Below are 112,516 nucleotides of genomic sequence, written 5' to 3' on the forward strand. Positions count from 1 at the left end.
CCATCGAGGCCATTGCCGAAGCGCACCGGAGCGGCGCGTATTTCGGCCAGCCGTTGCCGCGCAACATGACCTGGGACGGGCGGCGCGTGGGTTTCATCGACTTCGAGGAAGACCCCCTGGAGGTCATGGACCTGGACCAGGCGCAGGCGCGCGACTGGCTGATGTTCGGCTACGGCGTGGCCCGCTATTACGAGAAGCGCCCGCAGGTGCTCAGGGCGATGCTGGCCGATGCGATGGAAGCGGCGGACCGGCCGGTGGTCGAACACGCGCATGAGGTCACCGGTCGCCTGCAGAGGCTGGCGGGCCTGCTGCAGCGCGCCGGCAAGTCGGGGCGCGCGCTCGCCCGTGCCATCCTGGTCGTGCACGCGGCCACCGCCTTCGGCTTCCTCGCCCTGGCGGTGTTGTCGCTGGACTGGCTTGCCGATGGCGAACTGGACCTGCTGGCGCTGCTTGCCTGAGCCGGTTGGCAACGGCCTGCATACGCGCCAGTACAGACGGGCGGGGGCATTCACGCTTATGATGCGCCGCTTCGATTCATGCAGCAGATGACCGCGTGACTGACTCCCGACTCGCTTTCGTATTTCCCGGCCAGGGTTCCCAGTCGCTGGGCATGCTGGCCGAACTGGCCGAACTGCACCCGCAGGTCCGCGATACCTTCGCCGAAGCCTCGGAAGGAGCGGGCGTGGACCTGTGGGCGCTGTCGCAGGGCGGCCCGGAAGAGCAGCTCAACCGTACCGAATACACCCAGCCGGCCCTTCTGGCCGCGGGCATCGCGGTGTGGCGGCTGTGGAATGCGCAGGGTGGCGCCAGGCCGGCCCTTGTGGCCGGGCACAGCCTGGGTGAGTACACCGCGCTGGTCGCGGCCGGCGCGCTGTCGCTGCGCGACGGCGCACACCTGGTGCGCTTGCGCGGCCAGCTGATGCAGGAAGCCGCGCCGGCCGGCGTCGGCGCCATGGCCGCGGTGCTCGGCGCCGAGGACGCGCTGGTGCAGGAGGTCTGCGTGCAGGCCAGCGGCAGCCAGGTGGTGGTGCCGGCCAACTTCAATTCCCCGGGCCAGATCGTGATCGGCGGCGACGCCGGGGCGGTGGACCGTGCGCTGGCGCTGCTGGCCGAAAAAGGCGTGCGCAAGGCGGTCAAGCTGGCCGTGAGCGTGCCCTCGCATACCCCGCTGATGCGCGAGGCCGCCAACCGTCTGGCCGAGGCCATGGCCGGGCTGGACTGGCGCATGCCGGCGCTGCCGGTGGTGCAGAACGTCGATGCGCAGGCGCATGCGAGCATCGATGCCATCCGCGATGCGCTGGTGCGGCAGCTGTACCTGCCGGTGCAGTGGACCGGCTGCGTGCAGGCGCTGGCCGCGCGCGGTGCGAGCCGCGTGGCCGAATGCGGCCCGGGCAAGGTGCTGACCGGCCTGGTCAAGCGCATCGACAAGAGCATCGATGGCCGCTCGCTCGCCACCCCGGCCGATTTTGCCGGCGCGCTGGAAGAGTGGGCCGCCTGACCCCTACGATACGGCCGCCGGCGTCCGCGCCCGGCCCCGACCTGCAGCCGCAGCCTGCGGCGCATCAAGAGGAAACCGCATGAGCAAGCCATTGCAGGGTGAAATCGCGCTCGTCACCGGCGCCAGCCGTGGTATCGGCGCGGCCATCGCCGACGAACTGGCCGCGCAGGGCGCGACCGTCATCGGCACCGCCACCACCGAGTCCGGCGCGGCCGCCATCGGCACGCGCCTGGCCGCGCAGGGCGGCCACGGCCGTGCGTTGAACGTGACCGAGCCGGGTGCGGTGGACGCGCTGATCGACGCGGTGAGCAAGGAATTCGGCGCCATCAGCATCCTGGTGAACAACGCCGGCATCACCCGCGACAACCTGCTGATGCGCATGAAGGACGAGGACTGGCAGGCCATCCTCGACACCAACCTGACCAGCGTCTACCGCACCTCCAAGGCGGTGATGCGCGGCATGATGAAGGCGCGCAAGGGCCGCATCGTCAACATCGCCTCGGTGATCGGCGTGACCGGCAACGCCGGGCAGGCCAACTACGCCGCCGCCAAGGCCGGCATCATCGCCTTCTCCAAGTCGCTGGCCAAGGAAATCGGCAGCCGCGGGGTGACCGTCAATGTGGTCGCGCCGGGCTTCATCGATACCGACATGACCAAGGACCTGCCCGAGGACGCAAAGACCGCGATGCTCGGCCAGATCGCGCTGGGCCGCCTCGGCGAGCCGGCGGACATCGCCCGCGCGGTGGCGTTCCTGGCCGGCCCGTCGGCCAGCTACATCACCGGCGAAACCCTCCACGTGAACGGCGGCATGTACATGCCGTAAGCGTGCGGCGCAGGGACTGCGCCCAAGTGGTTGATCGCCGTGGCTTTTTGCCAGAATGCAAGGCTCCGGCGCTTTCCACTACACTATCCCACGGCCATCGCTTCCGATGGCGCCTTTTGAACCACTACTCCATCTGGAGCGATATCCAATGAGCACCATCGAAGAACGCGTCAAGAAAATCGTCGTCGAACAGCTTGGCGTCAAGGAAGAAGAAGTCACCAACAGCGCATCGTTCGTCGATGACCTGGGCGCTGACTCGCTGGACACCGTTGAACTGGTGATGGCGCTGGAAGAAGAGTTCGAGTGCGAGATCCCGGACGAAGAAGCCGAGAAGATCAGCACCGTGCAGGCCGCGATCGATTACATCAAGGCCCACGTCAAGGCCTGATGACCGGCGGCTGATGCGTGGCGGCGGCATGGCCGCACGCCGCGCACGGCAAGCCCATGGGGCCGCGACAGCGGCCCCATCCCATTTGGATGCCGGCCGCGACAATGGCCCCATCCCATTCGGGTGTTCCATCCATCAGGGGGCGGCCGCGCAGCGGCCCGGCCCCTGAAATCTGAAATCGGGCCGCAGGCGGCCACGTGCATCCAAGCGTCCCCCGCGCCATACCCGCATCGAGCACCGGGTCAGGAGAAACCGCAATGAAGCGTCGCGTCGTCGTTACCGGCCTGGGCATGGTCTCGCCCCTGGGCAATGATCTGGCCAGCAGCTGGCAGGGCATCACCGAAGGCCGTTCCGGCATCGGTCCGCTGACCCATATCGCCGACGCCTACCTGGAGCGCTTCACCACCAAGATCGCAGGTGAGGTCAGGGAGTTCGACATCACCGCCGACAACGAACAGTTCGGCAAATACCGGGTCAGCGGCAAGGATGCCAAGAAGATGGACCCGTTCATCCATTACGGGTTGGGCGCGGCGTTCATGGCCCTGCACGACTCGGGCCTGGAGATCACCGAGGCCAACGCCGAGCGCGTCGGCGCCATTGTCGGCGCCGGCATCGGCGGCCTGCTGGGCATCGAGGAACAGACCATCGAGTTCCACGAGGGCAGGAAGATCTCGCCCTTCTACGTGCCCAAGACCATCATCAACATGCTGCCGGGGCAGCTGAGCATCATCGCCGGCCTGAAGGGGCCGTCGTTCTCGGCGGTCTCGGCCTGCGCCACGTCCAACCACTCCATCGGCACCGCCATGCGCATGATCCAGTACGGCGATGCGGACGTGATGGTGGTCGGCGGCGCCGAGCGCGGTTCCTCGCCGACCGCCGTGGGCGGCTTCTGCGCGATGAAGGCCATGTCCACCCGCAACGACGACCCGACCCGCGCCTCGCGGCCGTGGGACAAGGAACGCGACGGCTTCGTGCTGGGCGACGGCGCCGGCATCCTGATCCTCGAGGAATACGAGCACGCCAAGGCGCGCGGCGCGAAGATCTACTGCGAGCTGGCCGGTTTCGGTGCCAGTTCCGACGCCTACCACATGACCGCGCCGAGCGAGAACGGCGAAGGCGCCGCGCGCTGCATGGTCGCGGCGATGAAGGACGCCGGCGTCACCCCGGAACAGGTCGGTTACCTCAACGCGCACGGCACCTCGACGCCGCTGGGCGACCTGGGCGAGACCATGGCGATGAAGACCGCCTTCGGCGACCACGCCTACCGGATGATGGTCAGCTCCACCAAGTCGATGACCGGCCACCTGCTCGGCGCCGCCGGCGGCGTGGAAGCCATCTTCTCGGTGCTGGCGCTGCGCGACAACGTGATCCCGCCGACCATCAACCTCGACGAGCCGGGCGAAGGCTGCGACCTGGACTACGTGCCCAATGTCGCGCGCCAGGCCAAGGTCGACGTGGTGATGTCCAACGGCTTCGGCTTCGGCGGCACCAACGGCACGCTGGTGTTCAAGCGCGTCTGATGTTTTTCCTCGAACCCTTCTCCCTTCGGGAGGAGAGGGGCGGCCTGCGAACGCGCCTGCGCTGCCTGCAGGGGCCGCGACGCGAAGCAGGGGCCGGGGTGTAGGGGCGGGCCGGGTCATGGCCGTCCAGGTCGCACCGGCTCCGTCCGCCGCTCATGCGCCCCTGCGCGGGAGCTTTTCCCGGGAGGGGAAGGGCGGCATTTCCTGACGACTCCTGGCTGATGATGCTCACCGAATCCCTGCACGCCGATACCGACCTGCTGGCGTTGCATCGACTCGCGCCGCAGCGCTACCCGATGCTGCTCGAGTCCACCGCGGCCGGCCGGCAGGGGCGTTGGGACCTGCTGCTGGTCGCCGATGGCGGCCAACTGCGGCTGGAGGCCGATGGCCAGGTGCGGCGCGAGGACGGTACGCCGGTCGAAGGCGGCTTCCTCGATGCCCTGGATAGCGACTGGCAGGCGCTGCGCCGGGCGCACGACCCAGCCGATGCAGGTGTGCCGTTCCGCGGGGGCTGGGCGCTGCTGTTCGATTACGAACTGGCCGGGCAGATCGAGCCGGTGCTGCGCCTGCCGCAACGCGCCGATGGCCTGCCCTCGGCGCTGGCCCTGCGTTGCCCGGCGGCATTGCTGCGCGACCGCGAGAGCGGGCGATGCTGGGCGGTGGCCGAAGACGGGCATGACGCGCTGCTCGGGCGACTGCGGCAGGATCTACTGGAGTCGCGGCATCTGCCGGCGCTGCCGGCATGGCAGCCGCCTGTGGCGATGGAAGAGGATCTCGACGGGCAGTTCATCGACGGTGTCCGCCGGGTGATCGACTACCTGCATGCTGGCGACGTGTTCCAGGTCAACCTGTCGCGCTGCTGGCAGGCCCGCTTCGAGCGGCCGCTGGCGCCGGCGGCGCTGTACGCGCGGCTGCGCCAGGCCAATCCGGCACCGTTCGCCGGTCTGTTCGACGCGGCAGGGCGCGCGGTGGTCAGTTCCTCGCCGGAACGGCTGGTATCGGTGGAAGGCAATGTGGTGCAGACCCGGCCGATCGCCGGCACGCGCCCGCGCTTCGAGGGCGACGACGATGCCGCACGCATCCGCGAGCTCGTGGGCCACCCCAAGGAGCGCGCCGAACACGTGATGCTGATCGACCTGGAGCGCAACGACCTGGGCCGCATCGCAATGCCGGGCAGCGTCGAGGTGGACGAGCTGATGACGGTCGAGAGCTACGCCCACGTGCACCACATCGTCAGCAACGTGCGTGCATTGCTGCGGCCGGAGGTGACGCCGGGACAGGTGATCGCGGCCACGTTCCCCGGCGGCACCATCACCGGCTGCCCCAAGGTGCGCTGCATGGAGATCATCGCCGAGCTCGAGAGGACCGCGCGCGGTGCCTACACCGGCGCCTTCGGCTGGCTCAACCGCGACGGCGACATGGACCTGAACATCCTGATCCGCACCGCCGAAGTGCGGGGCGACATGATGCGCTTCCGCACCGGCGCCGGCATCGTTGTCGATTCCGATGCGTCCAGTGAACTGGACGAAACCCGCGCCAAGGCGCGTGGCCTGCTGCGCGCGCTGTAGCCGATGCGGGCATTGGTTTGTTGCCGCCGCCCCGGGCGGCAACCCTTCGGGCCATCGACGGGCGATGCCAGGAAGCGCTCCGGGCGATTCCTTTGTTGCCGCCGTCCGGGGCGGCAACCCTTTGGGCCATCGGCGGGCGATGTCAGGAATCGCTCCGGGCGATTCCTTTGTTGCCGCCGTCCGGGGCGGCAACCCTTCGGGCCATCGATGGGCGATGTCAGGAATCGCTCCGGGCGATTCCTTTGGCGGGCGTGAGGCGGCGCGCGGTATCCTGCGCGGCAGGATAGGACTTCGAGGTAATCCATGGCGCTGGGCAAACGCGGCTGTCTTCTGGCGGTATTGATGCTGCTGATGACACTGGCCGGAATCGTGGCCGGCGTGGGCGGCTGGTTCTACTACCGGCAGGTGCAGTTCGCCGATGTCCGGCTCACGCCGAGCGAGCAGAGCGTGGTGGTCGCCAGCGGCGATGGTTTCAACGCGGTGCTGGGCAAGCTGCGCCACGCAGGCATCGCCGAAGGCAGGGACTACCAGTGGCAGCTGCTGGCGCGCCAGCTCGATGCCGCCGGCAAGCTCAAGGCCGGCGAATACGCGCTGGACGCCGGCCTCACCCCGCGCGAACTGCTGCTGCGCATGCGCCAGGGCAAGGTGCTGCAGCACCGCGTGACCTTCGTCGAAGGCTGGAACATCCGCCAGCTGCGCGCCGCATTGCAGCGCGCCGAACCGCTGCGGCACGAAACCGATGGGCTGGACGACGCCGAGCTGATGCGCCGCCTCGGTTTCCCCGACCAGCATCCGGAAGGTCGTTTCCTGCCGGAGACCTATGTCTACCAGCGCGGCGACAGCGACCTGGACGTGCTCAGGCGCGCCCATGCGGCGATGGAAAAGGAACTGGCTGCGGCCTGGGCCGCGCGCAGCGACGACCTGCCCCTGGCCTCGCCCTACGAGCTGCTGGTGCTGGCCTCGATCATCGAGAAGGAAACCGGACTGGCCGCCGAGCGTCCGCGGATCGCCGGCGTGTTCGCGCGCCGGTTGAAGCTGGGCATGCGCCTGCAGACCGACCCGACCGTGATCTACGGCATCGGCAGCGCCTACGACGGCAACATCCGCAAGATCCACCTGACCACCGACACGCCGTACAACACCTACACGCGCGCGGGCCTGCCGCCCACGCCCATCGCCATGCCCGGCAAGGAGGCGCTGCAGGCCGCCGCGCAGCCGGCGCCGGGCGATGCGCTGTACTTCGTCGCGGTGGGCGACGGCAGCGGCGCCCATGTTTTCTCGGCGACCTATGCCGAGCACAACGCCGCCGTCGCGCGCTACCTGCGCCAGCTGCGCGAAAACCGCACGGCGGAGGAGCGGCAGTGAGCGGGGGTTTCGCGCCCTGGCAGCAGCGCGCCTATGAACAGACGGTGGCGGCGCTGGATGCCGGCCGCCTCGGCCACGGCCTGCTGCTGTGCGGGCCGGCCGGCATGGGCAAGCGCGAAGTGGCGATGGCGCTGGCCAGCCACGTGCTGGGAGCCGGCGTGGACGCGGCCGGCCGCGCGCGCAACGCGCAGCTGATCGCCGCCGGCACCCATCCCGACCTGCAGGTGGTCTCCTTCATTCCCAACAAGACCGGCGACAAGCTGCGCACCGAGATCGTGATCGAACAGGTACGCGAGATCTCGCAGAAGCTCGCGCTGACGCCGCAGTACGGCGTGGCCCAGGTGGTGATCGTCGATCCGGCCGACGCCATCAACCGCGCCGCCTGCAATGCGCTGCTCAAGACGCTGGAAGAGCCGGCGCCGGGGCGCTACCTGTGGCTGGTCAGCGCCGATCCGGCGCGCCTGCCGCAGACCATCCGCAGCCGTTGCCAGCGGCTGGAGTTCCGCCTGCCGCCGCGCGAGGAGGCGCTGGCCTGGCTGCAGCGCCAGGGGCATGGCGAAAGCGCGGCGCACGAGGCGCTCGATGCCGCGCGCGGCCATCCCGGCCTCGCCGACCGCTGGCTGCAGGGCGAGGGCATGGCGCTGCGCCGGCAGGTGGCCGATGAACTGGACAAGCTGGCCGCCGGACGCATCGGCGCGGTGGAACTGGCGCAGCGCTGGAGCGGCGACGAACACGCCGACCTGCGCCTGCGCCATGCCGCCGACCTGGCCCTGCGCAGGGCCACGGACGGCTTGACCGATCCGGAGCGATTGAACAAGCTGGCCGCCTGGTTCGATGCCGCCAACCGCACGCGCGACCTGCTGCGCACCACGGTGCGCGCCGATCTGGCCGTGGTTGAGCTGCTGCTGGGCTGGACTGCGGCCAACCAGGTGTCATCCAGAGGGAATATCCGATGAGTGCGACGAACGCCCGCCAGGGCATCCTTTCCCTGGCGGTCAAGGACAAGGCCGCGCTGTACAGCGCCTACATGCCGTTCGTGAAAAACGGCGGCGTGTTCGTGCCCACGCCCAAGCGCTATTTCCCGGGCGACGAGGTGTTCCTGTTGTTGACCCTGCCCGATTCCAGCGAGCGCCTGCCGGTGGCCGGCAAGGTCGTCTGGGTCACGCCGCTGGGCGCGCAGGGCAATCGACAGGCCGGTATCGGCGTGCAGTTGGCCGACGGCGCCGACGGCGAGGCGATCCGCAGCCGGATCGAGACGCTACTGGCCGGCACCACCGGTTCGGACAAGCCGACCCACACCATGTAAGCCCGGCGGGCGCGCCGGAAGGTCCGGAAAGCGCGCATGGAGGCTGCCATCGGCACGGCCGTGGCGGCCTGTGGAAGGGGGCGCAGAAAATTGCATCAATCCGTTGACGTCGCCGCGATTCCTCCTATAATGAGCGGCCCGCAACACGGGCGGTTAGCTCAGCGGTAGAGCATTGCCTTCACACGGCAAGGGTCGCAGGTTCGAACCCTGCACCGCCCACCAGATGCAGCAACGCAGAAAGACCGGCCCAGGCCGGTCTTTCGCGTTTCCGGGCCGCGTGTTTCCCGGGACCGCAACCGCAGCAGGTGGTGCGTCCTGCGCCGGCGGTTCTGCCCGTGATCCGTCCGATGCCGCGGCGGGCGCCGGGCAGGTGCCCGGCCTTCATGAAGGAGCCTGTCGTCCCGGTATGCCGCGTCGTGCAGGGGCGCCTGACGCCGGGCCATCCCTGGCGATCGCCCACCGCCGGCGCCGCCCGCATCAGTTCGATGTGTATGGGCCGAATACCGCCTTGACCTGCATCCGCTCGTCGCCATCCTCGAGTACGAACACGCGGTAGCTGTCGCCGCCGGCCGCCGCGCGGATCACCACGTGGCCCTGCGTGCTGCGGGCTTCCTTGTCGATGCCGTAGGTGGTCCGGGCCGTGGCCTCGGAAACATTGGTGACGAAGATGTCGCGTTCATCCGGCCACAGTTCCTTCGACGTGAGCCGGTTCCAGGTGTTCACGGCGGGGTGGCCCTCGGCGCGCGAAGTCACCACGATCACGCGCGGCTGCAGGGTCGCGAGGAATGGAGCGCTGTTGGCGTCCCAGCTGCCATGATGGTTGGCCTTCATCGCATCGATCCTGCCGGCGGCCTCGGCTACCGGCTTTTCCACCTGCTTCCAGCTGCTGGCGGCGCCGGGAATGGCCACGCGTTCGTCGCTCAGGTCGCCGCCGCTGAAGTAGTCGAATTTTCCATAGCGGACGACGAAGGCGTTGCTGAGGATGTTCTCGATCGGCTGCTCGCGCTCCGGGAGTGTTTCCAGGGCAGGGAACAGGTCGCGCGTGCCGTTGCCCTTGCCGCTCCAGACCCGGCCGTTGCTGTAGAGATTCCGGATCTCGAAGGTCGGGTATCTGCCTGCTTCGTGCAGCAGTGCGATCTGGTCGTTGCGGCCCGGGGCGAAGCGCTCGACCTTCAGGCCGCGGTGCGCGATCTGCCAGTCGAGGAACCTGCGGTAGTTGTCGACGGTGGCGCCGCGGATCGGCGCGGGGAAGTCGTAGGTCGGCCAGCCGCGGTCCAGGATCGTGGCGATCGGTACGAATTCCGGGATCAGGGTGATGCCGCTGAGCTGGTAGGCGCCGCCGGATGCGAGGGGCGAATCCTTGACGATCGCGCCCATGTGATCGCCATGGAAATGCGATATCAGCGCGTAGTCGATCTTCCCGCGGCCTTTGGGCAGTACGCGCTGGACATAGCGCGCGACCCACTCCCCCGGTGGCCGCGATGCGTCGGGCCGGGTCGGCAGCGAGAACGGCGCTGCTTCCACCGTCTTGCCGCTCGCGTCTTCCAGCAGGGTCGTGCCGTCGGGGAAGATGAAGAACAGGGCGTCGCCGCGCCCGGTGTTCACGTGGTGGATGTCCAGTTCGCCTTCGCGCCAGGCGGGCAATGGCTGGCCGATTTCCGGTGGATGCGCGCTGGTACCGCCGGCAAGCGCGAGCAGTGCGATGGAGAGGGTCTGGGTAATCATCTGCTGTCGATGTCGTGTAGGTGGCAGGTTGTCGATGGCGCCGGGATCCACCCGTGGGAAATCACCATGGGAGAGGCCGCCCGGTGCGGCGCCGGAAGGAAGCCTGGGTTCGTTCCAGGAGGGCGGGCGCCGTCATGCCCGGTGCAGCTTCGGCGCGTGCGGCTCGACGATGAAGCTGGCGCGGGTGGAAAGCCGGCCGCCCTTGCGCTGCACCTGGTCCATCACCTTGATGTCCGTGCGCCATTCCGTGGCCGTGATGTCGTAGGTGTGGTAACCGCGCAGGTTGTCGATCAGCTTCAGGAAGGGATTGTCGGCCTGGCTGAAACGCCGGACGCTGGGAGAGTCCACGGCGCCATCGCCGTTGGATGAGATCGAGGTGGCCAGGAACTCGGTGGCCACTGCCGGGCCATCGCGTTCGTCGTCGCGCAGCGGCACTTCGGCAACGGCGTTCATGTGCGCATCGCCCGTGGCGATCACCACGTTGGTGAGTTTCCTGTCGCTGATGCCCTGGACCAGGCGGCGGCGCGAATCTGGGAATCCATCCCATTTGTCTTCGTAGGGGCCGTGCAGGCCTCCCTCCGGCTCGCGTCCCTGCAGCGGCATCACCCATACCTGCTGCGCGATCAGGTTCCAGTGTTTGCCGGCGTCCAGCCCGGAGTGCAGCCAGGCTTCCTGTGCCGGGCCGAGAATGCTGGAGTCCTTGCCCTGCTCGAACCTGCATTTGGCCAGCGCCTTCGGGTTGGGGCAGATCTGGTTGCTGCGGTAGCTGCGCGTATCCAGCACATGCATGCGCAGCAGGTTGCCGTAGTCCAGGCGCCGGAAGTACGCGGTGCCGCCGTCGGCGCGCGGAAACTGCGTGCGGCGCACCGGCGAGTTCTCGTACCAGGCCTGCATGGCATGGAACCTGCGCAATGCGAACAGTTCCGGTGGCGTGCGGTCCTGGTCCCATATGCCGTTCCAGTCGTTGTCCACCTCATGGTCGTCGAAGGAGGCGATGAAGGCGACGGACGCGTGCGCGGCTTGCAGGTCCGCGTCGCTCTTGTACTGCGCATAGCGGCGCCGGTAGTCGTCGAGCGTATAGAGCTCGTCGCCATGGTGCAGGCGCTCGACCACGTTGCCGGATGCATCGCGTATCTGGTAGCCGGATTTCCGCGCCGCCGCCTCGCTGCCCTCGTAGATGTAGTCGCCGTAGTGGAACAGGACGTCGAGTCCGGGTTCCTCGCTTATGTGCCGGTATGCATCGAACCAGCCATGGAAGTAGGCCTGGCAGCCGGCCACGGCGATGCGCAGGCGCCCGGGCGTGTCGCCGGCGCGCGGCGCGGTGCGTACCGTGCCGATGGCGCTGGCTTCGCCGCCCTCGACGAAGAAGCGGTACCAGTAAGGACGCGACGGCTTCAGCCCGGAGACTTCCACGTGCACGCTGTGGCCGAGTTCGGGCCGTGCCAGATGCTCGCCGCTCTGCACGATCTTGCCGAACCGCTCGTCCTCGGCGACCTGCCATTTCACCGGTACCGCGAGCATCGGCATGCCGCCATGCTCGTGCAGCGGCTTGGGCGCCAGCCGGGTCCAGATCACGAAGCCATCCGGCCACGGATCGCCGGAGGCCACGCCGAGGGTGAACGGATAGCCGTCGAGCTTCGGCGCGGCCCGGGCGTTGCGTACCGGCGCCAGGCCGGCGAACAGGGCCAGCGAGCTGGCGCCGAGCAGGAACCTGCGGCGGCTCAGTTCGGGAAACGTGCGCATGGTTTTCCTCGATATGCAGGGAGTGGAGATGGCGCGCGCCGTCGCCGACGCGCGCCGTGACGACGCATCGCGGTCCGGCTCAGAAGCGGGCGCGGATGCCGATCGATGCCTTCTGGCCGCTGTAGATGTCGATCTGGCTGTGGTGGCCGCTGCTGCCCGGCCATATCTCGTCGTTGGAGTACCAGGTGCCGCGGTGCCGGTTGAGGAGATTGTTCACCGAGAAATAGGCCTCCAGGCCCATGACATTTCCCTTCGTCTTCCTGATGAAGGTGTAGCTGCCGGACATGTTGACCTCGACGTAGGGGATGAAGGGCTGGGACTGGGTGATGGTCCCTCCCGGCGTGGCGATGTTGCCGGTCTGGCCGCGGTCCTTCTCGTTGGAATAGACGCTGTTGAGGTTCAGCCGCATGCGCCCGTACTTCCAGCCGAGGCCGAGCTGGGCGACCTGCGAAGCCACGCGCGCCAGCGGTTCGGACGGATTGGCGCGCATGTAGGCGCCGCGCACCGTCAGCCCGCGCAGGACGCCCGGCAGGTAGTCCATGGCATGGTTGAACTCGAGCTGCCAGGCATCGACGCTGATCGCCTCGTCGGACTTGTTGGCGGACGTGCTGAAGATGGCGTGGGCGTATTCGTCGCCGGTATAGCCGAACTCGGCGGCGGAAAGGTTGCGGGCGACGATGCCGTTCCTGATCCGGTTGTGGTAGTAGTTCAACGCGATCAGGCCGACCGGCTCCCAGTACTTCACCGCGCGCAGCGCGAAATTGTCCGAGTACTCCGGTTTCAGGTTGACGTTCGGCGCCGTCACCACCGTCCCGGCCTCGGTTTCTGCCACCGACCACACGCCGGCGATCATGCCTACGTCCGGCCGCTGGATGGCCCGGTTGTAGCCGGCGATCAGGTCGATCCCGCCGTCGAAGGAATACTTCAACGATGCGCTGGGGAAGAAGTCGTCGTACCGGCTCCTGCGCTTGATCCTGTCGTTGGTCAGGTACTGGTACTTCAGGCCGTCGATGGAGGTGGCGCGGCCGGTGGAGGCGTCGACGGCGTAGCCGGCCGCCACGACCTCGCCGGGACGCAGCGGATCGAACTCGTAGCCGGTGTTGCGGGTCTGCTCCCAGCGCACGCCGAACTGGCCCTTCATGCGTTCGGTGAAGTCGGCCGTTCCCATGAAATAGGCGGACCCGACCTGCTCATCGAGCCTGCGCGAATTCGCGACGTAGGCGTCGTACCAGTTCGCCGCGGTCAGGGCGTTGGTCCACTGCTCCGGGTTGGCCTTCATCATGTCGTACAGCTTGGTCAGGCTGGGCATGTACAGCCTGCCGCCATTCAACGTGGTGACGGTCATGCCGCCGCGGCCGAAGGTGAATTCGTTGTCGCTGCGGATGTGCTCGAGCAGTTCGGCATTGCTGAGCGGGCCGGTATACGTCCACTTCTCCGCGGCGGAGGTGTTCTCGTACGCGTAGCGGGTGGTGGACAGCTTCGCGCCGGCTTTCCACGTCACCGGCACGTTGCCGATGTCCTGGTAGAAACTGAAATCAAGGCTGCCGCCGGTGTTGCGCGCTTCGGCGGTCTTGCCGCTCCTGGTGGTGACCGTCGCCGGGCCGCTGAAGGTGTAGCTGGAGGGCAGGCTCCAGTCCGGTCCGCTGGTCTGGACGATGGTCCAGTCCTGGTCGTACTGGCTGCTGCGCGATGCGCTGAAGTTGCCGGTCGAGGTGACTGGGTTGAACGTCTGCACCTGGCCCTTCCGGGTCGAGTCGTACTGGCTGTCCGAGTTCGAGTAGAACAGGTTGCCGGCGAGCCGGAACCGTTCGGTGCTCCATTCGAAGCTCGGTATCAGGTTCCTGCTGTGGCCGAACTTGTAGTTGTAGGTGCTTGCCGTGCTCAGGGTGGTGGAGGTGGCCGCCGATCGGGTGACGAAATCCAGCGACGGGTCGCCCTGCACGCCGCGCGAACGCGCGTTGGTGGTGAAGGTGGGGGCCGGCTGGGCCGCTTCGATGTCGCCGCGGCTGGCCGAAGCCATCAACGAGAGGATCAGCTGGTCGGTGGCCTTGAAGTCCAGTCCCAGCGAGGCGGCCCTGCGGTTGTACTCGCGTTCGTAGTTGGTGCCGACTATCGAGGTGACGGCATAGGGCTCGGGACTGGCCGCGGTGGGAATGTAGTTGCGGTTGGCGGTCGTCTGCACGTGTTCGATCAGGCTGGTGCTGTCGCTGACTCCCATCGCCACGCCGAGCCGTCCATCGAGGAACACGTCGGCATAGTTGGCTTTGAAGCCGGGAAGGAACTTCCTGCCATAGCCGCCTTCCATGGGGCCGCTGGGGTATTTGTCCCACAGCGCCGAATGGGTGGCGCCGGCGATATCGACGGTGATGCGGCGGCCCTTGGCGTCGAAGGCTTTGCGGGTACGGATGTCGATGGTGCCGGCCGGCGCATTGGCGTCCATGTCGGCGCCGCTGGTGGTGTACACCGTGATCGAATCGACGCCGGTCAGGGCCGACTGTTCGAAGCTGAAGGTGCGCGAGGCGGAGGCGCCGTCGTTGGCATCGACGCCGGCCAGCTTCACGCCGTTGATGGTCACGCCGGTGTACTGCTGCGGCAGGCCGTGGAGCGAAATGTTCCGGGGCACGTCGTCCGCGGTGACGTCGAAGTCCACGCCGGGCATGTTCTTGAGGAATTCGCCCGGATTGCCGTCGATGATCTCGCCGTAGCTGTCGGCCGAGAGCGTGTTGGTGATGTTCATCGACGCGCGCTGCTCCATGATCGCGCGGGCGTCGCCTTCGCGCGCGCCGACCACCTGCAGGGTGTCCAGGGTCGTGTCGGCATCGCCGGCGCTGCGGTCGGCGAGGGTGCTGTAGAGCTCGATGTCCACCCGCTCGCGGCCATCCGTGGCCAGCTGCACGGTTCTTTCCACTTCGCCGAAGCCGGCGTAGCTGACCATGATCCTGACTTCGCCGGCCGGTACGTCGGCCAGCGCGAACTCGCCGCGTTCGCCGGAGTACACGGTGCGGGCGCCGGCGGCGGTGGTGATGCGCACGGCCGCGTTGCGCAGGAATCCGCCCGTTGCCGGGTCGAACACGCTGCCGTTGATGTAGCCCGTTCCCGGAGCCGGCGCAGTGGCCGCTGCCTCCTTCCTGCGCAGGGTGATGACGCTGCCGTCATCGGAACGGATCTCGAGCCCGGTGCCCTGGAGCAACCTGCGCAGGGCGTCGCGGGTATCCATCTGGCCGCTGACGGCCGCGGTGTTGAAGTCCTGCAGCGAACCGGCCGGCGCGATGATCTGCACGCCGGCCTGGCTGGCGAATTCCGGGATCGCATGTACCGCCGGCTGCGCCGGCACGTTGAAGCTGCGCTGTTGTGCCATCGCCGGCGATGCGGAAACCAGTGCCAATACCACGGCGCTGGCCAGGAGGAGCTTCTTCGGTTGGATCATGTCGCTGCTCTTTGTGTGGGGGTGCCCGGTGGGGTCCCTCCATAGAGCTGCGGCGCCGGGCGCTTCCTCCATCTGTCACGAAAAATTCATGCGGCGACCGGAGCCGATGCGATGGCGGCGGCGCGGATCAGAGTTCGCGGCTGACGATCACCACGCCTTCCTGTTGCCGTACCCGGGCACCGAACACCGCGGCCACGGCGCGCGCGAAGCCGACGGGATTGTTGGCGGCGAACAGTCCGGTGATGGGTTCGCCGGCCAGTTCGGGATCGGCGATGACGAGCCGGGTGTCGCTGTAGCGCGAAAAGCTGCGCACCGCATCTCCCAGCGGTTCGCCGCGGAATGCGATCTTGCCGTCGCGCCATGCCAGTTCCTGCTGCAGGTCGGTGGCGGACAACGGCGTGGATCCGGCCTTTCCGTGTCCGGTCGGCATGGACAGGCGCATGTTGGCGCCGACGGCGGCGAACGATCCGTCGGCGCCGACGGCATCCAGCCGGCCGTTCTGCACCACCAGCTGCGCGGGCTGGCCCTCGAGCCTGCGCACGGCGAACGTCGCCGCGTTCGCATCGAAGCGGTGGCCGTCGATTTCCACCCGCATCGGCATGGCGTTGGCGGCCGCCTCGAAGAACACCTCGCCACGCACGACCTTCACCCGCAGCTGGCCATGCTCTTCATGGATCCTGACAAGGCTCTGGGTATTGAGCGTGAGGGTCGAGCCGTCGGACAGCGGCACGCGCCGCATCTCGCCCTTGGCCGTAGCGTAGGCGGTGGGCACCGGGATGCTGACGAACACCAGCACGGCCAGCAGCAGCGAGGCCGCGGCGGCGCTGGACCAGCGCAGCAGCGCCCGGCGACGGTTGCCGCCCTGCCTGGGTCGCGGCAGGGCCGGCGGGGCGGCATTGCCTGGTCCGGCCGCGGGCCCGTGCAGCCGCGAAGTGTCGCCCAGGGCTCCGGCCTGCAGCCAGAGCGCCTTGGCGCGAAGCAGCGCGCCGCGACGGCGGGCGTCGCCCGCCAGCCAGCGCCGGAGCCGTTCCTGGTCGCCGGCGGACAGCGGCGACCGGTCCATCCGCGCGACCCATGAGGCGGCGGCCTGCTCGATTTCACGACTGCTTTCGCGTCCGTCCATTGGTCGACCTCGTTTCCTTGTGCAGCGTGCCGGTGATGGGGGTGGGAGGACTGGTGTTGCCGGTGATCCATTCGCCCAGCCAGCGGATGCCGCGGGAAATGTGCTTCTCCACCGTGCTTTCGGAGAGCCGCATCCGCCTTGCGATCTCGCGCTGCGGCAGGTCGTGCACGCGGCGCAGGACGAAGGCCTCGCGGGTCTGTTCGGGCATGGCGGCTATCGCACCGGCCAGCTGCCGCAGTTCGTCGCGGTCGATGGCGCTCTCCTCGGGCGTGGCGGCGGCATCGGCGAACTCGACATGGCCGAAATCCTCGATCGCCTGGATCGACACTATCCGGGCGCGGCGCAGGTTGCGTATCACCAGCGATTGAGCGACCTGGAACAGATAGGCGCGCGGATTGAGGATGTCGTCCAGGCGCGCACGCTCGGCCAGGAGCGCGTAGCTCTCCTGGACGATGTCGTCCACATCGAAACCGGCGCTGTGCCTTCGCCCCAGCCATGCGCGCAGCGCAGGCTCGTGCGGCAGGATGTGGCGCAGGAACCAGCGCGTCCTTTCCGTGTCGTCGAGAAGGGCGTCCAATGCCCCCGTCTCTTCAATTGAACACGACAAGCGATCTTCCCCGGAGCGGCCGGCCCGGCACGCAGGAGCGGGATCATGCCGTCGCATGGGTTGCAGCCCGGTTACAGCCCGTCCCGGGATCCGCTGTGGTCCGGTCCGGACTCAAGGCGGCGCGGCATCGGCGGCATGCGGCGGAAGTCTGCGGCCATGCCCGGCGTGGGTGCCGTCGATGGTGGTGCGGATGGGTGCGCGGGGTGTTCGGGCGTGCCTGGCGGCCAGTCGCGCCGCGCCGGAACGGTGGCCGTTTGTTTCACTCGGCTTTCCGCGCCCTGCACGCTATCGTTGCGCCGCCGGAAGGTGGAGCAGGAGGGAGCGGGCGCGATGGTGGCAGGCGACAGTACGGAAGAGCAGGGAGAGGGCGCGGTGGTTGCTTGTGCCCGCCGACCGGGCGGATGCGGAGGCAGGCTTGGCAATAAATGAGGAAGGGCGGCTGCGGCGCATCCTGCGCGGGATGGGCGGCCTTGCGCTGATGCTGGTCTGCCTGGCCGTGGGTGCATGGGGTTGCCTGGCGCTGTGGTTCCAGTTCCCGGGCAGTGCCGTCGCCCGGCTGGTGGCGATCCTGGTCTGGTGCATCCCCTGGGTCTGGGCGCTGCGTGCCAGCTTCGCACGGAGGCGGCGCTGGCATTCGCTCGCGGTGTTCGCCGCGGGCTTCGTGCTGCTGCTCGGCTGGTGGGCGACGATCCAGCCGCGGCAGGACCGGCAGTGGGCCGACGACGTCGCGCAGCCGCTGCATGCCCGCATCGAGGGCGACCGCCTGCTGCTGGACAACGTGCGCGATTTCCACTGGCGCACGCAGGACGACTACGACATCCGCTGGGAGCGGCGCGAGTACGACCTGTCGCAGGTGCGTTCGGTCGACCTGATCCTTTCCTACTGGATGGGGCCGGCGATCGCGCACACGCTGGTTTCCTTCGGTTTCGCCGATGGCCGGCAGCTGGTGTTCTCGCTGGAAATCCGCAAGGAGCGCGGCGAATCGTTCTCCGCGCTGGGCGGCTTCTTCCGCAGGTTCGAGGCGGTGCTGGTGGCCGCCGACGAGCGCGACATCGTGCAGGTGCGTACCAGCGTGCGCGGCGAGGATGTCTATCTGTACAGGCTGCATGGCCTGGACCAGGACGAGATGCGCGAGCTGCTGCGTTACTACGTCGGGCAGGCGCAGGCGCTGGAACGCGCGCCGGCGTTCTACAACACGCTGACCAGCAACTGCACCACCATCGTCTACGAGCTGATGCACCGGATCGTGCCGACGTTGCCGCTGGACTACCGGCTGCTGCTTTCCGGCTACCTGGCCGAGTACGCCGCCGACGTGGGCGGGCTGACGCCCGGCGTCGCATACGCGCGGCTGCAAGAGCGCGGGCGCATCACCCTGCGCGCGCGCGAGGCGGGCGATACGCCCGATTTTTCCCGGAGGATCCGCGAGGGCGTCCCCGGCATTCCAGAGGGGGAGGTTCCATGACGCAGGGACTGCAGGCGCGCGCGCGCCGCTGGCTGGTTCCGCTGCTCGCCGCGGCGCTGCTGCTGTCCAGCGGCTGCGCGATGGTGAAGATCAAGCAGGTCACGCCTGCCGACTACGCGATGCTCAAGCGCGACGACATCCTCAACAGCGGCCGCCTGAGCGCGCTGTCGCAGGAGTCGCTGAGCGTCATCGGCCTGACCTCCGCGCAGTGCGCCAAGGACCTGCCCGCCTGCCGGCAGACGGTGGCCACCATCGAGGGACTGCAGGCCGAACAGCGGCTGTCCACCCTGGCGGAGCTGTGGATGCAGCAGGCGCTGGCGCTGACACCCAAAGCCAAGGTGGGTGAAGCCACGCTGCTGCCGGACGCCGCGCTGGATGCCTGGCTGGAAACCGCGCGCTATTCCTATGCCTACCTGTTCTTCAGTGGCCGCACGCCGGCCGAGCGCGCGCTGGAAGACCGGCTCACCCAGGTGCGCGACTACTACAACTACGCCGCCGAGCAGACCGCGTCGGTCGTGTTCCAGCACACCCGCGCCCGCGCGCTGGAGGGCGCCGACTACCTCAGTCCGGTACAGGTGGGCCGCTGGACCATCCGCTCCGATTTCGAGCGGCTGCCGTTGAACGGCATCCCGCGGCAGATGGTGTCGGCCACGGCGGTGAGCTTCGCCGGCCTGCGCAGTACCTATCGCCGCGACGGTTTCGGCGCCGAACTGGTGGTGGTGATGGAGGCGCCTTCGCTGGCGCTTCCGGTGGAGGGCGAGGGCCGGGACGCGTCGCCGGTGTTCAGCGAGATGCCGGCGATCAACGCCACCGCGCTGCTGCGCTTCGGCGGAAGCACCCTGGAGGAGGTGCTGGCCACGCGCGACATCCGCCTGGAGGCCTGGTCGCCCGACGCCACCACCAGCATCCAGCTGGAAGGCCAGCAGGTGCCGTTGGCGGCCAATTTCACCGCGGCCTACGGCCTGTGGATGGCGCAGTCCGGTTTCGCCACCGAATCGCTGCGCACCCTGTTCGGTCGCGGCGAGGGCATCCGCGAGCCGCATATCTACCTGATGCAGCCGTACGATCCGGACCGCCGCATCATTTTCATGCTGCATGGCCTGGCCAGCAGCCCGGAAGCCTGGGTGAACCTTGCCAACGAGATCATGGGCGACCCGGAAATGCGCCGGCATTACCAGATCTGGTCGGTCTACTACCCGACCAACGCGCCCATCGCGCTGAACCGCTACACCATCAGCAACGCCTTCAACCAGACGCTGGACCACTTCGACCCGAAGCGCCGCGCCGCGGCGACGCACGACATGGTGTTCATCGGCCACAGCATGGGCGGGGTGATCGCGCGGCTGATGCTCAGCGAGTCGGGCGACACGCTGTGGAACGGCGCGGTGGAGCGCTTCAACCTGCGGGGCGAGCGGTTGCGCCGGGTCGAGGCGCGGCTGGGGCCGCTGGCGCGCTTTTCGCCGCAGCCCGATGTCGGGCGCGCGGTCTTCATCGCCTCGCCGCACCGCGGCACCGACATCGCCGGCGACAGGCTCGGGCGCCTGATCGGCAAGCTGGTGCGCCTGCCGCTGACCATCCTGGGCAAGTTCGAGGAAGTGTTCCTGGCCATGCAGGATGCCGGCGAGCCGGGCGGCAAACCCAAGGCGCCACGCATCGGCACCAGCATCGACAACCTCAAGGCGACCGATCCGTTCATCCGCGCGTCGTCGGCGCTGCCGATGGCGCCGCAGGTGAAGTACCACTCGATCATCGCCAAGCGGAAAGCGGACATGCCGCTGGCCGACTCCGACGATGGGCTGGTGCCGTACTGGAGCGCGCACCTGGACGGCGTGCTGTCGGAGAAGGTGATCGTCTCCGGGCACAGCGTGCAGGAAACGCCGGAGGCCGTGCTCGAAGTGCGCCGCATCCTGCGCCAGGACCTGCGCGAACACGGGGACGATGCGGGCCGCTGAGCCAGAGCGGCCGCCGGTGGGCGGCGGCCATCAGGGGGAACCGGGGGGCAGCCGTTGCGCGTGATGCGATGCGCTATCGCGGCGGCTGGCAGGGTCGGCGTCAGCCGGCGCCCGCAAGCTCGCGGCCACGCTGCGCGGCCGCGGCCACGGCGTTGCCTACCAGTTCGTGGAAGCCGCCGTCGGCCAGGGTTTCGAGTGCGGCCTGGGTCGTGCCGTTGGGCGAGGTGACGGCCTGGCGCAGGGCGCCCGCGCTCTGCCCACCCTCGGCGAGCATGCGCGCCGCGCCCAGGATCGTCTGCACCACCATCTGCCGCGCGGCCTCGTCCGGCAGGCCCTGCGCGCGGGCGGCGTCCTCCATCGCCTCGGCGAGCGCGAAGACATAGGCCGGGCCGCTGCCGGAAACCGCGGTGACCGCGTCCATCAGGGCCTCTTCGTCGATCCAGCGGGTCTGCCCGGCGCCGGCGAGGATGGCCTGTGCGGCCTGCCGGTCGGCGCTGCCGACCTCGGCGTCGGCGTAAAGGCCGGTCATGCCCGCACCGAGCAGGGCGGGGGTGTTGGGCATGGCACGGACCAGGACGGCACCGGTCCCCACCCAGTCGCGCAGGGCGGCGAGGGTGATGCCGGCGGCGATGGACACGATCAGGGTGCCGGCGGCGAGCCGCGGCGCCAGTTCGGCGCAGACGGCCGCCATCACCTGCGGCTTGACCGCCAGCACCACGACCTGCCCGTCCAGTGCCGCCGAAGCGATGGCGCTGGCCGTGCGCACGCCGTGCTCCTGCTGCAGGGTCTGGCGCAGGGCGACCTGGGGTTCCACGACCTCGATCGAGCTCGTGGGCACGCCTGCCCGGGTCAAGCCGGCGATCAGGCTGCGGGCCATGTTGCCCCCGCCGACGAAGGTGATGCCGGAGGGAAGGGAGGACGTCTCTTGATTGCCGCTCATGCAAGCCTCGGTAGCGATGGGATGGCCGGTTTACCGGGTGTCCGGCGGAGAACTGCCGCCCGGCCCGCGGACAGTGTAGCCAACCCGGCTGGAGAGGGTGGCCGGCAGGCCGGGCGGCCGGGGCGAGGGGGCGCCTGGGCCGGCGGCGACTGGTCCGCCCCCGGCGGCCCGTACCGGCCGCGGAAGCGGCTGTGACGCGCTGCCTGCAATCGGCGGAGGCGGATCGACCTCTTACGCCGGAGGGCTATACTGCGTGCCAGGGGAAACACCTTCCAGCCATCCGCAACCTCGGGGAAACACAGCGTATGGACATCGCTGAACTTCTGGCGTTCTCGGTCAAGAACAAGGCCTCGGACCTGCACCTGTCCGCCGGCCTGCCGCCGATGATCCGCGTCGACGGCGACGTACGCCGCATCAACATCCCGGCACTGGACCACAAGCAGGTCCATGCACTGGTGTACGACATCATGTCGGACAAGCAGCGCCGCGATTACGAGGAATTCCTCGAGGTCGACTTCTCCTTCGAGATTCCCTCGCTGGCGCGCTTCCGCGTCAACGCGTTCAACCAGAACCGCGGCGCCGGTGCGGTGTTCCGTACCATTCCCTCGGAAGTGCTGACCCTGGAAGACCTCGGTTGCCCGCCGGTGTTCCGCCAGCTGATCGAGCAGCCGCAGGGCCTGATCCTGGTCACCGGCCCGACCGGCTCGGGCAAGTCGACCACGCTGGCGGCGATGGTGGACCACGTCAACAAGAACGAATACGCCCACATCCTCACCGTCGAGGACCCGATCGAATTCGTGCACACCCCGCAGAAGTGCCTGATCAACCAGCGCGAGGTGCACCGCGACACGCACGGTTTCAACGAGGCCCTGCGCTCGGCGCTGCGCGAGGATCCGGACTACATCCTGGTCGGCGAACTCCGCGATCTGGAAACCATCCGCCTGGCACTGACCGCCGCGGAAACCGGCCACCTGGTGTTCGGCACCCTGCACACCAGTTCCGCGGCCAAGACCATCGACCGCATCATCGACGTGTTCCCGGCCGGCGAGAAGCCGATGGTGCGCTCGATGCTGTCCGAGTCGCTGCGCGCGGTGATCTCGCAGGCGCTGCTGAAGAAGGTCGGCGGTGGCCGCATCGCCTCGCACGAGATCATGGTGGCCACCCCGGCGATCCGCAACCTGATCCGCGAGGACAAGGTCGCGCAGATGTATTCGGCCATCCAGACCGGCCAGCAGGTGGGCATGCAGACGCTCGACCAGAACCTGCAGGACCTGGTCAAGCGCAGCCTGATCACCCGCAACCAGGCCCGCGAATACGCCAAGGACCGGCGCCTGTTCGAATAAGGCGGGGTGGCGGCGCGGGAGGCCGCGTCGCCGTCGCGCCGGGGAAGGCGTACAGTCGTTACCGGCAGCGCCGTCATCCAGGGGGGGGCGGCGCCGGCATGCAGATCACGGTTCCACAGGAGCCCATCATGAGCACCATCGATTTCACCTCGTTCCTCAAGCTGATGGCGCACCAGAAGGCGTCGGACCTGTTCATCACCGCCGGCATGCCGCCGTCGATGAAGGTGCACGGCAGGATCAGCCCGATCACGCAGACGCCGCTGACCCCGCAGCAGAGCCGCGACATGGTGCTCAACGTGATGACGCCGGCGCAGCGCGAGGAGTTCGAGAAGACCCACGAGTGCAACTTCGCCATCGGCCTGTCCGGCGTGGGCCGCTTCCGCGTCAGCTGCTTCTACCAGCGCAACCAGGTCGGCATGGTGCTGCGCCGGATCGAGACGCGCATCCCGACGGTGGACGAATTGAACCTGCCGCCGGTGATCAAGACGCTGGCCATGACCAAGCGCGGCATCATCCTGTTCGTCGGCGCCACCGGCACCGGCAAGTCGACCTCGCTGGCGGCGATGATCGGCTACCGCAACCAGAACTCGACCGGGCACATCATCACCATCGAGGACCCGATCGAATTCGTGCACAAGCACGAGGGCTGCATCATCACCCAGCGCGAGGTCGGCATCGACACCGACAGCTGGGAAGCGGCGTTGAAGAACACCCTGCGCCAGGCGCCGGACGTGATCATGATCGGCGAGATCCGCACCCGCGAAGGCATGGACCACGCCATCGCCTTCGCCGAGACCGGCCACCTGGTGCTGGCCACGCTGCACGCCAACAACGCCAACCAGGCGATGGACCGCATCATCAACTTCTTCCCGGAGGACCGCCGCAGCCAGCTGCTGATGGACCTCTCGCTCAACCTCAAGGGCGTGGTCGCGCAGCAGCTGGTGCCGACGCCGGACGGCAAGGGCCGCCGCGTGGCGATGGAAATCCTGCTGGGCACGCCGCTGGTGCAGGACTACATCCGCGACGGCGAGATCCACAAGCTCAAGGAAGTGATGAAGGACTCGGTGCAGCTGGGCATGAAGACCTTCGACCAGAGCCTGTTCGAGCTGTACCAGGCCGGCGAGATCAGCTACGACGACGCGCTGCGCTACGCCGATTCGCAGAACGAGGTACGTCTGCGCATCAAGCTCTCGCAGGGCGGCGACGCCAAGACCCTTTCGCAGGGGCTGGACGGCGTGGAGATCGCCGGTACGCGCTGAGCCGGGGCCTGCTCGCATCGTGAAGCCCGGCCTCATGGCCGGGCTTCGTTTTTGTGCCGGGCGCTACCTTCAGCCGCGCAGCCAGGGAGGCGAGGTCGCGCGGATGTCGGCCATCACCGGACAATCGTCGCGGTGCGCGCCGGGCAGATAGCCCAGGCTCATCAGGAATTCGCCGGTGATCTCGCCGCCGGTGAAGCGGAAAGTCTTTTTGAACAGCTTCACCCAATCGGCCTTGGGTCGCGGGTGGTGCGCATCCAGCCATTGCGCGAAACCGCCGTGCGAATCGCGCAGGCCGCGGATCACGCCGGCGTTGTGGATGGCGGCCAGCACCTTGAGCCGGTTGCGGATGATGCCGGCGTCGTCCAGCAGGCGGGCGATGTCGGCCTCGCCATAGGCCGCCACGGTGTCCACGTCGAAACCATGGTAGGCGCGGCGGAAACCCTCGCGCTTGCGCAGGATGGTTTCCCAGCTCAGGCCGGCCTGGTTGATCTCCAGCAGCAGGCGCTCGAACAGCTCCTGTTCCGCGCGCTGCGGGAAGCCGTATTCGTGGGCGTGGTAGTGGGCATGGACCGGATGGCCGGGCGCGATGTCGCAGTAGGCGCTCATGGGCGGCGATGGACCGTGGGCGGGCCAGTATAGGGCGCGGGCCAGCGCCGCACTTGCCCGCGGGCAGCGCCTCGCGCATCGTGCCGTTGCCCCCCAGCAGAACCGGATTCCAGATGCCGCGGCCCTTCGTCGTTCGTTTGCTCCAAGTTCCGCCTGCGGCCATGCGATGGCTGCGCGATGTCCCCATCGACGATCCGGTGGACCGCCGCAATGCGCCGGTGATCCAGGTGATCGCCCTGCTGCTGGCGGCACTGCCGCCGCTGATGTGGCTGCTGCGCGCGGTGGTGCCGGGCGTGCCCTGGCGGCCCGGCGAGGTCGTTTCGATGCTGGTGGGGCTGTCGGTCAGCGCCCTGGCGGCGCTGAGTTTCCGGCTGGTGCGCGGCGGGCGTTTCGTCGCCGCGTCGCGCCTGTTGCTGCTCGGTTTCGCCGTGTCGGCGCTGCTGGCCCATGCCGCCACCGGCTTCGCCGCGCAGCGCTTCGAGCAGCCGTTGCTGGGGGTGTGGATGGCGATCGCCGCGCTCACGCTGGGGCGGGGCGCGCTGTGGTTGATGTATGCGGGCGTGCTTGTGGCGTTCGGCGTCGGGATCGCGGTGGATATCGGCGTGCATGGCGAGATGGCCGCGCGCCTGACCGACCTGGCGGTCAGCGCGGCGATCTTCCTGATGCTGTCGATCGTGCTGGACCGCAGCTCCACCGCGCTGCGCGACAGCCTGCGCGAAGCCATGGCGCGCGGCCAGGCGCTGCAAGCCGCCAATGCGCGGCTGCAGGCGGAGATGGCCGAGCGCGAACGCGTCCATGCGCAGCTGGTCCAGGCGCAGAAGACCGAGGCCATGGGACGCCTGGCCAGCGGCGTGGCGCACGATTTCGGCAACCTGGTGGGCATCATCCGCGGCCACGCGCACCGCGGTCTGGGCGCGGACGACGAGACACGCATGCGCGACGCGCTGGCCGGGGTGGAATCGGCCGCGACCCGCGCGGCCGTGCTTACCCGCCGCCTGCTGGCGTTCTCGCGCGCGGACGAGGAGACGCGCGAGTGGTTCGGTCCGGCGAATGCGATCGCCGGCCTGGAACCGCTGCTGCGCCAGCTGCTGTCGCCGGCGGTAACGATCCGCATTTCCCTGGCCGCGCCCTTGCCGGACATCCATTTCGACCGCATCCGTTTCGAACTGATGGTGCTCAACATCGCCGCCAATGCCGACCACGCGATGCCCGCGGGCGGTACGTTCAGCGTGAGCGCGCGCCAGGACGCGCAGGGCTGCCTGCTGCTGGCCTTCGGCGACGAGGGCGCCGGCATGGAGGCGGCGGTGCTGGCGCGCATCTTCGAGCCGTTCTTCACCACCCGGCCACGCGGGCAGGGCACGGGGCTGGGACTGTCGGTGGTCAAGGAACTGGTGGAAGCCGGAGGCGGCAGCGTCCATGCCGAGAGCGAGCCGGGCCGGGGCAGCGTGTTCTTCCTGCGCATTCCCGGACGGGTGCCGGCGGGGCGGCATGTCGTCGCGGCGTGAGCGCGGCAGGGCGGGGCTGCGTGGGTGACGGTAGAATGCCGCCATGCCCACGCACTTCGACAACCTGGCCAATCACCTGCTGGTCGCCTTGCCCTCGCTGACCGATTCGGCATTCGCGCGCAGCGTCGCGCTGGTCTGCCAGCACGACGACAACGGCGCGATGGGCGTGGTGGTCAACCAGCCATCGGAATACACGCTGGGCGAAGTGCTCTCGCAGATGGAGATCGACACCGGCGACGAGCGCCTGCGCACGGTGCCGGTGCTCAACGGCGGTCCGGTGCATACCGGCCGCGGCTTCGTCATCCACGACGATGCCCGCGACTGGGATTCCAGCCTGGTGGTGGGCGAGGGCCTGTACCTGACCACCTCGCGCGACATCCTCGAGGCGATGGCCCGTGGCGACGGCCCGCGCAATGCGCTGGTCACGCTCGGTTGCGCCGGTTGGGGCGCCGGGCAGCTGGAACAGGAACTGGCCGAGGACAGCTGGCTGACCGTGCCGGCCGACCCGGAGGTGCTGTTCGATGCGCCGCTGGACGAGCGCTGGCAGCTGGCCGCCTCGCGCATCGGCGTGGATCTGTTCCGCATGGCCGGATACAGCGGCCATGCCTGATCCGGCAGCGCTTTCGCCCGACAGCACCGTGCTCGGTTTCGACGTCGGTTCGCGCCGGATCGGCGTGGCCATCGGCAGCGCCTTCAGTGTCGGCGCCCGCGCCCTGGCGGTGATCGACGTGCGTGCCGACGGTCCCGACTGGGCCGCACTGGATCGCCTGCACAAGGAATGGCGGCCGCAGGGCCTGATCGTGGGCGATCCGCTCACCCTCGAAGGCGACGACCAGCCCAACCGCAAGCGTGCCCACGCCTTCGCCCGCCAGTTGCAGCAGCGCTACCGCTTGCCGGTGCTGCTGGTGGACGAGCGTTCCAGTTCGGTGGAAGCGGCGCGCCGTTTCGCCACCGAGCGCGCCGAAGGCCGCAAGCGCCGCCGCGATGCCGCCAATCTCGACGCGGTGGCCGCCGCGGTCATCATCGAACGCTGGCTGTCCTCCCCGGGCGACGCCACTCCTGTTTCCTGACCCCCAAGACCTGCCATGACCGCTTCCCAACTCGATGCCGACGGACGCCTGCGCCACCTGCTGACCCTGGAGGGCCTGCCGCGCGAACACCTGCTGCAGCTGCTGGACCGCGCCGGGCAGATCCGCGATGCGGCGGTGGGAAGGGTCGGCAACAAGCGCGGCGTGCTGGCCGGCACCGCGGTGTGCACGCTGTTCTTCGAACCTTCCACGCGCACCCGCAGTTCGTTCCAGCTCGCCGCGCAGCGGCTGGGCGCGGACGTGCTGAACTTCGACGCCTCCACCTCGTCCACGCGCAAGGGCGAGACCGCCTGCGACACGCTGCGCAACCTGGAAGCGATGGGCGTGCGCGGCTTCGTGGTGCGCCATCCCGATGATGGCGCCGTGGCCGGGCTGGCCGCTGCAGCGGGCGAGGGCACCGCGCTGGTCAATGCAGGCGATGGCCGCAGTTCGCATCCCACGCAGGGCCTGCTGGACATGCTGACCCTGCGCCAGGCCAAGGGCCCGGATTTCTCGAAGCTGAAAGTGCTGATCGTCGGCGACGTGAAGCACTCGCGCGTGGCGCGCACCGACCTGCACGCGCTGCGCACGCTGGGCGTGAGCGAGATCCGCGTCTGCGGACCGCAGTCGCTGCTGCCGGACGACGACACGCTTCGCGGCTGCGTGGTCGGGCAGGACTTCGACGCCATGCTCGAAGGCGCCGACGCGCTGATGATGCTGCGCCTGCAGCGCGAGCGCATGGAAGAAGGGCTGGTGCCGTCGCTGGAGCAGTACCACGACGAATACGGGCTGACCGCCACGCGCCTGCGCCGTGCCGCCGCCGACGCGGCGGTCCTGCATCCGGGGCCGATCAACCGCGGCGTCGAAGTCACCGACGAAGTGGCCGACGGCCCGCAGTCGTGGGTCCTGCGCCAGGTCGCCAATGGCGTGGCGGTGCGCATGGCGGTGCTGGAGACGCTGCTGGGCTGACCTGCTCCCGGTAGGGCCGGCCAGCGGCCGGCACCACCGCCCCGGCGTCGGTATCAGCGCTGCTGCGCGAACAGCCAGCACCACATCGCCGGGTCGGCGTAAGTGGCGTCCCAGGCGTTGTGGTTGCCGTGCGGGTACTCGGTATAGCGCGCGTCGCGGGCGCCCACCGCCTGGAAGGCAGCATGCAGCCTGCGGTCGTCGTCCGGCCGCACCACGTCGTCGCGCGCGCCATGGAAGATCCAGAGCGGCACGTTCTCCAGGCGTCGGGCGATCGCCATGTAGGGATCGGCCTCCTGCGCGACGGCCTCGACGAGCAGGCCCGGGCGCTCGTTGCGCGGGGCGCGCACCGCGCCGCAGACCGGCACGACCGCGGCGAAGCGCGCGGGTTCGGCCAGGGCGATGTTCCAGCTGCCGTAACCGCCCATCGACATGCCGGTCAGGTACTGGCGCTTCGGATCGGCCCCGAATTCGCGGATCGCCGCATCGAGCGCCGCGATCGCCAGGCGATTGTTGCGCCCGCTCCATTCTTCGCCGTCGGCGACCTGTGGCAGCACGGCCAGGGCGGGGAAATCCGCCGCGTGGGCGCGCAGGTAGGGCCCCAGGCCGGCCTCGGTCTGGCGGAAGCCGTCGTTACCGCGTTCGCCGGAACCATGCAGGAACAGCACCACCGGCAAGGCGCCGGGCCCGCGCGCGGCCGCGGCCGGGACGAATACCTGATAGGGCATGCGCATGCCGTCGAGCTCGACGGTGCGGGCGACGAAACGGCCATGGCCGGTGTCGGGGATCGAGACGCAGCCAGCGATGACGGCCATCAGAAAGAGCAGGGCAAGGCGATGCAGACGGGGAAAGGCCATGGAACGCTCCGCGCCAGGGGTCCGGTCATCGTACTCCGCGGCCCGGCGCCCATACCCGTGCGGTCCCGCATCAGGGGCTGGGCGCGCTGGCGAGGATCGCCAACTGCTCGACGGCCTCGGCATTGCCGGCCGCGGCGGCGGCGCGGACCTGCGCCAGATCGGGATGGAGCACCACCAGCAGCGGGAACTCGCACTGCGGGCAGGCGTATTCGCTCTGCTCGTCGTGCAGTTCCATTTCCATCTGCCGGGAGTTGCCCTGCCATCCGCAGGCGGGGCAGGTGTGGTGGTGTTCGCGCCATCCTGGCTGGTAGTAATCGGTGAGGGTGGTGGTCATGGCGAAGTGTCCGGCGTGTCGGTCGCATGATATCCGGCGGGCGTGGCCGTCCGTCGGGACCGGCGCAGCCGCATGCATGGGTTCGGCTAGAATCGCCGCGCCCGCACGGGCATCCATCCACACAGGAAGTGAACGCATGAAGAAGGGAATCAGGGCCGCCTGCGCTGGCGCCGCCGTACTGGCGGCGATGGCCTGGATGCAGGATGCGCAGGCGCAGCGCGCGCCGTGGTGGGAGCGGCAGAAGGCGGCACAGGCCGCCGCGCAGGCTGCAGAGGGCGATGAAGTCACCGCGCAGGCCGACGCCATGCCACCGCCCGTACGGCAGCCGCTGTCGCATGCGCCGGCGATCAGGCGCGAGAAGATCGAGGGGCCGGGCTACACGTGGATCGAGGCCGGCGTGGCCCGGCTGGACGTGGACCTGTACGACGTCGGCGAGCACGGCAATGGCGGTTATGCGCGCGGCTCGGTGGCGGTGACCGGCAATCTCTACGTCTTCGGCGGATACGACCGGGTGTCCAAGCAGTGGAACATGCAGGGCGAGCGCCTGGAAATCGCCATCGACCAGGCCGAAATCGGTCTTGGCGCGAGCCTTTCCCTGTCCCCGCGCACCGATTTCATCAGCGAGCTGTCGCTGCTGCGGTTGGGAGCGAAGCTGGACTACCGTGACCGGGAATACCCGGAAGATGATTTCAGCGGCCGCGACCACCTGTACGCCGGCAAGCTGATGCTGGGCATCCGCGCCCGGCCGGTGCCGAACCTGGAGCTGTGGGCCAAGGCCGGTTACCTGCGGGTGGACGACAACCTGCTGGTCGATCATTCGATGGTCGGCAACGTCGGCCTGCAGTACCGCTTCACCCCGGAATGGGGCCTGGTGGGCGAAGCGGAGTTCTACGAGGACGTGCGCTTCTATCGCCTGGGCGTGCGCGCCAGCTTCTGACCGGGAAACCGGGCAAGCCGCGCCGGAACCGCAGACGCGGGTTCCGGCGCGTTGCGCTCAGCGCAGCAGCACCACGGTGGCCAGCCCCAGGAAGGTGAAGAAGCCCATCGAGTCGGTGATCGCGGTCAGGAAGATGCCGCTGGCCAGCGCCGGGTCGAAGCCGAGCCGCTTGAGCGTCATCGGGATCAGCACGCCGGCCGATGCGGCCAGCAGCAGGTTGCAGGTCAGGGCGATGAAGATCACCAGCGACAGCCCGGGGTTGTGGAACCAGGCCAGCACGATCAGGCCCAGCACCGCGCCCATCAGCAGGCCGTTGAGCAGGGCCACGCGCAGTTCCTTCCACAGCAGCGCCTTCACGTTGGAGGCGCCGACCTGGCCCAGCGCCAGGCCGCGCACCATCAGCGCCAGTACCTGGGTGCCGGCGTTGCCGCCGAGGCCGGCGACCATCGGCATCAGCACCGCCAGCGCCACCAGCTTGTCGATGGTGCCTTCGAACTGGCCGACCACGTTGGCGGCGACGAAGGCGGTGCACAGGTTGACGAACAGCCACACCAGGCGCCGGCGCATCGCGCGCCATACCGGGCTGAACAGATCCTCGTCCTCGTCCAGGCCGGCGGCGCCCAGCGCCTGGTGCTCGGCCTGGCCGCGGATGATGTCCACCACGTCGTCGATGGTGATGCGGCCGATCAGGATGTTGTTGTCGTCCACCACCGGCGCCGAGACCCAGTCGTGGTCGGAGAACTGCCGCGCGACCTCGTCGGCGCTCTCGCCCACGTCGATGGCCGGCTGCTCGTCGTCGACCAGGCGGTTGATCGGGGTGCTGTCCTCGTGGGTGACCAGCGAGGCCAGCGAGACGCGGCCCAGATACTGGTGGCGGCGGCTGACCACGTACAGGTAGTCGGTGTGGTCGGGCAGCTCGCCGCGCAGGCGCAGGTAGCGCAGCACCACGTCGATGTTGACGTCGGCGCGCACGGTGACCACGTCCGGGTTCATCAGGCGCCCGGCGGTGTCCTCCGGATAGGACAGCACCTGCTCCAGGCGCTCGCGGTTCTCGCGGTCCATCGACTTGAGGACTTCGTCGATGACCGTGTCGGGCAGGTCCTCGACCAGGTCGGCCAGGTCGTCGATGTCCAGGTCTTCGACCGCGGCGATGATCTCGTCCGGGTCCATGTCGGCCAGCAGGCTTTCGCGCACTTCCTCGCCGACGTGGACCAGCACCTCGCCGTCGTCCTCCTGGTCGACCAGCCCCCACACCACCTCGCGCTTGCCCGGCGGCAGCGATTCGAGCAGGTTGCCGATCTCCGCCGGCGCCAGCGTGTTGACCAGCCGCCGGACTGGTCCCAGCCGGCCGCTGTCCAGCGCGTCGGAGAGCATGCGCAGCTGGCGTGCGGTCTTGTCGTGGCGTACGGCTTCGGCCATCGGGGCTCCGTAAAAGGGAGGGCCGCGATGCAGGATGCGGCAAGGAGAGTGTCGGGCGCGTCATTATCACGCGTGGATGTTTCAGTGCACACCCTTGCGGTCCGGATAAGGCCCGCCGTTCGGCGGCATCTGCGACAAATGCCGGATGCGCGGGGTAGCCGGCCAGCGGCCGGCACGTTCTCAGGCGCTGGCGGCCTGCACGATCCAGCGCTCGATGCCGCGCCGGTCGCGTGCCTGCAGCAGTTTGCCGGCGCGCGCGCGCAGTTCGCCGTGGTTGCAGTCGCGGATCGCCCGGCGCACTTCCAGCAGCGTGGCCGGATGCAGGCTGAACTCCGTCAGGCCCAGGGCCAGCAGCAGCGGCGTCATGCGCGGGTCGCCGGCGATCTCGCCGCAGACCGACAGCGGCGTGCCATGCGCCCGCGCGGTCCCGATCACCTGCGCCAGCAGCTGCAGCACCGCCGGGTGTAGCGGCGAGTACAGTTCGCCCACCGCTTCGTTGTTGCGGTCGGCCGCCAGCAGGTATTGCACCAGGTCGTTGGTGCCGATAGACAGGAAGTCGACCTGGTCGATGAAGGTCGGCAGGGCGATGGCCGCGGCCGGGACCTCGATCATCGCGCCGACCGGCACGTGCTCGGCCAGGGCATGGCCTTCCTCGCGCAGCGTGGCCACCAGCCGCGTCATGCGCCGCTTGAGCGCGAGGATTTCCTCGCGGGTGCTGACCATCGGCAGCAGGATGCGCACCGGGCCATAGCCGGAGGCGCGCAGCAGCGCACGCAGCTGGGTGTCGGCGACCCTGGGATGCGCCAGCAGCAGGCGGATGCCGCGCAGGCCCAGCGCCGGGTTTTCTTCGCGGCCCAGCACCAGCCCGCTGCGGTCGGCCTTGTCCGCGCCCAGGTCGAGGATGCGGATGGTGACCGGGCGCCCGCTCATGCCGAGCACGGCGTCGCGGTAATGGTGGAACTGTTCGTCCTCGTCCGGCAGGCCGTTGCGCTGCAGGAACAGGAACTCGGTGCGGTACAGGCCCAGCCCGTGCGCGCCGAGGGCATGCGCGCGCGCCACGTCCTCGCGCGATTCGGCATTGGCCAGCAGGGTGATGTCCACGCCGTCCACGGTGCGGCTCGGCTTGGAGCGCAGGTGGCCGAGCTCGCGCTGTTCGCGCGCCAGTTCGCGCAGGCGCTGGCGGTACTGGCGTAGGTCGTCGGCGGCCGGCTCCAGCACCACCTCGCCGCTGCCGCCGTCCACGATCAGTACGTCGCCGTCGTTGATCCGGTGCAGCACGCCGCTGGCGCCGACCACCAGCGGCAGGTGCAGGCTGCGGGCGAGGATGGCGCTGTGCGACAGCGGGCTGCCGGCGCTGGTGACGATGCCGACCACGCCCTGCGACTGCAGCTGCGCCAGCTCCGAGGGCGCGACGTTCTCGCACACCAGGATTTCGCCGGCCAGGCCCTTCATGCCGGCCGGGCGCTTGTGCAGGAAGGCGTTGATGCGGCCGATCACATGGTCCAGGTCGTCCAGGCGGCTGCGCAGGTAGTCGTCCTCCATGCCCTCGAACACCTGGGCCAGGGTGTCGCGCTGCAGGCGCAGGGCGTAGGCCGCGCTGTAACGATGGCTGCGGATGCGCTCGTCCAGCGCCAGCAGCAGCTCCGGATCGTCCAGCAGCATCGCGTGCAGGTCGAGGAACTCGCCGACTTCGGCCGGCAGGGCGCCCTGCAGGCGCTGGCGCAGTTCGCGCATCTCCGCGCGGGCCGACTCGATGGCCTGGTGCAGGCGCTGCAGTTCGGCTTCGACCGCGTTGGCGGGGATGCGCTTTTCGGTGACTTCCTGCGCATGCGGCAGGCGCACGCGGGCGCGGCCGAGCGCGCTGCCGCGCGAGGCGCCGTGGCCGTGCAGGCGCAGCGCGGTCATGCCGCCGCGCCTCCCGGCGCGGTGCTGGCAGGGGCCGACGCTGCGTCCGGCGCCATCAGCTGTCCTCGTCGAAACGGCGCTCGAACAGGTCCACGACCGCCGCCATCGCGTCGGTCTCGTCCTCGCCCTGTACCCGCACCGTGACCGGCGTGCCCTGGCCGGCGGCCAGCAGCATCACGCCCATGATGCTCTTGGCGTTGACCTCGCGGCCCTTGGCGACCAGCGTGGCGTTGGCGCGGAAGCCGGACAGCAGCTGCACCAGCTTGGCGGTCGCGCGGGCATGCAGTCCCAGGCGGTTGGATACGGTGAGTTCGCGTTCAAGCATCGTCGATGATGGCTCCATTGCGGGCGCCCGCCGCGGCGGTGGCGGGCAGTTGGTCCAGTCCCTGTTCCGGATAATTCATCACCCGCAGCAGCATCGGCAGGCTCAGCGCCGACACCCGCCGCACCGGCGTTCCCAGCCGCGCCAGCCGCGCCGCAAGGTTGCTCGGGCTGGCCCCGTACAGATCGGTCAGCACCAGCACGCCGCCTTCGCCTTCCACCCGCCGCATGGCCGCCGAGGCCAGCGGCAGCTGCGCGTCCAGGTCCGCGTCGAACGGCACCTCGAAGGCCTCGGCCTTGAGCGGAAGCTGGCGCAGCAGGCGCGTGGCCACTTCCAGCAGGGAAGAGCCGACGCCGGGATGGGTCACGAGGAGAATGCCGCAGGTCATCATTGAACGTTAACAGGTCAGGCGCAGTCCGCGATAGCGCCCGGATCGTGTCTTCAGTACGCCATTCAGTCCTGTTCCCGGTGGAACGTGGCCACGTCCTGCCAGCCCTGCGCACGGGCATGCCGGGCCAGGCGTTCGGCCAGGTAGACCGAGCGGTGCTTGCCGCCGGTGCAGCCGAAGGCGACGGTCACGTAGCTGCGGGTATCGCTGCCCAGCTTGGGCAGCCAGGTGTCGAGCAGGTCTTCGAGCTGGGCGGCATAGCGCACCACTTCCGGCTGCGCGTCCAGGTACTCGCGTACCTCGCGGTCGCGGCCGGTCAGCGACCGCAGTTCCGGGTCCCAGTGCGGATTGGGCAGCACCCGGGCGTCGAACACGAAGTCGGCCTCGGCCGGCACGCCGCGCTTGTAAGCGAAGGATTCGAACAGCAGCGACAGGCCGCCGCCATGGCCAAGCGCGTACTCGGTGATCAGCTTGCGGCGCAGCTGGTGCACGTTGAGCCGGCTGGTGTCGATGATGGCGTCGGCCTCGTGGCGCAGCGGCGCGGTCAGCTCGCGTTCGCGCACGATGGCCTCGGGCAGGGACAGGCCGAGCTGGCTGAGCGGGTGGCGCCGCCGCGTGTCGGCGAAGCGCGCCAGCAGGGTGTCGTCGTCGGCCTCGAAGAACAGCAGGGTCGCCTCGATGTCGTGGTCCCTGGCGCTCTGCCGCCATTGCCCGAGCTGGCTCAGGTCGCTGCGGCCGCGCGCGTCGATGCCCAGCGCCATGCGCTGCGGGCGCCCCTCGTTGCGTTCGCCGAGCACGCCGCGCACGAATTCCGGCAGCAGGTTCACCGGGATGTTGTCCGAACAGTAGTAGTCCAGGTCCTCGAAGGTCTTCAGCGCCACCGACTTGCCCGAGCCGGACAGGCCGCTGACGATGACCAGCACCGGGGACGGTGTGGCGTTCATGGATTGCGTTGCTCCAACAGGTTGCTGTGGCGGGCGATGAACATCGCCGCAGGATCGATGCCCTTGGTGCGCAGGATGTGCAGGCGCGTGGCGGCCTCGGTCAGCACCGCCAGGTTGCGGCCGGGCATCACCGGCAGGGTGATCAGCGGCACGTCCAGGTCGAGCACGTGGCGCTTGCCGGAATCGCCGGTCAGGCGTTCGTAGCCATAGGCACTGGGTTCGGTCATCGGCTTGGTCAGGTGGACGATGAGCCGAAGGTACTTGTTCTTCTTTACAGACGTGTCACCGAACATCTGGCGCACGTTGAGCACGCCAAGCCCGCGCACTTCCAGCAGGTCCTGCAGCAGTTCCGGGCAGGTGCCGTCGAGCACGTCCGGGGCGATCTGGGTGAACTCGGGGGCGTCGTCGGCGACCAGCCGGTGGCCGCGGCTGAGCAGTTCCAGCGCCAGTTCGCTCTTGCCCGATCCGGCCTCGCCGGTGATCAGCACGCCGATGGAGTAGATCTCCATGAACACGCCGTGCAGGATGATCCGCGGCGCCAGCGTGCGCGCCAGGTGGTAGGACAGGTGGTTGAGCAGTTCGTGGCCGCGCCGCGGCGAGACCCACAGCGGGGTCTGCGATTCGTCGGCCGCCGCGCGCAGGTCTTCCGGGCAGCCATGGCTCTTGGTGATGACCAGGGCCAGCGGCCGCGCCTGGATGATCCGCTCGATCACCTCCCAGCGCTGGCGCGAATCCAGCGAGTCCAGCCAGGACAGTTCCTCGGTGCCCAGGATCTGCACCTTGTTCGGGTAGATGGTGTTGAGGTAGCCGGCCAGCGACGGGCGCCGCGCGACAGTGTCGCCGGCATCCAGTTCGCGGTTGCCGCCGGCCTGGCCCGCGGCCCAGCGCAGGTCCAGTTTCTCGCGCTGCTGGTCGAACAGTTCGCGCGCGGTGATGCGGGTGTTCATGAGGGACGGATCCGCTGCGGATGGTCGAGGATCTGCTTGAGCGCGCTGCCGTCGCTGGCCGCGCGCAGGGCGTCGCGCACATCGGCGTCGGAGAAGATTTCCGCCAGTTCGGACAGCAGCATCAGGTGCTGGTGGGTGTAGTGCTCGGGCACCGCCATGGCGAATACCAGGTCGACCGGCTCGGTGCCGCCGAAATCGACGGGCTGCAGCAGCCGCAGGAAGGCGCCGCGCGGACGTTGCAGGGTCGGGGAGCGGCCGTGCGGGATGGCGATGCCATGGCCGATGGCGGTACTGCCGACATTCTCCCTGTCGCACAGGCTCTGGAAGATGCTTTCGGCACCGGCTTCGCGGCAGGCGAGCAGGCCGGCGGCGGCGCGCAGGGCGCTGTCGCGGTCGGCGGCCGCGAGTACCCGGGTACTCACGGCCGCCATCAGGTCATTCAGGGGCATGACTGCAACGGACGATGGCGGATGTCAGCCATTGTCGCGCAGTGCATGGGAGGCGTGGGGAAGATGCTTTTCCTTGTGCTTGATCACCAGCCGGTCGAGCTTGTCGGCCAGCAGGTCGATCGCCGCATACATGGTCTGGCCGCCGGCCTCGGCGTGCAGGGTCTGGCCGGGAAGATTGGCGCTGGCATCGACATGGTGCTCGTTTTTCTGCAGCGACAGGGTCACCCTGACTTCGCAGTGCTGGTCGAAGTGCTTGCCCAGCCGTTGCAGCTTGGTTTCCACGTACTCCTTCAGGGCGGGGGTGACTTCCACGTCTTTGCCAAACGTTTCGATACGCATCGGATGCCTCCTGTGGTTCGGGGGTGCCAATGAACCCTGCCGCCAGCCGCGAGCGTTTCAGACAAGACGTACGCGCTCGTGGGAGGCGGAGATGTTCATGGCTTCACGATACTTCGCCACGGTGCGGCGCGCCACCGGTATTCCGCTGTCCTTGAGCATGTCGGCCAGCTTGGCGTCAGAAAGCGGCTTGCGCGGGTTCTCGGCGTCGATCAGGCGCCGGATCATCGACTGGATGGCGGTGCTGGAGGCCTCGCCGCCGCCATCGGTATCGATGCCGGAGGCGAAGAATGCGCGCAGCGGCAGGGTGCCGCGCGGGGTGCGCACGTGCTTGCGCGCGATGGTGCGCGAGATGGTGGATTCGTGCAGGTCCAGTTCGGCGGCGATCTCGCGCAGGGTCAGCGGGCGCAGCGCCTGCGCGCCGAACTCGAGGAAGCCGGCCTGGTGGTGCAGCAGGCTGTTGACCACGCGCAGCAGGGTCTCGCCGCGCGCTTCCAGGCCCTTGAGCAGCCAACGCGCTTCCTGCAACTGGGTGCGCAGGTAGCTGGCGTCGGCGTCGCCGCAGCGGCGGATCAGCTGCTCGTAGCCGCGGTGGATCACCACGCGCGGACCGGCATGGCCGGCGAGCGCGGCCTTCCAGACGCCACGCTGGCGCCAGACCACGCAGTCGGGAATGACGTAATCGTCGGAGGACACCTCGCCCAGCTGCCGGCCCGGGCGCGGGTCCAGCGAGCGCAGCAGCTGCACGGCCTCCTCAACGGCTTCCACCGGCTGCCGCAGCTCGGCGGCGATGCCGGGGATGCCGGCGCGCGGCAGGCGTTCCAGCGGGCCTTCGGCGATCCGCCGGGCCAGGCACAGGCCCGGGGTGGCGGCGGGCAGGGCATCGAGCTGCAGCGACAGGCATTCGCCCAGCGTGCGCGCGCCGACGCCGGCCGGGTCGAAGCGCTGGATCCGGTGCAGCACGGTAAGGATCTCGTCCTCGCTGGCCGCGATGTCCGGGCGCAGGGCCTCGGCGACCGCCGGCAGCGGTTCGCGCAGATAGCCGTCCTCGTCCAGCGCGTCGATCAGGGCGACGCCGATGGCGCGGTCGCGCGCGCTGAGGTGGGAAAGGTGCAGCTGCCACAGCAGGTGGTCGGCGAGGGTATCGGCTTCGGCGATGCGCTCGCCGGCATCGCCGTCGTTGTCGTCGAACGAGCCGCCCTGGCCACCACTCCATTGTTCGTTCTCGCCGGGCCATTCGGCGCCGTCGTCGCCGCGGCCATCGTCGGCGCCGGCCTGCGCGGGCGCATCGGCATGTTCGCCGGCAGGCTCCGCCGGGGCGGCGTCCTCGGCCCATTCCAGCAGCGGGTTGGTTTCCACCGCCTCGCTCAGTTCAAGCTCCAGCTCCGCGCTGGACATCTGCAGCAGGCGGATGGCCTGGCGCAGCTGCGGCGTCATGACCAGCTGCTGTCCCAGCGATGTCTGCAGCCGTGCTTTCATCCGGGTTTCCGGCGGTAGGAGGGGCGACCCGCCGCATCCGGGTCAGAGCGTGAAGCTGTCTCCAAGGTAGACACGGCGGACGTCGGTATTGGACAGCAGCTCTTCCGGTGCTCCCTGCGCCAGTACGCTGCCTTCGGCGAGGATATACGCGCGGTCGCAGATTCCCAAGGTCTCGCGGACGTTGTGGTCGGTGATCAGCACGCCGATGCCGCGCTGCTTGAGGTGGGTGACGATGCGCTGGATCTCGCCGACCGAGATCGGGTCGACGCCGGCGAAGGGCTCGTCGAGCAGGATCAGGCGCGGCCTGGCGGCCAGCGCGCGGGCGATCTCGCAGCGGCGGCGCTCGCCGCCGGACAGGCTGGCGCCGGCCTGGTCGGCGACGTGGCCGATCTGCAGTTCGTCCAGCAGCGCGGACAGTTCGCGTTCGCGGCCGTCGGCATCCAGGTCTTCGCGCAGTTCCAGCACCAGGCGGATGTTGTCGGCCACGCTGAGCTTGCGGAACACCGACGGCTCCTGCGGCAGGTAGCCGACGCCGAGCTTGGCGCGCGCGTACATCGGTTCGCCGGTGATGTCGCGGCCGTCCAGTTCGATGCGGCCGGCATCGCTCTCGACCAGGCCGACGATCATGTAGAAGCAGGTGGTCTTGCCGGCGCCGTTGGGGCCGAGCAGGCCGACCACTTCGCCGGCGTCGAGGGTGAGGCCGAACTCGCGGACCACCTCGCGGTTCTTGTAGCGCTTGCGCAGGCCCTGGGCGACGAGCATTACTTCTTCTCTCCCGCCGCGGCCGGCGCCTTGTTCTTGGGCTGGATCACGGTGCGCACGCGGGTGCCGTCGCCGCCGCTCTGCATGTCGCCGCTGCGGGTGTTGTAGACCATGCGCTGGCCGGCGTTGGAGCCGCGCTCGGAATCGACCTTGTAGTTGCCGGTCAGCACGATGACTTCGCTGTTGACGTTGTAGTCGAGGTTGTCGGCGCGGGCATTCATCCAGGTGCCGTCGTCCATCTGCTGCTTGAGCGTGGCCTGCTTGCCGGTGAGCACGACGCGTTCGGTCTCGCCGTTCTTCTGGATCACGTCCGCGGTTTCGGCGTGGATTTCCAGCGTGCCCTGGGTGATGACCACGTTGCCGCTGAAGCGGTACTTGCCGTTGCCACCGGCCAGGTTGCCTGCGCTATGGTCGGCGGCGATGTCCATGGGCTGGTTGCGGTCGGACTCCTTCGCCTCAGCCATGCCGGGAACGAGCAGGGCGGCGAACAGGGCGGCCGGCGCGAGCTTAGCGGGCAGCATTGGGTTCATAGCGGGTCTTGACCTGGGAAAGAAGGGAATATTGCCGCGACTTCAGGTCGGCCTCGAAGCCGACGCCGGTCTGCTCCAGGCCCGGGCGGGTCAGGGTGACACGCTCGGCGGTGCGGGCCTGGTTGCGTTCGGGGAAGACGTCCAGCGCGGTGGTGCGGAAGGTCGTGGGCGGGGTGGTGCCGTCCTGCGGGCTGTCGCCGGCGACGTTGCCGCGCAGGCGCAGTTCCTCGCCCTTGGCGCTGACCCAGCCGGTGTCGGCCTGCAGCTGCCAATGCTGGCCTTCGGCGTCGGGCAGCAGGAACACGGGCCTGACGATGGTCGAGGTCTGGTCGGCGGCGTTGCGCTCCATGGAAGGCGCGCGCAGGGTGGCCGCTTCCTTGCCGTCCTTGTCCAGGGTCACGATCTCGAAATCGCCCAGCACGTAGTCCGCGCGCACCTGCGAGGCGCCGGAAGGCGCCTTGGTTTCGCGGTGCCGCCATGCCGACCAGCCGCTGGCCAGCGCCGCCAGCAGCAGGCCGCTGCCGATGACCATGCGCCAGTTCATCGCGCGAACTCCGCCACGGCCGCGTCGAGCCTGCCCTGCGCGGCTAGCAGCACGTCGCACAGTTCGCGCGCGGCGCCGCGGCCGCCCTCGGCGCGGGTCTGCCAGTGCACGCGCCCGGCGATCAGCGGGTGCGCGTTGGCCGGCGCCACCGCCAGCCCGACCGCGCACAGCGGCGCCAGGTCGGGCAGGTCGTCGCCCATGAACGCCACCTGCTCCAGGCCGATGCCGAAGCGTTCGCACAGCACGCGCACGCTGGCCAGCTTGTCGCCGACGGCGATCTGCGTGTCGATGCCCAGGTCGGCGCCGCGCCGCTGCGCCGACAGGCTGTTGCGCGCGGTGATCAGCACCGGGTGGATGCCGTGCTTCTGCAGCAGTTTCAGGCCCAGGCCGTCCTGCACGAAGAACGCCTTGCTCTCGTTGCCGGCGTGGTCGTAGAACAGGCGCCCGTCGGTCAGCGTCCCGTCCACGTCGAAGCATGCCAGCCGGATATCGGCGGCGACGGCGTGCAGTGTGGCGGGGAAATGGGCGAGGGGAGACCAGGACATGGCGCGGGCGATCCGTTGCGGCGGGACGGGCCATCTGGCCCGGAAGCGTGATTGTGCGGGCTTTTAAACCACTTTTGCCCGCAACAGGTCATGAATGTTCAGGGCACCGACGGCGCGGCCGTCGCCGTCGACGACGATCAGGCCGTTGATCTTGTGCTGCTCCAGCAGGCGTGCGGCCTCCACCGCCAGCTGGTCGGCGCCGATGGTGCGCGGCGCGCGGGTCATGACCTGGGCGATGCCGGCGGTGCGTACGTCCAGGTCGGTGTCCAGGGCGCGGCGCAGGTCGCCGTCGGTGAACAGGCCGACCAGGCGGCCGCCGGCGTCGACCACCGCGGTCATGCCCAGGCGCTTGCGGCTCATTTCCATCAGCGCCTCGCTGAGGCTGGCGTCCTCGCGCACGCTGGGCAGGTCGGCGCCGGCATGCATCACGTCGGTGATGTGCAGCAGCAGGCGCCGGCCGAGGCTGCCGGCCGGGTGCGAGCGGGCGAAATCGTCGGCGGTGAATCCGCGCGCATCCAGCAGGGCCACGGCGAGCGCGTCGCCCATCGCCAGCGAGGTGGTGGTGCTGGAGGTCGGCGCCAGCGCCAGCGGGCAGGCCTCGTGGTCGACGTTCACATCCAGGTGGATGTCCGCGGCGCTGGCCAGGCTGGAATGCGGCCGGCCGGTCATGGCGATCAGCGCGTTGCCCTGGCGCTTGAGCACCGGCAGCAGCATCAGCACTTCATCCGATTCGCCGGAGTAGGACAGCGCCAGCACCACGTCGTCCTCGGTGATCATGCCCAGGTCGCCGTGGCCGGCTTCGCCCGGGTGCACGTAGAACGCCGGGGTGCCGGTGGACGCCAGGGTCGCGGCGATCTTGCGCGCGATATGCCCGGATTTGCCCATGCCGGTGGCGACCACGCGGCCGCGCGAGCCCAGGATCAGCCGGCAGGCGGCGGCGAATTCGGCGCCGATGCGGCCGCCGGTCCGTTCCAGTTCGGCGCGTTCGATCTCGAAGACGCGGCGGCCGCTGGCGACCAGGTCGGCATCGTCCAGCGTGTCCAGCGAAGGGGGGGAAGCAGCCATGCGGGCGCCACTCGGAGGGTAGAATGGGCGTTCATTTTATTAGGAAAGCGCTTTGGACGCCGAGACCATCCAGAACCTGATCGAAGCCGGCCTGCCCGGCGCCCGCGCCGAGGTGCAGGGCGAGGATGGCGTGCACTTCGAGGCCACCGTGGTCTGCGAGGCGTTCGCCGGCAAGCTGCCGCTGGCCCGGCACCGCATGGTCTATGCGACGCTGGGCGACCTGATGGGCGGTGCGATCCATGCGCTGGCCCTGAAAACCGTCACCCCCGGCGAAGCCGGCTGAGCCGGCCCCTCCCACCTACTGGCCTCACACACATGGCGAAAATCGTGGTCACCGGCGGCAACGCGCTGAACGGTGAAGTGAATGTCTCCGGCGCCAAGAACGCCGTCCTGCCCATCCTCTGCGCGACCCTGCTGGCCGATGCGCCGGTGGAGATCACCAACGTGCCGCACCTGCACGACGTGATCACCACGGTGAAGCTGCTCGGCGAGCTGGGCGCCAAGGTCACCATCGACCAGGGCACGCTCTCGCGCGGCAGCGCGATCGTGGTCGACCCGCGCAGCGTCAACCAGCACGTGGCGCCGTATGAACTGGTCAAGACCATGCGCGCCTCGATCCTGGTGCTCGGTCCGCTGCTGGCCAAGTACGGCGCGGCGGAAGTGTCGCTGCCCGGCGGCTGCGCGATCGGTTCGCGGCCGGTGGACCAGCACATCAAGGGCCTGCAGGCGCTGGGCGCGGAGATCACCGTCGAGAACGGCTTCATCAAGGCCCGCGCCGACCGCCTGAAGGGCGGCCGCTTCACCTTCGACATGGTCAGCGTCACCGGCACCGAGAACGTGCTGATGGCCGCGGTGCTGGCCGAAGGCACCACCGTGCTGGAAAACGCGGCGATGGAGCCGGAAGTCACCGACCTGGCGCACTGCCTGATCGCGCTGGGCGCGAAGATCGAGGGCCTGGGCACCGCGCGGCTGGTGATCGAGGGCGTCGAGCGCCTGGGCGGCGGCCGCCACGCGGTGTTGCCGGACCGCATCGAGACCGGCACCTTCCTGGTCGCCGCGGCGATGACCGGCGGCCGCGTCATCGCGCGCAACGCGCGCCCGGACACGCTCGACGCAGTACTGTCCAAGCTGGTCGAGGCCGGCGCGAAGATCGAGACCACGCAGGACAGCATCACCCTGGACATGCAGGGCAAGCGGCCCAAGGCGGTCAACCTGACCACCGCGCCGTACCCGGCATTCCCGACCGACATGCAGGCGCAGTTCATGGCGCTCAACTGCGTGGCCGAGGGCGTGGGCGTGGTCAACGAGACGATCTTCGAAAACCGCTTCATGCACGTCAACGAACTGCTGCGCCTGGGCGCGGACATCCAGATCGAAGGCCATACCGCCATCTGCCGCGGCGCCGAGCGCCTGAGCGGGGCACCGGTGATGGCCACCGACCTGCGCGCGTCGGCCAGCCTGATCCTGGCCGGCCTGGTGGCCGATGGCGACACCACCATCGACCGCATCTACCACCTGGACCGCGGCTACGAGAACATCGAGGAGAAGCTCGGTGCGCTCGGTGCCCGCATCCGGCGCGTGCCATGATCCTGCGCGGCAGGTTCACCCCGCGCCGCCGCGCGCTGCTGGTCCTGGTGCTGCTGGCGCTGGGCTGGCTGGGCTGGGCCTGGTATGCCGGCATCGCCATCACCCGTGGCGTGGAGAAGGAGCAGATGGACTGGAACGGCGATGGCCAGGTCAGCCGCGAGGAATTCTTCCAGGCCTTCTACGCGGTCACGGTGAAGGACCTGCAGGAAGGCAACCGCCACTGCCGCAGCTTCCTCTGGCGCCGCAACGGCGAGGAATTCCGCCGCGACTGCAAGACGGTGTTCAAGGCCGACGACGCCAGCCAGAGCGGGGCGACGCCCCGCTGAGGCTTTCCCGTGCGGCTCCTGCCGGATGCCGCACCCTGTAGAGCGGGGCAACGCCCTGCTGGGGCTTTACCGGGAATGCCCCGCCGGGCGCTGCCCGGCGCTACAACGCCAGCGCCGCCCTGTAGAGCGGGGCAACGCCCCGCTGGGGCTTTACCGGGAATGCCCGCCGGGCGCTGCCCGGCGCTACAACGCCAGCGCCACCCTGTAGAGCGGGGCAACGCCCCGCTGGGGCTTTACCGGGAATGCCTGCCGGGCGCTGCCCGGCGCTACGACGCCAGCGCCGCCCTGTAGAGCGGGGCAACGCCCCGCTGGGGCCTTGCCGGGAATGCCCCGCCGGGCGCTTCCCGGCGCTACAACGCCACCGCCGCCCTGTAGAGCGGGGCAACGCCCCGCTGGGGCTTTACCGGGAATGCCCGTCGGGCGCTGCCCGGCGCTACAACGCCACCGCCGCCCTGTAGAGCGGGGCAACGCCCCGCCGGGGCTTTACCGGGAATGCCCGTCGGGCGCTGCCCGGCGCTACAACGCCACCGCGCAATCCGCCCATACCGGCGCACGGGCAACGCTCCGTTGGCGCGACGGCGGCGCCGGAAACGAAGAACGCCCCTTGCGGGGCGTTCGGTAGCGCGATCCGGGTTTTCCGCGGTCTTACTTGCGGTTCATCCGCGCATTGCGCTGGCCGGTCGCGGCGGATTTCTCGCCGGCGAACGGGTTGAGCTTGCGGGCGATCCACGGGTACTTCGGCCAGTCGCCCTGCAGCCACGGGTGGCCGGGCTCGTTCAGCGCCAGCACGCGGCGGGCGTCGTCGGCCAGGGCCTTGTTGCCGAGATGGACATAGGACTCGCCGAGCAGGGCCACCGCGTCGTTCTGGAAGGCGCTCTGCGGATAGGTTTCCAGCAGGTAGGTGGCGCGGCCGGCGGCAGAGATCCAGGCGCCGCGGCGGGCGTAGTACAGGGCGTTGTCCATCTCATGCTGGGCGAACACGTCGCGCAGCTCGATCATGCGCTGGCGGGCGTCGGCGGCATAGCGGCTGTTGGGATAGCGCTCGGTGACGATGTTGAAGTCGGCGTAGGCCTGGCGCGGCGTGGACAGGTCGCGGCGGCTGGAATCCAGCGACCACACCCGGCGCAGGAACACGGTGTCGCTGTTGCCGTTGGCCAGCCCGCGCAGGTAGTACAGGTAGGCGATGTTGCGGTGGGTCGGGTAGGTGCGGATGAAGCGGTCGATGCTGGAGACCGCGTCGTCGTTCTTGCCGGCCTTGTACTGGGCGTAGGCGCTTTCGATCATCGCCTGCTCGGTGTACGGACCATAGGGGTACTGCGCGACCAGCCGCTTGAAACTGCTCTCGGCACCGGACCAGTTGCCGCCTTCCATCAGCTTGTGGCCCTTTTCGTAGAGCTTCTCGACCGGCATGCCTTCGTCAGCGTTCTTGCCCTTGGTGCCGCGATGGCAGCCAGTGGCGGCGAAGACCAGGACCAGCAGCAGGGCGGTGATGCGGACGGGCGCGGACAGCAACAGGGAGCGTCGGATCATGGGTCGGGGCGGGACGCGGCAGGAATACGAGGGGGCGATGATAGCCTAGTGGCCTGTCCTGCGACTGACTCCCGTCGCCGGGACCCCCCGAATTCCGCCGATGCCCCCTGCCATGTCCGACAATGCTTCCCTTCCTTCCCGCCAGGCGCGGGTGCCCGACGCCGCCGCCGGCCGCCGTTTCGACGCGGTGCTGGCCGAACTGTTCCCCGAGTTCTCCCGTTCCCGCCTGAGCGAATGGATCAAAACCGGCGCGGTCCTGCTCGATGGTTCCCCGGTGCGCGGGCGCGACCCGGTACGCGGCGGCGAGCTGGCGACCCTGAACGCGACCCTGGACACCGAGACCGATGCCCAGCCGGAGGACATCCCGCTGTCGGTGCTGTACGAGGACGAACACGTCTTCGTGATCGACAAGCCGGCCGGGCTGGTGGTCCACCCCGGCGCCGGCAACCCCACCGGCACCCTGGTCAACGCCCTGCTGTTCCGCGACCCGGCGCTGGCCGCGGTGCCGCGCGCGGGCGTGGTCCACCGGCTGGACAAGGACACCAGCGGCGTGATGGTCGTGGCCCGCACCCTGCAGGCGCAGACCGCCCTGGTCGAACAGCTGTCCGCGCGCGAAGTGCACCGCCAGTATCTGGCGGTGGTGAGCGGCGCGCTGGTCTCCGGCGGCACCGCCGACGCGCCGATCGACCGCCATCCGCGCGACCGCCTGCGCATGGCCGTGCGCGAGGATGGCCGCGACGCCGTCACCCACTACCGCCTGCGCGAGCGCTTCCGTGCCCATACCGCGCTGGAATGCCGGCTGGAAACCGGCCGTACCCACCAGATCCGCGTGCACATGGCGCACCTGAAGCACCCGATCATCGGCGACCCGCTGTACGGCGGCGCGCTGAAGCTGCCCAAGGGCGCCACCGACGGGCTGGTCGCGCAGCTGCGCGGCTTCAAGCGCCAGGCGCTGCACGCCGAGACGCTGGAATTCGTGCACCCGATCACCGGCGAGGCGATCCGCAACAGCGCGCCGGTGCCGGCCGACATGCTGGCGTTGATGAAGGCGCTGCGCGAGGACACCGAGGCTTTCGCCGAACGCGAGCGGCGCTGAGCCATGGCCGCCGCGCCGCCGCTGCTGCAGGCCGCCTGGCCGGCGCCTCCGGGCGTGCAGGCCTTCACCACGCTGCGGCGCGGCGCGGGCGGCTCGCAGCCGCCGTTCGACAGCTTCAACATGGGCAACCGCAGCTCGGCCGAGGGCGACGACCCGCGGCAGGTGCAGCGCAACCGCGATGAACTGCAGCGCTTGGCGGGCCTGCCCTCGGCACCGCACTGGCTGCGGCAGGTGCATGGCACCGGCGTGCTGCGCTTCGACGCGCCACCCGTGGCACAGGGCGTGGACGCCGAGCCCGTCGCCGATGCGGCGGTGACCGCCGTGCCCGGCGTGGTGCTGGCCATCCTCACCGCCGATTGCCTGCCGGCGGTGTTCGCCGCCCGCGACGGCAGCGAGGTGGCCGCCGCCCACGCCGGCTGGAGAGGGCTGGCCGACGGCATGCTGGAAGCGACGCTGGCGGCGATGCGCACGCCGGCGGCCGAGGTGGTGGCCTGGCTCGGCCCGGCAGCCGGGCCAGCGCATTACGAGATTGGTGCCGACGTGCACGACGCCTTCCTCGCCCATTCGGCCGAAGCCGAAGCGGCGTTCGCCGCCACCCGGCCCGGGCACTGGCGCGTGGATCTGTATGCGCTGGCGCGGCAGCGGCTGCAGGCCGCCGGCATGGCCGCGGCCGCGATACACGGTGGCGACCAGTGCACCATCGGCGATCCGTCGCGCTGGTTCTCGCACCGCCGCGACCGCCGCAGCGGACGCATGGCGACGCTGGTGTGGATGGCGCAGTGAGCCGGCCGCTGTTCGAGCGCGTGCTGGGTGCCGCGTTCGCGCAGCTGCCGCCGTTGCTGCGGGCGCTGCATTCGGTGCCGCGGCGGCAGGTCTGGCACGGGCAGGGAAGCGTGCGCCGCGGCCGCCACTGGCTGGTGGCGCCCTGCGCTTGGCTGGCGCGCCTGCCGCCCAGCGCGGACGCGGTGCCGGTGACGGTCGAGTTCGTGGTGGACGACAGCGGCGAATGCTGGAACCGCCGCTTCGGCGCCGCGCGCATGGCCTCGCGCCTGTGGCAGCGCGAAGGGCGCCTGTTCGAGCGCCTGGGCGCGGTGCATTTCCGTTTCGCCCTGCACGCCGTGGACGGCGAAATCCACTGGCGGGCCGAGCGGGTCCGGGCGTTCGGCATCGTGCCGCTGCCGGCCGCCTGGTTCGCGCAGGTGCGGTGCCGCGAACGCGAACATGCCGGCCGCTACGAATTCCTGGTGGACGTGGCGCTGCCGCTGGTCGGTCCGCTGATCCGCTATGAAGGCTGGCTGCTGCCCGGAGCAGGCGATGCATGACGGTGCCGCGCCGGTGATCGTGTTCGACGGCGTCTGCGCGCTGTGCAGCCGCTGGGTGCGTTTCCTGCTGCGCTTCGACCGCCGCGGACGCTATCGTTTCGCTGCGATGCAGGGCGCGTACGGGCGGCAGCTGATGGTCGCGCACGGGCTGGACCCCGACGATCCGCTGTCGTTCCTGCTGGTCGAGCAGGGGCGTGCCCATACCGACACGGATGCCATCGTGCGCGTGCTCGCCGGGCTGGGCGGCCTCTGGAAGCTGGCCCTGCTGGCGCGCCTGCTGCCGCGGCCATTGCGCGACCGCGGCTACCGCTGGCTGGCGCGCAACCGCTACCGCTGGTTCGGCCGTCATGACGCCTGCTACCTGCCGACGCCGGCGCAGGCGTTCCGCTTCCTGGACTAGGCAGGAGGCGGCAGCGGAATGCAGGAGCGGCTTCAGCCGCGAATGCTTTCCGAGCGTGCCCAGCAAAGAGCGTTCGCGGCTGAAGCCGCTCCTACGGGGCGCTCAGGCTTCTTCCAGCGCGTGCAGATAATCGCGCCGCCACCGGTTGATGTCGTGTTCGCGCAGGTGCTGCATCATCGCCTGCCAGCGTTCGATGCGTTCGCCGCGCGGCATGTCCGCGGCGGTGGCGATGGCGTCGGCGACGCCGTCCAGGTCGTGCGGGTTGACCAGCAGCGCCTGCTTCAGTTCGTCGGCGGCGCCGGCCAGCAGCGACAGCACCAGCACGCCGGGATCATCCGGATCCTGCGAGGCCACGTATTCCTTGGCCACCAGGTTCATGCCGTCGCGCAGCGGCGTGACCAGCCCCACCGCGGCCTGGCGGTAGAAGCCGGTGAGGGTGCTGTGCGCATAGTTCTGGTTGACGTAGCGCAGCGGCGTCCAGTCGGCCGCCGCGTGGCCGCCGTTGATGTGTCCGGCCAGCCGTTCCAGGTCGCTGCGCAGCGTGCGGTATTCGGCCACGCCGCCGCGCGAGACCGGCGCGATCTGCAGGAAGGTCATGCTGCCTTTCTGCTGCGGGTAGCGCTCTAGGTAGCGCTCGAAGCCGTGGAAGCGTTCGGGCAGGCCCTTGGAATAGTCCAGCCGGTCCACGCCGATGGCCAGCTTGCGCTGCTGCAGGCTCTGCCGCAGCGCGCGCACCGCGCTGTTGCCGGTGGCCGCGCGCGCCTGCCGCGCGATGTGCGCGGTGTCGATGCCGATCGGGAACGCGGCGATGCGCACCCGGCGGCCATCGGGGGATTCGATGTGTTCGCCGTCGATGGCGTGGCCGCCGCCGAACAGCCGCGCCCAGGAGCGGAAGCGGTCCACGTCGCGCCGGGTCTGGAAGCCGAGCAGGTCGCAGGCGTACAGCGTCGAGAACAGCGAACGGTGTTCCGGCAGCGCCTGCACCAGGTCGGCCGAAGGCACCGGCACGTGCAGGAAGAAGCCGATCCGGCAGCCGACGCCGCGCTCGCGCAGCAGCGCCGCCAGCGGGATCAGGTGGTAGTCGTGGATCCACACGGTGTCGTCCTCGCGCAGCAGCGGCGCGAGCCGGTCGGCGAACAGCGTGTTGACCCGCCAGTAGCCTTCGCGCTTGCTGCGGTCGTAGTCCACCAGGTCCAGGCGGAAGTGCAGCAGCGGCCACAGCGCGCGGTTGGAAAAGCCGTTGTAGTAGCTGTCCAGGTCGGCCCTGGACAGATCCAGGGTGGCGTAGCGGATGGCGCCGTCGCTCTGTTCGTGCAGTTGCCCGCTGGCGCCGGCCACGCTGCGCCCGCTCCAGCCGAACCACAGGCCGCCGCGTTCCCGCAGCGCGGCCAGCAGGCCGACGGCGAGGCCGCCGGCGCGGGTTTCTCCGGGCAGCGCGACCCGGTTGGAGACCACCACCAGGCGGCTCACGAGGCTTCCTGCCAGCTGCGCGACAGGCGCATCGCCGCAGTGATCAGGCCCACGTGCGAGTAGGTCTGCGGGAAATTGCCCCACTGCTCGCCGTCGCTGAAGGCCAGGTCCTCGGACAGCAGGCCGAGGTGGTTGCGCCGTGCCAGCACGCTTTCGAACAGTGCCCGCGCCTCGTCGAGGCGGCCGATCGCGGCCAGCGCGTCGATGTACCAGAACGTGCAGATGGTGAAGCTGGTCTCCGGCGCGCCGAAATCGTCCGGGGCGATGTAGCGGAACAGCGCGTCGCCGCGCCGCAGGCCGTGGCCGATGGCCTCGACCGTGGCGACGTAGCGCGGGTCGGAGGCATCGATGAAGCCGATGTCGGCCAGCAGCAGCAACGAGGCGTCCAGGTGGCTGCCGTCGAAGGTGTCGGTGAAATGCCCCAACTGCGCGTTCCAGCTGCGCTCCAGCACGCGCTGGCGGATGCCGTCGGCGCGTTCGCGCCACAGCGCGGCGCGCCCGGTCAGCTCCAGCCGGCCGGCGATCTTGGCCAGGCGGTCGCAGGCGGCCCAGCACATCGCCGCGGTGTAGGTATGCACCGCGGTCCGCCCGCGGAACTCCCACAATCCGGCATCGGGCACGTCGTACAGGGCATAGGCGCGTTCGCCGAGCGGTTCCAGCCGGCCGAAGGTGTGCAGGTCGCCCGGGTCTTTCAGGCGCTGGTCGAAGAACAGCTGGGTCGAGGCCAGCACCACCGAGCCGTAGACGTCGTGCTGCTGCTGCAGCCAGGCCAGGTTGCCGCGCCGCACCGGGCCCATGCCGCGGTAGCCGGCCAGGGATTCGACCTCGTGCTCGTCCAGCCGCTCCTCCATGCCGATGCCGTACAGCGGCTGCAGGCTGCCGTCGCTGGTGGCGAGGTTGAAGATGTAGCGCAGGAAATCCTCCATCGACTTCGTGGCGCCAAGGCGGTTGAGCGCGCGCACCACGAAGGCGGCGTCGCGCAGCCAGCAGTAGCGGTAGTCCCAGTTGCGCGCGCTGCCGGGCGCCTCGGGAATCGAAGTGGTCATCGCCGCGATGATCGCGCCGCTGTCCTCGTACTGGCACAGCTTGAGGGTGATGGCGCTGCGGATCACCGCGTCCTGCCATTCCAGCGGGATGGACAGGTAGCGCGCCCATTCGCGCCAGTAGTCCTCGGTGCGCTGCTGCGCGTCCTGCGCGTAGCTGGCCAGCGGACGGTCCAGCGTCTCGTCCACGCCCAGTACCAGTTCCATCGGATGCGCCAGCACGAACGGCAGGCGTTCGCGGATGAAGCGCACCGGCACGTCGGTGGTCAGGCGCAGGGTGAAGCCCGGCAGCAGCCAGCGCAGGTGGTTGCTGCCCCAGGTGGACTCGGGCGCGCGCGCGCCCCAGTCGGCCAGCGGCCGCGCCAGGATGCGGATGCGCGGGCTTCCGGCCAGCGGGCGGATGCGGCGGATGATGCTGGGTGGGCGGTAGAAACGGCCGTTGCGGCGCCAGCGCGGGGCGAAGTCGATCACTTCCACCTGGCCGCCGCGGGTGTCATGCAGCACCGTGCGCAGGATCGCGGTGTTGGTGATGTAGTGCTGCTCGCTGCCGGCGTAGTCCTCCAGTTCGATGGCGAAGTCGCCGCCTTCGTGCGCGCGCGGCGACAGCAGCGCACAGAACGCCGGGTCGCCGTCGAACGCGGGCAGGCAGCTCCACACCACGCGCGCATGGCGGTCGATCAGGGCGCCGAAACTGCCGTTGCCGATGACGCCCATCTCGAGGTTGGCTCGAAGCATCGCTTCCTCCTTCTGGCTGGGAGGGGCCGTCCTCCCGGGTGATACGGCCGCATGCCGCGTCGGCGACGCGATACGGAATCAGGCCGCGCCCGCGCGCAGCCAGTCGTGCATCGCGGCCACGTCGGGCAGGGCATGGCGCGCCTGGCTGTCCGGGCGCTCGCCGACCAGGATCCCGTAGCCGCCCAGCCGCGTCGCCGCGGCGAAACCGTCTTCGTCGGTAAGGTCGTCGCCGACGAAGACGGGCCGGCGGCCGGCGAACGGCGCCATGCCCATCAGCGTGGTCACCGCGGTGCCCTTGTCGTGGCCGGCGGAGACCAGTTCAACGACATGGTTGCCCGGCTGCAGGCGTACGCCAGGCAGCAGCGACAGCTGAGCGCGCGCGAAGGCGAGCACGGCCGGCGCGGCGGCCGGCGCGTTGCGCCAGTGCAGGGCCAGGGCCTGGCCTTTGGCCTCCACCCGGACACCGGGGTGCGCATGCGCCAGGCGCATCGCCTGCAGGTGCAGTTCGTGCAGCCACTGTGCGGTTTCCATGGCCTGCGGCACCTCTTCGGCGCTGCGCCGCAGCTGCGCGCCGTGCAGGCCGGCGGCCGGCAGGCGCACGGGGGCGAACAGGTGATCGAGCTGCGCCAGCGTGCGGCCGCTGACCAGCGCCAGCGCACCGTCCAGGCGCTCGCCGATGCGGACGATCCAGTCGCGTACCTGCGGTGGCAGGCGGACGTCTTCAGGCTGCGCGGCGAACCCGACCAGTGTGCCGTCCACATCGAGGAACAGGGCACAAGCGGGATCCAGCGCGGGGGGAGGGCTGGTGGACGCGTTGACCATGCCGGCCACCATGCCACGCGTGACGTGAGCGGAAAGTTATCGGAGGTGGAGGCGGGGCAGGCCCGGCCTCCACGAAAGCACGATCAGCATCACCGGAGCAGGGAAAACGCTTCCCTGCTCCCGGATCCGCATTCCCCGCGCGCTCAGAATGCGTAGCGCACGCGTCCGTACCAGTACGCGCCGTTGCTGCCGATCGGCGACAGCACGTCGTAGGGCAGGTTGCCGAAGTAATGGATGTCTTCGTTCGACCTGTCCGGGTAGTTGTCGGTCAGGTTCTGCCCGCCGACGGCCACGCTCCACTTCGGCGTGATGCGGTATTCCACTTCCGCATCGAGCTGCCATTCGGCGCCATAGGTCTGGGTCGGGATGTAGCCGCCGCCGAAATCGAACACGCGCCGCGCGCTGCCGTGGCGGCTCAGGCGGCTGCTCAGCGACCACGCGTCGTCGGCCCAGCTGGCGGCCAGCTGCGCACGGGTACGCGGCGCGGCGTCGGTCAGCGTGTTGCTTTCCTCCACGCCGAACAGCACGTAGTCCGGGTCCAGCGCCAACAGCTGCGCCGGCGTGGCCAGCACGTTCTTCAGTTCGGTCTTGGCATAGCTCCAGGTGCCGGTCAGCAGCAGGTCGCCGCCGCCCAGCGACTGCCGCCAGTTGGCGACGAGCTCGGCGCCGCGGGTGCGGGTGTCGGCGGCGTTGACGAAGTAGTGCGCGCTTTCCAGGCCAGCCACACCGAAGCGCTGCTGCACGAAATCGGTCAGCGCGTCGCCGGTGATGCTTTCCGACAGGGCGATGCGGTCGTCGATGTCGATCTGGAACAGGTCCAGCGACAGGTCGAGGTGGCTTCCGATCTGGCTGGTGAAGCCCAGGCTGTAGTTGATCGATTTCTCCGGCTTCAGGTCGGTGGCGCCCAGCGCACGCGCGATGGGGTTGTTCACCGACAGCAGGCGGCCCTGCACCAGCTGGCCGCCGGCGGTATAGCCGGTGGAGGTGGATTCGAAGCCGGTCTGGCTCAGCGACGGCGCATGGAAGTTGTTGGAGATGGCGCCGCGCAGCGCGAATGCGGGCGCGAACGCATAGCGCGCACCGAGCTTGCCGGTGAGTTCGCCGCCGAAGTCCTGGTAGTGCTCGTAGCGCGCAGCCGCATCGGTGGAGAACTTCTCGCCGAAAGTGGACGACAGGCTGGTGTAGGCGCTGAACACGTCGCGGGTGAGATGCGCCTCGTCCTGCGGGGTCAGGCCGCCGCCGGCCTGCGAGCCGGTCGGACGGTCGGTATACGGACCGGCGGCATAGCTGGCCGGGTCGCCGGCGCCGGTCTCATAGCGCTCGCGGCGCGCCTCCACGCCGAAGCCGAGGCTGTGGCTGTCGTCCTGGCGCACGAAGATGCGGCCGAGGTCGAGGTTGGCCAGGGTCTGCTCGAAGGCGTAGTCGCCGGTCTTGAAGCGGGTCGGGCTGGCCGGACCGAGCGAGGCGTTGAGCGATTCGCGCAGGCGGTAGGTGAATGCGTTGCGGCCATGGTCGAGGCTGGCGTCGTAGTTCCACTCGCCCCACTGGCCGCGCGCGCCGGCCACCAGCTGCACGTCGAGGTTCTCGCCTTCGGAGAGGGGGCGGTAGCCGTGCGGGTAGAGCTCCTTCCAGTTGGCTTCGCCGTCCGGGTAGCGGAAGTAATTGGCGCCCTCGGTATCGCGCTGGTTGTAGGTGCCGAAGGCATAGGCTTTGGACGTGGCGCCGAACGGGATCTCGGCGTTGAACCAGGCGTTGAGGTCCTTGCTGGCGCCGTCGCCCAGCGCGTAATTGCGCTTGCCGGCCAGGGCCAGGTTGTCCGGGGTCTGCGCTTCCCACGGCGGGATCTGGTCGAAGCCGGCGCGATTGGTGGCCTCGCGGTTCTTCAGTTCCAGGCCCACGCGCAGGAAGCCGCCCTCGTCGGTCAACGCGGTGCCGACCTTGGCGCTGAAGTAGCTGGTCTGGCCATCGGTCAGGGTGCGGCCGATCGGCTCCAGGTCGGTGTGGTGCGCACCGAAGCTGGCTTCGATGGCGCCACCCTGTGGGGCGTCGTCGAGAATCACGTTGATCACGCCGGCCACCGCGTCCGAGCCGTACAGCGCGCCGGCGCCGTCGCGCAGCACCTCGATGCGCTTGATCGCGCTGACCGGGATGGTGTTGAAGTCCACCGGCGTGGTGCCCTTGCCGATCTTGCTGTCGGTGTTGACCAGCGCGCTGTTGTGGCGGCGCTTGCCGTTGACCAGCACCAGCAGCTGGTCCGGCGACAGGCCGCGCAGCTGCGCGGCGCGCACGTGGTCGGCGCCGCCGGAGTTGGACTGGCGCGGGAAGTTGAACGAGGGCAGCAGCGCCTGCAGCGCGCTGCCGAGTTCGCCGTTGACCACGCCGGCCTTGCGGATGTCCTCGGCGCTGAGCACGTCCACCGGCGAGGTGGATTCGAGTACCGTCCGGTCGGTGGCGCGGGTGCCGGTGACGATCACGGTGTCGAGCGTGGTCGCCTGGCCGGACGCGTCCTGGGCGTGGGCGGGCGTGGACAAGGCCAGCGCTACGGCAAGGCCGAGCGGAGCCGGGGAAAGACGGACCATGGGGGAACTCCGGGGGGAATGGCGTGGGGAAGGGGGTTGGATGGTCTGTTACATCCATCCGGATGGAGCGATATGTTATCTTGGCGTGATGCCGGCCCCGGGTGCAAGCCCTGCATGGCATCAGCTCATCCGCAAACGTGATATGCCGGCCAAGTGACATGGATGCCACCCTGCAGATCCCTACAGAGGTCATCCATGAAGTTCTCCGCTCTCCTGTTCCCGTTGCTGCTTTGCCTGGGTGGCGTCGCCGCCGCATCCCCGCTGGCCGACCCGCCGCCGACCGCCGCGCTGCAGGGCGATGCCGCGCGTCCGGCCGAGGCCATCCACTGGGTGCGCAGCGAACTGTATTTCGGCGTGGGCGAGGAGAAGGGCGATTCCAGCCGGGAGCAGACCGACACGATCAGCGAGGCACAGTGGCGGGCCTTCCTCGACAGGGAGGTGACGCCGCGCTTTCCCGATGGCCTGACCGTGTTCGACGCCTATGGCCAGTGGCTGTTCCGCGATGCGGCGCAACCCGAGCGCCTGCGCACCAAGGTGCTGGTGGTGCTGCACGAGGACACGCCGCAGCGCCGCAACGACATCGAGGCGATCCGCCTGGCGTGGAAGCAGGCCACCCACCACCAGTCGGTGCTGTGGTCGCGGCAGGCGGTCGACGTCTCCTTCTGACCGGCAGTACCCCGGCACCCGGTAGGAGCGGCTTCAGCCGCGAACAGGCTTTACCGGTAAGGCCCGATCGCGGCTGAAGCCGCTCCTGCGAAAGCGAAAAGACAGAAACAACCACCCAGGCCTCACGCATGACCTCCACGTCCGCCTTCCCCCGCCCGCGCTGGTTCGTCGCCGGTGATCTCAACGGTTTCTTCGGCCTGGTGGTCGACAACCTGTCCATCCTCGGCTTCATCGCGATGGCGCTGGTGGGCATTTTCCAGTTCCCGGCCGAGGTCGTGTTCGGGCGCATGTTCCCGGGCACCGCGTTCGGCGTGCTGGTCGGCAACCTGCTGTACACGCTGATGGCGCGCCGGCTGGCCGCGCGCAGCGGCCGCGACGACGTCACCGCGATGCCGCTGGGGCTGGACGCGCCGACCAGCATCGGCATGGCACTGCTGGTGCTGGGCCCGGCCTTCGCCGGCTTCCGGCAGCAGGGCATGGAGCCGCAGGCCGCAGCGATCGCCACCTGGCAGCTGGGCATGGCCGCGCTGGTGATCATGGGGCTGCTCAAGCTGGTGCTGTCCTTCTTCGGCGAAGCGGTGACCCGCGCGCTGCCGCGCGCGGCGCTGCTCGGTTCAATCGCCGGCATCGCGCTGGTGCTGATGGGGCTGCTGCCGCTGCTGGAGGCGCTGCGCTCGCCGGTGGCCGGCTTCGTCACCCTCGGCCTGCTGCTGTACGTGCTGATCGCCAAGGGCCGCCTGCCGGTGCGGGCGCCGGGCGTGCTGGTGGCCTTCATCGTCGGCACCGCGCTGTACTACGGGCTGGGCCTGGCCGGACTGGGCGCACCGGGCTTCGCGCTGCCGCAGTGGACGCCGCCGCAGGTGGTGCTGCCGCTGCCGACGCTGGGCTTCATCGACGGCCTGCCGGCGGCGATGGACTACCTGCCGCTGCTGCTGCCGTTCGGCCTGCTGATGGTGGTCGGCGGCATCAACGTATCCGAGAGCGCGCGCGCGGCCGGCGACGATTACCGTACCCGCGACATCCTGCTGGTCGAGGCGCTGGCCACGCTGGTGGCCGGGCTCTGCGGCGGCGTCGCCCAGACCACGCCCTACATCGGCCAGCCGGCCTACAAGCACATGGGCGCGCGCAGCGGCTACACGCTGCTGGCCGGCCTGTTCGTCGGCATCGGCGGGATGCTCGGGGTGATCTCCGGGCTGGTGCAGTGGCTGCCGCTGGCGGTGCTGGCGCCGATCATCGTGTACGTGGCCATCGACATCACCACCCAGGCGTTCGAGGCCACGCCGAAGCGGCATGCGGCGGCGATGGTGCTCGGCTTCCTGCCGTCGGTTGCCTACCTGCTGTCGATCAAGGCGCCGGGCTGGATCGCGCCGGAGCGGCTGGCCGAACTGACCACCGCGCTGGACGGCCACGGCCTGCCGGAACTGGCGGTGATCTTCACCCTCGGCAACGGCTTCATCATCACCGCGATGCTGTGGATCGCCACGGTGGTGGCGATGATCGAGCAGCGGCTGGGCCGCGCGTCGACGCTGCTGCTGATCGCCGCGCTGCTGACCCTGTTCGGCCTGATCCATTCGGTCGATCCGCGCGGCGGCGTGTACCTGCCGTGGATGCTGCAGGGCCTGCAGCGCAGCATCAGCTGGCAGTTCGCCGGCGCCTACGTGGCGCTGGCGGCGGTGCTCGGCCTGCTGTCGCTGCAGCGGCCAGCGCGGGCCGGCTGAACCGGTGCGGGGAACCCGCTGCGATCCCCGGGGTCACACCCGGGGTGATCGCAACGCAAAAAGGTGGTTCCCGATGCAGGACAGGAAAGCGGTATGGCCATGGGCCGTGGCGGGCGTGCTGGTGCTGGGTGGCGTGGCGTGGTGGTTGTTCCGCGACGATCTGCGGACGGTGGCGACCGCCACTTCACCGTTCGCGGCGCAGCCGTCGGCAGGTGGCAGCCGGATCGTTCCCCCCACGGGCGTGCCGCAGGACGCGCCGGCCATGACCACAGCGCCGGCCGGCTATCCGCTGCCGCGCGATGCGGCCATCGATGCCGCCCTGCCATCGCTCGACGACAGCGACGCCCGCGTGCGGGAAGACCTCGGCACGCTGTTCCCCGAACCGGTGCTGGCGCTGTTGCTGCCCGATCACCTGGTCCAGCGCCTGGTCACGCACATCGACAACCTCACCCAGGCCAGCGCGCCGGCCAGCGCGCTGGCGCTGCGGCCGGTGCCCGGCAGCCTGCAGGTCGAAGGCGATGCCGCGACCGGCATCGCCGTCGCCAGCGGCAATGCAGCGCGCTACGCGCCATATGTGACGGCGTTCACCGCCGCCGATGCCGATGCGCTGGCGGCGGCCTACATGCGTCTGTATCCGCTGGTGCAGCAGGCGTACCGCGAACTGGGCCATCCCGGCGGGCACTTCAACGACCGCCTGGTCGGAGTGATCGACCACCTGCTGCAGGCCCCCGAACCGGTGCAGCCGCCGGCGCTGGAGCGCGACGAGCGCGGCCGCTACCGCTTTGTCGATCCCGACCTGCAGGCGCGCTCGATCGGGCAGAAGGCGCTGTTGCGGCTGGATCCGGAGCAGGCGCGCGCGGTGAAGCGGCAGCTGCGCGCCATCCGCCAGGCGATCACGCGCGGCGGGTGAGCCTTGCCCGCCGCTTCCCGGCGGGTGCGCGGCCGTTGGCCGGGCGGCGGGATCGGCGTTCTGTAGCGCGGGGCGCCGCCCCGCTGGGACATCCGCGGCCGTCTTGCCGGCAAACAGGGGGAAGCCGCGCACGGTTCCGCGGACATGAACAGCCTCTCCCGGACGGCCTTGAATCACACCGCCGCAACCGCATCTGAACCAGTATCGCCGGCGACGCCGGCCCCTGATTCGGGATGACCACCATGCGGATGGACAAGCTCACCTCCAACTTCCAGAAGGCCCTGGCCGACGCGCAGTCGCTGGCCGTGGGCCGCGACCACAGCATCATCGAGCCGGTGCACGTGCTGGCCGCGCTGCTCGACCAGGCCGGTGGCAGCAGCCGGCCGCTGCTGGCCCAGGCCGGCGTCAACGTGCCGGTGCTGCGCGAACGCCTGGCCGAGGCGCTGGACGCGCTGCCCAAGGTGTCCGGCCAGGCCGGCAACCTGTCGATGGGCAACGACCTGAGCCGCCTGCTCAACGCCACCGACAAGCTGGCGCAGCAGCACAACGACCAGTTCATCGCCAGCGAATGGTTCCTGCTGGCCGCTACCGACGACGGGGGCGCGGCCGGCATGGCGCTGCGCGCGGCCGGGGCCGACAAAAAGAAGCTGGAAGCGGCCATCGACAAGCTGCGCGGCGGCGAAACCGTGCAGAGCGAGAACGCCGAGGAACAGCGCCAGGCGCTGGAGAAATACACCATCGACCTGACCGCGCGCGCCGAGAGCGGCAAGCTCGACCCTGTCATCGGCCGCGACGAGGAAATCCGCCGCACCATCCAGGTCCTGCAGCGCCGCACCAAGAACAACCCGGTGCTGATCGGCGAGCCCGGCGTGGGCAAGACCGCGATCGTCGAAGGCCTGGCCCAGCGCATCATCAACGACGAAGTGCCCGAAGGCCTGCGTGGCAAGCGCGTGCTGTCGCTGGACATGGGCGCGCTGATCGCCGGCGCCAAGTTCCGCGGCGAGTTCGAGGAGCGTCTGAAGGGCGTGCTCAACGACCTGGCCAAGAACGAAGGCCAGATCATCCTGTTCATCGACGAACTGCACACCATGGTCGGCGCCGGCAAGGCCGATGGCGCCATGGACGCCGGCAACATGCTCAAGCCGGCGCTGGCGCGCGGCGAGCTGCACTGCATCGGCGCCACCACGCTGGACGAGTACCGCCAATACATCGAGAAGGATGCCGCGCTGGAGCGCCGTTTCCAGAAGGTGTTCGTCGGCGAGCCGAGCGTGGAGGACACCATCGCCATCCTGCGCGGGCTGAAGGAAAAATATGCCGTGCACCACAGCGTGGAGATCACCGACCCGGCCATCGTCGCCGCGGCCACGCTGTCCAACCGCTACATCACCGACCGCCAGCTGCCGGACAAGGCCATCGACCTGATGGACGAGGCGGCCTCGCGCATCCGCATGGAGATCGACTCCAAGCCGGAAGAGCTCGACCGCCTCGAACGCCGCCTGATCCAGCTGAAGATCCAGCGCGAGATGTTGAAGAAGGAAAAGGACGACGCCTCGCAGAAGCGCCTGGCTGACCTGGAGCTGGATATCGAGAAGCTCGAGCGCGAGTTCTCCGACCTCAACGAAATCTGGAAGGCGGAAAAAGCCGCCGTGCAGGGTTCGGCGCAGATCCAGCAGCAGATCGAGCAGAACCGCATCGAACTGGATGCCGCCCAGCGCCGTGGCGATCTCAGCCGCGTGGCCGAACTGCAGTACGGCGTGATTCCCGAACTGGAGCGCCGCCTGCAGATGGTCGACCAGCAGGAAGGGCAGGCCGCGTTCCGGCTGCTGCGCAACAAGGTGACCGACGAGGAGATCGCCGAGGTCGTCTCGCGCTGGACCGGCATCCCGGTGAACAGGATGCTTGAAGGCGAGCGCGACAAGCTGCTGCGCATGGAGGATGAACTGCACAAGCGCGTGGTCGGCCAGGAAGAGGCGATCCGCGTGGTGTCCGACGCGGTGCGCCGCTCGCGCGCCGGCCTGTCCGACCCGAACCGCCCGAGCGGCTCGTTCCTGTTCCTGGGCCCGACCGGCGTGGGCAAGACCGAACTGACCAAGGCGCTGGCCGATTTCCTGTTCGACAGCCCCGACGCCATGGTGCGCATCGACATGAGCGAGTTCATGGAGAAGCACAGCGTCGCGCGCCTGATCGGCGCGCCTCCGGGCTATGTGGGCTACGAGGAAGGCGGTTACCTCACCGAGGCGGTACGCCGCCGCCCGTACAGCGTGATCCTGCTGGACGAGGTGGAGAAGGCGCATCCGGATGTGTTCAACATCCTGCTGCAGGTACTGGACGACGGCCGCCTGACCGACGGCCAGGGCCGCACCGTGGACTTCCGCAACACCGTCATCGTGATGACCTCGAACCTGGGCTCGCACCAGATCCAGGACATGAGCGGCGACGACAGCCCGGAGGCCTACACGCAGATGAAGGCGGCGGTGATGGGCGTGGTGCAGGCGCACTTCCGCCCGGAGTTTATCAACCGCCTGGACGACATCGTCGTGTTCCATCCGCTGGACAAGCAGCAGATCCGGCAGATCGCGCGCATCCAGATGCGCGGGCTGGAAAAGCGGCTGGGCGAGCGTGGGCTGAAGCTGGAAGTCGCCGATTCGGCGTTCGACCTGCTGGGCAATGTCGGTTTCGACCCGGTATACGGTGCGCGCCCGCTCAAGCGCGCGATCCAGCAGCAGCTGGAGAACCCGCTGGCGCAGAAGATCCTTGCCGGCGAGTTCGCCAGCGGCGACACCATCCACGTCGAGGCCGGCGCCGGCCAGCTGCGTTTCGCCAAGGGCTGACGCTCGCGCGGATGCCCCGCGGTTTCGCGGACGTCGCCGGGAGCCTGCCGATGCGCGGGGCTCCCGGCGGCGGTGGCGGGACAGGGCGGGCCGACGCGCATCGGGAAGGCCTCCCGATGCCGGATTGCCACGATGGACGGCATTGGCCGGAGGTCCGGCGCGCCGGTACATGAGCGGCGCGGCCACCGCCGCATTTTTGTGTCAGGATGCCCCACGTCCCGTGCCTGCAGTCAGGTGCGGGCAGGGGGGGAAGCATGCGTCATTGGGCAACGACCCGGCATGGCAAAATCCTGCTGTTCGGCTTGGCGTGCCTGTTGCTGCAGCAGGTGGCCGTTCCTTACCAGCTGGAACTGTGGGGCGATGTCTCCAAGGCCTCGCTGGTGCACCTGCATGCCGGGTTGCTGCTGGCCATCGCCATGCTCGAACGCGACCGCTGGGTGCTGCCGGGAAGCTACCTGCTTGTCACCCTGGGCTGGATGGCGCGCGCGCTGGCCTTTTCCTATACGCCGTTACAGATCGGCATCGGCCTGGTGATTTCCGCGGGTGGTCTGGTGTGGACGTTGCTTTGCGCACGCGCCATGGGCTGGCCGCGATCGCCGGCGCGGAGCGTGGTGCTGCGCAGCGACCTGCCGCGTTTCGCCCTGGTCGGATTGCTGGCTTACCCCGCCGGGTCTGCGCTGCTGGGCCTGCTGTATGGCCTTCCCTATGGCGCCGCTGGTCAACTCAGTGGCTTGATCCAGACCCTGTTCGCCAAATATTTCGGCGTGGTGACGCTCACCCTGCCGCTGGTCGTGGCCTGGAGCGAGCGTCATCGCCCGCCGCTGGTCCGGCGCAGCGGGCGTTGGCCGCTGTGGCCGCTGCTGATGGGCGTGGGATTGGCATCGAGCGTCCTGCTGAGCCGGCGCGTGCAGATGGAATTCGGCGGGCTGCCTCCCAGCGGACTGGTATTGAGCGATTACCGCATCGCCGCGCTGGCGGTGGTGGCCTGGTGCATGTTGTACATGCGCCTGGTGGTGGCGCTGCCGTTGCTGGCCGGGCTGCTGCTGCTGATGGCGTCGCGCCTGGGCGATACCGCCACGTTGAGCCATGCGCCGCTGGGCTTCCTCAACCTGCTGCATCTGGCGCTGGAACTGGGCATCGTGCTGATGGTGCTGTTCTATTACCTGTTGGCCAACCGCGACCGCGAGGACATGGCCCAGCGCCTGGACGAACAGGCGCTGCATGATTCGCTGACCGGCCTGCCCAACCTGCGCGCGTTGCGGCGGCAGGCCGCGCAGCGCCCGGAAGCCTGCGGCCTGGCCTGCCTGTTGCTGGACCAGACCGACACGCTGGCGGTCGGCTATGGACTGGGTGCGCAGTCGGCGGTGATGACCGGGGTGGCCGCGCGGCTGGAGGCCTACAACGTCAACTGCTGCTACCTGGGCAGCGGCCAGTTCGCGCTGCTGGCCGAATGCGGGGGCCGGATCGATTGGGCCTGCCTGCTGCGCGGCATCGAACAGCCGGGCTTTCTCGTGGAAGGGCAGAATGTGCGCCTGTTGCCTTACCTGGGCGTGGCGCGCTTCGGCGGCGATACCGGGCTGGATCTCGATGGCGCGCTGATGCTGGCCTCCAGCCTCGCCTTCGAGGCGCGCGCGAGCAATGAGGTCGAGCCGCTGTTCGCCAATGCCGAGCGTGCCACGCTGCAGCAGGCGCAGGAGCGCCTGCACGGGGCCAGCGCGGCCTTGGCGCACCTGCGCCGTCCCGGCGGGCTGGTGCTGTTCTTCCAGCCGGTGCTGCCGCTGGTCGAGCGCCGCCGGGAGGGGGGCGCGGTCGGCGAAGTGCTGTGCCGGCTGCGTGACGAGCAGGGCGACCTGCTGCGGCCGGACCAGTTCCTGCCTGCCGTGGAGGCGGCGCGGCGTGGCCCCGAACTGGACCTCGCGGTGGTTGCCGAACTGTTCGCGCAACTGCGGCAGGCGCCGGAACTGGCGGCAGGCTGCGCCCATATCTCGGTGAACCTGACCGGGCAGAGCCTGGCGTCGGAGAGCTTCCGCGTGCGCCTGCTGGAACTGCTGGAACAGGCGCCGCTGCCGCACTCGCGGCTATGTTTCGAGATCACGGAAACCGTGGCCGTCTTCAGCGCCGAACAGGCGGGACGGCTGCTGGACGAGCTGCGCAGCCGCGGCTGCCGCATCGCCATCGACGATTTCGGCGTGGGCATGCAGAGTTTCGCCCGGCTCAAGGAACTGCCGGTGGACATCATCAAGATCGACGGTTCGTTCGTGCGCAACATCAACCGCGAGCGCCGCGACTACGCGATGGTGCAGGCCTCGGTGGCGGTGGCGCGCGCCTGCGGCGCGGAAGTGGTGGCCGAGTATGTCGAGGATGAGGACACCGCCGACTGCCTGCGCAACTTGGGCGTGCATTGGGCGCAGGGCTATCACTACGCCAGGCCGATGCCGCTGCTGGAGGGGCTGCGCTGGAAGCGTGCCGATGGCGGTGGTGCTGCGGATGCGTGAACCACGGGTGCCGCGCGGCCAGCGGCCAGCCCCACCCGGGGCGACGGCCGGCTGCGCGTGCAGCGTCCGCGGCATGGCCTGATGACGGACAGGCATAAGTAACCGGGGCAACCATCGGCCTTGCCGTCCATGCTCTGGGCTATGGTCAGCAGCCTCCCCACATGCAGATGCCGCGATGTCCCAGCCGAACTGGAAACCCGAAACCATCGCCGTGCACGGCGGCTACCGTCCCGACCCGACCACCCGCGCGGTGGCGGTGCCGATCTACCAGACGGTGGCCTATGCCTTCGACGATACCCAGCACGGCGCCGACCTGTTCGACCTGAAGGTCCAGGGCAACATCTACACCCGCATCATGAACCCCACCACCGACGTGCTGGAACAGCGCGTCGCGGCGCTGGAAGGCGGCATCGGCGCGCTGGCGCTGGCGTCGGGGCAGGCGGCGGTGACCTACGCGATCCAGACCATCGCCGAGGCCGGCGACAACATCCTGGCCTCCAGCGCGCTGTACGGCGGCACCTACAACCTGCTCGCGCACACGCTGCCGCAGTTCGGCATCCAGACCCGCTTCGCCGATTACCGCGATCCGCAGGCCTTCGCGGCGCTGATCGACGAGCGCACCAAGGCGGTGTTCGTCGAATCCATCGGCAACCCGCGCGGCAACATCACCGACATCGAGGCCATCGCCGCGATCGCGCACGCGCATGGCGTGCCGGTGATCGTCGACAACACCGTGGCCACGCCCTACCTGCTGCGCCCGTTCGATTTCGGTGCCGACATCGTGGTGCATTCGCTGACCAAGTACCTGGGCGGGCATGGCACCAGCCTGGGCGGGGCGATCGTCGACTCCGGGCGCTTCCCATGGGCCGAGCACAAGCAGCGCTTCCCGCGCCTCAATACGCCGGATGTGAGCTACCACGGCGTGGTCTACACCGAGGCGCTGGGGCCGGCGGCCTACATCGGTCGCGCGCGGGTGGTGCCGCTGCGCAACACCGGCGCGGCGATCTCGCCGTTCAACGCGTTCCAGATCCTGCAGGGCATCGAGACCCTGGCGCTGCGCATGGACCGGATCAACAGCAACACGCTGGCGGTGGCGACCTACCTGCAGCAGCACGCCAAGGTGGCCTGGGTGAACTATGCGGCGCTGCCGGATCATCCCGAGCACGCGCTGGTGCGCAAATACCTGCGCGGGCAGGGCTCGGGCGTGCTGACCTTCGGCCTGCCCGGCGGCCGCGAGGCCGGCGCGCGCTTCCTCGACGCGCTGCAGCTGTTCACCCGCCTGGTGAACCTGGGCGATGCCAAGTCGCTGGCCACGCACCCGGCGTCGACCACGCACCGCCAGCTCGACGCGGCCGAGCTGGAGAAGGCGGGGGTGACGCTGGATACGGTGCGCCTGTCGGTGGGCATCGAGCACATCGACGACCTGCTGGCCGACCTGGAGCAGGCGCTGGCGCAGGCCTGAGCGCGCGCCGCGCGCCGTGGTTGGCGCGCGGCGTCTAGGCCTCACCAGGCGATGGTGAAGCGCTGGCGCGGATGCCGCGGCTGTTCCAGTTCATCGACCATGGCCACCGCCAGGTCGGCCGGGCTGATCGTGCCGGGGCCGTCGGCAGCCATCAGCGGCGTGTCGCTGCCGGTACGGTAATGGCCGGTGCGCTCGACCGGGCCGCCGGCGTGGAAGGCGACCGGCGGACTGAGGAAGGTCCAGTCCAGCGCCGATTCGCCCTTCAGGTCTTCCAGCGCGTCGCGCGCGGCGCGGGCGCCATCGTGGAACGCCGGGGGGAAGTCCGGCGTATCCACCAGCTGCACGCCGTCGGCGGTGTACAGGCTGCCGGCGCCGCCGACCACCAGGTAGCGCTTCACGCCGGCCGCCCTGGTGCCGGCCACGATCGCGCGCGCGCCCCGCATGAAGTCGCGATAGATGTCCGGGTTGCCCCAGCCGGCGTTGTAGGCGCTGACCACCGCGTCGTTGCCGGCCACGGCGGCCTGCACCTGCGCGGCGTCCTGTACGTCGGCGCGGACCACGCGCAGGCGCTCGCGTGCGGCGAGCTTGGCCGGATCGCGTACCAGTGCGGTGACCTCGTGGCCGCGGGCCAGCAGTTCTTCGAGCAGGGCGCGGCCGACGAAGCCGGTGGCGCCGATCAGGGCGACTTTCATGGGGATTCCTCGCATGGATGGGAGGCGGACAGTGTCCTCCTGGCCCCGTGACGGCGGCAGTCTGCCGGGGCCACAATCACCTTGAAGCCAGGCTTCACGATGCCTGCGGCCACAGGAGAGGGCGATGGAGAACTACAGGCGCATGGCGCTGTTCGCGCAGGTGGTCCAGCACGGTTCCATGAGCGCGGCGGCGCGCGCGCTGGGCATGAGCACCTCGGCGGTCAGCCAGCAGGTACGCGCGCTGGAGCACGAGGCGGGCGTGGCGCTGCTGCACCGTTCGACCCGGCAGCTGTCGCTGACCGACGTGGGCAGCCGTTACTACGCGGCCTGCGCGCGCCTGCTCGATGCCGCCGGCGAGGCCGAGGCCGAACTGTCGGCCGCGCGCCACGCGCCCAGCGGCGAACTGCGCCTGTCCGCGCCGCTGGGCATGGCCGACCACCTCGGGCCGGCGCTGGGCCCATGGCTGCAGGACAACCCGCAGCTACGCCTGCACCTGCATTTCGAGGACGGCTGGACCGACCTGGTGCAGGCGCGCATCGACCTGGCGCTGCGCTTCGGCCGGCTGCCGGACAGCGACTGGATGGCGCAGCGCCTGGGCACCCTGCAGCGCTGGCCCTGCGCTTCGCCCGATTGGCTGCGCCGGCATGGCGAACCGGCCGATCCGCTGCAGGTGCCGGCCGGCGAATGGCTGGGCCTGGCGCAGGTGCCGGGGCTGGCCTGGCGGCACCCGGCCTCCGGGCAGGAGCGGCGGGTGCCGGCGCATCCGCGCCTGGTCAGCCACAACCAGCCGGCGGTGCGCCAGCTGTGCGAGTCGGGGCTCGGCGTGGCCGTGCTGACCAGCCTGGATGTGATGCCGCTGCTGGCCAGCGGCCGGCTGCTGCGGCTGCTGCCGGAATGGGAGGTCCCGGCGCTGCCGGTATGGGCGGTGACACCGCACCGGCAGACCCAGCCGGCCAAGGTGCGCCAGGCGATCGAGCTGCTGGGCGGCTATCTGCAGCGCATTCCGGGCGCCACCGACCCGGCGGCCTGAGCGGGCGCGCGCCCGATGACGCTGTCAGGCGGCGGTGGTCCCCGCCCGCATCGCGCGGTATGGCGGTGTGGCCATCACCATCTCCGCCAGCGAATGCGCCAGTTCGCGCTCGGCCAGCACGGTGCCGTCGGCGCCGTGTTCGAGCAGGTGCTTGACCTCGGCATCGCTGTGCGCGCGCGCCAGCAGGGTCAGGTTCGGATTGATGGCGCGCAGCTTGGCCAGCGCTTCGCCGGCCTCCAGCGGCTGCGGGATGGCGAGGATGGCGATGCTGGCGCGCTCGGGATGGGCTTCGGCCAATACCGTGTCGGCGGCGGCGCTGCCGCGGATGGCGGCGATGCCCTCGCGATGCGCGCGCTCGACGTGGTCGCGGTTGTCGTCGATCGCCAGCACCGGTACGCCGCGGTCGCGCAGGACCTGGGCCAGGGTGCTGCCGACGCGGCCGTAACCGATGACGATGGCGTGGTCGTGCAGGTCCAGCGAGGGGCCGGGGGGAATGTCCGGCGGCTCCTGTACCGGCAGCGGTGCGGGATGACGCGCCTGCCAGCGGTCGAGCAGGCCGAACACCAGCGGGTTGAGCATGATCGACACCAGCGCGCCGGCCAGCACCAGCGACTGCCCGGTGGCGGGAAGGATCTTCAGCGCCACGCCGAGCCCGGCGATGATGAAGGCGAACTCGCCGATCTGCGCCAGCGAGGCGGAGATGGTCAGCGCCGTGGCCTTGGAATGGCCGAAGGCGCGCACGATGGCGAACGCCGCCGCCGACTTGCCGAACATGATGATCGCCACCGTCGCCAGCACCTGCCACGGGTGCTCGACCACGATCATCGGGTCGAACAGCATGCCCACCGAGACGAAGAACAGCACCGCGAACGCATCGCGCAGCGGCAGCGAATCGTGCGCGGCCTTGTGGCTCAGTTCCGATTCGTTGAGCATCATGCCGGCGAAGAACGCGCCCAGCGCGAACGACACGCCGAACAGCGCGGCGGCGCCGAACGCCACGCCCAGGGCGATGGCCAGCACCGACAGGGTGAACAGCTCGCGCGAACCGGTGCCGGCGATGCGCTCCAGGATCCACGGGATCACCCGGCGCCCGACCAGCAGCATCACCGCCACGAACAGGCCCAGCTGCACGAAGGTCCAGCCGATGGACGCCAGCACGCTGCCGACGCTGTGGTTCTGGCCCTGCGCTTCGGGGCCGAACACGCCGGCGATCACCGGCATCATCACCAGCGCCAGCACGCAGGCCAGGTCCTCCACGATCAGCCAGCCGACCGCGATCTTGCCGCGGGTGGTCTCCAGCAGGCGACGTTCTTCCATCGCCCGCAGCAGCACCACGGTCGAGGCGGTGGCCAGGGAGAAACCAAAGATCACCCCGTGCAGCGGCGGCCAGCCCATCAGCGTGGCCACGCCCCAGCCCAGTACCGTGGCCACGGCGATCTGGCCGATGGCGCCGGGAATGGCGATGGCCTTCACCGCCATCAGGTCCTTGAGCGAGAAATGCAGGCCGACGCCGAACATCAGCAGCATCACCCCGATCTCGGCCAGCTGGTTGGCCAGCGCCTGGTCGGCGACGAAGCCCGGCGTGAACGGCCCGACCACCACCCCCGCGACCAGATAGCCCACCAGCGGCGACAGCCGCAGCCGGTTGGCCAGGGCGCCAAGCACGAAGGCCAGGCCCAGGCCGATGGCGATCATGTTGATCAGGGCGGTGTCATGGTGCATCGGGGCTCGCAGGAGAAGGGGGCGCTCCGATTCTAAGGGGAAGCGGGTGCGCCGTTGTTTCCCTGTACGTCCCGAAGCGTTTCATCGATTGGAGTGCGCTCATCGGCAGCGCATGGCCGGCACTACCGTTCGGTGGGGGGCCGTGATGCCGAAGACGCCGATGCCCGGGTTTCCCCGGGCATCGGCTTCACGCATTGCGGCTGCTCAGGCGCGCCTTACCAGGTGTAACGGGCGCGGCCGTACACGTAGGCGCCGTTGAAGCCGGCCGGCGCGTAGTTGCTGTACGGCATCTGGCCCCAGGCGTTGACGCCGGTGAAGGCCGGGTTGACCTTGTCCGGATGGGAATCCAGCACGTTGTCCGCGCCCACCGTCAAGGTCCACTGCGCGCTCGGCTTGAAGCTGGCCGACACGTCCAGCACCCACTGCGGGTCGTAGCCCTGGTCCAGCGCGGGGTTGGTCTGGCGCACGGTGAATTTGCCGTAGCGGGTGGCGTTCAGGCCCAGCGTCCACTGGTCCGAGGTCCAGGTGCCGCCGAGGATGGCCTTGTCGCGCGGGAAGGCGTCTTCCAGGCGGCCAAGCTCGTCGCGCGCCACCAGCGGCGTGGTCAGGCCCAGGCTGGTCAGCACGGACGGCGAGGGCGCCAGCCGCTTCACCTCGGTCTTGTTGTAGCTGTAGCTGGCGGTCAGGTCCAGGGCGCTGGCGGCCAGCGGGATGTTGTAGCTGCCCACCACGTCCACGCCGCGGGTGCGGGTGTCGGCGGAGTTGTTGAAGTAGCGGAAGGCGGTGACGTTGTTGATGCCCAGCGAGGTCAGCAGGGCATTGGTGGCAGGGTTGGTGTTGATGGTGGAGGACAGCAGGATGCGGTCGTCGATGTCGATCTGGAACGCATCGACGGTCACGTACAGGCGCTCGGCCGGCTGCAGCACCAGGCCCAGGCTGTAGGAGGTCGAGGTTTCCGCCTGCAGCGGCTTGGAGCCGAGCGCCTGCGCCACGACGCTGGTCGCCGGGAAGGTGCCCGATTCGACGAACACGCCATTGGAGTAGTTGCTGGTGATGACCTGGTAGCTCTGCTGCGCCAGCGACGGCGCGCGGAAGCCGTTGGAGACGGTGCCGCGCAGCGCCACCTTGTCGGTGAACGCATAGCGGGCCGAGAGCTTGCCCGAGGTCTTGCTGCCGAAGTCCGAGTAGTCCTCGTAGCGCGCGGTGGCGCCGGCGGAGAACTTGTCGGTGAGGTCGGCTTCAAGGCCGGCGTAGACCGCGTAGTTGTGGCGGTCGGCATGCACCGCGTTGATCGGGGTGAAGCCGCCGAAGCCCTGTGCGCCGCTGCCGAGGTAGGAGTTGGGCTCGCCCGGCGACTGGTTCCACTTCTCCTGGCGGTACTCGCCGCCGAAGGACAGCGTGACCGGGTAGGCCAGGCCCCAGTCCAGCGCCTGCGAGAAGTCGGCGTTGACGATGTTCTGGGTGTACTCCAGCGCGCCGTCGTGGAAGCTGGTCGGGCTGTTGGCGCCCAGCGTGTAGTTCATCGTGTTGCGGGTGGCGAAATCGATGCGGCTGTAGCCGTAGTTGTAGCTCACGTCCCAGTTGAAGCCGCCCTCGGTGCCGCCCTTCAGGCCGGCCACCAGCGAGCGGTCCTTCAGGTACTGGTTGATCTCCGGCACGAAGCCGTCGGGATAGAGCAGCGAGGTCGCCGCGTTGTGGTTCTTCGAGCGGTAGAACGCGAAGGAGGTGATGTCGCGGTTGCTGGCGATGGCGGTGGCGTAGCCGTGCAGGTTGTCGCTGAAATCGAAACCGGCATTGGCCGACACGGCGCGGGTATCCACTTCCGGGTCGCCGACCACGAAGGCCTTCACGCCCACGGCCGGGTAGTTGCCGCTGTTCGGCGCCGGATTGCCCGGCAGGCCGTAGGCATTGAACGGGCCGGCGCGGTTGGTGCGGTCCTGGTGCGTGAGCTGGCCGGCGAAATGCACCGTGCCGCGGCCGTCGGCGAAGCTGACGCCGGTGTCGCCGGAGAGCTGGTACTGCTTGCCGTCGCCGGCCGAATACTGGCCCAGGTCCAGCGCCAGGCTGCCGCCGCTGCCGGCACCCTTGAGCACGATGTTGACCACGCCGGCGATGGCGTCCGAGCCGTACTGGGCCGAGGCCCCGTCGCGCAGCACTTCCACGCGCTCGATCGCGGCTACGGGGATGGTGTTCAGGTCCACCGCCGAGGAGCCGCGGCCCATGCTGCCGTTGACGTTGAGCTGGCCGGACAGGTGGCGGCGCTTGCCGTTGATCAGGATCAGCACCTGGTCCGGCGACAGGCCGCGCAACTGCGCCGGGCGCACGCCGCTGGTGCCGTCGGTCAGGGCCGGGCGCGGGAAGTTGAGCGAGGGCAGGGCGCGCGACAGCGCGGTGGCCAGCTCGGTGGAGCCGGTGGCCTGCAGGGCCTCGGGGGTGATGATGTCGATGGGCGACTGCGATTCGGCCACGGTGCGGTCGGCGACGCGGGTGCCGGTCACGATCACGGTATCGAGCGTCTGCGCGCCGGACTGGGCGAAGGCGGTGGCAACCGGGAGGCCGAGGGCGATGGCGACGGCAACGGCGAGCGTACTGGACTTGCGGTTCATCAGATTGCAGCTCCGGTATGAATGGGCGGCACCGGCGGACGGGAATTGCCCGTCACGGAGGGGTGGTGCGGTGCGCCATCATGGATTAATGGAATTTTTACGTGGTGTCAAATGCCCATCGGCCTGCCTATATCGTTGCTTTTGAAAGCATTTCGACCGGCAGGCGCGGTGCGGGCGTGGGGTGGAGGAGGGCGTTCCGGCGTGGAATCCGTGCGCGGGAGGCGTGAGTCAAGTATTCGTTAACGCTAGAATCGCGTCGCAGGAATGTTGCTTGTGTGCACATTCCTTTTCGCTATAACGGACCCCCTCATGATTTCCCTTCGTAATTTCGCCCTGCGCCGGGGCGAGCGCCTGCTGTTGTCCAACGTCGACCTCACCCTGCACGCCGGCTACCGCGTGGGCGTGGTGGGGCGCAACGGCGCCGGCAAGTCCAGCCTGTTCGCCGCCGTGCGCGGCGAGCTGGAGGCGGACAAGGGAGATGTGTCGCTGCCCGGCAAGGTCCGCATCGCCGACGTGGCCCAGGAAACCCCGGCCTTGCCGGATCGCGCCATCGACTACGTGCTGGGCGGCGATGACGTGGTGGCCGCGGTGCTGCTCGAAGAAGCGGCTGCGGCCGAACGCGAAGACTGGGAAGCGGTGGCCAACGCCCACCAGAAGATGGCCGAGCTGGGCGCCTATGACGCCGAAGCGCGTGCCGGCAAGCTGCTGCATGGCCTTGGCTTCCCGGCCGATACCCACAGCCGCCCGGTGGCGGCGTTCTCCGGTGGCTGGCGCGCGCGCCTGAACCTGGCGCGTGCGCTGATGATGCCCAGCGACCTGCTGCTGCTCGACGAACCGACCAACCACCTGGATCTGGACGCGGTGTACTGGCTGGAACAGTGGCTGCTCAAGTACCCGGGCACGCTGCTGCTGATCAGCCACGACCGCGAGTTCCTGGACAACGTGGCCACCCATACCCTGCACCTGCATGGCGGCACCGCCAGGCTGTACCCCGGCGGCTATACCGATTTCGAGCGCCAGCGTGCCGAGCACCTGCGCCAGCAGCAGATCGCGCACGAGAAGGAACAGGCCGAGCGCGCCCACCTGCAGAGCTTCATCGACCGCTTCAAGGCGCAGGCCAGCAAGGCCACCCAGGCGCAGAGCCGGATCAAGCGCCTGGCCAAGATGGCCGGCACCGAGGCGGTGCGCGCCGAGCGCGAGTTCCGCATCGAGTTCTCCGAACCGGCCAAGCTGCCGTTCTCGCTGATCCGCCTGAACCAGGTCGATGCCGGCTATGGCCAGGACGCGGTGATCCTCAAGGACGTCGGCTTCGGTCTGGAAGCGGGCCAGCGCGTGGGCCTGCTCGGCCCCAACGGCGCCGGCAAGACGACGCTGGTGAAGACCCTGGTCGGCGACCTGCCGCCGCTGGCCGGCGAACGCAGCGCGCACCCGGACATGAAGATCGGCTACTTCGCCCAGCACACGGTGGAGTCGCTGCGCGAAGGCGCCACGCCGATGGACCATTTCCGCGACATGGACCCGGACGGCGTCAACCAGAGCTTCCGCGACTTCCTCGGCAAGTGGAATTTCCCCGGTGACCGCGCGTTCGAGCCGGTCGACGGGTTCTCCGGTGGCGAGCGTGCGCGACTGGCGCTGGCGCTGATCGCCTGGCAGCAGCCCAACGTGCTGCTGCTCGACGAACCGACCAACCACCTGGACCTGGAAATGCGCGAGGCGCTGGCCGAGGCGCTGAGCATCTTCGAAGGTGCGATCGTGATGGTCAGCCATGACCGCCACCTGATCGGCCTGGTCTGCGACACCTTCTGGCGTGTCGCCGATGGCGTGGTCGAACCGTTCGCCGGCGACCTGGACGAATACGCCGCCTGGCTGCGTACCCGCGCCAGCGCGCAGGGCGCGCGCAACAAGGCCGACCGCACCGAGAAGGCGCCGGCCGTGCCGGCGCCGGTGTCCGCGCCTGCACCGGGCAAGCCTGCCGCGGCGAAGAAGCCGGTCAATCCGCACAAGCTGGAAGCGGCGGAGAAGAAGGTCGAGCAGCTCGGCGCGTCCCTGGCCGACATCGACCGCCAACTGGCCGACCCGGCCAACTATGCCGATGCGGCGAAGATGGCCCGGCTTGGCGGCGAGCGCGAGGTGCTCGCCCAGCAGCTGGAGCAGGCCGAAGCGGCGTGGATGGAACTGCTGGGGGATTGAGCCCGGCGGCGGCCGGGCTCAGGGGGCCAGGCCGCCGGCGGAAAGGGTGGTGCGGATGGCCTGGAGATTGTCCGGCGTCACGTGGATCAGGCCCTTGCCCGGAACATCGATTTCGGCGATCAGGAACATCGCCAGCGCGGTGATCGCAGGCACCACCAGCAGCAGGGCGCTGCCGCTGTTCCTGCCGCGGATGTTGTAGCCGATCAGGAAGTTGGAGCACACGCCGAAGGCGACCAGCATCGCCCAGGCCGCGCCCGGTATCTGGTGGCGCCAGCTGGCCATGGTCTTCTGCTGGGCGGTATACAGGTCGTTGCAGGCATTGAGCACGGTGGCGATCACCGGGTCGGGGTTGTCGCTGGCGATCCGGGCGACGTAGGTCCACATGCGGGCCTGCATCTGGATGGACTGCATGCGCGCCTGCTCGCGCTGCGCTTCGTCGGCGGCGGCGAAAAAGCCGACGCGCCGGTCCAGGTAGTCCAGCAGCAGCCGCTCGGCCTGTGCCTGCCGTTCGGCGCCCAGCAGGGTCGTGCGCTGGAAGGCGTTGCCGATGGCGATGGCCTCGTTTTCCTCGGCCGCCATGCGCGTGTTGTACCCGCCGATGGCGAAGGACAGCAGGAAGCCGATCAGCAGGCCGAACAGGGACAGGGTCGCGCCCAGCACGATCTTGAGTTCGTCGTCGGCCGCCGGCTCATGGCCGAAGCGCCGGCCCCAGGTGAGCTTGCCCAGGAACGCGGACAGGCCCAGCAGGGCCAGCATCGACGGCAGCAGCACCCAGGAATGGGCATCGACGAATTCCAGTATCTCGGGCATGGGCCGGACTCGTGCGGAGGATGCCGGCCTTCTTAGCAGGTATCCGCTCCCGGTTCACGGGCCTGCCGCTCCCTGCGCCTGCAGCCACAGGCGGAAACGCCGCAGCGGCTCGCGTTCCTGGCGCGAGCGCAACCGCGTGAGCCAGTAGCGGCCCAGCGCCAGTGTCTGCGCGAAGGGTTGCAGCAGTCGGCCGTCGGCCAGGTCCTGCTCGAACATGCGCAGTGGCAGCAGCGCCACGCCTGCACCCGCCGCGGCGGCGCTGGCCAGTGCCAGCGAGGAATCGAACACCGGGCCGCGCGCCTCCACGCCGGTGATACCGGCAGCCTGCAGCCAGCGCGCCCATTCGTCGTTGCGGTAGGAGCGCAGCAGCGGCACGCCGGCCAGGTCGCGCGGTTGCCGCAGGCGTCGCGCCAGTGCCGGCGCGCAGACCGGAGCGGAAGGGGCGTCGACGATCGGCGTGCAGTCCTGTCCCTGCCAGTCGCCCTCGCCGAAGCGGATCGCCAGGTCCAGGCCCTCGCCGGCGAGGTCGATGCGGTTGTTGTGGGTCTGAAGGCGCAGCTCGATATCCGGGTGCGCGGCCTCGAAATCGCCCAGCCGCGGCAGCAGCCAGCCGGTGGCGAAGGTGCCGACCACGCCTACCGTCAGCACCTCGCGGAAGCGGCCGCCGGTGAAACGGTCCAAGGCGATGGCGATGCGGTCGAAGGCGTCGGTGAGCACCGGCTGCAATGCCGCTCCCTCGTCGGTGAGCGCCACGCCGCGCGGCAGGCGATGGAACAACGTGACCTGCAGGCGGTCCTCCAGCGTGCGGATCTGGTGGCTCAGCGCGGCCTGGCTGACGCACAGCTCCAGTGCCGCGCGGGTGAAATTCAGATGGCGCGCGGCGGCCTCGAAGGCGCGCAGGGCATTGAGCGGGAGCTGGGGGCGGATCATGCCGAAGCCATGATGAAAGATGATGGATGGGCCCATTATTCCTGCATGGAATGGCGGAAGTACGGTCTTTGCCGCCAATAAATCTAATGGCTTCCGATGGTTTTTCGCGCTGGTGGAAGGGGGCTGTGGTTTCCAATAATCGCCGCCGTCCCACGCCCAGGGAGAGCCGCATGATCGTCCGTCGCCAGTTCCTCGCCTTCGGTGGTGCCGCCCTTGCCGGCATCGTCGCCGCGCCCGCGATGGCCCGTGCCGCCGCCAGGGCCGAGCCCGCTTCCGCGGCTGCCGGTTTCGCCGCGCTGGAGGCCGAAAGCGGCGGCCGGCTGGGCGTGTGCCTGTGGCATCCGGCCAGCGGCGCACGCTTCGGGCACCGCATGGATGAGCGCTTCCCCATGTGCAGCACGTTCAAGTTCCTGCTGGCGGCCGCGGTGCTGCATCGCGCCGGGCGCGGCCGGCTGTCGCTCGACCAGCGCGTGCCGGTGCGTAAGGTCGACATCCTCGGCAATTCGCCGGTCACCGCGCGCCATGCCGGCAAGGACCTGAGCGTGCGCGACCTGTGCCGGGCGACGCTGACCACCAGCGACAACGCCGCGGCCAACCTGCTGCTGCCGCTGGTCGATGGACCGGCCGGGCTGACCGCCTTCCTGCGTGCGCAGGACGACGCGGTCACCGTCGCCGCGCGCTACGAACCGGAAGCCAACCGCTTCGCGCCGGGCGACCCGCGCGACACCACCAGCCCGGCGGCGATGGCCGGCAACCTGCAGCGTTTCGTGCTCGGCGACGTGCTGGACGAGGCGTCGCGGCGGCAACTGGCCGACTGGCTGATCGACAACGAGACCGGCGCCGCGCGCCTGCGCGCGGGCCTGCCCGGGGGCTGGCGGGTGGGCGACAAGACCGGCGGCAACGGCCGCGACACCACCAACGACATCGCCTTGCTGTGGCCGGAACGAGGCGGCTCGCCCTGGGTGCTGGCCGGCTACCTGCAGGGTTCGGCGCTGGACGACGACGGCCGCAATGCCATCCTGCGCCGGGTCGGTGAGGTGGCCGGCGACCACCTGCGCTGACCGGCCCGGCCCGGGCTGCAACTGCTTGCGCAGCCTGCCATCGGCATCGCGCGCACCCCGCTGGCCGTGCACCCGGATGCGGTTGCGCTGCGCAACGAAACCATCCGTCGCCATGGCGATGAGCGGACCCCGGCAGCGCTTGGAGCGGCGCCCCCAGCGCACGCGCCCGGCCTGTTACGCACGGTGACTATCATCGCCCCGGCACACCGTCCGGCCTGGGGCGGTGCATGGATACGGGGCAGGTGATGGACAGCGACAACTGGCAGCGCGTACGCGAACTCTTCGATGCGGTGTGCGACCTGCATCCCTCGCATTGGCGGACCGAACTGGCGCGGCTGAGTGCTGATCCGGAGGTGGTCGCCGAAACGCTGGAACTGCTGGAGGCGCAGACCGTCGACCTGTCGCGCGTGCAGTCGCCGCTGCGCGGATTGCTGGAGGCCGGCGTGCAGACCGAACGCGCCGAAGGCGAACGGCTGGGGCCGTGGCGGCTGTGCGAACGCCTCGCCAGCGGTGGCATGGGCGTGGTGTTCCGCGCCGAGCGCGCCGACGGCCTGTACACGCAGGAAGTGGCGATCAAGGTCCTGCATGCCACGCCCGATCCGCGCATCGCCGAACGGCTGGCCGCCGAGCGGCGCATCCTCGCCGGCCTGCAGCACCCCAACATCGCGCGCCTCTACGACGGCGGTACCACGCCCGGCGGCCAGCCCTACCTGGTGATGGAATACATCCACGGCCAGGCGCTGGATGCCCATTGCCGCCGTTGCCGCCTGGATCTGCGCCAGCGGCTGGCGCTGTTCCTGAAGGTATGCGCGGCGGTCCAGGCAGCGCACACGCGGCTGGTGCTGCATTGCGACCTCAAGCCGGCCAACATCCTGGTCCGCGCCGACGGCGAGCCGGTGCTGCTGGACTTCGGCATCGCGCGGCTGGTCGGGAACGACGGCGATCCGGGCCGGCAGCCGTTCTTCACTCCCGGCTACGTGGCGCCCGAGCTGCGCGCGGGCGAGCCGGCGGGCATGGCCAGCGACGTCTACAGCCTGGGCATCGTGCTGGCCGGACTGCTTTCCGCTCAGGATGCCGCGCGCGGCCCGGCCGCCGGACAGGCGCCGCTGCCGCCCAGCCATCTGGCGGATGCGGGCTGTACCTGGCGCGGCGCGTTGCGCGGCGACCTGGATGCGATCGCGATGCGGGCGGTGGCCGCGTCGGCGCAGGAGCGCTATCCCTCGGTCGAGGCGCTGGCCGCCGATGTCCGCCGCCACCTGGGACACCGGCCGGTGCTGGCGCGCGGCGGTGGCGGGTTCTACCGCGGTGGGCGGTGGCTGCGGCGCAACTGGAAGGGCATCGCCGTGCTGATCGGCATGCTGCTGCTGGCGGGCGCCTTCGTCTGGCGGCTGGCCGAGGCCCGTGCCGAGGCCGAGCGGCAGACGCAGGTTGCCGAACAGGTGAGCGCTTTCCTGGTGTCGATGTTCGAGGCGGCCGACCCGCGCGAGAAAGGCGCGCGCGCCGGCGAGGACATCACCGCGCGCGAAGTGCTCGACCGCGCCGCGGCGCGGGTGGACGCAGAGCTGGAGGCCTCGCCCGAAGTGCAGGCGAGGCTCAAGGGCGTGATCGGCCTGGCCTACCGCAACATGGGCGACCTGGTGCGGGCCAACCCGATGATGCGCGCCTCCGCCGAAGCGCTGGCGGCCCGCGGCGGTGCGCGGAACATCGACGAGGCCGCGCGCCAGTTCAACCTGCTGGCCGGCAGCCACGCCAACAACCGCAACGGCCGCGAAGGCGAAGCGCTGGCCCGGCGCGCGCTGGCCCTGCTCGGGCAGCAGCCGGCGGACAGCTTCCGCGTCGCCCAGGCCTACAACTCGCTGGGCCTGTCGCTGCTGTCCGAGCAGCGTTACGGCGAGGCGGAACTGGCCTTCAGGCAGGCGCTGCAGCGGCACGAACTCGCGCACCGCGACCAGTTCATCGGCGTGACCTTCGACAACCTGGGCATGATGTACCGGCGCAAGGGCGAGCTGGCCGCGGCAGCGGCGGCGTTCGAGCGCTCCACGCCGATCTTCCAGCGGATGTTCGGCCAGATGTCCTTCGATTACTGGGCCAGCGACAGCGAGCGCAGCCTGGTGCTGCTCGACCAGGGGCGGTTCGACGAGGCGATTGCCGCGTTCGAGGCCAACCTGGTCCGCGCGCCGCGCATCTTCGGCGAGCGCAGCGTGTACTACATCAGCGGCACCAGCCGCCTGGCCGCTGCGTTGATCCGCAAGGGCGATTACCTGCGGGCCGACGAGCATGTGCGTGCGGCGCTGAAGCTGTCCGCCGAGGTGATGGGCGAGGACAGCTTCAATTATTCGATGATGCTGGAAACGGCGGCGCAGCTGGCCGAAGCCCGCGACGACCGGGTGGCCGCCGAAGCGGCCTGGCGCCGGGCATTGGCGGTGCGCCGCGCCGCTATCGGCGGTGGGCATCCGGATGCGCTGGATCTGGAGCTGCAGTTGGGCCTGTTCCTGGCCCGGCAAGGCCGGGTCGAAGGCGACGCGCTGGTACGCCATGCTCATGCGGCCTGGTTGCCGCGGATTCCGGCCGGCAGCGCAAATGGGCTGCGGCTGCGCCAGGGATGGGCGGAATGGCTGCTGTTGAAAGACCGCCGGCAGGACGCCCGGGCCGCGTTGGCGGCGGTGGCCGCCGAAGCTGCGGCGGCCAGCCCGGAGGTCGCGCTCCGCCAGCAGGTGCTGCAGGCCACCCTGCTGCAGCGCGAAGGCGACGCGGCGGCGGTCGCCGCATGGCGCGATGTGGTGGCTGCCAGCACGTCCCTGTTCGGCGCGCAGTCCGCCTGGACGGCGCGTTGGCGGCTTGCCCTGGCCGATGCCCTGGTCGCCGCCGGGCAGCGCGGCGCGGGCGAATCCGCGCCGGCGCTGCAGGTGCTGCGGGCGCAACTGGTCGCGGACAGCCCGCTGCTGCATCGCGTGGAGCAGGCGCGGCAATGAGCGCCTGCGGCTTGTGGCGGCCGGAGGCAGCGGCTAGGGTCGGGGCATGAAGCGCTCTTTCCTCGCAGGTCTCCTGCCGCTGTTCTTCGTCCCGGTCGCGTCCTCGGCGGCACCGGTCCGCTCCGCCGCCGATACCGGCGCTGCCGCGTTCCTGGCGGCCCTGGCGCAGCATTGCGGGCAGGCCTTCGCCGGCCGCGTGGTGACCAACCAACCCGCGGGCGCCACGCCCGACCCCTTCGAGGGCAAGGCGCTGGTGATGCACGTGCGCGGGTGCGATGCGCCGGACCAGGAACTGCGGGTGCCGTTCCATGTCGGACAGGACCGTTCGCGGACCTGGGTGCTGACCCGCATCGGCGAACACCTGCGGCTGAAGCACGATCATCGCCATGCCGATGGCAGCCCGGACCAAGTCACTCTCTATGGTGGCGACACCCAGGACGCGGGCACCGCGCTGCGCCAGCAGTTCCCGGTGGATGCCGCATCCGTGGCGATGTTCGAGCGCGAGGGCATGGCCGGCTCGGTCCGCAACACCTGGGCGATGGAAGTGGAGCCTGGCCGGCGCTTCCTGTACGAACTGTCGCGTCCGGACGGCCGTCTGTTCCAGGTCGAGTTCGACCTGGCCCATCCCGTCCCGGCGCCGCCGGCGCCCTGGGGCGCCGATGCCGCCGCAACGGAAAAGGGCGCCTGACCGGCGCCCTTCCGTTTCCTGCGGCAGGCGTCTTCAGCGTGCGCCGAAGCGCGCGCGGCAGCCGCCGTTCACCCACAGGCTGTTGCCGCTGTAGCCCCAGTTGCGGCCTTCCACGCACTGGGTCTTGGACAGCTGCTGGATCAGCACCGGCCGGCCCTGGCGGCGTTCCCAGGCGCAGGAACGCATGCGGTTGTCGTCGCTGCTGCATTCGATGCTGTAGTTGGAGCTGCCGCCCCAGTTGCCGTTGCCGCCGCCCCAGCCGCCACCGCGGCCCTCGGCGAACTCGGCGCGGCAGCCGTCGCTGACCCACACCGCGCCATTGCTGCTGCCCCAGTTGCGGCCCTCGACGCACTGCGATTTGGACAGCTGGCGGACCAGGGTGGCGCTGCGCCAGTCGGTGCGGCACACGCGCTGGCGGTTGTCGTTGCTCTCGCAGCGGATGGTCTGACCGTTGCCGGTGTTGCCTCCGCCCCAACCGCCGCGGCCTTCGGCGAACTCGGCGCGGCAGCCGTTGTCGACCCAGACCGAGCCGTTGCTGCTGCCCCAGTTGCGGCCTTCGATGCATTGGGTATTGGACAGCTGGCGCACCAGCACGGCACCGCGCCAGCCGGTGTTGCACACGCGCTGGCGGTTGTCGTTGCTCTCGCAGCGGATGGTGCCGCTGTTGCCGTTGCCGCCGCCGTTGCTCCAGCCGCCGCGGCCCGGGCCGAAGTCGGCGCGGCAGCCGTTGCCGACCCACACCGTGCCATCGCGGCTGCCCCAGTTCTGGCCCTCCACGCAGCGGGTGCTGGACAGCTGGCGGACGATGATGGCGTCGCGCCAGCCGGTATTGCAGACCTGCTGGCGGTTGTTGACGCTCTCACAGCGCACCGCGGCGACCGTGCCCGGGCCGTTGCCATAGGGCGACTGCGCGGCGGCGTCGGCGGCGAGGAAGGCGCCGGGCAGGAGGGCGGAAAGTCCGGCGAGCAGAAGCGGGCGGTTCATGGCGGCGTCCCTGTTCAGGTTTGGATGGGCGAACTATAGGAAGAGTCTGGCTTAAGCGGGCGTGACTGCGGCGCGGATTTGCCCCGTTCGCCGGCCGGCCGCAAAATAGCCGGCTCGCCGGCGCCCTCCCGTGCCGGTATTCCCCTGCGGAGCTTCCCATGCGTACCCACTTCTGCGGCCTGGTCGACGAGACCCTGATCGGCCAAACCGTGACCCTCGCCGGCTGGACCGACGTTGCCCGCAACCAGGGCGGCGTCTGTTTCATCGATCTCCGCGATCACGAAGGCATCGTGCAGGTGACGGTCGAGATCGACAACGCCGAGGTATTCGCGGTGGCCGCATCGCTGGGCTACGAGGACGTGCTGCAGGTCGAAGGCGTGGTGCGCGCGCGCCATGCGGTCAACGACAAGATGCGCACCGGCAAGGTGGAGGTGATCGCCAGCGCCATCACCGTGCTCAACAAGGCCGCGCCGCTGCCGTTCCACGCCCACGAGAATCCGGGCGAAGACACCCGCCTGAAGTACCGCTACCTGGACCTGCGCCGCCCGGAAATGCAGCGCATGCAGCGCACCCGCATCAAGCTGGTGCAGGCCCTGCGCCGCCACCTGGACGCGCGCGGCTTCCAGGACATCGAGACCCCGATCCTGACCAAGGCCACCCCGGAGGGCGCGCGCGACTTCCTGGTGCCGGCGCGCATGCACCCGGGCGAGTTCTATGCCCTGCCGCAGAGCCCGCAGCTGTTCAAGCAGATCCTGATGGTGGCCGGCTTCGACCGCTACTACCAGATCGCGCGCTGCTTCCGCGACGAGGCCCTGCGCGCCGACCGTCAGCTGGAATTCACCCAGCTGGACATGGAGTTCGCCTTCGTCCGCGAGCGCGACGTGCAGGATTTTGTCGAGGACATGATCCGCTCGATCTTCAAGGAAGTGGTCGACGTCGAACTCGATGCGCCGTTCCCGCGCATGACCTGGGCCGAGGCGATGCGCCGCTATGGTTCGGACAAGCCGGACCTGCGCATCGCGCTGGAACTGGTCGACGTGGCCGAACTGGTCAAGGACAGCGAGTTCGCGGTGTTCACCGGCCCGGCCAATGACGCCGACGGCCGCGTCGCCGCGCTGCGCATCCCCGGTGGCGCCACCCTGTCGCGCAAGCAGATCGACGAGTACGCCGCGCATGCCGCCAAGTATGGCGCCAAGGGCCTGGCCTACATCAAGATCGCCGACAACGGCGAAGTCAGCTCGCCGATCCAGAAGTTCTTCAGCGAGCAATCCTTCGCCGCGCTGGTCGCCCACGTCGGTGCCGGCAACGGCGACATCGTGTTCTTCGGCGCCGGCGGCTACAACAAGGTCTCCGATTTCATGGGCGCGCTGCGCCTGAAGGCCGGCAAGGACTTCGGCCTGGTCGCCGCCGGCTGGCGTCCGCTGTGGGTCACCGACTTCCCGATGTTCGAATGGGACGAGGAAGAGCAGCGTTACGTCGCCCTGCATCACCCCTTCACCGCACCGGCGGTGGACGACGTGGCCGACCTGCGCGCCAACGCGAAGACGGCGGTGTCGCGTGGTTACGACATGGTGCTCAACGGCAACGAGATCGGCGGTGGTTCGATCCGTATCCACCGTCCGGAAATGCAGAGCGCGGTGTTCGAGCTGCTCGGCATCGGTGCCGAGGAAGCCCGTGCCAAGTTCGGCTTCCTGCTGGATGCTCTGAACTACGGGGCGCCGCCGCATGGTGGCATCGCGTTCGGCATCGACCGCATCGCCGCGCTGATGGCCGGCACCGAGTCGATCCGCGACGTCATCCCGTTCCCGAAGACCACCGGCGCGCAGTGCCTGATGACCGACGCGCCGTCGCCGATCGCCGACGCGCAGCTGGCCGAAGTGCACGTGCAGGTGCGGCAAAAGGCCAGGAGCGAGTGATCCGGGACGAGAAGCGGGTGAGGGAAAGAGCGCGGCAGCTTCGGCTTCCCGCTCGTTCCTCGTGCCTCGTTTCTCTCTATCGGTTCCGGGTCGCATGATCCGTCGCGCCACTCCTGCCGACGCCGCCACGCTGTGCACGCTGGCCGAACGCACCTTCGTGGAAACGTTCGGTCATCTGTATCCACCGCAGGACCTGGCCGATTACCTGGCGGGGGCCTACCCGGTGGAACTGCAGCGTGGTCAGCTGGAGTCGGGCGACTACGCCGCCTGGCTGCTGGAAATCGACGGCGAGGCGGTCGGTTTCGCTTTCGCCGGTCCCTGTGGCCTGCCGCATGCCGAGGCGCGGCCCGGAGACGGCGAGCTGAAACGGCTCTATGTGCTGCGCGACCACCAGAGCGGTGGCTGGGGTGGCAGGCTGTTCGCGCAGGCCGAGCGATGGCTGCTGGAAGGCGGGCCGCGCACGCTGTGGATCGGCGTCTGGTCGGAAAACCTCGGCGCGCAGCGCTTCTACGGCCGGCACGGCTTCGGCAAGGTCGGCGAGTACGAATTCCCGGTTGGGCGGACGCGCGACCGCGAGTTCATCCTGCGCCGCCTGCCCTGACCTTCCCCGCGATGCCGGCGGACAGCATCCGCAAGAGCCTTGCCGGGCGCCGTCGGCCGGGGATGTCCCGGCCTGTGTCGCTTCACCCGGCGTTGCGGAACGTTCGGCTTCAATCCCGCCGTGACCCGAAGCGCCGCCGCCGGCGCAGGACAGGATGGGAGGCATGACGCACCGCGTACTGCTGCTGCACGGCATCTGGAACGCACGGGCCTGGGTGGGGCCGCTGGCGTGGCGCCTGCGCGCGCGCGGTTTCCAGGTCGGCGCCTTCGGCTATCCCAGCGTGTTCGGCGGCCCGGACGTGGCGGTGCCGTCGCTGATCGAGCGGTTGCGCGGGCAGGGCAGGATCTCGCTGGTCGGCCACAGCCTCGGCGGCCTGGTCGCGCTGGAAGCGTTGCGGCAGGAACCCGGGCTCGATGTGCCGCGCGTGGTCTGCCTGGGGTCGCCGCTGTGCGGCAGCGAAACCGCGCGCACCCTGGCCGGGCACGGCTGGGCGGCGGCGCTGGGGCGCAGCGGCGGCCTGCTGCTGCATGGCCTGCCGGAATGGCATGGGCGGGCGCAGGTAGGGCTGGTGGCCGGCAGCGTGCCGCATGGCCTGGGCGCGCTGATGGGGGCGCTGCATGGCGACTCCGACGGCACCGTCGCTTTGGCCGAAACCCGCCTGCCGGGCCTGGCCGACCATTGCGTCGTTCCGGTCAGCCACAGCGGGCTGGTGCTGTCGCCCGAAGTGGCGGTCCTGACCGCCGCGTTCCTGCGCGACGGACGCTTCGGCGCAGGCGCTGCGCAGCGGGCGGCATGACGGGCCGCCGTGCGGGGATCGGGTAGAATCCGCCCCCTGTTCCCGACAGATGTACGGTAATCCCCATGGGTAGAGGTCCTTCCATCGAAGCCCGCAAGAACGCGTCCGACGCGAAGCGCGGCAAGATTTTCACCAAGATCATCCGCGAGATCGGCGTGGCCGCCCGCGGCGGTGGAGGCGACCCCAACAACAACCCGCGCCTGCGCGTGGCCATGGACAAGGGCCTGGCCGCCAACATGTCCAAGGACGTGATCGAGCGCGCCATCAAGAAGGCCACCGGCGAGCTGGAAGGCGTCGAGTACGAGGAAATCCGCTATGAAGGCTATGCGCCGGGCGGCGTGGCGGTCATCGTCGACTGCCTGACCGACAACCGCGTGCGTACCGTGGCCGACGTGCGCCACGCTTTTTCCAAGTGCGGCGGCAACATGGGCACCGAAGGCTCGGTGGCCTTCATGTTCAAGCGCCTGGGCGTGCTGGCCTACGCGCCGGGCGCGGATGAGGAGAAGATCACCGAAGCCGCCATCGAGGCCGGCGCCGACGACATCGTGGTGTATCCGGACGACGGCTCGCTCGACGTGGTCACCGCGCCTGAGAATTTCCAGTCGGTGAAGGACGCGATGGAGGGCGCCGGCCTGGCCCCCGGCCACGCCGAGATCACCTTCCGCGCCGACAACGACATCGCCGTCGCCGGCGACACCGCCCTGCAGGTGAAGAAGCTGCTGGACATGCTCGAGGACCTGGACGACGTGCAGGACGTGTACTCCAACGTCGACCAGGCCGGGCTGGAGCAGGCCTGACGGCGCGCCCGCGTCCCGTCATGTGAGACGGCGGCCGCCGATCATGGCCGCCGTTCCCCTCCGGCCGCCATGGCAATGACCCGCATCCTCGGCATCGACCCCGGCTCGCAGCGCACTGGCATCGGCATCATCGAGATCGATGCCGGCGGGCGTGCCCGCCATGTCCACCACCAGCCGCTGGTGCTGCTGGGCGCGGCGGATTTCGCCCAGCGCCTGAAGCGTCTGGTGCACGGCGTGCATGCGTTGATCGACGAGTACCAGCCGCAGGAAGTGGCCATAGAAAAGGTGTTCATGGCCAAGAACGCCGACTCGGCGCTCAAGCTCGGCCAGGCGCGCGGCGCGGCGCTGTGCGCGGTGGTGCTGCGCGATCTGCCGGTCAGCGAGTACGCCGCCACCGAGATCAAGCTGGCGGTGGTCGGCCGCGGCAGCGCGGAAAAGCAGCAGGTGCAGCACATGGTCGGGCTGATGCTCGGCCTGCAGGGCAAGCTGCAGGCCGACGCCGCCGACGCGCTGGCCGTGGCCATCACCCATGCGCACGTGCGCGCCACGGCCAATCGGCTGGGCGTGGGCGCGCGCGTGGCCTGGAGCCGCAAGTGAACGGGCTGTGCCCGCCCGTGCCGGACGCCGGAACCGGCATGCCCGCCCGCGACCGGCGGATGCAGGGGATGGCGGGCCTGTGCGCCCTGTGCAGTCTGCTGTCCTGCATCGCGGTGCTGGGCGCCTGCGCCATCGCCGGCTTGCCGCAGGGGCTGGCGCAGGTCCTGGCGGTTGCGGCGGGCGCGGCCTGGTGCCTGTCGGCGTGCTTCGTGCTGTATGCATGCCTGCGCAGCGGGGTGATCGTTTCCCCGCTGGGGCTGCGCTTCACGCACCCGCAGGCAGACGCGCGCGACCGCCAGCCCGTGGATTACTGGCTGTTCCTGCTGTTCTTCGCCATGCTGCTGCTCAGCCTGACCGGCGCGCTGTACCTGGCGGCGGTCTTCGTCATTCCATCTTTCCAGGGAAATCCATGATCGGTCGTCTGCGCGGCATCCTCGCCCACAAGGCTCCCCCGTGGCTGGTGATCGACGTGGGCGGCGTCGGCTACGAACTGGAGGCGCCGATGAGCACCTTCTACGACCTGCCCGACATCGGCCGCGAGGTGGTGCTGTTCACCCATTACGCGCAGAAGGAGGACAGCGTGTCGCTGTACGGCTTCCTGCGCGAAGGCGAGCGGCGGCTGTTCCGCGACGTGCAGAAGGTCACCGGCATCGGCGCGAAGATCGCGCTGGCGGTGCTGTCCGGGGTCAGCGTGGACGAGTTCGGCCGGCTGATCCAGACCGGCGACATCACCGCGCTGACCCGCATTCCCGGCATCGGCAAGAAGACCGCCGAGCGCATGATCGTGGAACTGCGTGACAAGGCGGCCGATTTCTCCGGCGGCGGTTCGCCGATGGCCGGGCCGCTGGCCACCGATCCGGTGTCCGAAGCGACGGTGGCCCTGCAGCAACTGGGTTACAAACCCGCCGAGGCGGCGAAGATGGCGCGCGATGCGGCGGCCGAGGGCGACGATGTCGCCACGGTGATCCGCAAGGCGCTGCAATCGGCGCTGCGCTGACGCATCCCTTCATCCCGGGCGACCGAAACCACCATGTCCCACGCTGCTTCCCAGCCTGAAACCTCCGGCCACCATGGCAGTCCGGGCGCCGCCGGCGGCCTGGCGCTGATCGTCGGCGCCATCGGCGTCGTGTTCGGCGACATCGGTACCAGCCCGCTGTACACGCTCAAGGAGGCGTTCTCGCCGCACTACGGCCTGGACAGCGACCACGACACGGTGCTCGGCGTGCTGTCGCTGGCGTTCTGGGCGCTGAACATGGTGGTCACGCTCAAGTACGTGACCATCATCATGCGCGCAGACAACGACGGCGAGGGCGGCATCATGGCGCTGATGGCGCTGGCCCAGCGCACCCTGCGCAACGGCTCGCGCTCGGCCTACGTGGTCGGCATCCTCGGCATCTTCGGCGCCTCGTTGTTCTTCGGCGACGGCGTGATCACCCCGGCCATCACCGTGATGGGCGCGGTCGAGGGCCTGGAGGTGGCCGCGCCCGGCCTGGGCCGGTTCGTGGTGCCGATCACCCTGGTGGTGCTGGCCATCCTGTTCGCCGCGCAGCGCTTCGGCACCGAGAAGGTGGGCAAGGTGTTCGGGCCGGTGATGCTGGTCTGGTTCCTGTCGCTGGCGGCGATCGGCATCTGGAACATGATCGCCGCGCCGGAGGTGCTCAAGGCCTTCAACCCGTGGTGGGCGGTGCGCTTCTTCATGGAGCACGGCTGGCACGGCATCTTCATCTTCGGTGCGGTGGTGCTGGCGGTGACCGGCGGCGAGGCGCTGTACGCGGACATGGGCCATTTCGGCGCGCCGCCGATCCGCCACGCCTGGTACTTCTTCGTGCTGCCGTGCCTGGTGCTGAACTACCTGGGGCAGGGCGCGCTGGTGCTGCAGCGGCCGGACGCGGTGGCCAACCCGTTCTTCGAGGCGGTGCCGGGCTGGGCGCTGTACCCGATGATCATCCTGGCGACCATGGCGGCGGTGATCGCCAGCCAGTCGGTGATCACCGGCGCGTTCTCGGTCTCGCGCCAGGCCATGCAGCTGGGTTACATCCCGCGCATGCGCATCCTGCATACCTCGCACGACACCATCGGCCAGATCTACATCCCCGGCATCAACTGGGGGCTGGCGCTGATGGTGTTCGGGCTGGTGCTGGCGTTCCGCAGTTCCAGCAACCTGGCCGTGGCCTACGGTATCTCGGTGTCGGCGACGATGCTGATCGACACCCTGCTGCTGGCGCTGGTGGCGCGCACGCTGTGGCCGCGCGCGCGGCACGGCATCGTCGCGCTGTGCGCGGTGTTCTTCATGATCGACCTGGGCTTCGTCATCGCCAACGGCGCCAAGCTGCTGCAGGGCGCCTGGGTGCCGGTGGCGCTGGGCATCGTGCTGTTCACGATGATGCGCACCTGGCGCCGCGGCCGCGAACTGCTGCGCGATGAGGTGCGCAAGGACGGCATCCGCATCGACACCTTCCTGCCGGGGCTGATGCTGGCGCCACCGGTACGGGTGCCGGGCACCGCGGTGTTCCTGACCGCCGACCCCACGGTGGTGCCGCATGCGCTGATGCACAACCTCAAGCACAACAAGGTGCTGCACGAGCGCAACGTGTTCCTGCACGTGGAAACCCTGCCGGTGCCGTACGCGGCGGCGGGGCAGCGGCTGAAGATCGAGCCGGTCGGCGACGAGTTCTACCGCATCTACGTCCGCTTCGGCTTCATGGAGACGCCCGACGTGCCGCTGGCGCTGATGCGCTCCTGCGACCATGGCGGCGTCTACTTCGACCCGATGGACACCACGTTCTTCGCCAGCCGCGAGACCATCGTCGCCAGCGCCAACCGCGGCATGCCGGTCTGGCGCGACAAGCTGTTCGCCTTCATGCACCGCAACGCCGCCCCGGCCACCAACTTCTTCCGCATCCCCGGGAACCGGCTGGTGGAACTGGGCGCACAGGTGGAGATCTGATGGGGCAGGGCATCGGGCGCCGCGTGCGGCGCGAAGGCGTCGATGGGCGCCTCCGTTCCACGCGCCGTTGCCGCTTCTCCGCCATAATCCGCGCATGACCGAAAACCGCATCATCGCCGCCGGCGCCACCCGCGAAGACGACGCTGCCGATGCCAGCATCCGCCCGCGCCGCCTGGCCGACTATCTCGGCCAGGCGCCGGTGCGCGAGCAGCTGGACATCTACATCCAGGCGGCGAAGTCGCGCAGCGAGGCGCTGGACCACGTGCTGATCTTCGGCCCGCCCGGGCTGGGCAAGACCACGCTGAGCCACGTGATCGCCAACGAACTGGGCGTGGGCCTGCGGGTGACCTCCGGGCCGGTGATCGAGAAGGCCGGCGACCTGGCCGCGCTGCTGACCAACCTGCAGCCGTACGACGTGCTGTTCGTGGACGAGATCCATCGCCTGTCGCCGGTGGTCGAGGAAGTGCTGTACCCGGCAATGGAAGACTTCCAGATCGACATCATGATCGGCGAGGGCCCGGCCGCGCGCTCGATCAAGCTCGACCTGCCGCCGTTCACCCTGATCGGCGCCACCACCCGCGCCGGTCTGCTGACCGCGCCGCTGCGCGACCGCTTCGGCATCGTGCAGCGGCTGGAGTTCTATTCGACCGAGGAGCTGACCCGCATCGTGCGCCGCTCGGCGGTCATCCTCGGCATCGATTGCAGCGCCGAGGGCGCCGGCGAGATCGCGCGCCGCTCGCGCGGTACCCCGCGCATCGCCAACCGCCTGCTGCGGCGCGTGCGCGACTATGCCCAGGTCAAGGCCGGCGGCCACATCGACCAGGCCGTGGCGCAGGCCGCGATGCAGATGCTCAAGGTCGATCCGGAAGGCTTCGACGAGCTGGACCGGCGCCTGCTGCGCACCCTGGTGGAGTATTTCGACGGCGGTCCGGTCGGCATCGAATCGCTGGCCGCGGCACTGTCGGAGGAGCGCGGCACGCTGGAAGACGTGGTCGAACCCTACCTGATCCAGCAGGGCTTCCTGGTGCGCACCGCACGCGGTCGCATGGCCACCCACAAGGCCTACCGGCACATGGGCCTGAAGCCCAAGGCCGCGCCGGCCGACCTGTTCGTGGAGCAGCCCGATGTCGATTGAGGCCCGGTTCAGTTGGCCGACACGCATCTATTGGGAAGATACCGACGCTGGCGGCGTGGTCTACCACGCACGCTACGTGGCCTTCATGGAACGCGCGCGCACCGAATGGATGCGGGCGATGGGCTATGGGCAGGAAGCCATGCGCAGTGGCGAAGGACAGGTGTTCGTGGTCCGCGCGATGACGCTGGATTTCCTCAAGCCGGCCAGGCTGGACGATGCGTTGCAGACCACGGTGGAACTGCTGCATTGCCGCCGCGCCAGCCTGGTGATCGGCCAGGCGGTGCTGCGCGACGGCCTGCCGCTGGTGACCGCGCAGGTGCGCCTGGCCGCGGTCGGGGCCCGCGATTTCCGGCCGCAGGCCATGGACGACACGCTGTACGCCACGCTCAAACAGTTCGAAACCCAACACGCGCAAGATTGAGGAACATCGGATGATCGCTTTGCTTCTGGCCCTGCAGGCCACCGTGACCGAGGCGCTGCCGGCGGATGTCAGCGCCGCCGCGGCGCAGACCGTGGCCCGCGCCAGCCATGGCGGCATCAACTACCTGGACCTGATGCTCAAGGCCAGCATCCCGGTCAAGCTGATCGTGCTGCTGCTGCTGGCCGGCTCGTTCATCAGCTGGGTGATCATTTTCCGCAAGGCGCGCGTGTTCAAGGCCGCCGACCGCGCCGCCGACGACTTCGAGAACCGCTTCTGGTCCGGCGCCGACCTCGGCAAGCTGTATGCCTCGGCCGCCGACCGCAACCGCTCGGTCGATGGCCTGGAGGCGATCTTCGAGTCCGGCTTCCGCGAGTACAGCCGCCTGAACGGCCGCCGCGGGCTGGACAGCCGCACCCAGCTGGAAGGCACCCAGCGCGCCATGCGCACCACCTTCGCCCGCGAGGTCGACGGGCTGGAGCGCAACCTGGAACTGCTGGCCAACATCGGCTCCAACGCCCCGTACGTGGGCCTGGTCGGCACCGTGTTCGGCATCATGGTGACCATGCACGACATGATTAGCAGCGGCGAGCAGGCCGGCATCGCCTCGGTCGCGCCCGGCATCTCCGAGGCGCTGTTCGCCACCGCCATCGGCCTGTTCGTGGCGATCCCGGCGACGTGGGCCTACAACCGCTTCACCACCCGCGTGGAACGGCTGTCGGTGCGCTACGAGACCTTCGCCGAGGAGTTCAGCTCGATCCTGCAGCGCCAGTCCGGCGAAGAGTAAGCGGCCATGATCTCCGGCATTTCCCGGCGCAAGCGCCGCAAGCTCAAGTCCGAGATCAACGTCGTGCCGTACATCGACGTGATGCTGGTGCTGTTGATCATCTTCATGGTGACCGCGCCGCTGCTCACGCTCAGCTTCGAGGTCGACCTGCCGACCTCCAACGCCAAGGCGCTGGAGAGCAAACAGGACCCGGTCATCGTCTCGGTGCTGGCCGACGGGCAGCTGAGCCTGAAGCTGCCCGACGCCAAGACCCCCGAGCGCATGGAGCCGGCCGCGCTGCAGGCGCAGCTGGGCGCGATGGCCTCGCAGGACAAGAACCTGCGGGTGATCGTCGCCGCCGACCGCAGCGTGACCTATGAAAAGGTCGTGTCCGCGATGGACGTGATCAAGGCGGCGAAGATCGAAAAGGTGGGTCTGGCGACCGATGCACGCTGACGCTCTGCCTCCGCCGCGCGACCCCGGCAACGAATGGGGCCTGCCCGTCGTACTGGCGTTGCTGGTGCACGTGCTGGTCGCGCTGGTGTTCATCGTGGCCTGGCTGTGGTCGCCTTCGCGCAGCACCGAAGCCGCCGCCGGCGACCCGGCGGTGGAGGCCAGCCTGGAGCTGTCTGCGGCTGAAGCCGCGGCCGCGCGCAGCGCGCTGCGCGCCTCGGAGAAACTGCCGCCGCTGCCCGAGCCGGTACAGGACGTGCAGCCCGAGCCGGTACCGGAAGACACGGTCCCGCCGCCGCAGCCGATCCCCGAGCCGCGGCCGCAGGACGCGCCCACGCCGCAGCAGCACAACGCGCAGGAACGCATCGCCCAGCCGGACACGGTCGATCAGGAGCGGGTCAGCGCGCTGGCCATCGCCGAAGAGAAGGCCAGGCAGGAGCAGGAGGCCAAGCGCCGCCAGGAACAGATCGACCTGACCGAGCGCAAGCGCGTGGAAGAGGCCGAGCAGAAACTGCGCCTGGCCAAGCAACAGGAAGAAGCCGACCGGCAGAAGAAGCTGGCCGACGAACAGCGCAAGGCCAACGAGGCCAAGGCCGAACAGGAGCGCCAGCAGAAGATCGCCGAGATCCGCCGCAAGCGCGAGCAGGCCGAGCGCGAGGTCAAGCTTGCCGAGCAGCGCCAGCGCCAGGTGGCCGATGCCCAGGCGCGTGCGCAGGCCGCCTCGTCCAGCGCCTCGCCGGGCAGCGCCGCGCCGCAGGCATCGCCGGGGCAGGGCGGCACCAGCAACGACCTGACCGCCAAATACGCCGCGGCGATCCAGCAGGCGGTGCTCAACCAGTGGGTGCGGCCGGACAGCATTCCGCGCGGCCAGCGCTGCCGCCTGACCATCCGCCAGCTGCCCGGTGGCGAGGTGGTCGAGGTGCAGTTCGCCGCCGGCTGCCCGTACGACGATGCCGGCCGGCGTTCGGTCGAGGCGGCGGTGCTCCGCGCCCAGCCCCTGCCGTACCGCGGTTTCGAATCGGTGTTCCAGCGCACGCTGAACTTCACCTTCGAAGCGCAGGACCGCTGAATCGCGGCGGCTTCACGCCGCCATCGGCACCTTTGATGGCGCCTCGCGCCCGGGCTGCCGGCGCCGTATACGGTGCCGGGGCTGGATTTCACGGAATTTTCGTTCACGATTGCGAAAATGTTCATCCGCCTGCTGCTATCCCTTGTCCCCCTGTTCATCCGATCGTTGAGCACTCCATGAAGAAACCGCTTCGCTGGCTGGCCGCCCTGACCGCACTGCTGTTGCCCATCGTGGCGATGGCGCAGCAGAAGGGGCTGGAAATCGACATCATTGGCGGCAACGCCTCGGCCCTGCCGATCACCGTGGTGCCCATGCCCTACCAGGGCAGCGCCGGTGCGCCGGCCACGGACGTCGCGGCGGTGGTGCGTTCGGACCTGGACCGTTCGGGCCAGTTCCGCGCGTTGCCGGAGGCGCAGATCGTCGAACGCCCGACCCGCGGCAGCGAAGTGCAGTACCCGACCTGGCGCGCGCTCAAGCAGGATTACCTGGTCGTCGGCCGCGTGCTCGACGCCGGCGCCGGCGCCTACCGCGTCGAATACGAGCTGTTCGACGTGGCCAAGGGCGAGCGCATGCTCGGCCTGGCGATGACCGCACGCTCCAATGCGATGCGCGACGTCGCCCACCAGATGGCCGACGCCATCTACGAGAAGATCACCGGCGTGCGCGGCGCGTTCTGGACCCGCATCGCCTACATCACCGCCAGCGGCCGCGGCGACGCCATGCGCTACGCGCTGATGGTGGCCGATTCGGACGGCTACAACCCGCAGACCATCGTGCGCTCGGCCGAGCCGCTGCTGTCGCCGTCATGGAGTCCGGACGGCAACCGCCTGGCCTATGTCAGTTTCGAGCGCGGCAATTCGGCCATCTACATCCAGAACATCTCCACCGGCGCGCGCGAACTGATCGCCAGCTTCCGCGGCATCAACAGCGCCCCGGCGTTCTCCCCGGACGGCCGCCGGCTGGCATTGACCCTCTCGCGCAGCGGCAACCCCGAGATCTACGTGATGGACCTGGGCAGCAAGCAGCTGACCCAGCTGACCAACCACTTCGCCATCGATACCGAGCCGACCTGGAGCGCGGACGGCAACACCATCTACTTCACCTCCGACCGTGGCGGCCGCCCGCAGATCTACCAGGTGCCTTCGTCCGGCGGCAGCGCCAGCCGCGTGACCTTCCAGGGCAACTACAACGCCAAGGTGTCCGTGTCCTATGACGGCAAGAAACTGGCAATGGCGCAGGGCAGCGGCAACAGCTACAAGATCGCGTTGATGGACAGCAGCCTGGGTTCGCCGCGCTGGAGCACGCTGTCGCCGGGTTCGCTGGACGAGTCGCCCAGCTTCGCCCCCAATGCGGGCATGATCCTGTATGCCGCCCGCGAGGGCGGACGTGGTGTGCTGTATGCGGTATCGGCCGACGCGCGGGTCCGCCAGCGCCTGGTCCTGGCGGACGGCGATGTGCGCGAGCCCGCATGGGGTCCCTACCGTACCGCGCGTTGATTAAATGTTAATATCCCACCCGCATTAATCCCAATCATTGGCTCAGGAGCCTCAGGTACCCCATGAACAAGTCCACTCGCGTTCTGCTTGTTTCGCTGCTGTCGGTTGCCGCGCTGGCGGGCTGCTCGAAGAAGGTCAAGGAGCAGCCGGTTGCACCGGTCGACAACGGCCCCGCCACCACCCAGCCGAGTGGCCCGTCGACCTCCGGCCTGTACGGCCCGGGCGACCTGGACACCGACGCCTGCCTGCGCCAGCGCGTTGTCTACTTCGACTTCGACAAGGAAGAAGTGAAGTCCGAGTTCCAGGCCATCATGGCCTGCCACGCCAAGTACCTGCGTGACCGTCCGTCCTCGCGCATCACCCTGCAGGGCCACACCGACGAGCGCGGCAGCCGCGCCTACAACCAGGCCCTGGGCGAGCGTCGTGGCAATGCCGTGAACTCGGCCCTGCAGGCCAACGGTGGCTCGGCTTCGCAGCTGACCGTCGTGTCCTACGGCGAAGAGCGTCCGGTCTGCACCGAGTCGAGCGAGTCCTGCTGGTCGCAGAACCGTCGCGTCGAAATCGTCTACACCGCGCAGTAATCGATGCGTACCGGCATCAAGACGATGATGCTCGTGGTTGCGGCAGCCCTGGTGGCTGCCGCACCCGCCCATGCCCAGCGGCAGAGCCTGGCCGACCGCGTCGGCGCACTGGAACAGCAGGTCCAGAACAGCCAGGCCAACACCGACATGCTCAACCAGCTGCAGCAGCTGCGCAGCCAGATGCAGGCGCTGCAGGGCACGATCGAGCAGCTCCAGCATGAGAACGAACAGCTCAAGCAGCGCAACCGGGACCAGTACCTGGACCTGGACGGGCGGCTGAACCGCATCGAAGGCGGCGTGGAGCAGACGGGTACGCCCGCCCTGCCGGCGCCACCCGCCACCGCCAAGCCGGCGGCAGCGGCCGAGAAGACCCCGACCGTGCGCGGCGATGCCGGCGCGGTCGCCGCGGCGGGCGACGAGCGGAGCGCCTACAACGTGGCCTTCGACGCGCTCAAGGCCGGCAGATACGACGAGTCGGCGCGTCTTTTCCAGGGTTTCCTGGAGCAGTATCCCAACGGCGTCTATACCCCCAACGCGCTGTACTGGCTGGGCGAGAGCTATTACGCCACCCGCAATTTCCAGCTGGCCGAGGCGCAGTTCCGCGACCTGGTCGCGCGCTATCCGACCCACGACAAGGCCGCCGGCGGCCTGTTGAAGCTGGGCCTGTCCCAGTTCGGCCAGGGCGATGCGGCCAAGGCCGAGCAGACGCTCGAGCAGGTCGCCACGCGGTTCCCGGGCAGCGATGCCGCGCGTACCGCGCAGGACCGCCTGCAGTCGATCCGGCTCGGCCAGCAGATCCGCTGAGTCCGGCGGATGCGCATCCGCGCAGCCGGGCCTTGCCCGGCTGCGTTCGTTTACGGCGTGAGTGAAGCCGCCGCCCGTTCCATCCAGAAGTGCCCGACATGACCGCCGTCGTTTCCCCTTCCAGCGCCGCCGCCACGCCCAGCGAGATCGTGCAGTCGCCGTTGCCGCGGCTGAAGATCACCGAGATCTTCCTTTCCCTGCAGGGCGAGGCGGACACCGCCGGTTGGCCGACGGTGTTCGTGCGCCTGACCGGCTGCCCGCTGCGCTGCGTTTACTGCGACACCGAGTACGCCTTCCATGGCGGGCAGTGGCGCGATATCGACGACATCGTCGCCGAGGTGCTGGGCCATGGCGTGCGCCATGTCTGCGTGACCGGTGGCGAGCCATTGGCGCAGAAGCGCTGCCTGGTGCTGCTGCGCGCGCTGTGCGACGCGGGGCTGGATGTCTCGCTGGAGACCTCCGGCGCGCTGGACGTCGGCGGCGTCGATCCGCGCGTGTCGCGCGTGGTCGACCTGAAGACCCCCGGCTCGGGCGAGATGGCGCGCAACCGGCTGGAGAACCTGCCGCTGCTGAACGCGCGCGACCAGCTCAAGTTCGTGCTCTGCGACCGTGCCGATTACGAATGGGCGCGGGACATGGTCGCCGCGCAGCGCCTGCATGAGCGCTGCATGATGCTGTTCTCGCCGTGCAAGGACCGGCTGGATGCGCGCGAACTGGCCGACTGGATCGTCGCCGACCGCCTGCCGGTGCGCTTCCAGATGCAGCTGCACAAGATCCTCTGGAACGACGAGCCGGGCAGGTAGCCGGGCCGTCGTTTCGACTTTGTACCGGCGCGGGACAGCGTGCTGGCGTTCCCTCCCCAACCGGAATATCACTCCATGAAGAAGGCAGTCGTGCTTCTTTCCGGCGGCATGGATTCGGCCGCCGTCGTCGCCATGGCCCAGGAACAGGGCTACACCGTGCATGCGTTGAGCGTGCGCTACGGCCAGCGCCATACCTCCGAACTCGACGCGGCCGCACGCGTGGCGCTGGCGCTGGGCGTGGCCGAGCACAAGGTCGTGGACGTGGACCTGCGCAGCATCGGCGGTTCGGCATTGACCGCCGACATCGACGTGCCCGACGCCGGCGGCGAGGGCATCCCCGCCACCTACGTGCCGGCGCGCAACACCATCATGCTCTCGCTCGCGCTGGGCTGGGCCGAAGTGCTGGGCGCCAACGACATCTTCTGTGGCGTCAACGCGGTCGATTACTCCGGCTACCCGGATTGCCGCCCCGAGTTCGTCGCCGCCTTCCAGGCGCTGGCCAACCTGGCGACCAAGGCCGGCGTGGAAGGCGCGGGCATCCGCGTCCATGCGCCGCTGCAGTACCTGAGCAAGGCGCAGATCGCCAGCGAAGGCGTGCGGCTTGGGGTGGATTTCGGATTGACCGTGTCCTGCTACCGCGCCGACGAGCAGGGACGCGCCTGCGGCCACTGCGATGCCTGCCGCCTGCGCGCGGACGGCTTCGCCGCCGCCGGCCTGCCCGATCCGACCTGCTACGCCTGAGCTTCGCCGCTCATGCGGCGGACGCTCCGGAAACCGGTTGCCGCGCGCCCGGGCGCATGCCGTTCCTTCCCAAACCCGGACTGCACGGCGGGTCGGTTCCGAATTCCGGTTTCGGACATCTTGCGCTAGAATGCGCACCCCGGCGCCATGCCGGGTCTTTGTTTGGGCCGTTAGCTCAGTCGGTAGAGCAGAAGACTTTTAATCTTTTGGTCGAAGGTTCGAATCCTTCACGGCCCACCATGATCGAGAAGAGGTCCCGCATGTCCGGGGCCTTTCTTTTTTGTGCACTGCACGCGGTTTCTGTGAACTGTTGCAGGTTGGCAGTGGACGGAGCCGGTCCTACCATGGGGACGGTTCGGTTTCCGGCAGGATGGGGGACACTTGGGTACCCAGATCACGCAACTCCTGCATCGCTGGCAGGGAGGCGACGCGCAGGCGCGGGAACAGTTGTTCGAAGCCTTGTATTCGGACCTGATGCTGGTCGCCCGCAACCGGCTGTTCAACGATACCGGCGGCACCCTGCAGCCGGCGGCGCTGGTCAACGAATCGCTGCTGCGCCTGCTGGGCTCGGAAGTGGATTACAAGGATCGCGCCCATTTCATCGCGGTGGCGGCGCTGAAGATGCGTTCGGTACTGGTCGACCACCTGCGCGCCCGCGCAGCGGACAAGCGCGGTGGAAACCTGGTGCAGTTGACCCTGTCCCACGCCAGCGACGTTCCCGACGACGATGGCAGCGCCTATGACGTGATGGCGCTGCACCAGGCCCTGAACCAGCTGGCCGAACTGGAGCCGCGGGCGGCGAGCATGGTCGAGCTGACCTATTTCGGCGGCATGAGCCGCGACGAGATCGCCATGGTGATGGGGGTGTCGGCTCCCACCGTGGACCGCGACCTGCGTTTCGCCAGGGCCTGGCTCAACCGACAGCTGGCCTGATGGCGAACGCGGAAGACGGGGAAGGCGCGGCGCGCTGGCGCCGGGTCCGGGGCATGTTCGATGCCGTCTGCGACCTGCCGCGCGCGCAGTGGCGGCAGGAGGTGCGAGAACGTTGCGCCGATCCCGCGCTGGCCGAGGAAGTACTGCAGTTGCTGCATGCGCAGACCCAGGGCCTGAGCCGGATCAGCAGCCGGCTGGATACGGTGCTGGCGCGCGCGCTCACGCCGGAGCTGGCGGTGGGCCAGCGGCTGGGGCCGTGGCGCCTGACCGCGCGCATCGCCCACGGCGGCATGGGCACCGTATTCAAGGCCGAACGCGACGATGGCGTCTACCGGCGCACAGTGGCGATCAAGCTGCTGCATGGCCTGCCCGGCGCGGGCGAGGTGGAGCGGCTGCAGGCCGAGCGGCAGGTGCTGGCAGGCCTGAACCTGCCCGACGTGGCCCAGCTCTACGACGGCGGCACGACGCCGGACGGGTATCCGTACCTGGTGATGGAATACGTCGACGGCCTGCCGCTGGACCACCATTGCACCAGCCACGCGCTGGGCCTGGCGCAGCGGCTGCGCCTGTTCCTGGACATCTGCGCGATCGTGCGTTCGGCGCACGAGCGCCTGGTGCTGCACTGCGACCTCAAGCCGGGCAACGTGCTGGTACGGGCCGATGGCAGGCCGGTGCTGCTGGACTTCGGCCTGGCGCGCCTGCTCAACGACGCGCGCGACCGCGAGGAAGCGGGCTACTGCACGCCGGCCTATGCCAGCCCGGAACTGGTGAACGGCGAGCCGGTGGGCGTGGCCAGCGATGTCTACAGCCTGGGCGTGCTGCTGGTGGAGCTGCTGTCCACGCGCGCCTGCGCGCGCACGCTGCAGGACAGCGATGCGCCGGTGATCCTGCCCTCGGCCAACGCGCCGGAAGGCCTGCGCTGGCGCAAGGCGCTGCGCGGCGATCTCGACGCCATCGCCGCCAGGGCCTGCGCCCGCGACGTCGCCGGACGCTACCGGTCGGTGGAGACGCTGATGGCCGACGTGACGCGCTACCTCGACCGCCAGCCGGTGGCGGCGCGCCAGGCCGGCCGCCTGTACCGGCTGGCGCGCGGCACGCAGCGCAACTGGCGCGCGCTGGCGGCCGGAGCGGCTGCGCTCTCGCTGGCCGTGCTGTTCGTGACCGGGCTGGTGCAGGCGCGGCGCCAGGCCGAGGAAGAGGCCGCCATCGCCCACCAGGTCGGCGATTTCATGGTGGGCGTGTTCGAGACCGCCGATCCCTTCCTGCGCACCGAGCGGGGACAGGAGGAGCTCTCCTCGCGGCAACTGCTGGACAAGGCGGCGCTGCGCGTTTCCCAGGACCTGGCCGACGCCCCGGCACAGCTGGCCAGGATGCGCGCGGTGCTGGGAACCGCCTACCGCAACTCCGGGGTTTCGCGGCAGGCCGAAATGCTGCTGCAGCAGGCCTATGACGGTTTCATGGATGCGCGGGTGAACCGCCCGGCGGACGCGGCGGCAGTGCTGGCCGAGCTGTCGGTGCAGAAGACGCAGGGCGGCAACGGCGTACTGGGCCAAGAGCTGGCCGAGCGCGGATTGGCGCTGCTGCCGTCTGGCGGCGCCACGGCGACCCGGGCCAGGCTGCACGGCGCGCGCGGGCTGGCGCTGGTGAACCAGCAGCATTTCGACCAAGGCGAAGCCGCCTTCGATACCGCGATGGGCCTGTACGGGAAACTGCCGGGCAGCGGCGTCGCCCCCCAGAAACTGGCGTTGTCCTACAACAAGGGTTTGATGTACCTGCGCTGGGGGCGCCTGGCTTCGGCCGAGCGCGAGTTCCGCCACGTGCTTGCCGGGGTGCAGGGGCGCGGCAGCAGCATGGCGCTGGCCACGGAGATGCGCCTGGCGCAGATCCTGCGCGAGCAGGGGCGGTTCGCGCAGGCGTTGCCGCTGCTGCAGGCGGGCCTGCGCCACGCCGAGGAACTGTACGGACCGGAGAGCAGCTTCGTGCTGATGCAGCACGACGGACTGGCCGACCTGTACCGCGATTCGGGCGACTACGCCGCCGCCGAACGCCAGTACCAGCAGCGCCAGCGCCTGAGCGGGATCATCGACGGCATCGGGTCGGTGGAGTACTCGATGGGGCTGTACAACTACGGCGAGCTGCAGGAACTGCGCGGCGACGTCGTCCAGGCCGAGCGGCTCTACCGGCAGGCCTGGACGATCCGCCGCGAGCGGCTGGGCGGACAGTCGCCCACCAGCCTGCGCGCCGAGTCCGGGCTGGGCGCGCTGCTGATGCGCCAGGGACACATGGACGAAGCGGGCTGGCTGCTGCTGCATGCCGACGAGGGCCTGGACGCGGCGCTGCCGCCGGACGCGCCGGGACGCATCGAAGCGCGGCTCAACCGCATCGACTGGCACATCCTGCAGGGCGACACGGCACAGGCCCGGGCATTGCTGGAGCAGCTCGGCGCGCGGGTTCCGACGACCTTGCACCTGCACCTGCTGCGCACGCGGGCGGACCTGGCCGAACGGCGTGGCGAAGGGGCGGCGACGCTGGCGTTGCGCCGCACCGCGCTGGAGTACGCGCAGTCGCTGCATGGCGACGGCAAGGTCGAAACGGCGATCTGCCGCATCGACCTGGCCGAAACCCTGCTCCGCCTGGGCCACCGGCAACCGGCGCTGGAAGCGCTGCGGCAGGCCGCACCGACGCTCGATCGCCGGCAGGTCGAGGGCGCGCCCGCGCGGCGCAGGCTCGATGGCCTGCTGGTGCTGGCCCGCGGAAGGCCGGGCTGAGCGCGGCCTAGCCCTGCTCGCGCACGATTTCGACCAGCCGCTGCCCGTAGCGGCCCAGCTTGCTGCCGCCGATGCCGCCGACCCGTCCCAGCGCGTCGAGGCTGGTCGGGCGCTGCTCGGCGATGTTGCGCAGGGTGCTGTCGTGGAAGATGACGAAGGCCGGCACGTTCTGCTCGCGCGCCAGCTCGGCGCGCAGCCCGCGCAGCGCGTTGAACAGCGCCAGGTCTTCCGGCTGCACCGCCACGCCGGTGCGCGGGGTGCTGCTGCGGTCGCGCTCGCCGCGCGTGGCGGCCGGTTCGCGGCGCATCATCACCTGGCGGCGGCCCTTGAGCACGTCGCGGCTGGCATCGGTCAGGCGCAGGCCGCCATGCGCCTCCGGGTCCACTTCCAGCAGGCTGGCGGCGACCAGCTGCCGGAACACGCCGCGCCAGTTGCGCGAATCCAGGTCCTTGCCGATGCCGAAGGTGCTGAGCTTGTCGTGGCCCAGCTGGCGTATGCGCTCGCTGTCGCTGCCGCGCAGGATGTCGATCAGGTGGCCGACGCCGAAGCGCTGGCCGCTGCGGTAGACGCAGCTCAGCGCCTTCTGCGCGGCGACAGTGGCGTCCCAGGCCGCCGGCGGGGTCAGGCAGTTGTCGCAATTGCCGCAGGGCTGCGGGTAGGTTTCGCCGAAGCCGGCCAGCAGCACCTGGCGGCGGCACTGCATGGATTCGCAGTAGCCGAGCAGGTGGTCGAGCTTGGCGCGCTCCAGGTGCTTGCGTTCGGCACCGGCCTCGCCCTGTTCGATCATCTGCTTGAGCAGCACCACGTCGCCCAGCCCGTAGCACAGCCACGCTTCGGCCGGCTCGCCGTCGCGGCCGGCACGTCCGGTTTCCTGGTAGTAGCCCTCCATCGACTTGGGCAGGTCGGTGTGCGCGACGAAGCGCACGTCCGGCTTGTCGATGCCCATGCCGAAGGCGATGGTGGCGCACATCACGATGCCGTCCTCGCGCAGGAAGCGGCGCTGGTTGGCCGCGCGCACCTCGGCGGGCAGGCCGGCGTGGTAGGGCAGGGCGTCCAGGCCTTCGCCGCGCAGCATGTCGGCGGTTTCCTCGACCTTGCGCCGCGACATGCAGTAGACGATGCCGGCTTCGCCGCGGTGGCCGCGCAGGAAGTCCAGCAGCTGGCGTCTGGCGTTGTCCTTCTGCACCACCGTGTAGCGGATGTTGGGGCGGTCGAAGGAGCTGATGAAGTGCTCGGCCTGCGCCAGGTCCAGGCGCTCGGCGATTTCGCGCTGGGTCGGCGGGTCGGCGGTGGCGGTCAGGGCGATGCGCGGGATCTGCGGCCAGCGCTCGTGCAGCACCGTCAGCTGCCGGTATTCGGGGCGGAAATCGTGGCCCCACTGCGACACGCAATGCGCCTCGTCGATCGCGAACAGGGCGATGTGGCTGCGTTCGAGCAGCGACAGGAAGCGGCCGGTCAACAGCCGCTCGGGCGCGACGTAGAGCAGGTCGAGCTGGCCGGCCAGCAGGTCGCGCTCGACGCGGCCCGCGGTCTCGGCATCCAGCGTCGAATTGAGGAATTCGGCGCGCACGCCGAGCTGGCGCAGGGCTTCCACCTGGTCCTGCATCAGCGCGATCAGGGGCGAAACCACGATGCCGCAGCCTTCGCGCAGCAGTGCCGGCACCTGGTAGCACAGCGACTTGCCGCCGCCGGTGGGCATCAGCACCAGCGCATCGTTGCCGGCGGTGACGTGTTCGACGATGGCCTGCTGGTTGCCGCGGAAGGCGTCATGGCCGAAGACGCGCTTCAGCAGTTCATGGGCGGGGGAAGACATGCCGCCTAGGATAACTGCCCGGTCAAGCCTGGCTGTCCGCCTGCGGCCTGCGGACGGGTCGGGAAACCCGGAGTCGGGTCCGCCTTTCCAGATGGGCCAGGGGACAGCGGGCCTTATCCGGCGTTCCGGGAAGGACCGGGAACCACGGTCATTCCGATCTGCCCGGCCTGCTGCGCGGCGGCCAGGTCGCGCGCCAATGCCGCCGGATCCAGCGCTTCCTGCCGCGCGGCGATGCACAGCGCGCGGTTGCGGCCCGATGCCTTGGCCCGGTACAGCGCCAGGTCGGCCAGCTGGATCAGCGCATCGATGTCGGTGCTGCCGGCGAATGGCGCGCTGATCGCGCCGATGGAGGCGGTCAGGGTGATGTCCTTGTCCGGCAGGGCGATGGCGGGCGCGCCGATGGTGCGCAGCAGGCGGTCGGCCAGCGCGGGCAGGGCGGTGGCCTGGAGGCCGGGCAGCAGGAGCAGGAATTCCTCGCCGCCCCAGCGCACCACCGAATCCTGTTCGCGCAGCAGGGCGCGCAGGCGCTGGGCGACCTCCACCAATACCTTGTCGCCGGCCGGATGCCCGTGGTTGTCGTTGACCTGTTTGAAGAAGTCGATGTCCAGCAGCATCAGCCCCAGCGACGGCGGGGCGCCGGGCGCGCAGGCGTCGACGGCGCGGGCGTATCCGGCCAGCAGGGCATGGCCATGGCGGCGGTTGAATACCCGGGTCAGCGGATCGTGGGTCGACTGTTCGGCCAGGTCGGCCACGTCCCGGGACAGGCGCAGGTTGGCGCGCCGGCTGCGGCGCAGCCATTGCACCAGCACCACCGCCAGCAGGACCAGCGCCAGCGAGAACGCCGCCCACAGCTGCCGGCGAAGCGCCTGCGCGGCAAGTTCGGCTTCCTTCAGGCGGTTGGCGGCGGCGAGCCGTTCGATTTCCCGCTGGCGGCTTTCCGAAGCGTATTTCTCCTGCAGGTCCAGCACGGCTTTTTCGCGCGCCTGACGGGTGATTTCCTGTTGCAGGGTCTCGACGCGGCGCAGGGCGAGGAAGGCATTGCGGTAGTCCCCGGCATGCTCGTGGATGTTGACCAGTTCCTGCAGCATGCCGATATGGTCGGTCCTGGCGCCGATCCGTTCGGTCAGGGCGATGGCCTCGGTGGCGTCGGCGACGCCCGCCTCGATCTGCCCCAGCCCGGCCTTGGATGCGCCGCGATTGACCAGCGCATAGGCCAGGGTCAGCGGATCGTCGATGCGCCCGGCCAGTTCCACGGCCTGTTCGGAATAGTCCAGCGCCCTGCGGTAGTCGCGCTGGTTGAGCCAGTAATCGGCCAGGTTGGAAACGGCGGTGCTCTGGATGATGGCCAGCCCGTCGTCGCCGCGGGTGAGGGCCAGGACGTCGCCGAGCAGCTGCAGCTGGAGGTCGCGGCGGCCGCTGCGCAGGTGGGCGAAGCCCATGTTGAGCTTGGCCTCGGCCACCGCCTGGGTGAAGCCCAACCGCGCGGCGCGGGCATGGGTGGCCTTGCTGATCTCGATGGTGCGCCGGTAATCGCCCAGGTAGACGTTGAGCACCGCCAGCAGGTTCTGCGCCATGAGCCGGTCCGCTTCGTGGCGGCCGGACAGCTCATCGGCAAGCAGGGCTTCCCGGATGCCCATGTCCAGCCGGCTCTGCAACTGGTACTGGCGCGCGCGCAGGTAATGCAGCTGCTGCCGCTGCAGGGAGCTGAGCTCTTCCCGCCGGGAATCGATGCGGTCCAGCATGGCCTGCGCGCGGTCGGCATCGCGCTGGGTCAGCGCCCAGCGGGCCTGGATCAGATGCTGGTCGACCGCGCAGGCACGGCACTGCTCGTCGCGGGCCATCTTCTCCAGTGCGGCGCTGGCCTGCTGCGCCAGGGCGGCCATCGCAGGACGGCGCTCCTGCGCTGCGTAGCGGCCGATGGCCGCCTGGTAGAGGTGGCGCTGCGCCAGCGGCGCGTCGTCGGCAGGGCTGTCCTCGACGGCCTGCAGGCGGGCGACGGCAGCCAACGGCGAGGAGTAGCCCCGTGCCAGCAGGCTGTCGATGACCGTGTCCAAGCGTTCCCCATGCGCCAGCGACGGGGAACAGAACAGTGCGGCCAGCAGGAGGAAGGACGAGCGCCGGTTCATCCGGGCAGTATCGGCCGGAATCGGCAAAGAGTTGAATCGGGGGAGTGTCCAGTCCCGAGGGCAGGGAATGCCGCTGTCGCCCCGTGCCTTGCGCCACGCACCGCCTCGAAGTGGACATACGGACGGCGGAATCCGGCAGCCGGACGAGCAGACCCGGGGTTTCGCTCGCGGAGCCATGGAAATCCCGGAGCGGACACCCCGCGGTTCACCTGACGATGAGGCGCGCCAGCGTCCCATGCCGTACGCAGGATGCGTCCGGAGCAGGGCCCCCTTGCGTCAAGGGGGCGCGCCGAAGGCGGGGGCATCCGGCAGGCAGATGAAGCAGGGTCCAGGGTTCCATTTCATGGAACCCTGGAAAACCCGCACGGTTTACTGCAGCAGCGAGCGCAGCATCCAGGCGTATTTCTCATGGGTCTGCAGGCGCTGGGTCAGCAGGTCCTCGCTGGGGGCGTCGCCGGCCTTTTCCGCCTGTTCCAGCACCCTGCGCGCGGTCCGGCACACCGCCTCGTTGCCCTGCACCAGCTGGCGCACCATTTCGCGCCAGTCGGCGCTGTCGGTCAGGCCCGGTTCCTCGGCGATCGAGGTCAACGCCACGAACTCGCGGTACGAGCCGGGAGCGTTGAAGCCCAGGGCGCGGATGCGTTCGGCGATCTCGTCCAGCGCCGTCCACTGCTCGGTGTACTGCGTTTCGAACATGGTGTGCAGCGAATTGAACATCGACCCGGTGACATTCCAGTGGAAGTTGTGGGTCTTCAGGTACAACGTGTAGGCGTCGGCGAGGAAGCGGGACAGGCCGTCGGCGACCTTCTTGCGATCGGCATCCTTGATCCCGATATCGATGCCCGGCGCCGACGGTGCGGAGGCTGCCAGCTTCTTCTTGCCGGCTTCGGGTTTGCTGCTGCTCTTGGCCTTGGCCATGACGCTTTCTCCTTGGCGGGTTGAATGGCTTCACAATAGTCCCATCGGGACCCTACCGGTATTTCAAGTTTTCTCGTTGAACGATTGATGAGCGCTATCGAAAAGGATACTGCCGCGCGCCTGCGCGACGCCCGCAAGAACATCGACGGGGCGATGAGCCGCGACCGTGGGCGCCTGCTCGGGCTGTGGTCGCGCTGGCAGGGCAGGCCGGCCGACGCCGCCGCCGAGGCGGCGTTCCGGCAACTGCTGGAACCATCGTGCGACCGGCGCCGGCAGCGCGCGGCGCGACAGGTCGCCATCAGCATGGACGAGGCGTTGCCGATCACGCGTGAAGCCGGGCGCATCACCGCCCTGATCCGCGACCACCAGGTGGTGGTGATCGCCGGCGAGACCGGTTCGGGCAAGACCACGCAGCTGCCCAAGCTGTGCCTGGCCGCCGGGCGCGGCGAGGCCGGCATGATCGGCTGCACCCAGCCGCGGCGCATCGCCGCGCGCGCGGTGGCCACGCGCGTGGCCGAGGAACTGGGGACCGAACTGGGTTCGGTGGTCGGCTACCAGGTGCGCTTCACCGACAAGGTGGGCGAGGACAGCCGCATCAAGTTCATGACCGACGGCATCCTGCTGGCCGAGATCGCCTCGGACCGCTGGCTGTCGCGCTACGACACGCTGATCATCGACGAGGCGCACGAACGCAGCCTCAACATCGATTTCCTGCTCGGCTACCTCAAGCAGCTGCTGCGCAAGCGCCCGGACCTGAAACTGGTGGTGACCTCGGCCACCATCGACACCGAGCGCTTCTCCCGCCATTTCGACGATGCGCCGGTGGTCAGCGTCGAGGGCCGCACGTATCCGGTGGACGTGCGCTACCGCCCGCTCGACGACCTGCGGCCGGCGCCGGCCGCCGAAGCGAAGGGGCGCGGACGTGGCGACGACACCGGGTCGGATCCGATGTCGGTCAACGACGCCATCGTCGCCGCGGTCGATGAGATCACCCGTGCCGATCCACGCGGCGACGTGCTGGTGTTCCTGCCCGGCGAGCGCGAGATCCGCGATGCGCATCAATCGCTGGAGCGGCGCAAGTACCGCGAGACCGAGGTGCTGCCGCTGTATGCGCGGCTCTCGGCCAAGGACCAGGACCGGGTGTTCAACCCCGGCCCGAAGCGGCGCATCGTGCTGACCACCAACGTCGCCGAGACCTCGCTGACGGTGCCGCGCATCCGCTACGTGGTCGATCCCGGCCTTGCGCGCGTCAAGCGCTACAGCCCGCGGCAGAAGCTCGACCGGCTGCATATCGAGCCGGTGTCGCAGGCCAGCGCCAACCAGCGCAAGGGTCGTTGCGGACGCATCGCCGAGGGCGTGTGCTACCGCCTGTACGCCGAGGCCGATTTCCAGTCGCGCCCGGAATTCACCGATCCGGAGATCCGCCGATCCTCGCTGGCCGGGGTGATCCTGCGGATGCTGCAGCTCGGCCTGGGCAGGATCGAGGATTTTCCGTTCCTGGAACCGCCGGACGAACGCGTGGTGGCCGACGGCTGGCAGCAGCTGGCCGAGCTGGGCGCGATCGACGGCGAGCGCAAGCTCACCGCCATCGGCCGGCAGATGGCGCGCTTGCCGGTGGACGTGAAGCTGGCGCGCATGCTGGTGGCCGCGCAGAAGGCCGGCTGCCTGCACGAGATGCTGGTGATCGCCTCCTTCCTCGGCATCCAGGACCCGCGCGAGCGGCCGCCGGAAGCGCGCGAAGCGGCGGACAACGCCCACGCCGCCTTCGCCGACCCGCGCTCGGAGTTCCTCGGCATCCTGCGCCTGTGGGAGGGCTACCGGGTCGCGCACGAAGACCTGACGCAGTCGAAGCTGCGCGACTGGTGCGGCCGCCATTTCCTCGGCTTCCTGCGCATGCGCGAATGGCGCGAGCTGCACCGGCAGCTGCGCCTGCTGTGCGAGGAGTTGGACTGGGACAGCGGCAGCGACGGCGCCTTCGGCAAGGCACTGCTGGCCGCGCCGGCCGCGCTGCCGGCCGGCGGCGACGGCGAAGCGAAGCGCAAGGCCACGCGCGGCGAGCTGCACAAGGCGGCGCGACTGGCGCGCGAAGGCGCCAAGCCGGAGGCGGCGCCGGCTTCCTCCAGCGCAGGCGCAGCCGCCCAGGCGGGCCGGGGGAAACCCGGCTCCGACGCCGCTTCCATTCCCGAGAAGGTCCGCGTCGCCGCCTACCAGGCGCTGCACCGCGCGATCCTCGCCGGCCTGCCGACGCAGATCGGCCACCGCACCGACAAGGGCGATTTCCAGGCGCCGCGCCAGCGCCGTTTCCATCTCTTCCCCGGTTCGGCGCTGTCGAAAAAGCCGCCGCCGTGGGTGCTCAGCGCGACCCTGCTCGACACCCAGCGCGTGTGGGGCCTGACCAACGCCGCCATCGAGCCGGACTGGGCGATCGCCGAACTGCCGCACCTGCTGGCCCGCAAGCATTTCGACCCGCACTGGTCGCGCGCGCAGGGGCAGGTGCTGGCGGCCGAGCAGATCAGCCTGTTCGGGCTGGTGCTGGCGCCGCGCAAGCCGGTGCACTACGGCCGCATCGCGCCGGGCGAAGCGCACGACATTTTCGTGCGGCAGGCGCTGGTCACCGGCGAGATAAATACCCGCGCCGGCTTCGTCGCCGACAACCTCAAGGTGCTGGAGCAGGCGCGCGAGGAAGAAGCCAAGCTGCGCCGCGCCGGCATCGTCGCCGACGAGGACTGGCAGGCGCGCTGGTACCTGGACCGCGTGCCGGCGCAGATCCATTCGGCCAGCGGACTGGACGCGTGGTGGAAGGCGCTGCCGGCCGAGCAGCACCGCGCACTGCGCTGGTCGCTGGCCGACCTGCTGCCGGGCGAGGGCAGCGAACAGGAGCGCTATCCAAAGTACTTCGCGCTGGGCGACGCGCGGCTGGCGATGCATTACCGCTTCGAGCCCGGCGCGCAGGACGACGGCGTCACCCTGGACGTGCCGCTGCACCTGCTCAACGCGCTGGACCCGGCGCGGCTGTCGTGGCTGGCGCCGGGCTTCGTCGCCGACAAGGCGGCGGCGCTGATCCGCAGCCTGCCCAAGGCGATGCGCCGCAACTACGTGCCGGCGCCGGATTTCGGCCGCGCCTTCCTCGAGGCCTGGCCGCAGCCCTCGGCCGACGACATCCGCGGCGAGCTGGCGCGGTTCCTGTCCAAGGCCACGGGCGCGGTGGTGGCGGCCACCGATTTCGACGAGACGGCGCTGGAGCCGCACCTGCGCATGAACCTGCGCGTGGCCGACGGCGGCGGCAGGCTGCTGGCGATGTCGCGCGACCTTGATGCGCTGCGTGCGCGCTTCGGCGAGCGCGCCGGCCAGGCGTTCGCGGCGCGCGCGGGCAAGGCGCTGGCGGCCGAGGGGCTGCGCGAATTCCCGGCGACGGCCATCCCCGAACAGGTGCCGGGCGAAGCAGGCGTGCCGGCGTATCCGGCGCTGGTCGATACCGGTGACGCTGCAGCGCTGCGCATCTTCGCCGACCGCAACGAAGCACGGCTGGCGCATCCGCGCGGCGTGCGGCGCCTGCTGGAGATCGCCCTGGCCGACAAGGTCAAGCAGGCCCGCAAGCAGTTGCCGGTATCGCCCAAGACCGGGCTGCTGTATGCGGCCATCGAGTCGCAGGAGCGGCTGCGTGGCGACCTGGTGGATGCGGCCATGAACGCGGTGCTGGCCGATGGACTGGGCGAGATCCGTTCGCCCGACGCGTTCGAACTGCGCCGTGCCGACGCCGGCAAGCGCCTGTTCGGCGAGGCGATGGAGCGGCTGCGGTTGGCCGAGAGCATCCTTGGCCTGGCCGGCGAGCTCAAGCCGCTGCTGGAAGCGCCGTTGATGGGCTGGGCACGCGGCAATCTCGACGACATGGAACGGCAGCTGGCCTCGCTGATCCATGCCGGCTTCCTGCGCGAAACGCCGGCCGATGCGCTGGCGCAGTTCCCGCGCTACCTCAAGGCGATGATCCTGCGCACCGAACGCGCCAAGCGCGATCCGCCGCGCGACCAGGCGCGCATGCTGGAACTCAAGCCCTTCGTCGATGCGCTGGAGGAAGCGAAGATCCAGGGGCACGCCAGCCGGCCGGAGTGGTCGGCGCTGCGCTGGGACATCGAGGAACTGCGCGTATCGCTGTTCGCGCAGGAACTGGGTTTCCGTTCCGGCATCTCGCCCAAGAAACTGGCGCAGCGGGTCGCCGCCCTGCGCGGCTGATCGGTTCGTGGGGAATCAGGGCGTCGCCGCGCGGTATTGCTCGACGCAGCGCCGGCGCGCGGCGTTGACCTGCTCGTGGGCGTACGCATGCTCGCGGCTGATCGCCCGACGCAGGTTGGCCATGCGTGCCTGCAGGGCGTCGCTGCGCTGCGCGTCGGTCGCGTTGCCGAACTGCTCGTTGAGCATCGTCATCTGCTGCTGGTAGGTCGCCACGCGGTCATTGGACGGGCCATAGATCGACGCGGTCGCGTTGGCGATGCACTCGCGCTCGGCGCTGCGGTCCAGCGCCGCGGCGGGCGCCGGCGCTGCATCGCTCTCGCGCAGCGGAGACGACTCCTGCGGGGCCGATTCCACCATCGGCGGCGGCGACGCGGCAGGGCGCTCGTCGCGCAGTTTCATCGGCTGCGCGCTGGCGTCGCAGGGGTGCTCGGAATAAGCGGTCTCCCCGGACTTTCCCTTGCACTTGTAGACCTGGGCCGAAGCGCTGTCCGGCAGCAGGAACAGCAGCGTGAGCAACACGATGACGGGCATGGCGGGCATGGCGGACCGGGGCGGAATGCGGACGGAGTGCGGGCGCCGCGGCGGGCGGCGGTCGTGGGGCCCGCCGTGGCGGGCACGGGGCGTCGGGGGCTACTTGGTGCGGCGGACCTTGGCGCGGGTGTTGAGCCCTTCGATCTGCAGGTACCACACGCCCATCAGGCCGGGAGTGATCTTCACCCTGGGCGTCTGCTTGCGCACGCCGGCGACGCTGGCGCCATCGGTCTGCTCCCATACCTGGCCGTTGTCCAGGGTGTACTGGCGGCCCTTGGCGAAGCCGCTGAATTCACCGGCCAGGGTGGCCTCGATCGGCTCGCTGGAGCCGAAGTCGAAGAAGCCGCGATTCTTCACGATCACTTCCTGGCGGCCTTCCTCGCGCGCCTGCTCGACCGCGCTGGTGGTGGCTTCCCGCACCTTGCCCTGCAACCAGGCGTTGAGCGCGGCCAGTTCGTCGGTGGAGAGCTTGTCCAGGCCGGCGGCCTTGAATTCGGCGGCGGACATCTGCTGCTGCAGGTCGCCTTCGACCACGCGCTGCGCCTGGGCGGCGAAGGCCGGGGTGAGGAGCAGGGCGGCGCTGAGCAGGAGGGAAAGGCGGGACGGCTGCATGGGCGATTGTTCCCGTGGACGGTTGGGCGCTAGTGTAGGGGCATCCGCCTGCGATCGACCGCTGTGAACCGTTCTTCCCTCTCCGGCCTGGATGCCCTGCTGCAACGCCCGTCCTGCGGTGCGCTCTCCGATACCCTGCGGCAGGCCCTGCTCGCCGCCTGGCAGCAGCCCGATACCGACCTGCAGCCGCGGCTGCCGTGGCCGGTGCTGGCCGACACCCTGGATTCGCTGGCGCTGCTGTCCGCTGACGAGGCGGTGATCGTCGCCGCGCTGCTGTTCGACCTGCCGGGCCTGCGCGCGCGGCAGCCGGAACTGCCGCTGGGCAACGCGGCGACCGCGGTGCGCGGCCTGCTGGACGGCCAGGACGCCGCCGACCAGGTATGGGCGCTGCACGCCGGCCGCGACGCCGGCCGCAACAGCGAGGGCCTGCGCCGCCTGCTGCTGTCCATCGTCCACGACCTGCGCGTGGTGCCGGTGCTGCTGGCGCGGCAGCTGGCCTGCATGCGCGCGGCCGACCGCCTGTCCGAGGACGAGCGCCGCGCACTGGCGCAGTTGACCCGCGACATCCATGCGCCGCTGGCCAACCGCCTGGGCATCTGGCAGCTGAAGTGGGAGCTGGAGGACCTGGCGTTCCGCTTCCTCGAACCGGACACCTACCGCCACATCGCGCGCGAGGTCGACGAGACCCGGCTGGCGCGCGAGCGCTACGTCGAGGCGGTCAAGCGCCGCCTGTCCGCGGCGCTGGACGAGAACGGCATCCGCGCCGAGGTCAGCGGCCGGCCCAAGCACATCTACAGCATCTGGCGGAAGATGCAGAAGAAGAAGCTGGCCTTCGACCAGCTCTACGACCTGCGCGCGGTGCGGGTGATGGTGGACGACATCGGCGCCTGTTACGCCACCCTGGGCGTGGTGCATGCGCTGTGGACGCCGATCCCCAGCGAGTTCGACGACTACATCGCCCGGCCCAAGGCCAACGACTACCGCTCGCTGCACACGGCGGTGATCGGCCCGGAGGGGCGCACGATCGAAGTGCAGATCCGCACCCATGAAATGCATGCGCAGGCCGAACTGGGCGTGGCCGCGCACTGGAAGTACAAGGAAGGCGGCAAGGGCGCGGAGAAGGCCTTCGACCGCAAGATCACCTGGATGCGGCAGCTGCTGGAGCAGGCGCAGGACGCGGCCCATCCCGAGGACCTGGCCGGCGCGCTGGACGCCGAGCTGATCGAGGACCGGGTCTACGCGCTCAGCCCCAAGGGCGAGGTGATGGACCTGCCGGCCGGCGCCACGCCGCTGGATTTCGCCTACCACGTGCACACCATGGTCGGGCACCGCTGCCGCGGCGCCAAGGTCAACGGCCGCATCGTGCCGCTGACCTACCGCCTGCGCAGCGGCGACCGCGTCGAGATCATGACCGCAAGGGAGGCCGACCCGCGCCGCGACTGGCTGCTGCCGGCCAACGGCTTCCTCGCCAGCAGCCGCTCGCGCGAGAAGGTGCGTACCTGGTTCCACAAGCTGGACCGCGCGCGCAACGTACAGGCTGGGCGCGAGCTGCTGGAGCGCGAGCTCAAGCGGCTGGGGCTGCAGCAGGCCGACCTGATGGTGGCGGCGAAGCGTTTCCATGCCGACGGCATCGACGACCTGTACATCCAGGTCGCGCTCGGCGACACCGGGCCCAGCCAGGTCAGCCGCGCGCTGCTGGAGGCCGAGAAGGAGAAGAGCCAGCCGGCGCCGGCGACACCGCCGCTGCCGCGGCCGACCGCGCGCCGCGAGGGCATCGGCCGCTCCGATTTCACCGTGCAGGGCGTGGGCAACCTGCTGGTGCAGCTGGCGCGCTGCTGCCAGCCGGTGGCCGGCGAACCCATCGCCGGCTATCTCACCCGTACCCGCGGCGTCACCGTGCACCGCGCCGACTGTCCGGCGCTGGCGCGGCTGTCGGCCGCGCATCCCGAGCGCGTGTTGCCGGTGGAGTGGGGGCGCGCGGGTTCGGGTTACGAGGTGGACGTGATGGTCCGCGCGATGGACCGGCGCTGGC

Annotated in this window: 97 protein-coding genes and 2 tRNA genes (2 of these 99 running past the window's edge); 60 read left to right on the plus strand and 39 right to left on the minus strand. The window is 69.6% G+C overall.

Annotated features, from left to right (window positions below; genetic code table 11):
* The 10 genes from ABB22_RS00320 to ABB22_RS00365 form a co-directional block, all read left to right on the plus strand.
* A protein-coding gene (locus tag ABB22_RS00320) for a BUD32 family EKC/KEOPS complex subunit (RefSeq protein WP_055767767.1) crosses the window boundary here: on the plus strand, positions 1–458 show its 3' portion. Its footprint begins 325 nt before the window's first position; 458 of the gene's 783 nt are visible here — the last part of the coding sequence; the start codon falls outside the window, past its left edge; the stop codon is at positions 456–458.
* A gap of 95 nt (positions 459–553) precedes the next feature.
* A complete protein-coding gene (gene fabD, locus ABB22_RS00325) occupies positions 554–1,498 on the plus strand; it encodes an ACP S-malonyltransferase (protein ID WP_055767771.1) in 945 nt (314 codons plus the stop codon).
* Positions 1,499–1,577: 79 nt separating this feature from the next.
* A complete protein-coding gene (gene fabG, locus ABB22_RS00330) occupies positions 1,578–2,321 on the plus strand; it encodes a 3-oxoacyl-ACP reductase FabG (protein WP_055767774.1) in 744 nt (247 codons plus the stop codon).
* A 148-nt stretch (positions 2,322–2,469) separates the two neighbouring features.
* Entirely contained in the window at positions 2,470–2,709 is a 240-nt protein-coding gene (gene acpP, locus ABB22_RS00335) for an acyl carrier protein (RefSeq protein ID WP_005415509.1), read from the plus strand.
* Positions 2,710–2,966: 257 nt separating this feature from the next.
* A complete protein-coding gene (fabF, locus tag ABB22_RS00340) occupies positions 2,967–4,229 on the plus strand; it encodes a beta-ketoacyl-ACP synthase II (RefSeq protein WP_055767777.1) in 1,263 nt (420 codons plus the stop codon).
* A gap of 221 nt (positions 4,230–4,450) precedes the next feature.
* Positions 4,451–5,797 carry an aminodeoxychorismate synthase component I gene (locus tag ABB22_RS00345; RefSeq protein ID WP_055767779.1) on the plus strand — a complete coding sequence of 449 codons (1,347 nt, stop codon included), beginning with the start codon at positions 4,451–4,453 and terminating at the stop codon, positions 5,795–5,797.
* Between the two features lie 303 nt (positions 5,798–6,100).
* Positions 6,101–7,162, plus strand: coding sequence for an endolytic transglycosylase MltG (gene mltG / locus ABB22_RS00350; RefSeq protein WP_055767782.1), 1,062 nt, complete (start codon positions 6,101–6,103; stop codon positions 7,160–7,162).
* Positions 7,159–8,118, plus strand: coding sequence for a DNA polymerase III subunit delta' (locus tag ABB22_RS00355; protein ID WP_055767783.1), 960 nt, complete (start codon positions 7,159–7,161; stop codon positions 8,116–8,118). Before mltG ends, ABB22_RS00355 begins: the two co-directional genes overlap by 4 nt.
* Positions 8,115–8,468, plus strand: a complete 354-nt coding sequence (locus ABB22_RS00360; RefSeq protein ID WP_055767786.1) for a PilZ domain-containing protein — start codon at positions 8,115–8,117, stop codon at positions 8,466–8,468. The genes ABB22_RS00355 and ABB22_RS00360 overlap by 4 nt, the downstream gene beginning before the upstream one ends.
* A gap of 147 nt (positions 8,469–8,615) precedes the next feature.
* Positions 8,616–8,690: transfer RNA gene (locus ABB22_RS00365), tRNA-Val, on the plus strand.
* Between the two features lie 255 nt (positions 8,691–8,945).
* Here the strand turns inward: ABB22_RS00365 and ABB22_RS00370 are convergent.
* From ABB22_RS00370 to ABB22_RS00390, 5 genes are all read right to left on the minus strand, one after another.
* On the minus strand, positions 8,946–10,193 hold the full coding sequence (locus tag ABB22_RS00370) for a ComEC/Rec2 family competence protein (protein ID WP_055767790.1): 1,248 nt from the start codon (positions 10,191–10,193) through the stop codon (positions 8,946–8,948).
* 132 nt (positions 10,194–10,325) lie between these two features.
* Positions 10,326–11,936: an alkaline phosphatase D family protein gene (locus ABB22_RS00375; protein ID WP_055767793.1), complete on the minus strand. Its 1,611-nt coding sequence runs from the start codon at positions 11,934–11,936 to the stop codon at positions 10,326–10,328.
* A gap of 79 nt (positions 11,937–12,015) precedes the next feature.
* On the minus strand, positions 12,016–15,363 hold the full coding sequence (locus tag ABB22_RS00380) for a TonB-dependent receptor domain-containing protein (RefSeq protein WP_161809328.1): 3,348 nt from the start codon (positions 15,361–15,363) through the stop codon (positions 12,016–12,018).
* A 127-nt stretch (positions 15,364–15,490) separates the two neighbouring features.
* Positions 15,491–16,486 (minus strand): FecR family protein, encoded by a 996-nt coding sequence (locus ABB22_RS00385; protein WP_055767799.1) that lies wholly within the window; start codon positions 16,484–16,486, stop codon positions 15,491–15,493.
* Positions 16,461–17,063 (minus strand): RNA polymerase sigma factor, encoded by a 603-nt coding sequence (locus ABB22_RS00390; protein WP_055767802.1) that lies wholly within the window; start codon positions 17,061–17,063, stop codon positions 16,461–16,463. Before ABB22_RS00390 ends, ABB22_RS00385 begins: the two co-directional genes overlap by 26 nt.
* 490 nt (positions 17,064–17,553) lie before the next feature.
* On the opposite strand from ABB22_RS00390, the gene ABB22_RS00395 reads away from it, so the two are divergent.
* Complete coding sequence (locus ABB22_RS00395) at positions 17,554–18,555, plus strand: Lnb N-terminal periplasmic domain-containing protein (protein WP_055767804.1); 1,002 nt, start codon at positions 17,554–17,556, stop codon at positions 18,553–18,555.
* A complete protein-coding gene (locus ABB22_RS00400) occupies positions 18,552–20,507 on the plus strand; it encodes an esterase/lipase family protein (protein WP_055767807.1) in 1,956 nt (651 codons plus the stop codon). The genes ABB22_RS00395 and ABB22_RS00400 overlap by 4 nt, the downstream gene beginning before the upstream one ends.
* A 100-nt stretch (positions 20,508–20,607) precedes the next feature.
* Here ABB22_RS00400 and proC read toward each other — a convergent pair whose 3' ends face one another.
* Complete coding sequence (proC, locus tag ABB22_RS00405; RefSeq protein ID WP_055767810.1) at positions 20,608–21,447, minus strand: pyrroline-5-carboxylate reductase; 840 nt, start codon at positions 21,445–21,447, stop codon at positions 20,608–20,610.
* Between the two features lie 305 nt (positions 21,448–21,752).
* On the opposite strand from proC, the gene ABB22_RS00410 reads away from it, so the two are divergent.
* Both ABB22_RS00410 and ABB22_RS00415 read left to right on the plus strand, forming a co-directional pair.
* Positions 21,753–22,790, plus strand: a complete 1,038-nt coding sequence (locus ABB22_RS00410) for a type IV pilus twitching motility protein PilT (protein ID WP_055767813.1) — start codon at positions 21,753–21,755, stop codon at positions 22,788–22,790.
* Between the two features lie 128 nt (positions 22,791–22,918).
* Positions 22,919–24,049 carry a PilT/PilU family type 4a pilus ATPase gene (locus tag ABB22_RS00415; RefSeq protein ID WP_055768502.1) on the plus strand — a complete coding sequence of 377 codons (1,131 nt, stop codon included), beginning with the start codon at positions 22,919–22,921 and terminating at the stop codon, positions 24,047–24,049.
* Positions 24,050–24,118: 69 nt separating this feature from the next.
* Here the strand turns inward: ABB22_RS00415 and ABB22_RS00420 are convergent, their stop codons facing one another.
* A complete protein-coding gene (locus ABB22_RS00420; RefSeq protein WP_055767817.1) occupies positions 24,119–24,655 on the minus strand; it encodes a DNA-3-methyladenine glycosylase I in 537 nt (178 codons plus the stop codon).
* Between the two features lie 161 nt (positions 24,656–24,816).
* On the opposite strand from ABB22_RS00420, the gene ABB22_RS00425 reads away from it, so the two are divergent.
* Genes ABB22_RS00425 through ABB22_RS00440 form a run of 4 tightly spaced genes read left to right on the plus strand, consistent with a single transcriptional unit; the run spans position 24,817 to position 28,196 of the window.
* Entirely contained in the window at positions 24,817–26,160 is a 1,344-nt protein-coding gene (locus ABB22_RS00425; protein ID WP_055767821.1) for a sensor histidine kinase, read from the plus strand.
* A gap of 43 nt (positions 26,161–26,203) precedes the next feature.
* Entirely contained in the window at positions 26,204–26,770 is a 567-nt protein-coding gene (locus tag ABB22_RS00430; protein ID WP_055767824.1) for a YqgE/AlgH family protein, read from the plus strand.
* Entirely contained in the window at positions 26,763–27,230 is a 468-nt protein-coding gene (gene ruvX, locus ABB22_RS00435) for a Holliday junction resolvase RuvX (protein ID WP_055767827.1), read from the plus strand. The genes ABB22_RS00430 and ruvX overlap by 8 nt, the downstream gene beginning before the upstream one ends.
* A 15-nt stretch (positions 27,231–27,245) precedes the next feature.
* Complete coding sequence (locus ABB22_RS00440; protein ID WP_055767831.1) at positions 27,246–28,196, plus strand: aspartate carbamoyltransferase catalytic subunit; 951 nt, start codon at positions 27,246–27,248, stop codon at positions 28,194–28,196.
* 53 nt (positions 28,197–28,249) lie between these two features.
* Here the strand turns inward: ABB22_RS00440 and ABB22_RS00445 are convergent, their stop codons facing one another.
* Positions 28,250–29,050 (minus strand): carboxylesterase family protein, encoded by an 801-nt coding sequence (locus ABB22_RS00445; RefSeq protein ID WP_055767836.1) that lies wholly within the window; start codon positions 29,048–29,050, stop codon positions 28,250–28,252.
* A 70-nt stretch (positions 29,051–29,120) separates the two neighbouring features.
* Entirely contained in the window at positions 29,121–29,384 is a 264-nt protein-coding gene (locus tag ABB22_RS00450) for a hypothetical protein (RefSeq protein ID WP_055767838.1), read from the minus strand.
* Between the two features lie 136 nt (positions 29,385–29,520).
* Between ABB22_RS00450 and ABB22_RS00455 the strand changes: the two genes are divergently transcribed.
* On the plus strand, positions 29,521–30,321 hold the full coding sequence (locus tag ABB22_RS00455) for a hypothetical protein (RefSeq protein WP_055767840.1): 801 nt from the start codon (positions 29,521–29,523) through the stop codon (positions 30,319–30,321).
* Positions 30,322–30,378: 57 nt separating this feature from the next.
* On the opposite strand, the gene mgtE is transcribed toward ABB22_RS00455, so the two are convergent.
* The 14 genes from mgtE to ABB22_RS00525 form a co-directional block, all read right to left on the minus strand.
* The gene (mgtE, locus tag ABB22_RS00460; RefSeq protein ID WP_055767843.1) at positions 30,379–31,740 is read right to left on the minus strand and encodes a magnesium transporter; all 1,362 of its coding nucleotides are present in this window, start codon (positions 31,738–31,740) and stop codon (positions 30,379–30,381) included.
* 180 nt (positions 31,741–31,920) lie between these two features.
* Positions 31,921–33,645, minus strand: a complete 1,725-nt coding sequence (ptsP, locus tag ABB22_RS00465) for a phosphoenolpyruvate--protein phosphotransferase (protein ID WP_055767846.1) — start codon at positions 33,643–33,645, stop codon at positions 31,921–31,923.
* A 55-nt stretch (positions 33,646–33,700) separates the two neighbouring features.
* A complete protein-coding gene (locus tag ABB22_RS00470; protein WP_055767849.1) occupies positions 33,701–33,970 on the minus strand; it encodes an HPr family phosphocarrier protein in 270 nt (89 codons plus the stop codon).
* The gene (locus ABB22_RS00475; protein WP_055768503.1) at positions 33,963–34,355 is read right to left on the minus strand and encodes a PTS sugar transporter subunit IIA; all 393 of its coding nucleotides are present in this window, start codon (positions 34,353–34,355) and stop codon (positions 33,963–33,965) included. The genes ABB22_RS00470 and ABB22_RS00475 overlap by 8 nt, the downstream gene beginning before the upstream one ends.
* Positions 34,356–34,420: 65 nt before the next feature.
* A complete protein-coding gene (gene rapZ, locus ABB22_RS00480) occupies positions 34,421–35,299 on the minus strand; it encodes an RNase adapter RapZ (RefSeq protein WP_055767852.1) in 879 nt (292 codons plus the stop codon).
* A complete protein-coding gene (gene hprK, locus ABB22_RS00485; protein ID WP_055767855.1) occupies positions 35,296–36,246 on the minus strand; it encodes an HPr(Ser) kinase/phosphatase in 951 nt (316 codons plus the stop codon). The genes rapZ and hprK overlap by 4 nt, the downstream gene beginning before the upstream one ends.
* The gene (locus ABB22_RS00490; RefSeq protein ID WP_055767858.1) at positions 36,243–36,695 is read right to left on the minus strand and encodes a PTS sugar transporter subunit IIA; all 453 of its coding nucleotides are present in this window, start codon (positions 36,693–36,695) and stop codon (positions 36,243–36,245) included. The genes hprK and ABB22_RS00490 overlap by 4 nt, the downstream gene beginning before the upstream one ends.
* Before the next feature lie 24 nt (positions 36,696–36,719).
* Positions 36,720–37,034 carry a ribosome hibernation-promoting factor, HPF/YfiA family gene (hpf, locus tag ABB22_RS00495; protein WP_055767861.1) on the minus strand — a complete coding sequence of 105 codons (315 nt, stop codon included), beginning with the start codon at positions 37,032–37,034 and terminating at the stop codon, positions 36,720–36,722.
* 57 nt (positions 37,035–37,091) lie between these two features.
* Positions 37,092–38,510, minus strand: a complete 1,419-nt coding sequence (locus ABB22_RS00500) for an RNA polymerase factor sigma-54 (protein WP_057504985.1) — start codon at positions 38,508–38,510, stop codon at positions 37,092–37,094.
* Between the two features lie 42 nt (positions 38,511–38,552).
* Complete coding sequence (gene lptB, locus ABB22_RS00505) at positions 38,553–39,272, minus strand: LPS export ABC transporter ATP-binding protein (protein ID WP_055767868.1); 720 nt, start codon at positions 39,270–39,272, stop codon at positions 38,553–38,555.
* Positions 39,272–39,802, minus strand: a complete 531-nt coding sequence (gene lptA / locus ABB22_RS00510; RefSeq protein WP_152983974.1) for a lipopolysaccharide transport periplasmic protein LptA — start codon at positions 39,800–39,802, stop codon at positions 39,272–39,274. The genes lptB and lptA overlap by 1 nt, the downstream gene beginning before the upstream one ends.
* The gene (gene lptC, locus ABB22_RS00515; protein ID WP_055767874.1) at positions 39,780–40,346 is read right to left on the minus strand and encodes an LPS export ABC transporter periplasmic protein LptC; all 567 of its coding nucleotides are present in this window, start codon (positions 40,344–40,346) and stop codon (positions 39,780–39,782) included. Before lptC ends, lptA begins: the two co-directional genes overlap by 23 nt.
* Positions 40,343–40,891: a KdsC family phosphatase gene (locus tag ABB22_RS00520; protein WP_055767877.1), complete on the minus strand. Its 549-nt coding sequence runs from the start codon at positions 40,889–40,891 to the stop codon at positions 40,343–40,345. The genes lptC and ABB22_RS00520 overlap by 4 nt, the downstream gene beginning before the upstream one ends.
* 63 nt (positions 40,892–40,954) lie before the next feature.
* Positions 40,955–41,956, minus strand: a complete 1,002-nt coding sequence (locus ABB22_RS00525; RefSeq protein ID WP_055767880.1) for a KpsF/GutQ family sugar-phosphate isomerase — start codon at positions 41,954–41,956, stop codon at positions 40,955–40,957.
* 52 nt (positions 41,957–42,008) lie between these two features.
* Between ABB22_RS00525 and ABB22_RS00530 the strand changes: the two genes are divergently transcribed.
* From ABB22_RS00530 to ABB22_RS00540, 3 genes are read left to right on the plus strand one after another with little or no spacing between them, the layout of a single operon-like run.
* Positions 42,009–42,239 (plus strand): BolA family protein, encoded by a 231-nt coding sequence (locus ABB22_RS00530; RefSeq protein ID WP_055767883.1) that lies wholly within the window; start codon positions 42,009–42,011, stop codon positions 42,237–42,239.
* 32 nt (positions 42,240–42,271) lie between these two features.
* Positions 42,272–43,543, plus strand: coding sequence for a UDP-N-acetylglucosamine 1-carboxyvinyltransferase (gene murA, locus ABB22_RS00535; RefSeq protein ID WP_055767886.1), 1,272 nt, complete (start codon positions 42,272–42,274; stop codon positions 43,541–43,543).
* Positions 43,540–43,869: a hypothetical protein gene (locus ABB22_RS00540; RefSeq protein ID WP_055767890.1), complete on the plus strand. Its 330-nt coding sequence runs from the start codon at positions 43,540–43,542 to the stop codon at positions 43,867–43,869. The genes murA and ABB22_RS00540 overlap by 4 nt, the downstream gene beginning before the upstream one ends.
* 645 nt (positions 43,870–44,514) lie before the next feature.
* Here ABB22_RS00540 and ABB22_RS00545 read toward each other — a convergent pair.
* Complete coding sequence (locus ABB22_RS00545) at positions 44,515–45,399, minus strand: outer membrane protein assembly factor BamD (RefSeq protein ID WP_055767893.1); 885 nt, start codon at positions 45,397–45,399, stop codon at positions 44,515–44,517.
* A gap of 112 nt (positions 45,400–45,511) precedes the next feature.
* Here ABB22_RS00545 and rluD point away from each other — a divergent pair, with 112 nt between their 5' ends.
* Genes rluD through ABB22_RS00565 form a run of 4 tightly spaced genes read left to right on the plus strand, consistent with a single transcriptional unit; the run spans position 45,512 to position 48,217 of the window.
* Complete coding sequence (rluD, locus tag ABB22_RS00550) at positions 45,512–46,495, plus strand: 23S rRNA pseudouridine(1911/1915/1917) synthase RluD (RefSeq protein ID WP_055767895.1); 984 nt, start codon at positions 45,512–45,514, stop codon at positions 46,493–46,495.
* Positions 46,496–46,498: 3 nt separating this feature from the next.
* Positions 46,499–47,278: a peptidoglycan editing factor PgeF gene (gene pgeF / locus ABB22_RS00555; protein ID WP_055767898.1), complete on the plus strand. Its 780-nt coding sequence runs from the start codon at positions 46,499–46,501 to the stop codon at positions 47,276–47,278.
* Entirely contained in the window at positions 47,275–47,817 is a 543-nt protein-coding gene (locus ABB22_RS00560) for a DUF4166 domain-containing protein (protein WP_235504274.1), read from the plus strand. Before pgeF ends, ABB22_RS00560 begins: the two co-directional genes overlap by 4 nt.
* Entirely contained in the window at positions 47,780–48,217 is a 438-nt protein-coding gene (locus tag ABB22_RS00565) for a thiol-disulfide oxidoreductase DCC family protein (RefSeq protein WP_055767904.1), read from the plus strand. Before ABB22_RS00560 ends, ABB22_RS00565 begins: the two co-directional genes overlap by 38 nt.
* Before the next feature lie 102 nt (positions 48,218–48,319).
* Here the strand turns inward: ABB22_RS00565 and otsA are convergent, their stop codons facing one another.
* From otsA to ABB22_RS00585, 4 genes are all read right to left on the minus strand, one after another.
* Positions 48,320–49,687: an alpha,alpha-trehalose-phosphate synthase (UDP-forming) gene (gene otsA, locus ABB22_RS00570; protein WP_055767907.1), complete on the minus strand. Its 1,368-nt coding sequence runs from the start codon at positions 49,685–49,687 to the stop codon at positions 48,320–48,322.
* Positions 49,684–51,465 carry a glycoside hydrolase family 15 protein gene (locus ABB22_RS00575; RefSeq protein ID WP_055767910.1) on the minus strand — a complete coding sequence of 594 codons (1,782 nt, stop codon included), beginning with the start codon at positions 51,463–51,465 and terminating at the stop codon, positions 49,684–49,686. The genes otsA and ABB22_RS00575 overlap by 4 nt, the downstream gene beginning before the upstream one ends.
* A gap of 78 nt (positions 51,466–51,543) precedes the next feature.
* Positions 51,544–52,287, minus strand: a complete 744-nt coding sequence (gene otsB, locus ABB22_RS00580; RefSeq protein ID WP_055768507.1) for a trehalose-phosphatase — start codon at positions 52,285–52,287, stop codon at positions 51,544–51,546.
* Between the two features lie 143 nt (positions 52,288–52,430).
* Complete coding sequence (locus ABB22_RS00585) at positions 52,431–54,866, minus strand: TonB-dependent receptor plug domain-containing protein (RefSeq protein WP_055767913.1); 2,436 nt, start codon at positions 54,864–54,866, stop codon at positions 52,431–52,433.
* A 195-nt stretch (positions 54,867–55,061) separates the two neighbouring features.
* On the opposite strand from ABB22_RS00585, the gene ABB22_RS00590 reads away from it, so the two are divergent.
* The 6 genes from ABB22_RS00590 (at position 55,062) to ABB22_RS00615 (ending at position 64,948) form a co-directional block, all read left to right on the plus strand.
* Positions 55,062–55,532: a DUF3574 domain-containing protein gene (locus ABB22_RS00590; protein WP_055767916.1), complete on the plus strand. Its 471-nt coding sequence runs from the start codon at positions 55,062–55,064 to the stop codon at positions 55,530–55,532.
* Positions 55,533–55,660: 128 nt separating this feature from the next.
* The gene (locus ABB22_RS00595; protein ID WP_055767919.1) at positions 55,661–57,250 is read left to right on the plus strand and encodes a SulP family inorganic anion transporter; all 1,590 of its coding nucleotides are present in this window, start codon (positions 55,661–55,663) and stop codon (positions 57,248–57,250) included.
* 73 nt (positions 57,251–57,323) lie between these two features.
* Entirely contained in the window at positions 57,324–58,160 is an 837-nt protein-coding gene (locus ABB22_RS00600; RefSeq protein WP_055767922.1) for a DUF3014 domain-containing protein, read from the plus strand.
* A gap of 242 nt (positions 58,161–58,402) precedes the next feature.
* Entirely contained in the window at positions 58,403–60,991 is a 2,589-nt protein-coding gene (gene clpB, locus ABB22_RS00605) for an ATP-dependent chaperone ClpB (protein WP_055768510.1), read from the plus strand.
* Positions 60,992–61,245: 254 nt separating this feature from the next.
* Complete coding sequence (locus ABB22_RS00610) at positions 61,246–63,486, plus strand: EAL domain-containing protein (RefSeq protein ID WP_152983975.1); 2,241 nt, start codon at positions 61,246–61,248, stop codon at positions 63,484–63,486.
* A 175-nt stretch (positions 63,487–63,661) separates the two neighbouring features.
* Positions 63,662–64,948: an O-acetylhomoserine aminocarboxypropyltransferase/cysteine synthase family protein gene (locus ABB22_RS00615; RefSeq protein WP_055767928.1), complete on the plus strand. Its 1,287-nt coding sequence runs from the start codon at positions 63,662–63,664 to the stop codon at positions 64,946–64,948.
* A 41-nt stretch (positions 64,949–64,989) separates the two neighbouring features.
* On the opposite strand, the gene ABB22_RS00620 is transcribed toward ABB22_RS00615, so the two are convergent.
* Positions 64,990–65,640 (minus strand): NAD(P)-dependent oxidoreductase, encoded by a 651-nt coding sequence (locus ABB22_RS00620; protein WP_055767931.1) that lies wholly within the window; start codon positions 65,638–65,640, stop codon positions 64,990–64,992.
* 124 nt (positions 65,641–65,764) lie between these two features.
* On the opposite strand from ABB22_RS00620, the gene ABB22_RS00625 reads away from it, so the two are divergent.
* A complete protein-coding gene (locus tag ABB22_RS00625; protein WP_055767934.1) occupies positions 65,765–66,670 on the plus strand; it encodes a LysR family transcriptional regulator in 906 nt (301 codons plus the stop codon).
* 24 nt (positions 66,671–66,694) lie between these two features.
* On the opposite strand, the gene ybaL is transcribed toward ABB22_RS00625, so the two are convergent.
* On the minus strand, positions 66,695–68,392 hold the full coding sequence (gene ybaL / locus ABB22_RS00630) for a YbaL family putative K(+) efflux transporter (protein WP_055767937.1): 1,698 nt from the start codon (positions 68,390–68,392) through the stop codon (positions 66,695–66,697).
* A gap of 215 nt (positions 68,393–68,607) precedes the next feature.
* Positions 68,608–70,998: a TonB-dependent receptor plug domain-containing protein gene (locus ABB22_RS00635; protein WP_055767940.1), complete on the minus strand. Its 2,391-nt coding sequence runs from the start codon at positions 70,996–70,998 to the stop codon at positions 68,608–68,610.
* A gap of 309 nt (positions 70,999–71,307) precedes the next feature.
* On the opposite strand from ABB22_RS00635, the gene ABB22_RS00640 reads away from it, so the two are divergent.
* Positions 71,308–73,188, plus strand: a complete 1,881-nt coding sequence (locus ABB22_RS00640) for an ABC-F family ATP-binding cassette domain-containing protein (protein ID WP_055767942.1) — start codon at positions 71,308–71,310, stop codon at positions 73,186–73,188.
* A gap of 18 nt (positions 73,189–73,206) precedes the next feature.
* Here ABB22_RS00640 and ABB22_RS00645 read toward each other — a convergent pair whose 3' ends face one another.
* Together ABB22_RS00645 and ABB22_RS00650 are read right to left on the minus strand one after the other, a co-directional pair.
* Positions 73,207–73,998 carry a bestrophin-like domain gene (locus tag ABB22_RS00645; protein ID WP_055767945.1) on the minus strand — a complete coding sequence of 264 codons (792 nt, stop codon included), beginning with the start codon at positions 73,996–73,998 and terminating at the stop codon, positions 73,207–73,209.
* A 54-nt stretch (positions 73,999–74,052) separates the two neighbouring features.
* Positions 74,053–74,928 carry a LysR substrate-binding domain-containing protein gene (locus tag ABB22_RS00650; RefSeq protein WP_055768511.1) on the minus strand — a complete coding sequence of 292 codons (876 nt, stop codon included), beginning with the start codon at positions 74,926–74,928 and terminating at the stop codon, positions 74,053–74,055.
* Positions 74,929–75,098: 170 nt separating this feature from the next.
* Here ABB22_RS00650 and blaCESS point away from each other — a divergent pair, with 170 nt between their 5' ends.
* The 3 genes from blaCESS to ABB22_RS00665 all read left to right on the plus strand — a co-directional run bounded on the left by blaCESS (position 75,099) and on the right by ABB22_RS00665 (position 79,649).
* The gene (blaCESS, locus tag ABB22_RS00655; protein ID WP_055767947.1) at positions 75,099–75,989 is read left to right on the plus strand and encodes a CESS family extended-spectrum class A beta-lactamase; all 891 of its coding nucleotides are present in this window, start codon (positions 75,099–75,101) and stop codon (positions 75,987–75,989) included.
* Between the two features lie 227 nt (positions 75,990–76,216).
* Positions 76,217–78,961, plus strand: a complete 2,745-nt coding sequence (locus ABB22_RS00660) for a protein kinase domain-containing protein (RefSeq protein WP_055767949.1) — start codon at positions 76,217–76,219, stop codon at positions 78,959–78,961.
* 46 nt (positions 78,962–79,007) lie between these two features.
* Entirely contained in the window at positions 79,008–79,649 is a 642-nt protein-coding gene (locus ABB22_RS00665) for a hypothetical protein (RefSeq protein ID WP_055767952.1), read from the plus strand.
* A gap of 33 nt (positions 79,650–79,682) precedes the next feature.
* Here ABB22_RS00665 and ABB22_RS00670 read toward each other — a convergent pair whose 3' ends face one another.
* Positions 79,683–80,633, minus strand: a complete 951-nt coding sequence (locus tag ABB22_RS00670) for a DUF3011 domain-containing protein (protein ID WP_055767955.1) — start codon at positions 80,631–80,633, stop codon at positions 79,683–79,685.
* A gap of 158 nt (positions 80,634–80,791) precedes the next feature.
* Between ABB22_RS00670 and aspS the strand changes: the two genes are divergently transcribed.
* From aspS to ABB22_RS00775, 21 genes are all read left to right on the plus strand, one after another.
* Positions 80,792–82,549, plus strand: a complete 1,758-nt coding sequence (aspS, locus tag ABB22_RS00675; RefSeq protein ID WP_055767958.1) for an aspartate--tRNA ligase — start codon at positions 80,792–80,794, stop codon at positions 82,547–82,549.
* Between the two features lie 94 nt (positions 82,550–82,643).
* A complete protein-coding gene (locus ABB22_RS00680; RefSeq protein ID WP_055767961.1) occupies positions 82,644–83,150 on the plus strand; it encodes a GNAT family N-acetyltransferase in 507 nt (168 codons plus the stop codon).
* A gap of 163 nt (positions 83,151–83,313) precedes the next feature.
* Complete coding sequence (locus tag ABB22_RS00685) at positions 83,314–83,946, plus strand: esterase/lipase family protein (protein WP_055767963.1); 633 nt, start codon at positions 83,314–83,316, stop codon at positions 83,944–83,946.
* Between the two features lie 65 nt (positions 83,947–84,011).
* A complete protein-coding gene (locus ABB22_RS00690; protein WP_055767965.1) occupies positions 84,012–84,743 on the plus strand; it encodes a YebC/PmpR family DNA-binding transcriptional regulator in 732 nt (243 codons plus the stop codon).
* Positions 84,744–84,818: 75 nt separating this feature from the next.
* Positions 84,819–85,340, plus strand: coding sequence for a crossover junction endodeoxyribonuclease RuvC (gene ruvC / locus ABB22_RS00695; protein WP_055767967.1), 522 nt, complete (start codon positions 84,819–84,821; stop codon positions 85,338–85,340).
* Between the two features lie 38 nt (positions 85,341–85,378).
* Positions 85,379–85,753 carry a hypothetical protein gene (locus ABB22_RS00700; protein WP_152983976.1) on the plus strand — a complete coding sequence of 125 codons (375 nt, stop codon included), beginning with the start codon at positions 85,379–85,381 and terminating at the stop codon, positions 85,751–85,753.
* Positions 85,750–86,337: a Holliday junction branch migration protein RuvA gene (gene ruvA, locus ABB22_RS00705; RefSeq protein WP_055767972.1), complete on the plus strand. Its 588-nt coding sequence runs from the start codon at positions 85,750–85,752 to the stop codon at positions 86,335–86,337. The genes ABB22_RS00700 and ruvA overlap by 4 nt, the downstream gene beginning before the upstream one ends.
* 33 nt (positions 86,338–86,370) lie before the next feature.
* Positions 86,371–88,287, plus strand: a complete 1,917-nt coding sequence (locus ABB22_RS00710; protein ID WP_055767975.1) for a potassium transporter Kup — start codon at positions 86,371–86,373, stop codon at positions 88,285–88,287.
* A gap of 94 nt (positions 88,288–88,381) precedes the next feature.
* Entirely contained in the window at positions 88,382–89,422 is a 1,041-nt protein-coding gene (ruvB, locus tag ABB22_RS00715; protein WP_055767979.1) for a Holliday junction branch migration DNA helicase RuvB, read from the plus strand.
* Positions 89,412–89,843, plus strand: coding sequence for a tol-pal system-associated acyl-CoA thioesterase (ybgC, locus tag ABB22_RS00720; protein WP_055767981.1), 432 nt, complete (start codon positions 89,412–89,414; stop codon positions 89,841–89,843). Before ruvB ends, ybgC begins: the two co-directional genes overlap by 11 nt.
* 10 nt (positions 89,844–89,853) lie before the next feature.
* Complete coding sequence (gene tolQ / locus ABB22_RS00725; RefSeq protein WP_055767984.1) at positions 89,854–90,627, plus strand: protein TolQ; 774 nt, start codon at positions 89,854–89,856, stop codon at positions 90,625–90,627.
* Positions 90,628–90,633: 6 nt separating this feature from the next.
* Positions 90,634–91,062, plus strand: coding sequence for a protein TolR (gene tolR, locus ABB22_RS00730; protein ID WP_055767987.1), 429 nt, complete (start codon positions 90,634–90,636; stop codon positions 91,060–91,062).
* Positions 91,052–92,128 (plus strand): cell envelope integrity protein TolA, encoded by a 1,077-nt coding sequence (tolA, locus tag ABB22_RS00735; protein WP_055767989.1) that lies wholly within the window; start codon positions 91,052–91,054, stop codon positions 92,126–92,128. The genes tolR and tolA overlap by 11 nt, the downstream gene beginning before the upstream one ends.
* Positions 92,129–92,304: 176 nt before the next feature.
* The gene (gene tolB, locus ABB22_RS00740) at positions 92,305–93,624 is read left to right on the plus strand and encodes a Tol-Pal system beta propeller repeat protein TolB (protein WP_055767991.1); all 1,320 of its coding nucleotides are present in this window, start codon (positions 92,305–92,307) and stop codon (positions 93,622–93,624) included.
* A gap of 62 nt (positions 93,625–93,686) precedes the next feature.
* The gene (gene pal, locus ABB22_RS00745) at positions 93,687–94,205 is read left to right on the plus strand and encodes a peptidoglycan-associated lipoprotein Pal (RefSeq protein WP_055767994.1); all 519 of its coding nucleotides are present in this window, start codon (positions 93,687–93,689) and stop codon (positions 94,203–94,205) included.
* Between the two features lie 3 nt (positions 94,206–94,208).
* Positions 94,209–95,009, plus strand: coding sequence for a tol-pal system protein YbgF (gene ybgF / locus ABB22_RS00750; protein WP_055767997.1), 801 nt, complete (start codon positions 94,209–94,211; stop codon positions 95,007–95,009).
* Between the two features lie 98 nt (positions 95,010–95,107).
* Positions 95,108–95,812 (plus strand): 7-carboxy-7-deazaguanine synthase QueE, encoded by a 705-nt coding sequence (queE, locus tag ABB22_RS00755; protein WP_055768000.1) that lies wholly within the window; start codon positions 95,108–95,110, stop codon positions 95,810–95,812.
* Between the two features lie 75 nt (positions 95,813–95,887).
* A complete protein-coding gene (gene queC / locus ABB22_RS00760) occupies positions 95,888–96,553 on the plus strand; it encodes a 7-cyano-7-deazaguanine synthase QueC (protein WP_055768003.1) in 666 nt (221 codons plus the stop codon).
* A gap of 164 nt (positions 96,554–96,717) precedes the next feature.
* Positions 96,718–96,793: transfer RNA gene (locus ABB22_RS00765), tRNA-Lys, on the plus strand.
* A 141-nt stretch (positions 96,794–96,934) separates the two neighbouring features.
* Complete coding sequence (locus ABB22_RS00770) at positions 96,935–97,486, plus strand: ECF-type sigma factor (RefSeq protein WP_055768006.1); 552 nt, start codon at positions 96,935–96,937, stop codon at positions 97,484–97,486.
* 53 nt (positions 97,487–97,539) lie between these two features.
* A complete protein-coding gene (locus ABB22_RS00775) occupies positions 97,540–100,254 on the plus strand; it encodes a protein kinase domain-containing protein (RefSeq protein WP_161809330.1) in 2,715 nt (904 codons plus the stop codon).
* Positions 100,255–100,261: 7 nt separating this feature from the next.
* Here the strand turns inward: ABB22_RS00775 and recQ are convergent, their stop codons facing one another.
* The 3 genes from recQ to ABB22_RS00790 all read right to left on the minus strand — a co-directional run bounded on the left by recQ (position 100,262) and on the right by ABB22_RS00790 (position 105,111).
* On the minus strand, positions 100,262–102,067 hold the full coding sequence (recQ, locus tag ABB22_RS00780) for a DNA helicase RecQ (protein WP_057504987.1): 1,806 nt from the start codon (positions 102,065–102,067) through the stop codon (positions 100,262–100,264).
* Positions 102,068–102,180: 113 nt separating this feature from the next.
* Positions 102,181–104,193: a GGDEF domain-containing protein gene (locus ABB22_RS00785; RefSeq protein WP_057504988.1), complete on the minus strand. Its 2,013-nt coding sequence runs from the start codon at positions 104,191–104,193 to the stop codon at positions 102,181–102,183.
* Between the two features lie 369 nt (positions 104,194–104,562).
* Positions 104,563–105,111, minus strand: a complete 549-nt coding sequence (locus ABB22_RS00790; protein WP_055768018.1) for a Dps family protein — start codon at positions 105,109–105,111, stop codon at positions 104,563–104,565.
* A gap of 87 nt (positions 105,112–105,198) precedes the next feature.
* Here ABB22_RS00790 and hrpA point away from each other — a divergent pair, with 87 nt between their 5' ends.
* Positions 105,199–109,341 carry an ATP-dependent RNA helicase HrpA gene (gene hrpA / locus ABB22_RS00795; RefSeq protein WP_057504989.1) on the plus strand — a complete coding sequence of 1,381 codons (4,143 nt, stop codon included), beginning with the start codon at positions 105,199–105,201 and terminating at the stop codon, positions 109,339–109,341.
* 15 nt (positions 109,342–109,356) lie between these two features.
* Here the strand turns inward: hrpA and ABB22_RS00800 are convergent, their stop codons facing one another.
* Together ABB22_RS00800 and ABB22_RS00805 are read right to left on the minus strand one after the other, a co-directional pair.
* The gene (locus ABB22_RS00800; protein ID WP_057504990.1) at positions 109,357–109,881 is read right to left on the minus strand and encodes a DUF4124 domain-containing protein; all 525 of its coding nucleotides are present in this window, start codon (positions 109,879–109,881) and stop codon (positions 109,357–109,359) included.
* Between the two features lie 90 nt (positions 109,882–109,971).
* The gene (locus ABB22_RS00805) at positions 109,972–110,484 is read right to left on the minus strand and encodes a hypothetical protein (RefSeq protein ID WP_057504991.1); all 513 of its coding nucleotides are present in this window, start codon (positions 110,482–110,484) and stop codon (positions 109,972–109,974) included.
* Between the two features lie 63 nt (positions 110,485–110,547).
* Here ABB22_RS00805 and ABB22_RS00810 point away from each other — a divergent pair, with 63 nt between their 5' ends.
* A protein-coding gene (locus ABB22_RS00810) for a RelA/SpoT family protein (RefSeq protein WP_057504992.1) crosses the window boundary here: on the plus strand, positions 110,548–112,516 show its 5' portion. 194 nt of this gene lie beyond the right edge of the window; only the first 1,969 of its 2,163 coding nucleotides appear in the window; its start codon is at positions 110,548–110,550; its stop codon lies beyond the right edge, outside the window.

It is taken from the genome of Stenotrophomonas nitritireducens (assembly GCF_001431425.1).
GTDB classification, from domain to species: domain Bacteria; phylum Pseudomonadota; class Gammaproteobacteria; order Xanthomonadales; family Xanthomonadaceae; genus Stenotrophomonas; species Stenotrophomonas nitritireducens.

What these genes read in the sequence shown, in the direction of transcription:
- fabG (WP_055767774.1), top strand. Translation starts at nt 1,578, where the DNA reads ATGAGCAAGCCATTGCAGGGTGAAATCGCGCTCGTCACCGGCGCCAGC.
- acpP (WP_005415509.1), top strand. Translation starts at nt 2,470, where the DNA reads ATGAGCACCATCGAAGAACGCGTCAAGAAAATCGTCGTCGAACAGCTT.
- fabF (WP_055767777.1), top strand. Translation starts at nt 2,967, where the DNA reads ATGAAGCGTCGCGTCGTCGTTACCGGCCTGGGCATGGTCTCGCCCCTG.
- ABB22_RS00345 (WP_055767779.1), top strand. Translation starts at nt 4,451, where the DNA reads ATGATGCTCACCGAATCCCTGCACGCCGATACCGACCTGCTGGCGTTG.
- mltG (WP_055767782.1), top strand. Translation starts at nt 6,101, where the DNA reads ATGGCGCTGGGCAAACGCGGCTGTCTTCTGGCGGTATTGATGCTGCTG.
- ABB22_RS00360 (WP_055767786.1), top strand. Translation starts at nt 8,115, where the DNA reads ATGAGTGCGACGAACGCCCGCCAGGGCATCCTTTCCCTGGCGGTCAAG.
- ABB22_RS00370 (WP_055767790.1), bottom strand. Translation starts at nt 10,193, where the DNA reads ATGATTACCCAGACCCTCTCCATCGCACTGCTCGCGCTTGCCGGCGGT.
- ABB22_RS00375 (WP_055767793.1), bottom strand. Translation starts at nt 11,936, where the DNA reads ATGCGCACGTTTCCCGAACTGAGCCGCCGCAGGTTCCTGCTCGGCGCC.
- ABB22_RS00380 (WP_161809328.1), bottom strand. Translation starts at nt 15,363, where the DNA reads ATGATCCAACCGAAGAAGCTCCTCCTGGCCAGCGCCGTGGTATTGGCA.
- ABB22_RS00385 (WP_055767799.1), bottom strand. Translation starts at nt 16,486, where the DNA reads ATGGACGGACGCGAAAGCAGTCGTGAAATCGAGCAGGCCGCCGCCTCA.
- ABB22_RS00395 (WP_055767804.1), top strand. Translation starts at nt 17,554, where the DNA reads ATGGGCGGCCTTGCGCTGATGCTGGTCTGCCTGGCCGTGGGTGCATGG.
- ABB22_RS00400 (WP_055767807.1), top strand. Translation starts at nt 18,552, where the DNA reads ATGACGCAGGGACTGCAGGCGCGCGCGCGCCGCTGGCTGGTTCCGCTG.
- proC (WP_055767810.1), bottom strand. Translation starts at nt 21,447, where the DNA reads ATGAGCGGCAATCAAGAGACGTCCTCCCTTCCCTCCGGCATCACCTTC.
- ABB22_RS00410 (WP_055767813.1), top strand. Translation starts at nt 21,753, where the DNA reads ATGGACATCGCTGAACTTCTGGCGTTCTCGGTCAAGAACAAGGCCTCG.
- ABB22_RS00415 (WP_055768502.1), top strand. Translation starts at nt 22,919, where the DNA reads ATGAGCACCATCGATTTCACCTCGTTCCTCAAGCTGATGGCGCACCAG.
- ABB22_RS00420 (WP_055767817.1), bottom strand. Translation starts at nt 24,655, where the DNA reads ATGAGCGCCTACTGCGACATCGCGCCCGGCCATCCGGTCCATGCCCAC.
- ABB22_RS00425 (WP_055767821.1), top strand. Translation starts at nt 24,817, where the DNA reads ATGCGATGGCTGCGCGATGTCCCCATCGACGATCCGGTGGACCGCCGC.
- ABB22_RS00430 (WP_055767824.1), top strand. Translation starts at nt 26,204, where the DNA reads ATGCCCACGCACTTCGACAACCTGGCCAATCACCTGCTGGTCGCCTTG.
- ruvX (WP_055767827.1), top strand. Translation starts at nt 26,763, where the DNA reads ATGCCTGATCCGGCAGCGCTTTCGCCCGACAGCACCGTGCTCGGTTTC.
- ABB22_RS00440 (WP_055767831.1), top strand. Translation starts at nt 27,246, where the DNA reads ATGACCGCTTCCCAACTCGATGCCGACGGACGCCTGCGCCACCTGCTG.
- ABB22_RS00445 (WP_055767836.1), bottom strand. Translation starts at nt 29,050, where the DNA reads ATGGCCTTTCCCCGTCTGCATCGCCTTGCCCTGCTCTTTCTGATGGCC.
- ABB22_RS00450 (WP_055767838.1), bottom strand. Translation starts at nt 29,384, where the DNA reads ATGACCACCACCCTCACCGATTACTACCAGCCAGGATGGCGCGAACAC.
- ABB22_RS00455 (WP_055767840.1), top strand. Translation starts at nt 29,521, where the DNA reads ATGAAGAAGGGAATCAGGGCCGCCTGCGCTGGCGCCGCCGTACTGGCG.
- mgtE (WP_055767843.1), bottom strand. Translation starts at nt 31,740, where the DNA reads ATGGCCGAAGCCGTACGCCACGACAAGACCGCACGCCAGCTGCGCATG.
- ptsP (WP_055767846.1), bottom strand. Translation starts at nt 33,645, where the DNA reads ATGACCGCGCTGCGCCTGCACGGCCACGGCGCCTCGCGCGGCAGCGCG.
- ABB22_RS00470 (WP_055767849.1), bottom strand. Translation starts at nt 33,970, where the DNA reads ATGCTTGAACGCGAACTCACCGTATCCAACCGCCTGGGACTGCATGCC.
- ABB22_RS00475 (WP_055768503.1), bottom strand. Translation starts at nt 34,355, where the DNA reads ATGACCTGCGGCATTCTCCTCGTGACCCATCCCGGCGTCGGCTCTTCC.
- rapZ (WP_055767852.1), bottom strand. Translation starts at nt 35,299, where the DNA reads ATGAACGCCACACCGTCCCCGGTGCTGGTCATCGTCAGCGGCCTGTCC.
- hprK (WP_055767855.1), bottom strand. Translation starts at nt 36,246, where the DNA reads ATGAACACCCGCATCACCGCGCGCGAACTGTTCGACCAGCAGCGCGAG.
- ABB22_RS00490 (WP_055767858.1), bottom strand. Translation starts at nt 36,695, where the DNA reads ATGCCCCTGAATGACCTGATGGCGGCCGTGAGTACCCGGGTACTCGCG.
- hpf (WP_055767861.1), bottom strand. Translation starts at nt 37,034, where the DNA reads ATGCGTATCGAAACGTTTGGCAAAGACGTGGAAGTCACCCCCGCCCTG.
- ABB22_RS00500 (WP_057504985.1), bottom strand. Translation starts at nt 38,510, where the DNA reads ATGAAAGCACGGCTGCAGACATCGCTGGGACAGCAGCTGGTCATGACG.
- lptB (WP_055767868.1), bottom strand. Translation starts at nt 39,272, where the DNA reads ATGCTCGTCGCCCAGGGCCTGCGCAAGCGCTACAAGAACCGCGAGGTG.
- lptA (WP_152983974.1), bottom strand. Translation starts at nt 39,802, where the DNA reads ATGAACCCAATGCTGCCCGCTAAGCTCGCGCCGGCCGCCCTGTTCGCC.
- lptC (WP_055767874.1), bottom strand. Translation starts at nt 40,346, where the DNA reads ATGAACTGGCGCATGGTCATCGGCAGCGGCCTGCTGCTGGCGGCGCTG.
- ABB22_RS00520 (WP_055767877.1), bottom strand. Translation starts at nt 40,891, where the DNA reads ATGTCCTGGTCTCCCCTCGCCCATTTCCCCGCCACACTGCACGCCGTC.
- ABB22_RS00525 (WP_055767880.1), bottom strand. Translation starts at nt 41,956, where the DNA reads ATGGCTGCTTCCCCCCCTTCGCTGGACACGCTGGACGATGCCGACCTG.
- murA (WP_055767886.1), top strand. Translation starts at nt 42,272, where the DNA reads ATGGCGAAAATCGTGGTCACCGGCGGCAACGCGCTGAACGGTGAAGTG.
- ABB22_RS00540 (WP_055767890.1), top strand. Translation starts at nt 43,540, where the DNA reads ATGATCCTGCGCGGCAGGTTCACCCCGCGCCGCCGCGCGCTGCTGGTC.
- ABB22_RS00545 (WP_055767893.1), bottom strand. Translation starts at nt 45,399, where the DNA reads ATGATCCGACGCTCCCTGTTGCTGTCCGCGCCCGTCCGCATCACCGCC.
- rluD (WP_055767895.1), top strand. Translation starts at nt 45,512, where the DNA reads ATGTCCGACAATGCTTCCCTTCCTTCCCGCCAGGCGCGGGTGCCCGAC.
- pgeF (WP_055767898.1), top strand. Translation starts at nt 46,499, where the DNA reads ATGGCCGCCGCGCCGCCGCTGCTGCAGGCCGCCTGGCCGGCGCCTCCG.
- ABB22_RS00565 (WP_055767904.1), top strand. Translation starts at nt 47,780, where the DNA reads ATGAAGGCTGGCTGCTGCCCGGAGCAGGCGATGCATGACGGTGCCGCG.
- ABB22_RS00575 (WP_055767910.1), bottom strand. Translation starts at nt 51,465, where the DNA reads ATGCTTCGAGCCAACCTCGAGATGGGCGTCATCGGCAACGGCAGTTTC.
- otsB (WP_055768507.1), bottom strand. Translation starts at nt 52,287, where the DNA reads ATGGTCAACGCGTCCACCAGCCCTCCCCCCGCGCTGGATCCCGCTTGT.
- ABB22_RS00585 (WP_055767913.1), bottom strand. Translation starts at nt 54,866, where the DNA reads ATGGTCCGTCTTTCCCCGGCTCCGCTCGGCCTTGCCGTAGCGCTGGCC.
- ABB22_RS00590 (WP_055767916.1), top strand. Translation starts at nt 55,062, where the DNA reads ATGAAGTTCTCCGCTCTCCTGTTCCCGTTGCTGCTTTGCCTGGGTGGC.
- ABB22_RS00595 (WP_055767919.1), top strand. Translation starts at nt 55,661, where the DNA reads ATGACCTCCACGTCCGCCTTCCCCCGCCCGCGCTGGTTCGTCGCCGGT.
- ABB22_RS00600 (WP_055767922.1), top strand. Translation starts at nt 57,324, where the DNA reads ATGCAGGACAGGAAAGCGGTATGGCCATGGGCCGTGGCGGGCGTGCTG.
- clpB (WP_055768510.1), top strand. Translation starts at nt 58,403, where the DNA reads ATGCGGATGGACAAGCTCACCTCCAACTTCCAGAAGGCCCTGGCCGAC.
- ABB22_RS00610 (WP_152983975.1), top strand. Translation starts at nt 61,246, where the DNA reads ATGCGTCATTGGGCAACGACCCGGCATGGCAAAATCCTGCTGTTCGGC.
- ABB22_RS00615 (WP_055767928.1), top strand. Translation starts at nt 63,662, where the DNA reads ATGTCCCAGCCGAACTGGAAACCCGAAACCATCGCCGTGCACGGCGGC.
- ABB22_RS00620 (WP_055767931.1), bottom strand. Translation starts at nt 65,640, where the DNA reads ATGAAAGTCGCCCTGATCGGCGCCACCGGCTTCGTCGGCCGCGCCCTG.
- ABB22_RS00625 (WP_055767934.1), top strand. Translation starts at nt 65,765, where the DNA reads ATGGAGAACTACAGGCGCATGGCGCTGTTCGCGCAGGTGGTCCAGCAC.
- ybaL (WP_055767937.1), bottom strand. Translation starts at nt 68,392, where the DNA reads ATGCACCATGACACCGCCCTGATCAACATGATCGCCATCGGCCTGGGC.
- ABB22_RS00635 (WP_055767940.1), bottom strand. Translation starts at nt 70,998, where the DNA reads ATGAACCGCAAGTCCAGTACGCTCGCCGTTGCCGTCGCCATCGCCCTC.
- ABB22_RS00640 (WP_055767942.1), top strand. Translation starts at nt 71,308, where the DNA reads ATGATTTCCCTTCGTAATTTCGCCCTGCGCCGGGGCGAGCGCCTGCTG.
- ABB22_RS00645 (WP_055767945.1), bottom strand. Translation starts at nt 73,998, where the DNA reads ATGCCCGAGATACTGGAATTCGTCGATGCCCATTCCTGGGTGCTGCTG.
- ABB22_RS00650 (WP_055768511.1), bottom strand. Translation starts at nt 74,928, where the DNA reads ATGATCCGCCCCCAGCTCCCGCTCAATGCCCTGCGCGCCTTCGAGGCC.
- blaCESS (WP_055767947.1), top strand. Translation starts at nt 75,099, where the DNA reads ATGATCGTCCGTCGCCAGTTCCTCGCCTTCGGTGGTGCCGCCCTTGCC.
- ABB22_RS00660 (WP_055767949.1), top strand. Translation starts at nt 76,217, where the DNA reads ATGGATACGGGGCAGGTGATGGACAGCGACAACTGGCAGCGCGTACGC.
- ABB22_RS00665 (WP_055767952.1), top strand. Translation starts at nt 79,008, where the DNA reads ATGAAGCGCTCTTTCCTCGCAGGTCTCCTGCCGCTGTTCTTCGTCCCG.
- ABB22_RS00670 (WP_055767955.1), bottom strand. Translation starts at nt 80,633, where the DNA reads ATGAACCGCCCGCTTCTGCTCGCCGGACTTTCCGCCCTCCTGCCCGGC.
- aspS (WP_055767958.1), top strand. Translation starts at nt 80,792, where the DNA reads ATGCGTACCCACTTCTGCGGCCTGGTCGACGAGACCCTGATCGGCCAA.
- ABB22_RS00680 (WP_055767961.1), top strand. Translation starts at nt 82,644, where the DNA reads ATGATCCGTCGCGCCACTCCTGCCGACGCCGCCACGCTGTGCACGCTG.
- ABB22_RS00685 (WP_055767963.1), top strand. Translation starts at nt 83,314, where the DNA reads ATGACGCACCGCGTACTGCTGCTGCACGGCATCTGGAACGCACGGGCC.
- ABB22_RS00690 (WP_055767965.1), top strand. Translation starts at nt 84,012, where the DNA reads ATGGGTAGAGGTCCTTCCATCGAAGCCCGCAAGAACGCGTCCGACGCG.
- ruvC (WP_055767967.1), top strand. Translation starts at nt 84,819, where the DNA reads ATGACCCGCATCCTCGGCATCGACCCCGGCTCGCAGCGCACTGGCATC.
- ABB22_RS00700 (WP_152983976.1), top strand. Translation starts at nt 85,379, where the DNA reads ATGCCCGCCCGCGACCGGCGGATGCAGGGGATGGCGGGCCTGTGCGCC.
- ruvA (WP_055767972.1), top strand. Translation starts at nt 85,750, where the DNA reads ATGATCGGTCGTCTGCGCGGCATCCTCGCCCACAAGGCTCCCCCGTGG.
- ABB22_RS00710 (WP_055767975.1), top strand. Translation starts at nt 86,371, where the DNA reads ATGTCCCACGCTGCTTCCCAGCCTGAAACCTCCGGCCACCATGGCAGT.
- ruvB (WP_055767979.1), top strand. Translation starts at nt 88,382, where the DNA reads ATGACCGAAAACCGCATCATCGCCGCCGGCGCCACCCGCGAAGACGAC.
- ybgC (WP_055767981.1), top strand. Translation starts at nt 89,412, where the DNA reads ATGTCGATTGAGGCCCGGTTCAGTTGGCCGACACGCATCTATTGGGAA.
- tolQ (WP_055767984.1), top strand. Translation starts at nt 89,854, where the DNA reads ATGATCGCTTTGCTTCTGGCCCTGCAGGCCACCGTGACCGAGGCGCTG.
- tolR (WP_055767987.1), top strand. Translation starts at nt 90,634, where the DNA reads ATGATCTCCGGCATTTCCCGGCGCAAGCGCCGCAAGCTCAAGTCCGAG.
- tolA (WP_055767989.1), top strand. Translation starts at nt 91,052, where the DNA reads ATGCACGCTGACGCTCTGCCTCCGCCGCGCGACCCCGGCAACGAATGG.
- tolB (WP_055767991.1), top strand. Translation starts at nt 92,305, where the DNA reads ATGAAGAAACCGCTTCGCTGGCTGGCCGCCCTGACCGCACTGCTGTTG.
- pal (WP_055767994.1), top strand. Translation starts at nt 93,687, where the DNA reads ATGAACAAGTCCACTCGCGTTCTGCTTGTTTCGCTGCTGTCGGTTGCC.
- ybgF (WP_055767997.1), top strand. Translation starts at nt 94,209, where the DNA reads ATGCGTACCGGCATCAAGACGATGATGCTCGTGGTTGCGGCAGCCCTG.
- queE (WP_055768000.1), top strand. Translation starts at nt 95,108, where the DNA reads ATGACCGCCGTCGTTTCCCCTTCCAGCGCCGCCGCCACGCCCAGCGAG.
- queC (WP_055768003.1), top strand. Translation starts at nt 95,888, where the DNA reads ATGAAGAAGGCAGTCGTGCTTCTTTCCGGCGGCATGGATTCGGCCGCC.
- ABB22_RS00775 (WP_161809330.1), top strand. Translation starts at nt 97,540, where the DNA reads ATGTTCGATGCCGTCTGCGACCTGCCGCGCGCGCAGTGGCGGCAGGAG.
- recQ (WP_057504987.1), bottom strand. Translation starts at nt 102,067, where the DNA reads ATGTCTTCCCCCGCCCATGAACTGCTGAAGCGCGTCTTCGGCCATGAC.
- ABB22_RS00785 (WP_057504988.1), bottom strand. Translation starts at nt 104,193, where the DNA reads ATGAACCGGCGCTCGTCCTTCCTCCTGCTGGCCGCACTGTTCTGTTCC.
- ABB22_RS00790 (WP_055768018.1), bottom strand. Translation starts at nt 105,111, where the DNA reads ATGGCCAAGGCCAAGAGCAGCAGCAAACCCGAAGCCGGCAAGAAGAAG.
- hrpA (WP_057504989.1), top strand. Translation starts at nt 105,199, where the DNA reads ATGAGCGCTATCGAAAAGGATACTGCCGCGCGCCTGCGCGACGCCCGC.
- ABB22_RS00800 (WP_057504990.1), bottom strand. Translation starts at nt 109,881, where the DNA reads ATGCCCGCCATGCCCGTCATCGTGTTGCTCACGCTGCTGTTCCTGCTG.
- ABB22_RS00805 (WP_057504991.1), bottom strand. Translation starts at nt 110,484, where the DNA reads ATGCAGCCGTCCCGCCTTTCCCTCCTGCTCAGCGCCGCCCTGCTCCTC.